The sequence below is a fragment of the Rhizobium sp. CFBP 8752 genome, from assembly GCF_014842035.1.
Taxonomy (GTDB): domain Bacteria; phylum Pseudomonadota; class Alphaproteobacteria; order Rhizobiales; family Rhizobiaceae; genus Neorhizobium; species Neorhizobium soli.
Genome location: NZ_JACYUZ010000002.1, coordinates 460,622 through 575,964 on the forward strand (window position 1 = coordinate 460,622; position 115,343 = coordinate 575,964).

At 60.0% G+C, this 115,343-nt stretch carries 97 protein-coding genes and 1 pseudogene (2 of these 98 running past the window's edge); 54 read left to right on the forward strand and 44 right to left on the reverse strand.

Features of this window, described 5'->3' with window-relative positions; translation table 11 throughout:
* The 6 genes from IFT59_RS15295 to IFT59_RS15320 form a co-directional block, all read right to left on the reverse strand.
* On the reverse strand, positions 1 to 792 hold the 5' portion of the coding sequence (locus tag IFT59_RS15295) for an MBL fold metallo-hydrolase (RefSeq protein ID WP_192087407.1). 90 nt of this gene lie to the left of the window's left edge; only the first 792 of its 882 coding nucleotides appear in the window; it begins with the start codon at positions 790 to 792; its stop codon lies off the left edge, out of view.
* A gap of 25 nt (positions 793 to 817) precedes the next feature.
* Positions 818 to 1,786 (reverse strand): flavin reductase, encoded by a 969-nt coding sequence (locus IFT59_RS15300; RefSeq protein ID WP_192087408.1) that lies wholly within the window; start codon positions 1,784 to 1,786, stop codon positions 818 to 820.
* 17 nt (positions 1,787 to 1,803) lie between these two features.
* On the reverse strand, positions 1,804 to 3,147 hold the full coding sequence (locus IFT59_RS15305; protein WP_192087409.1) for an MFS transporter: 1,344 nt from the start codon (positions 3,145 to 3,147) through the stop codon (positions 1,804 to 1,806).
* 81 nt (positions 3,148 to 3,228) lie between these two features.
* Complete coding sequence (locus tag IFT59_RS15310; protein ID WP_062459166.1) at positions 3,229 to 3,546, reverse strand: DUF4387 domain-containing protein; 318 nt, start codon at positions 3,544 to 3,546, stop codon at positions 3,229 to 3,231.
* 1 nt (position 3,547) lies between these two features.
* Positions 3,548 to 4,909, reverse strand: a complete 1,362-nt coding sequence (locus IFT59_RS15315; protein ID WP_197978123.1) for an acyclic terpene utilization AtuA family protein — start codon at positions 4,907 to 4,909, stop codon at positions 3,548 to 3,550.
* 21 nt (positions 4,910 to 4,930) lie between these two features.
* Positions 4,931 to 6,298: an LLM class flavin-dependent oxidoreductase gene (locus tag IFT59_RS15320; RefSeq protein ID WP_192078376.1), complete on the reverse strand. Its 1,368-nt coding sequence runs from the start codon at positions 6,296 to 6,298 to the stop codon at positions 4,931 to 4,933.
* A gap of 183 nt (positions 6,299 to 6,481) precedes the next feature.
* Here IFT59_RS15320 and IFT59_RS15325 point away from each other — a divergent pair, with 183 nt between their 5' ends.
* Positions 6,482 to 7,507, forward strand: a complete 1,026-nt coding sequence (locus IFT59_RS15325) for a LacI family DNA-binding transcriptional regulator (RefSeq protein ID WP_113111595.1) — start codon at positions 6,482 to 6,484, stop codon at positions 7,505 to 7,507.
* A 46-nt stretch (positions 7,508 to 7,553) separates the two neighbouring features.
* Here the strand turns inward: IFT59_RS15325 and IFT59_RS15330 are convergent, their stop codons facing one another.
* From IFT59_RS15330 to IFT59_RS15345, 4 genes are all read right to left on the reverse strand, one after another.
* Positions 7,554 to 8,834 carry a TRAP transporter large permease gene (locus IFT59_RS15330; protein ID WP_174197547.1) on the reverse strand — a complete coding sequence of 427 codons (1,281 nt, stop codon included), beginning with the start codon at positions 8,832 to 8,834 and terminating at the stop codon, positions 7,554 to 7,556.
* A 1-nt stretch (position 8,835) separates the two neighbouring features.
* Entirely contained in the window at positions 8,836 to 9,366 is a 531-nt protein-coding gene (locus IFT59_RS15335) for a TRAP transporter small permease (protein ID WP_062459152.1), read from the reverse strand.
* Positions 9,367 to 9,524: 158 nt separating this feature from the next.
* Positions 9,525 to 10,514 carry a TRAP transporter substrate-binding protein gene (locus tag IFT59_RS15340; RefSeq protein ID WP_162734864.1) on the reverse strand — a complete coding sequence of 330 codons (990 nt, stop codon included), beginning with the start codon at positions 10,512 to 10,514 and terminating at the stop codon, positions 9,525 to 9,527.
* Positions 10,515 to 10,683: 169 nt separating this feature from the next.
* Positions 10,684 to 11,664: a LacI family DNA-binding transcriptional regulator gene (locus IFT59_RS15345; protein ID WP_192087410.1), complete on the reverse strand. Its 981-nt coding sequence runs from the start codon at positions 11,662 to 11,664 to the stop codon at positions 10,684 to 10,686.
* A gap of 92 nt (positions 11,665 to 11,756) precedes the next feature.
* On the opposite strand from IFT59_RS15345, the gene hisD reads away from it, so the two are divergent.
* Together hisD and IFT59_RS15355 are read left to right on the forward strand one after the other, a co-directional pair.
* On the forward strand, positions 11,757 to 13,067 hold the full coding sequence (hisD, locus tag IFT59_RS15350; RefSeq protein ID WP_192087411.1) for a histidinol dehydrogenase: 1,311 nt from the start codon (positions 11,757 to 11,759) through the stop codon (positions 13,065 to 13,067).
* Entirely contained in the window at positions 13,064 to 13,816 is a 753-nt protein-coding gene (locus tag IFT59_RS15355) for an SDR family NAD(P)-dependent oxidoreductase (protein ID WP_092662853.1), read from the forward strand. Before hisD ends, IFT59_RS15355 begins: the two co-directional genes overlap by 4 nt.
* Here the strand turns inward: IFT59_RS15355 and IFT59_RS15360 are convergent.
* A complete protein-coding gene (locus IFT59_RS15360) occupies positions 13,813 to 14,751 on the reverse strand; it encodes a 3-hydroxyacyl-CoA dehydrogenase (protein ID WP_192087412.1) in 939 nt (312 codons plus the stop codon). The genes IFT59_RS15355 and IFT59_RS15360 overlap by 4 nt on opposite strands.
* 1,161 nt (positions 14,752 to 15,912) lie before the next feature.
* Here IFT59_RS15360 and IFT59_RS15365 point away from each other — a divergent pair.
* The 8 genes from IFT59_RS15365 (at position 15,913) to IFT59_RS15400 (ending at position 29,540) form a co-directional block, all read left to right on the forward strand.
* On the forward strand, positions 15,913 to 17,931 hold the full coding sequence (locus tag IFT59_RS15365) for a bifunctional diguanylate cyclase/phosphodiesterase (protein WP_249407605.1): 2,019 nt from the start codon (positions 15,913 to 15,915) through the stop codon (positions 17,929 to 17,931).
* Between the two features lie 287 nt (positions 17,932 to 18,218).
* Positions 18,219 to 18,647 carry a YeeE/YedE family protein gene (locus tag IFT59_RS15370; RefSeq protein ID WP_062459130.1) on the forward strand — a complete coding sequence of 143 codons (429 nt, stop codon included), beginning with the start codon at positions 18,219 to 18,221 and terminating at the stop codon, positions 18,645 to 18,647.
* Positions 18,647 to 19,084: a YeeE/YedE family protein gene (locus IFT59_RS15375; protein ID WP_192087414.1), complete on the forward strand. Its 438-nt coding sequence runs from the start codon at positions 18,647 to 18,649 to the stop codon at positions 19,082 to 19,084. The genes IFT59_RS15370 and IFT59_RS15375 overlap by 1 nt, the downstream gene beginning before the upstream one ends.
* A 347-nt stretch (positions 19,085 to 19,431) precedes the next feature.
* A complete protein-coding gene (locus IFT59_RS15380; RefSeq protein ID WP_192087415.1) occupies positions 19,432 to 21,045 on the forward strand; it encodes a TolC family protein in 1,614 nt (537 codons plus the stop codon).
* 313 nt (positions 21,046 to 21,358) lie between these two features.
* The gene (locus IFT59_RS15385) at positions 21,359 to 24,325 is read left to right on the forward strand and encodes a BapA/Bap/LapF family large adhesin (protein WP_192087416.1); all 2,967 of its coding nucleotides are present in this window, start codon (positions 21,359 to 21,361) and stop codon (positions 24,323 to 24,325) included.
* Between the two features lie 84 nt (positions 24,326 to 24,409).
* Positions 24,410 to 26,617, forward strand: a complete 2,208-nt coding sequence (locus IFT59_RS15390) for a type I secretion system permease/ATPase (protein ID WP_249407606.1) — start codon at positions 24,410 to 24,412, stop codon at positions 26,615 to 26,617.
* Positions 26,618 to 26,621: 4 nt separating this feature from the next.
* Positions 26,622 to 27,821, forward strand: a complete 1,200-nt coding sequence (locus IFT59_RS15395) for an HlyD family efflux transporter periplasmic adaptor subunit (RefSeq protein WP_062577794.1) — start codon at positions 26,622 to 26,624, stop codon at positions 27,819 to 27,821.
* A gap of 6 nt (positions 27,822 to 27,827) precedes the next feature.
* Positions 27,828 to 29,540 (forward strand): hypothetical protein, encoded by a 1,713-nt coding sequence (locus tag IFT59_RS15400; RefSeq protein ID WP_192087417.1) that lies wholly within the window; start codon positions 27,828 to 27,830, stop codon positions 29,538 to 29,540.
* 199 nt (positions 29,541 to 29,739) lie between these two features.
* On the opposite strand, the gene IFT59_RS23315 is transcribed toward IFT59_RS15400, so the two are convergent.
* Both IFT59_RS23315 and IFT59_RS15405 read right to left on the reverse strand, forming a co-directional pair.
* Positions 29,740 to 29,868: a hypothetical protein gene (locus tag IFT59_RS23315; protein WP_274598279.1), complete on the reverse strand. Its 129-nt coding sequence runs from the start codon at positions 29,866 to 29,868 to the stop codon at positions 29,740 to 29,742.
* Between the two features lie 132 nt (positions 29,869 to 30,000).
* Positions 30,001 to 32,076, reverse strand: a complete 2,076-nt coding sequence (locus IFT59_RS15405; protein WP_192087418.1) for a methyl-accepting chemotaxis protein — start codon at positions 32,074 to 32,076, stop codon at positions 30,001 to 30,003.
* Positions 32,077 to 32,806: 730 nt separating this feature from the next.
* Here IFT59_RS15405 and IFT59_RS15410 point away from each other — a divergent pair.
* From IFT59_RS15410 to IFT59_RS15430, 5 genes are all read left to right on the forward strand, one after another.
* The gene (locus IFT59_RS15410; protein ID WP_174197535.1) at positions 32,807 to 33,187 is read left to right on the forward strand and encodes a hypothetical protein; all 381 of its coding nucleotides are present in this window, start codon (positions 32,807 to 32,809) and stop codon (positions 33,185 to 33,187) included.
* Positions 33,188 to 33,410: 223 nt separating this feature from the next.
* On the forward strand, positions 33,411 to 34,535 hold the full coding sequence (locus tag IFT59_RS15415; protein WP_082476353.1) for an ABC transporter ATP-binding protein: 1,125 nt from the start codon (positions 33,411 to 33,413) through the stop codon (positions 34,533 to 34,535).
* 90 nt (positions 34,536 to 34,625) lie between these two features.
* Complete coding sequence (locus tag IFT59_RS15420; protein WP_062459092.1) at positions 34,626 to 35,603, forward strand: ABC transporter substrate-binding protein; 978 nt, start codon at positions 34,626 to 34,628, stop codon at positions 35,601 to 35,603.
* A 4-nt stretch (positions 35,604 to 35,607) separates the two neighbouring features.
* The gene (locus tag IFT59_RS15425) at positions 35,608 to 37,311 is read left to right on the forward strand and encodes an ABC transporter permease (protein ID WP_062459089.1); all 1,704 of its coding nucleotides are present in this window, start codon (positions 35,608 to 35,610) and stop codon (positions 37,309 to 37,311) included.
* Positions 37,312 to 37,463: 152 nt separating this feature from the next.
* Complete coding sequence (locus IFT59_RS15430; protein ID WP_092665391.1) at positions 37,464 to 38,414, forward strand: DUF808 domain-containing protein; 951 nt, start codon at positions 37,464 to 37,466, stop codon at positions 38,412 to 38,414.
* A 341-nt stretch (positions 38,415 to 38,755) separates the two neighbouring features.
* Here IFT59_RS15430 and IFT59_RS15435 read toward each other — a convergent pair whose 3' ends face one another.
* A complete protein-coding gene (locus IFT59_RS15435; RefSeq protein ID WP_192087419.1) occupies positions 38,756 to 39,343 on the reverse strand; it encodes a DUF1349 domain-containing protein in 588 nt (195 codons plus the stop codon).
* 39 nt (positions 39,344 to 39,382) lie between these two features.
* Entirely contained in the window at positions 39,383 to 40,330 is a 948-nt protein-coding gene (locus tag IFT59_RS15440) for a YiiG family protein (protein ID WP_192087420.1), read from the reverse strand.
* Positions 40,331 to 40,607: 277 nt separating this feature from the next.
* On the opposite strand from IFT59_RS15440, the gene IFT59_RS15445 reads away from it, so the two are divergent.
* The 8 genes from IFT59_RS15445 to IFT59_RS15480 are packed head-to-tail and all read left to right on the forward strand — an operon-like array spanning position 40,608 to position 49,064.
* A complete protein-coding gene (locus tag IFT59_RS15445; RefSeq protein WP_092665052.1) occupies positions 40,608 to 41,360 on the forward strand; it encodes an IclR family transcriptional regulator in 753 nt (250 codons plus the stop codon).
* 3 nt (positions 41,361 to 41,363) lie between these two features.
* On the forward strand, positions 41,364 to 42,461 hold the full coding sequence (locus IFT59_RS15450; protein WP_192087421.1) for an ABC transporter substrate-binding protein: 1,098 nt from the start codon (positions 41,364 to 41,366) through the stop codon (positions 42,459 to 42,461).
* 59 nt (positions 42,462 to 42,520) lie between these two features.
* Entirely contained in the window at positions 42,521 to 44,239 is a 1,719-nt protein-coding gene (locus IFT59_RS15455; protein ID WP_192087422.1) for an ABC transporter permease, read from the forward strand.
* Positions 44,232 to 45,308 (forward strand): ABC transporter ATP-binding protein, encoded by a 1,077-nt coding sequence (locus IFT59_RS15460; protein WP_062576983.1) that lies wholly within the window; start codon positions 44,232 to 44,234, stop codon positions 45,306 to 45,308. Before IFT59_RS15455 ends, IFT59_RS15460 begins: the two co-directional genes overlap by 8 nt.
* A 7-nt stretch (positions 45,309 to 45,315) precedes the next feature.
* The gene (locus IFT59_RS15465) at positions 45,316 to 46,521 is read left to right on the forward strand and encodes a CaiB/BaiF CoA transferase family protein (RefSeq protein ID WP_092665064.1); all 1,206 of its coding nucleotides are present in this window, start codon (positions 45,316 to 45,318) and stop codon (positions 46,519 to 46,521) included.
* On the forward strand, positions 46,518 to 47,363 hold the full coding sequence (locus IFT59_RS15470) for an HpcH/HpaI aldolase/citrate lyase family protein (protein WP_062576987.1): 846 nt from the start codon (positions 46,518 to 46,520) through the stop codon (positions 47,361 to 47,363). Before IFT59_RS15465 ends, IFT59_RS15470 begins: the two co-directional genes overlap by 4 nt.
* Positions 47,363 to 48,379, forward strand: coding sequence for a hydroxyacid dehydrogenase (locus IFT59_RS15475; protein ID WP_249407607.1), 1,017 nt, complete (start codon positions 47,363 to 47,365; stop codon positions 48,377 to 48,379). The genes IFT59_RS15470 and IFT59_RS15475 overlap by 1 nt, the downstream gene beginning before the upstream one ends.
* A 7-nt stretch (positions 48,380 to 48,386) precedes the next feature.
* Positions 48,387 to 49,064, forward strand: a complete 678-nt coding sequence (locus IFT59_RS15480) for an RraA family protein (protein ID WP_062576988.1) — start codon at positions 48,387 to 48,389, stop codon at positions 49,062 to 49,064.
* A 254-nt stretch (positions 49,065 to 49,318) separates the two neighbouring features.
* Here IFT59_RS15480 and IFT59_RS23320 read toward each other — a convergent pair whose 3' ends face one another.
* The 4 genes from IFT59_RS23320 to IFT59_RS15500 form a co-directional block, all read right to left on the reverse strand.
* A complete protein-coding gene (locus tag IFT59_RS23320; protein ID WP_274598280.1) occupies positions 49,319 to 51,487 on the reverse strand; it encodes a methyl-accepting chemotaxis protein in 2,169 nt (722 codons plus the stop codon).
* A 475-nt stretch (positions 51,488 to 51,962) separates the two neighbouring features.
* Positions 51,963 to 52,709, reverse strand: coding sequence for a histidine phosphatase family protein (locus IFT59_RS15490; RefSeq protein ID WP_192087423.1), 747 nt, complete (start codon positions 52,707 to 52,709; stop codon positions 51,963 to 51,965).
* A gap of 158 nt (positions 52,710 to 52,867) precedes the next feature.
* Entirely contained in the window at positions 52,868 to 53,257 is a 390-nt protein-coding gene (locus IFT59_RS15495; protein WP_192087424.1) for a YybH family protein, read from the reverse strand.
* The gene (locus IFT59_RS15500) at positions 53,241 to 53,966 is read right to left on the reverse strand and encodes a GntR family transcriptional regulator (RefSeq protein ID WP_062459260.1); all 726 of its coding nucleotides are present in this window, start codon (positions 53,964 to 53,966) and stop codon (positions 53,241 to 53,243) included. Before IFT59_RS15500 ends, IFT59_RS15495 begins: the two co-directional genes overlap by 17 nt.
* A 204-nt stretch (positions 53,967 to 54,170) precedes the next feature.
* Between IFT59_RS15500 and IFT59_RS15505 the strand changes: the two genes are divergently transcribed.
* From IFT59_RS15505 to IFT59_RS15530, 6 genes are read left to right on the forward strand one after another with little or no spacing between them, the layout of a single operon-like run.
* Complete coding sequence (locus IFT59_RS15505; protein ID WP_192087425.1) at positions 54,171 to 56,003, forward strand: gamma-glutamyltransferase family protein; 1,833 nt, start codon at positions 54,171 to 54,173, stop codon at positions 56,001 to 56,003.
* A 32-nt stretch (positions 56,004 to 56,035) separates the two neighbouring features.
* The gene (locus IFT59_RS15510; protein WP_192087426.1) at positions 56,036 to 57,556 is read left to right on the forward strand and encodes an ABC transporter substrate-binding protein; all 1,521 of its coding nucleotides are present in this window, start codon (positions 56,036 to 56,038) and stop codon (positions 57,554 to 57,556) included.
* A 15-nt stretch (positions 57,557 to 57,571) separates the two neighbouring features.
* Entirely contained in the window at positions 57,572 to 58,612 is a 1,041-nt protein-coding gene (locus IFT59_RS15515; RefSeq protein ID WP_082476361.1) for an ABC transporter ATP-binding protein, read from the forward strand.
* Complete coding sequence (locus tag IFT59_RS15520) at positions 58,609 to 59,739, forward strand: ABC transporter ATP-binding protein (RefSeq protein WP_192087427.1); 1,131 nt, start codon at positions 58,609 to 58,611, stop codon at positions 59,737 to 59,739. The genes IFT59_RS15515 and IFT59_RS15520 overlap by 4 nt, the downstream gene beginning before the upstream one ends.
* Positions 59,740 to 59,743: 4 nt before the next feature.
* Positions 59,744 to 60,685, forward strand: coding sequence for an ABC transporter permease (locus IFT59_RS15525; RefSeq protein ID WP_062459249.1), 942 nt, complete (start codon positions 59,744 to 59,746; stop codon positions 60,683 to 60,685).
* 44 nt (positions 60,686 to 60,729) lie between these two features.
* Positions 60,730 to 61,581, forward strand: a complete 852-nt coding sequence (locus tag IFT59_RS15530; RefSeq protein ID WP_342366114.1) for an ABC transporter permease — start codon at positions 60,730 to 60,732, stop codon at positions 61,579 to 61,581.
* 111 nt (positions 61,582 to 61,692) lie between these two features.
* Here the strand turns inward: IFT59_RS15530 and IFT59_RS15535 are convergent, their stop codons facing one another.
* Positions 61,693 to 62,310 (reverse strand): response regulator transcription factor, encoded by a 618-nt coding sequence (locus IFT59_RS15535; RefSeq protein WP_192087428.1) that lies wholly within the window; start codon positions 62,308 to 62,310, stop codon positions 61,693 to 61,695.
* Positions 62,300 to 64,204 (reverse strand): PAS domain-containing sensor histidine kinase, encoded by a 1,905-nt coding sequence (locus IFT59_RS15540; RefSeq protein ID WP_192087522.1) that lies wholly within the window; start codon positions 64,202 to 64,204, stop codon positions 62,300 to 62,302. Before IFT59_RS15540 ends, IFT59_RS15535 begins: the two co-directional genes overlap by 11 nt.
* A 309-nt stretch (positions 64,205 to 64,513) precedes the next feature.
* Here IFT59_RS15540 and IFT59_RS15545 point away from each other — a divergent pair, with 309 nt between their 5' ends.
* Complete coding sequence (locus IFT59_RS15545; RefSeq protein WP_192087429.1) at positions 64,514 to 65,500, forward strand: MBL fold metallo-hydrolase; 987 nt, start codon at positions 64,514 to 64,516, stop codon at positions 65,498 to 65,500.
* A 1,025-nt stretch (positions 65,501 to 66,525) separates the two neighbouring features.
* Here the strand turns inward: IFT59_RS15545 and IFT59_RS15550 are convergent.
* The 12 genes from IFT59_RS15550 to IFT59_RS15605 form a co-directional block, all read right to left on the reverse strand.
* Positions 66,526 to 67,407, reverse strand: coding sequence for a LysR family transcriptional regulator (locus tag IFT59_RS15550; RefSeq protein WP_113166346.1), 882 nt, complete (start codon positions 67,405 to 67,407; stop codon positions 66,526 to 66,528).
* Positions 67,408 to 67,437: 30 nt separating this feature from the next.
* Complete coding sequence (locus tag IFT59_RS15555) at positions 67,438 to 68,196, reverse strand: amino acid ABC transporter ATP-binding protein (protein WP_274598281.1); 759 nt, start codon at positions 68,194 to 68,196, stop codon at positions 67,438 to 67,440.
* The gene (locus IFT59_RS15560; RefSeq protein WP_192087430.1) at positions 68,193 to 68,882 is read right to left on the reverse strand and encodes an amino acid ABC transporter permease; all 690 of its coding nucleotides are present in this window, start codon (positions 68,880 to 68,882) and stop codon (positions 68,193 to 68,195) included. Before IFT59_RS15560 ends, IFT59_RS15555 begins: the two co-directional genes overlap by 4 nt.
* Positions 68,875 to 69,567: an amino acid ABC transporter permease gene (locus IFT59_RS15565; RefSeq protein WP_192087431.1), complete on the reverse strand. Its 693-nt coding sequence runs from the start codon at positions 69,565 to 69,567 to the stop codon at positions 68,875 to 68,877. The genes IFT59_RS15560 and IFT59_RS15565 overlap by 8 nt, the downstream gene beginning before the upstream one ends.
* A gap of 66 nt (positions 69,568 to 69,633) precedes the next feature.
* Positions 69,634 to 70,458, reverse strand: a complete 825-nt coding sequence (locus IFT59_RS15570) for an ABC transporter substrate-binding protein (RefSeq protein ID WP_249407609.1) — start codon at positions 70,456 to 70,458, stop codon at positions 69,634 to 69,636.
* 58 nt (positions 70,459 to 70,516) lie between these two features.
* Positions 70,517 to 71,722 carry an aminotransferase class I/II-fold pyridoxal phosphate-dependent enzyme gene (locus tag IFT59_RS15575; protein WP_192087432.1) on the reverse strand — a complete coding sequence of 402 codons (1,206 nt, stop codon included), beginning with the start codon at positions 71,720 to 71,722 and terminating at the stop codon, positions 70,517 to 70,519.
* Positions 71,719 to 72,399 carry an RraA family protein gene (locus IFT59_RS15580; protein ID WP_274598282.1) on the reverse strand — a complete coding sequence of 227 codons (681 nt, stop codon included), beginning with the start codon at positions 72,397 to 72,399 and terminating at the stop codon, positions 71,719 to 71,721. Before IFT59_RS15580 ends, IFT59_RS15575 begins: the two co-directional genes overlap by 4 nt.
* A 529-nt stretch (positions 72,400 to 72,928) precedes the next feature.
* Positions 72,929 to 73,639 carry a ribonuclease activity regulator RraA gene (locus tag IFT59_RS15585; protein ID WP_192087434.1) on the reverse strand — a complete coding sequence of 237 codons (711 nt, stop codon included), beginning with the start codon at positions 73,637 to 73,639 and terminating at the stop codon, positions 72,929 to 72,931.
* 20 nt (positions 73,640 to 73,659) lie between these two features.
* Positions 73,660 to 75,396, reverse strand: a complete 1,737-nt coding sequence (araD, locus tag IFT59_RS15590; protein ID WP_192087435.1) for an L-arabinonate dehydratase — start codon at positions 75,394 to 75,396, stop codon at positions 73,660 to 73,662.
* Positions 75,397 to 75,445: 49 nt separating this feature from the next.
* Positions 75,446 to 76,945: a tripartite tricarboxylate transporter permease gene (locus IFT59_RS15595; RefSeq protein WP_192087436.1), complete on the reverse strand. Its 1,500-nt coding sequence runs from the start codon at positions 76,943 to 76,945 to the stop codon at positions 75,446 to 75,448.
* A gap of 51 nt (positions 76,946 to 76,996) precedes the next feature.
* Positions 76,997 to 77,476 carry a tripartite tricarboxylate transporter TctB family protein gene (locus IFT59_RS15600; RefSeq protein ID WP_192087437.1) on the reverse strand — a complete coding sequence of 160 codons (480 nt, stop codon included), beginning with the start codon at positions 77,474 to 77,476 and terminating at the stop codon, positions 76,997 to 76,999.
* Positions 77,477 to 77,538: 62 nt separating this feature from the next.
* The gene (locus IFT59_RS15605; protein WP_192087438.1) at positions 77,539 to 78,519 is read right to left on the reverse strand and encodes a Bug family tripartite tricarboxylate transporter substrate binding protein; all 981 of its coding nucleotides are present in this window, start codon (positions 78,517 to 78,519) and stop codon (positions 77,539 to 77,541) included.
* 240 nt (positions 78,520 to 78,759) lie between these two features.
* Between IFT59_RS15605 and IFT59_RS15610 the strand changes: the two genes are divergently transcribed.
* Complete coding sequence (locus tag IFT59_RS15610; RefSeq protein ID WP_062577739.1) at positions 78,760 to 79,785, forward strand: LacI family DNA-binding transcriptional regulator; 1,026 nt, start codon at positions 78,760 to 78,762, stop codon at positions 79,783 to 79,785.
* 11 nt (positions 79,786 to 79,796) lie between these two features.
* On the opposite strand, the gene IFT59_RS15615 is transcribed toward IFT59_RS15610, so the two are convergent.
* Positions 79,797 to 80,957 carry an L-talarate/galactarate dehydratase gene (locus tag IFT59_RS15615; protein WP_249407610.1) on the reverse strand — a complete coding sequence of 387 codons (1,161 nt, stop codon included), beginning with the start codon at positions 80,955 to 80,957 and terminating at the stop codon, positions 79,797 to 79,799.
* A 127-nt stretch (positions 80,958 to 81,084) separates the two neighbouring features.
* On the opposite strand from IFT59_RS15615, the gene IFT59_RS15620 reads away from it, so the two are divergent.
* Complete coding sequence (locus IFT59_RS15620; RefSeq protein WP_192087440.1) at positions 81,085 to 81,984, forward strand: LysR family transcriptional regulator; 900 nt, start codon at positions 81,085 to 81,087, stop codon at positions 81,982 to 81,984.
* Between the two features lie 212 nt (positions 81,985 to 82,196).
* On the opposite strand, the gene IFT59_RS15625 is transcribed toward IFT59_RS15620, so the two are convergent.
* The 5 genes from IFT59_RS15625 to IFT59_RS15645 all read right to left on the reverse strand — a co-directional run bounded on the left by IFT59_RS15625 (position 82,197) and on the right by IFT59_RS15645 (position 88,185).
* Complete coding sequence (locus tag IFT59_RS15625) at positions 82,197 to 83,078, reverse strand: dihydrodipicolinate synthase family protein (RefSeq protein ID WP_192087441.1); 882 nt, start codon at positions 83,076 to 83,078, stop codon at positions 82,197 to 82,199.
* 15 nt (positions 83,079 to 83,093) lie between these two features.
* Entirely contained in the window at positions 83,094 to 84,719 is a 1,626-nt protein-coding gene (locus tag IFT59_RS15630) for an ABC transporter ATP-binding protein (RefSeq protein ID WP_192087442.1), read from the reverse strand.
* Positions 84,712 to 85,641: an ABC transporter permease gene (locus IFT59_RS15635; protein WP_446737836.1), complete on the reverse strand. Its 930-nt coding sequence runs from the start codon at positions 85,639 to 85,641 to the stop codon at positions 84,712 to 84,714. Before IFT59_RS15635 ends, IFT59_RS15630 begins: the two co-directional genes overlap by 8 nt.
* A 14-nt stretch (positions 85,642 to 85,655) precedes the next feature.
* On the reverse strand, positions 85,656 to 86,570 hold the full coding sequence (locus tag IFT59_RS15640) for an ABC transporter permease (protein ID WP_192087444.1): 915 nt from the start codon (positions 86,568 to 86,570) through the stop codon (positions 85,656 to 85,658).
* A gap of 97 nt (positions 86,571 to 86,667) precedes the next feature.
* Positions 86,668 to 88,185 (reverse strand): ABC transporter substrate-binding protein, encoded by a 1,518-nt coding sequence (locus IFT59_RS15645; protein WP_192087445.1) that lies wholly within the window; start codon positions 88,183 to 88,185, stop codon positions 86,668 to 86,670.
* 348 nt (positions 88,186 to 88,533) lie between these two features.
* On the opposite strand from IFT59_RS15645, the gene IFT59_RS15650 reads away from it, so the two are divergent.
* The 3 genes from IFT59_RS15650 to IFT59_RS15660 are packed head-to-tail and all read left to right on the forward strand — an operon-like array spanning position 88,534 to position 91,804.
* Entirely contained in the window at positions 88,534 to 89,730 is a 1,197-nt protein-coding gene (locus IFT59_RS15650; protein ID WP_113166330.1) for a sialidase family protein, read from the forward strand.
* On the forward strand, positions 89,727 to 90,686 hold the full coding sequence (pdxA, locus tag IFT59_RS15655) for a 4-hydroxythreonine-4-phosphate dehydrogenase PdxA (RefSeq protein WP_062459984.1): 960 nt from the start codon (positions 89,727 to 89,729) through the stop codon (positions 90,684 to 90,686). Before IFT59_RS15650 ends, pdxA begins: the two co-directional genes overlap by 4 nt.
* On the forward strand, positions 90,683 to 91,804 hold the full coding sequence (locus tag IFT59_RS15660) for an iron-containing alcohol dehydrogenase (RefSeq protein WP_113166328.1): 1,122 nt from the start codon (positions 90,683 to 90,685) through the stop codon (positions 91,802 to 91,804). Before pdxA ends, IFT59_RS15660 begins: the two co-directional genes overlap by 4 nt.
* Positions 91,805 to 91,897: 93 nt before the next feature.
* Here the strand turns inward: IFT59_RS15660 and IFT59_RS15665 are convergent, their stop codons facing one another.
* Together IFT59_RS15665 and IFT59_RS15670 are read right to left on the reverse strand one after the other, a co-directional pair.
* Positions 91,898 to 92,602 carry a FadR/GntR family transcriptional regulator gene (locus IFT59_RS15665; RefSeq protein WP_062459988.1) on the reverse strand — a complete coding sequence of 235 codons (705 nt, stop codon included), beginning with the start codon at positions 92,600 to 92,602 and terminating at the stop codon, positions 91,898 to 91,900.
* Between the two features lie 2 nt (positions 92,603 to 92,604).
* Positions 92,605 to 93,633: a four-carbon acid sugar kinase family protein gene (locus tag IFT59_RS15670; protein ID WP_192087446.1), complete on the reverse strand. Its 1,029-nt coding sequence runs from the start codon at positions 93,631 to 93,633 to the stop codon at positions 92,605 to 92,607.
* Between the two features lie 606 nt (positions 93,634 to 94,239).
* On the opposite strand from IFT59_RS15670, the gene IFT59_RS15675 reads away from it, so the two are divergent.
* A complete protein-coding gene (locus IFT59_RS15675; protein ID WP_192087447.1) occupies positions 94,240 to 95,706 on the forward strand; it encodes a ComEC/Rec2 family competence protein in 1,467 nt (488 codons plus the stop codon).
* Between the two features lie 171 nt (positions 95,707 to 95,877).
* Entirely contained in the window at positions 95,878 to 96,927 is a 1,050-nt protein-coding gene (locus IFT59_RS15680) for a DUF2278 family protein (protein ID WP_192087448.1), read from the forward strand.
* 111 nt (positions 96,928 to 97,038) lie between these two features.
* Here the strand turns inward: IFT59_RS15680 and IFT59_RS15685 are convergent.
* Positions 97,039 to 97,330: pseudogene (locus IFT59_RS15685) on the reverse strand (FCD domain-containing protein); the annotation flags it as partial.
* Positions 97,331 to 97,631: 301 nt separating this feature from the next.
* On the opposite strand from IFT59_RS15685, the gene IFT59_RS15690 reads away from it, so the two are divergent.
* The 10 genes from IFT59_RS15690 (at position 97,632) to ggt (ending at position 108,379) form a co-directional block, all read left to right on the forward strand.
* Complete coding sequence (locus IFT59_RS15690; protein WP_192087449.1) at positions 97,632 to 98,402, forward strand: GntR family transcriptional regulator; 771 nt, start codon at positions 97,632 to 97,634, stop codon at positions 98,400 to 98,402.
* A 203-nt stretch (positions 98,403 to 98,605) separates the two neighbouring features.
* Entirely contained in the window at positions 98,606 to 100,120 is a 1,515-nt protein-coding gene (locus IFT59_RS15695) for an ABC transporter substrate-binding protein (RefSeq protein ID WP_192087450.1), read from the forward strand.
* A 95-nt stretch (positions 100,121 to 100,215) separates the two neighbouring features.
* Positions 100,216 to 101,073: a BtpA/SgcQ family protein gene (locus IFT59_RS15700; protein WP_192087451.1), complete on the forward strand. Its 858-nt coding sequence runs from the start codon at positions 100,216 to 100,218 to the stop codon at positions 101,071 to 101,073.
* 6 nt (positions 101,074 to 101,079) lie between these two features.
* Positions 101,080 to 101,982 carry a PfkB family carbohydrate kinase gene (locus IFT59_RS15705; protein ID WP_192087452.1) on the forward strand — a complete coding sequence of 301 codons (903 nt, stop codon included), beginning with the start codon at positions 101,080 to 101,082 and terminating at the stop codon, positions 101,980 to 101,982.
* 4 nt (positions 101,983 to 101,986) lie between these two features.
* A complete protein-coding gene (locus IFT59_RS15710; RefSeq protein WP_192087453.1) occupies positions 101,987 to 102,979 on the forward strand; it encodes an ABC transporter ATP-binding protein in 993 nt (330 codons plus the stop codon).
* A complete protein-coding gene (locus IFT59_RS15715; RefSeq protein WP_192087454.1) occupies positions 102,976 to 104,046 on the forward strand; it encodes an ABC transporter ATP-binding protein in 1,071 nt (356 codons plus the stop codon). The genes IFT59_RS15710 and IFT59_RS15715 overlap by 4 nt, the downstream gene beginning before the upstream one ends.
* 1 nt (position 104,047) lies before the next feature.
* Positions 104,048 to 104,992, forward strand: coding sequence for an ABC transporter permease (locus tag IFT59_RS15720; protein ID WP_062460010.1), 945 nt, complete (start codon positions 104,048 to 104,050; stop codon positions 104,990 to 104,992).
* The gene (locus tag IFT59_RS15725; RefSeq protein WP_062460012.1) at positions 104,989 to 105,831 is read left to right on the forward strand and encodes an ABC transporter permease; all 843 of its coding nucleotides are present in this window, start codon (positions 104,989 to 104,991) and stop codon (positions 105,829 to 105,831) included. The genes IFT59_RS15720 and IFT59_RS15725 overlap by 4 nt, the downstream gene beginning before the upstream one ends.
* A gap of 96 nt (positions 105,832 to 105,927) precedes the next feature.
* Positions 105,928 to 106,698, forward strand: a complete 771-nt coding sequence (locus IFT59_RS15730) for a glutamine amidotransferase (protein WP_113111371.1) — start codon at positions 105,928 to 105,930, stop codon at positions 106,696 to 106,698.
* 91 nt (positions 106,699 to 106,789) lie between these two features.
* Positions 106,790 to 108,379: a gamma-glutamyltransferase gene (gene ggt, locus IFT59_RS15735; RefSeq protein ID WP_192087455.1), complete on the forward strand. Its 1,590-nt coding sequence runs from the start codon at positions 106,790 to 106,792 to the stop codon at positions 108,377 to 108,379.
* A gap of 13 nt (positions 108,380 to 108,392) precedes the next feature.
* Here ggt and IFT59_RS15740 read toward each other — a convergent pair whose 3' ends face one another.
* Together IFT59_RS15740 and IFT59_RS15745 are read right to left on the reverse strand one after the other, a co-directional pair.
* Positions 108,393 to 109,070 carry an HAD hydrolase-like protein gene (locus IFT59_RS15740; RefSeq protein ID WP_192087524.1) on the reverse strand — a complete coding sequence of 226 codons (678 nt, stop codon included), beginning with the start codon at positions 109,068 to 109,070 and terminating at the stop codon, positions 108,393 to 108,395.
* 202 nt (positions 109,071 to 109,272) lie between these two features.
* Positions 109,273 to 109,893 (reverse strand): GntR family transcriptional regulator, encoded by a 621-nt coding sequence (locus IFT59_RS15745; protein ID WP_197978124.1) that lies wholly within the window; start codon positions 109,891 to 109,893, stop codon positions 109,273 to 109,275.
* 377 nt (positions 109,894 to 110,270) lie between these two features.
* On the opposite strand from IFT59_RS15745, the gene IFT59_RS15750 reads away from it, so the two are divergent.
* The 6 genes in view from IFT59_RS15750 to atzD are tightly spaced (at most 20 nt apart) and all read left to right on the forward strand, a layout consistent with a single transcriptional unit that may run on beyond the window.
* Positions 110,271 to 111,398, forward strand: coding sequence for a BMP family ABC transporter substrate-binding protein (locus tag IFT59_RS15750; protein WP_192087457.1), 1,128 nt, complete (start codon positions 110,271 to 110,273; stop codon positions 111,396 to 111,398).
* Positions 111,399 to 111,418: 20 nt separating this feature from the next.
* Positions 111,419 to 112,549, forward strand: a complete 1,131-nt coding sequence (locus tag IFT59_RS15755) for an ABC transporter permease (RefSeq protein ID WP_192087458.1) — start codon at positions 111,419 to 111,421, stop codon at positions 112,547 to 112,549.
* Entirely contained in the window at positions 112,549 to 113,475 is a 927-nt protein-coding gene (locus IFT59_RS15760) for an ABC transporter permease (protein WP_192087459.1), read from the forward strand. Before IFT59_RS15755 ends, IFT59_RS15760 begins: the two co-directional genes overlap by 1 nt.
* Before the next feature lie 13 nt (positions 113,476 to 113,488).
* Positions 113,489 to 114,505, forward strand: coding sequence for a formamidase (locus tag IFT59_RS15765; protein ID WP_192087460.1), 1,017 nt, complete (start codon positions 113,489 to 113,491; stop codon positions 114,503 to 114,505).
* Positions 114,506 to 114,515: 10 nt separating this feature from the next.
* Entirely contained in the window at positions 114,516 to 115,217 is a 702-nt protein-coding gene (gene biuH, locus IFT59_RS15770; protein ID WP_192087461.1) for a biuret amidohydrolase, read from the forward strand.
* A gap of 17 nt (positions 115,218 to 115,234) precedes the next feature.
* On the forward strand, positions 115,235 to 115,343 hold the 5' end (the start) of the coding sequence (gene atzD, locus IFT59_RS15775; RefSeq protein ID WP_062460518.1) for a cyanuric acid amidohydrolase. Its footprint extends 956 nt past the window's final position; 109 of the gene's 1,065 nt are visible here — the first part of the coding sequence; the start codon lies at positions 115,235 to 115,237; its stop codon lies beyond the right edge, outside the window.

Below are 115,343 nucleotides of genomic sequence, written 5' to 3' on the forward strand. Positions count from 1 at the left end.
AGTCTCGGTGTCGGCGATATCGCCCAGCAATGCTGCCCGCGTAAGCGCGGACTGGGCCTGATTTTCGCAGCCCATGCAACTCAGTTGCGGATATTTGAGCTGGATCGGGTGATGGATGATATCGCCTGAAAACACGCATTCGCGGCCATTGGAATGCAGCCATATCGCGACATGGCCAGGCGTGTGGCCCGGCGCCGGTTTGAACGTGAGGCAGCCATCCAGTTCATACCCATCGTCGACCAGCACGACCTGACCGGTCTCCACGACGGGCAGAACGCTGTCGCTATAGGCTGCAAGATGATGGCCGCCGGGATCGGAGCCGTATTTCTCGGCCCAGTAATCGTACTCTGTGCGGCCAAAGATGTACTTGGCATTCGGGAAGGTCGGAACCCAGCGTCCGTCGATCAGCCTTGTGTTCCAGCCGACATGATCGGCGTGGAGATGGGTGCAACAGACATAATCGATGTCCTCGGGCTCAACGCCTGTTGCGCGAAGACGCTCGAGAAACGGGGTCGAAAGGTTGGACCACTGGGTGCGAGCGTGCCGTTCCTTGTCGTTGCCGACGCAGGTATCGATCAGGATCTTGTGCCGGCCGGTGTCGACCAGCCAGGCATGGATGCTGAGCCTGATCCGATCGCTATCGGCATCGTAGAACGCCGGTGCAAGCCAGGAACGCTCGCGCTCGAGGAACTCGTCCGTAACGAGAGGGAAGAACGTCTTCATCCGGAACGATGTATCTTCCAGCTCCCAGATGGCCGAAACCGTGATGTCTCCAATGGCAAAACGGGTCATGAAAATCTCCGAAGTTCGGGCCTGCTCACGCGCTCGCGACAGCTGCCTGTTGCCGGACCGGAGGCCAACCGGAATCAGTCGATGTCGCAAGCCGGTTCAGCAGCTGTTTCAGCACCCAGACCTCGTTTTCGTCGAGAAGCGCAAGGCAGTCGGCTTCGGCAGCCTTCAGCATGGCAACGATCTCCATCATCGCCTTGCGTCCCGCGCCCGTCAGATGCGCACGCCGTGGTCCTGTCCCGTCGATCTCGATCAACCCTTCGGCCTCGATCTTTGCCATCGTCTCGTCGGTAATCTCGTCTCCGCGGGAGCGACCGATCTCGCTGATGGTGTCGAGTGTCCTGCCATCCTCATGGCCGAGCAGCGTCAGCACGGCATAGTCCGCGCCGCTCCATCCGCGCCGCCGGCGTTCGAACACCGCGTCGTTGCGGATCTGATAGAAGACCCGTGAGATCTGGTAGATGAAATCATCGGGCGAAAGACTGCTTTCCGTTTTCTCAAACGAGGTGTTTTCGCCGGCGTGGCGAATGAGCCGGCCGTATTGCCCGCCATGGAAGACCAGCGGCGGTGTGCTCGAATGCTCGAACCCGGTGATCTCGCCCACGAAAATGATATGGTCCCCGCCTTCATACTGATGGGCGGTCCGGCATTCGAAACGGGCAGCGCAGTCTTTGAGCAGCGGAATGTCGCCGTCTCCCCTCTCCACGGTCAGCCCCTCGAACTTGTCTTCCTTCTTGCTGGCGAAAAGACCGGAGATGTCGCTCTGTTCGGCTGACAGGATGTGAACTGCGAAATGGCCCGCCTGCCGGAAATCGTCGAAGCTTGAGGATGTCTTGGCAAGGCTCCAGAGGATCATCGGCGGATCGAGCGACACCGAACTGAAGCTGTTTGCTGTGCGTCCGATATCCTGCCCGTCCGCGGATCGGGTGGTGACGACGGTCACGCCGGTCGCGAAGGATCCAAGCGCGTTACGCAGAATGCGGGGGTCGTTGGACATGGTGATTGCTCCCTGTCTTATTGATGGTGATGAATGGTCTTTGCGGGTGATGCCGGTTGGGGCAGCGAGCCGCTCTGTTCGTCTTCAAGATCGGCACCGGCCGCCTCGCGCAACGGAATGATCGTGACGACCGACAGGCAGGCGGCGGCGATGATGTAGCAGGCAAGCGGTATCCAGCTCCCTGACCAGGCCCAGAGCGCGGCTGCGATCATCGGCGTCGGTCCGCTCCAGAGCACGGTTGCGAACTGATAGGCGACGGACACGCCGCTATAGCGGACCGACGCCCCATACTGCTCGGCGAAAAGGCTGGGCTGGGTAGATTGCGTCGTGGCCTGCCCGAAGATGATGGACAGGGTCATCGCAGCGGTGATCCAGAATACGCTCGCCGTATCCATGAGAAGAAAGAACGGCACGATGAAGAGGCCGTTGAAGATCATGCCCCCCATGAACACCCGCTTGCGGCCGATCCGGTCGGAAAGTCCGGCAAACAGGGGCTGGGCGATAAAGCAGAAGACGGCTGCGATCATCAGCGAATTGAGCGCCGTCGCCCGGTCGATGCCGACGACCGTCGTCAGATAGACCAGCGAATACACCGCCACGATATAGAAACTGGTGTTTTCCGCGGCCTGACAGGCGACCAGAAGCGCTGTCTTCTTTCCATGCTTGCCCAGCACGTCCACGATCGGCAGGCGCTGGCGTTCGCCACCGGATTTCAGCTTCTGGAAGCTTGGCGATTCCGCAAGGCGTCTGCGGAGGAAGATACCGAAGACGAGAAGGATGCCACTGAACAGGAAGGGCAAGCGCCATCCCCAGGCCATGAACTGCTCGGGCGTCGTCAATCCGCCGACAAGCGCCATCACGCCGGACGAAAGAAGAAGGGCCGCCGGAATGCCCATCTGCGGCCAGCTGCCGAAAAAGCCGCGCGTCTTGTTCGGCGCGTGTTCGACGACCATCAGGGTCGCTCCACCCCATTCGCCGCCAACCGCAAAGCCCTGCAGGAAGCGAAGCACGGTAAGCAGGATCGGCGCCCCGACGCCGAGGACGGCATAGGTCGGGATAAGACCGATCAGAAATGTGATTCCGCCCATCATGGTGAGGCTGAGGATCAGCATCGCCTTGCGGCCGATCCGGTCACCGAAATGGCCGAACACGATGCCTCCGAGAGGCCGGGCAATGAACCCGATGGCGAAGGTCGCGAAGGCTGCGATCATACCTGTGACCGGGTCGAATTCCGGAAAGAACAGTTTGTTGAAGACGAGTGCCGTGGCGGTACCGAAGATGAAGAAATCGTACCATTCCAGGGTCGATCCGATAAAGCTCGCCAGTGCGACCTTGCGGATGTCGGATGTTTGCGTGGCCATGAAGCTCCTCCCCGAGCTGTTATTGGCAATCGCATGGGTCTCCCTTGAGCCTCCAGCGGAAGACCCATGCGCAGGTCGTGGTTAGTTTTCGAGCGGGATGTCGACATCCAGCAGGGGGGCGTGCTGTTGCGCACCGTAGACGTCGGTATCGCCGATATCGCCGGCGGGAATCGCTCGCGGGAACGTCGCCTTGAACGCGGCGGCGGTATCGTAGGGCGTAAACAGCACGTCTTCTTCCTTGACGCCGTAGAGCCGGGAGAAGAGGGCCGCATTGAGCGTTCCCGTCGCCTTCACGCGGCGGTAGAGGTCGTGATCCTCGAACAGGACGTCGATCGTGACGTTGAAAGGACCGGCATTCTTGCTCTTGCAGATCTGGGCGATGTCTCTGATGAGGGCCATGTCACACCTTCTCGTATTCGATGGGGAACAGGGCGCAGGGATCGCTGACTTCGACCGTATGGAAGATGCTGAAGCGATACATCGGCCCCATGTCGATATCCGACGGACTGAACGGGAACGCCATATTGCCTTCCTTGCACAGACGCCCCGGAAAATCCGCATGCAGCATCGAGGTGCGTGCCATGGCGATAACCGCATTGGCGATATCCGCGGTCTTGGCGACAACCTCGATCACGAAGCCGAGTTCGTGGCTGGTGATCTGCTTGACCGGCTCCCAGCCGCCCATCACACCGTCCTTGCCGTAGCAGTGGATGATCATCCGGTAATCGTCGCGTGGAACGCCGAACGATTCGGCCTTCACAGCAACCTTCTCGCGGTGGGTGGCGAGATAGTCGTCGATCTGAGAGATCAGGATCGGATCGCGCGTGCCGCAGATCGCGATGGACCGGTAACCGGCCATCTCGACGCCTTCGAGCTTGATCGTGTAGCGATCGGCCGGCGTCCAGGTCATGCCGTCGATCTTGACGGCACGATCGCTGATCGCCTCGAACCGGCAATCGGTCGTATCCAGCAGACCACCGGGCTCGACGTGGTGGATCGGGCTCGAATTTTCATGCAGCGCGAAATTCGCGACGGCCAACGGCGTCGAGCGCCGAATCGGGTTCGGCGGCTCGCAGACGACATGGTCGTCGCGAACGCGAAGGAAGATGCAGTCCGGCTCCTTGGGCACGGTCGGCTCGGCGCCGCATTCCAGCATCTTGCCCGCATACCACGACGGTGCAGGCGCCATGCCGGCCCGGATGGCGGGTGCCGCCCACTGCGCCGGATCGCTGCTTCGACCGGCAAGAATGACCTGCGCGCCTTCGTCGAGTGCCTTTGCAAACGGCTCCGGCCCCATCATGCCGACGACGCGGGTAGAGTTGTCGATCATCTGCCGATCGAGCGGCTTCATCTTTGCAAGCGGTTTCGTGAGGCCCTTCTCGGCCCAGCCGGCGAGGTCGCCCTTGCTTTGCTCGGAATGGATCAGCGCCATCTTGAACGACAGCCCCTCCTCCCGCGCAATTTCCCGCACCAGTGCTGCCGTATCCTGAAGATGCGGCTCGCCCCCTGCCCCACCGGACGTGCCGATGATGCAGGGAATACCGGCCGCAATGCTGGCCTGCAGCATCAGCCGCAGGTCACGCTTGACCGAAAGGCGCGAGCAGAAGGACGTTCCGGCACCGAGATAGTAGGGCCCCGGATCGGTACTGCCGCCATCACAACCGATGACATGGGGCTCCCAGGACATTCCGATCTTGAGCGATTCCTCGGCATAACCGTAGCCGAGGATGCCGCTCGTCGAGAGCATTCTGAATTCTTTCATCACTCTTCTCCGACTGCTCGCTTATTCCGCCGCCTGGCGCTGGGCGGGATGAACCGGCATGGGAATGCCCAGGTTTTCGCGCAGCGTCGTGCCGGCATAGTCCTTCTGATAGACGCCGCGACGCTGGAGCTCCGGCACCACGTAGCGGACGAAGTCCTCGTAGGCGCCCGGTGTATGGGTGGCCGCCAGCACGAAACCGTCACAGGCTCCTGATGTGAACCATTCTTCCATCTGGTCGGCGACCATGGTCGGCGTCCCGCAGAAGATCGGAAACTCGCCGATCGTGCCGCGGCCCGAATAGTGCACGAAGTCACGCACGGTCGGATTGGGTTTGCCGCTCAGGGAGATGACGCGCTCCTTGAAGCCCGACCATGACAGCTTCTTCAGCTCCTCGTCGGTGAATTCGCTGTCCATCGGCTTGCTGGCGAAATCGAAGTTGAGCGCTTCCGACAACAGCACGACGGCATCGATCGGCTTGGCGAGCGCACGGATGTACTCGCGCTTCTCCTCGGCAATTTCCTGGCTCTCGCCGACGCAGACGTAGCAGGCCGGGCAGATCGCCACATCGTCGGGATTGCGACCGGCGGCAGCGACCTCCTGTTTGACAGCGGCATATTGTTTCTGCCCTGCCTCAAGCGTCGGGTAGACAACGAAGATCAGATCGCCCCACTTGCCCGCGAACTCGCGACCGCGGCCGCTCTGGCCTGCCTGGATCAACACCGGGCGCCCCTGCGCTGACGGCGGCACCGGCAGCGGACCCTTCGAGCTGAAATACTTGCCCTTGTGATCGAGCCGATGGACCTTCTTCGGATCGGCGAACTGGCCGGTCCCCTTGTCGACGATCAGCGCATCGGGCTCCCAGCTGTTCCAAAGCCCTGTCACCACGTCCAGGAATTCGTCGGCCCGCTCGTAGCGCAGGTCATGCGCAAGATGCTCGACGCGGCCGAAGTTGGCCGCCTCGGAATTGTTGAGCGAGGTCACGACGTTCCACGCAGCACGACCCTTGGTCATCAGGTCGAGCGTTGCGAACAGACGTGCCACATGAAAGGGCTCGTAATAGGTGGTCGAATAGGTAATGCCGAGGCCGATATGGCTGGTTGCCATGCCGATCGCCGTGATGATCGAGACCGGATCCATCTTGACGACGCGAACACCGTTCTCGACCGCTTCCTGGTGATCGTCACCGTAGATGTCGGGCATAGCCAGACGGTCATCGAAAAAGGCGAGATGGAACTTGCCGTCCTCGAGGATGCGTCCGATGCGCTGGAAATATTCGGCGGACAGAAAATCGGTGGCGCCGGCAGGATGCCGCCATGAGCCGGGCGCAATCGAGCAGTTCTGCGCCTGCAGGAAGCCCACCATTTTCATCTGGCGTTTTGAAGTAGACATCGTTCCTCCCGTGTCATCGTCAATCGCAAATAAGTGCGCAAACGTTTGCGCACCCCGATCCAATCGCTTTCTGGAGGAGATGTCAAGTTGGGAGCGAATATTTTGTCATGCAGCCCCTCTTTTTCGCATCGGTGCGGATGCGGAGTGGCGCGACAGGGCGCAGCTGTTTTGTTATGAATCGGTATGAACTCAACACTGCCGCCTTCCACACCGCGCCGAGCGACGGTCGTTACCCTGTCAGCACTGGCAGGAGTCGCGCCATCGACGGTGACCCGCGCGCTCAAAGGCGACACGCGGATTTCCCAAAAAATGCGGGACCTGATCATCGGGCTTGCGAAAGAACACGGCTACATGCCGAACGTTCTGGCGCGCACGCTGTCTTCGGGGAAGAGCGGTCTGTACGGACTTGTCCTCGGACCGGCTGAAAACCCGTTCTATACGGAGCTGTTGCACGAAGCGACGCGACAAGCGGAGAAGCTCGGCTTTCGCCTCCTCATCATTCATGCCGGCGGCGGGCCTATCGAGGATACCACTGCGCAAGCGCTGATTCAGTACCAGGTCGATGGCTGCATCATCTCGTCGGCCATATTGTCCTCAAAGGCCGCCGACATCTGCGCCCAGAACAACGTCCCGCTCGTTATGGTCAACCGCGTCGCACTTTCGCACGGATGCTTCGTCACCTGCGACAACCGTGCCGGCGGTGCTGAGATGGCGAAACTTCTGATGTCGCGCGGCTGCCGTCGTTTCGGACTGATCTACACCTCCTCCACCAGTTCGACGTCTCGCGAACGCGAGGAAGGATTTGTCGCCGAACTGGAACAGGCCGGCCTGGCACTCTCGCTTCGAATCGACGGCCACTCCAATTACGACGGCGGTTTCGAGGCCGGTCGCGAGATCGCGGCGATCCCGTCGGCGGAGCGCCCGGATGCGATCTTCGCGTTGAGCGACATCATGGCCATGGGCGTCCTCGACGCACTGCGCCTGGCGTCGATCGATGTGCCCGGCGACATCCTGGTTGCCGGCTTCGATGGCGTTGCGGCGTCCGCCCGGCCGATCTACGACCTCACGACAATCCAGCAGCCCCTGCCCCTGATGATCCAGCGCGCCTTTGAACTGCTGCGAGCGCGCACGGTCGATCCGAGCCTGCCGGACGAACTGATCGCCATGCGCGGCAAGCTGATTGTTCGCGGCTCCACCGGCAGGGCATGAAAAAGGGCGCTAAAAGCGCCCTTCCTCGATCCAAAATCCGTGCAGCCTATCCCCCCGCTTTCGGAATATACATCACGATTGCGGGGAAGAAGTAGATGGCAAGCACGGCGAACAGCATGATGACGACGTATGGCAGAGCCCCGTACATCACCTCCTTCAAACTCGATTTCGCCACCGACTGGATCACGAAGAGGTTCATACCCACCGGCGGCGTGATGAGCGCGATCTCGATCATCAGCACGAAGTAGATGCCGAACCAGATCGGATCGATTCCGTGCACGCCGAGCGACGGGAGGAGAACCGGAAGGACGATCAGGATCATCGCGATCCCCTCCAGGAACAGGCCGAGCAAGAGCAACACCGCGGTGACCGCCAGCATGAACATGCCAGCCGTCTCGATATTAACGGCGATCCACTGGGAGATTTCGTAGGGAATGCGGTAAAGCATGATTGCCTTGCCGAATACGTTTGCCCCGGCAATGATCAGCAGCAGGTTCGCCGTGGTAAGACCCGCGCCGAACACCGCCCCCCGAAAATCTGCAAAAGACACGCCGCGGCGTATGCCGAACACGTAGATCAGGGTCATGACGAGGCCCACAGCTGCCGACTCCGTCGGCGTGAAGACGCCTGCATAGATCCCGACGATCATCGTCAGCGCAATGACCATGGTCGGCAGGGCGCGAAAGCTTGCAGCCATCCGACCACCCGGTCCGGATTCACCTTTTTCCGCCTTCGGTGCCGCCCCCATGAACGACTTGACGATGCAGTAGATCAGGAACAGCACGATCAGGAACAGCCCGGGCCCGACGCCGGCAAGGAACATCGAGGCGGTGGACTGCTCCGCGACCGCCGAATAGATGATCAGCGGAATGGACGGCGGGATGAGGATGCCAAGCGTTGCGCCAGCGGCGAGCGTTCCCATGACAAAGCGACGATCATAGCCGCGCTTGGTCATCTCGGGAATTGCCACGGTGCCGATCATGGCCGCAACGGCCACGGAAGAGCCCGAGATCGCGGCAAAGATGCCGCAGGAGATGATCGTTGCGATCGCGACACCGCCGCGCACGCCGCCGACCCATCGCTGAACCGCATCGAACAGGTCTTTCGCGACCCCGGCCTTCAGCAGGATATTCGACGTCAAAAGAAACACCGGCACCGCCAGCAGGATGAAATTGTTGACCGAGCCGAGGAATTCCATCGACACGCTGGCGAGCGGCACGTCCTTCATCAGGAGAAGAACGATACCCGTCGTCGAAAGCGCGATACCGACCGGTATGCCCGCAAACAGAAAGACGAAGAGCGCGACTAGTACGATAACGCTTTCCATATCAGATCTCCTCGTGCGCGAGTTCGAGCTTGCGTCGCTGCCCCGTCGCAACAAGCAGGATCAGTTCCAGCGCAGCCTGGACGAAGAAAAGAAAGAACCCGATCGCGACCGGCAGGTAGAAGAGCCAATAGGGGATGCGCAGGACACTCGCCGTAGCGCGGCCGACTGTCGCCGCGTCGATTGCGGCAACAAGCGCCTCGAAGGAGACGACGGCACAGGCGAGCGCGATGATCGCAAAGCTTATGCCTTCGAGAACGACCTTGGCGCGTTCGCCGACCGCATCGGAGAAAAGCGTGATCGAGATCAACTGCCGGCGCCCCATGCAGGCTGGAAACAGCAGGAATGTTGCCCAGACCATGCCGAGACGTGAGGTCTCCTCGACCCAGTCCGTCGGACTGTTGAAGAAGTATCGCGACGCCACTTCATAGGCGACGATGATGCCGATGAAGAGGTAGATCCATGAACTGTATTCACCGATCCTCATGATGGTCGACTCGATTGTGCCGACCCATTTCTTTTCTTGCGGGGGCATGGTGCCGTTCCTCCCAGACGTTTGCGTCTGACCCTCTCAGACGCTGCGCGAATGCGCGTTTCGCCGCGACGGTGGCACTGCGCCCCGCCCTTGTTTTTGGTGTCGTGCTTTTACATTGTGCCGACTCTGTGCGAGGCGGCGCGGCTAGCCAATTGCCGCTACTGAAGCTTTTGCGCTTCGTCGAAAACAGATTTCGCAAGGTCGTTTCCGTTGTCGTAGAACGACTTTGCGACAGGTGCCGTTTCCTCTTTCCACCGGACGATTTCATCCGGCGTGAGATCGATGATCTCCATCTTCTTCGCGAGAACCTCGCGCGTATGCTTGGTGGCATCGAAGATGCGATCCATGAGCACCGTCTCGAGTTTCGCGGCCTCCTCCTGGAAGATCGCACGAAGTTCGGTCGGCATCTTTTCGAGCGCTTTTTCGCTCATCAGGGCGAAATGCGTCTCATACATGTGGTCCGTGGCGATGACGTAGCGCGAAACCTCGAAAAGGCGGCGTTCCTCGACCGACGGCCATCCCGTCAGCCCGCCATCGACGATACCGCGCTGAAGCGCCAGGAACTGTTCGCTACCGCTGGTGACGACCGGAGCGGCTCCCACGGCCTCGACGAATTCGCTGACGGTAGAGCCGAACGTTCTGATCTTCAGGTTGCGCATATCCGCAGGGACATGAACTTCCTTGTCGCGGGTGATCATCGTGATGAAGCCATAAGGGATCCAGAACATCGCGCGCGACCCGGTCTGGTTGATCCTCTTGTCGAGTATGGTCCTGATCGGGGTTCCGGGCAGCACAGCGCGATCAAGCTTTTCGCGCGTATCGAAAAAGAATGGCACGGCGAACACGTTGAGAGCGGGCACGGTGCCGGCAAGGATGGATGCAGAGGCAATTCCGATATCGATCGTGCCGTTTGCAACCGCCTCGTCCATGTGCTGGTCGCTGACGAGTGAACCAGAGTCATAGAATTCGAAGGTAATTTCGCCGTTTGTCCGCTTCGACACGTTGTCTGCGAACTCCTTGATGACGTTGGTGAGGTAGTGATTGTGCGGAACGCTGGTGGCGACGCGAAGGGCCCGCTCGGCGGCGAAACCCTGTCCCGTTCCCATCACAAGAGCTGCCATAACGACAGCAAGTGTCTTGAGCTTCATCTTATCCCTCCCGGTAAATGCTTGCATCCGATGACTCAGTTGCGACCTCCTTATCGCCGCTGCAGATGCGCAAACGTGTGCACTAACTTTCGCAAATTTGCCCGTCCCGTCAAGTTTTTTTCTGCCGACGCGCGAAATATCCTGCATCCCCGGTTGCGCCGGATCGTCTTCAGGCACTGCCGCGCACAATCAATTTGCCAGGCAGGATGCTGGTCGTCGTCACGTCGAGTGGAACGGTCTTGCTGGCCTGTATCAGGCCCACGACCTCGGAGATCATGCGGGTAATCGGCTGCCGGATCGTCGTCAGACGATAGGATCTCCAACCGGCCATGGGAATGTCGTCAAATCCAACGATCGAAAGATCCTCAGGTGCGGACAGTCCAAGTTCGCGGGCAGCATCTATGGCGGCGAGCGCCATGATGTCGTTGCAGCAGAACAGCGCATCCGGACGGTTTTTTGCTGTCAGCAGTGATAGCACTGCGCCGTAGCTGCCTCGGTAGGTGAACTCCCCGTTTCCCTCGGCAAGCACGGAATGCCCGCTCTCGCGTAATGCTTCGGAAAAGCCTCCCGCCCGGTCACGGTGGGTAGACGTGTTGGAGATCCCGCCGATGAAGCCTATCCGTCGGCGCCCCCTGCCGAGCAGAAACAGTGCCGCATCACGACCGCCTGCGTGATTGTCGCACGCGACCGCATTAACGCGGACATTGCGCTGGATCCGGTTGAGCAGCACCACCCGGATGCCATGCTGCCGGCAGGCGTTGGCCATTCCAGACGTCAGGCTTGCGGAGGTCACGACAAGTGCGCTGGGGCGAGCGGCAAGGATCTGCGGCGTCAGCTGGTCCATGTCCGCCTGCGGCGGGATAGCATAGACGAGCAATTGTCTCCCGACCGCCTGCAGTGCTTTTGCGAGCGTGTCGAGAACGAGTGGATAGAACGGGTTGGCGAGATCGCCTGCCACCAACGTCACTGTACCGGCGGAGATCACCTCGGCAGTACGGCGCGCCGGACTGCTATAACCCAACTGCGCTGCGACCTGAAGGATACGCTGTCTTTTCAACGGATCGATGGACGACCCCGGCGAAAACGCGCGTGATACCGCGGCGATGGAAACGCCCGCCTCATGAGCGACCTGCTTGGCTGTCGGCTTCAAAACAGACTCCATGAAATTTTTTCACGCAATGATGAAAACTTGCATTCAGCGTCGCTAGCACATTACGCTCGATGTCAAAAGGGAGGTGAGACATGTCAATTCGCTATATGAAACAGGGGAAGGCGGCCGCCGAACGCGCCGAAGATGACGCCAAAGTCAGGACGCTTGTCGAAGCGACGCTCAAGGACATCGAAACCCGAGGCGACGCCGCAGTACGCGACCTGTCGGCGAAATTCGACAACTTCTCTCCGGCCTCGTTTAGACTGACCACGTCCGAGATCGAGGCGGCAATCAACAAGGTGTCGGCTCGCGACATGGACGACATCAGGTTTGCCCAGACTCAGATCCGCAAATTTGCCGAAGCCCAAAGAGCGTCGATGACCGATATCGAAATCGAGACAATGCCGGGGGTCTTCCTCGGCCACCGCAATATTCCGGTCCAGTCGGTCGGTTGCTATGTTCCAGGCGGCAAGTACCCGATGGTCGCGTCGGCGCATATGTCTGTCCTCACGGCCTCGGTGGCGGGAGTTCCCCGCATCGCAGCAGCGGCTCCGGCCCAAAAAGGCGAACCCCACCCCGCCATCGTCGCTGCAATGCATCTCGGCGGGGCTCATGAAATTTATGTCCTCGGCGGCATTCAGGCGATCGGCGCGATGGCGCTCGGGACCGAGACCATTCGCCCCGTCGACATGCTTGTCGGCCCCGGCAACGCGTTTGTTGCGGAAGCAAAGCGCCAGCTCTACGGGCGCGTCGGAATAGATCTCTTTGCCGGCCCGACCGAAACAATGGTCATTGCGGACGAGACTGTGGACGCGGAAATGTGCGCCACAGACCTTCTGGGGCAAGCCGAACATGGCTACAATTCCCCGGCGGTTCTCGTGACCAATTCGGAGACGCTGGCGAAAGCGACGATCGCTGAAATCGATCGAATTCTCGGAATCCTGCCAACTGCCGAAACCGCTTCCGTATCCTGGCGCGAGTACGGCGAGATCATCGTCTGCGACACCTACGAGGAGATTCTCAACGTCGCCAACGACATCGCCTCCGAGCACGTGCAGGTTATGACAGACCGGGACGACTGGTTTCTCGAAAACATGCATTCCTACGGTGCGCTCTTCCTCGGCCCACGCACCAACGTTGCCAATGGCGACAAGGTCATCGGCACCAACCATACTTTGCCGACGAAAAAGGCGGGGCGTTATACCGGCGGTCTCTGGGTCGGCAAGTTTCTCAAGACCCATTCCTACCAGCGCGTCACAACGGACAAAGCGGCGGCTGAGATCGGCGCCTATTGCTCGAGGCTGAGCATGCTCGAGGGTTTCGTCGGCCATGCCGAACAGGCGAACTTACGGGTGAGACGCTATGGCAACCGCGACGTCGCCTACGGCGAAGCAGCCGAATGAGCGGCCTTTTCAATCTTGCCGGAAAGCGGGCGCTCGTCACCGGCGCCAGCCGTGGCATTGGACGCGCGGTCGCCGAAGGCCTTGCCGAGGCGGGTGCCGAGGTAACGCTTTGCGCGCGCTCGCGGACGGAGATCGAGGAGGCCTGCTCTTTGATGTCTACGCGCGGCTGGAGGGCGCGGCCGCTTGTGTGCGATGTCACCGACATTGCCGGCTTCCGCCGACATGTCGAAGCGCAAGCGCCGTTCGATATCTTTGTCAACAATGCCGGCACCAATCGCCCCAAGCCGCTGACCGAGATCACTGAAGACGACTACGATGCCGTCTTCGGCCTGAACACGAAGGCTGCAATTTTTGCAGCCCAGGCCGTGACGGCCGTGATGCTGAAGCACGGTAGGCGGGGCACCGTCATCAACATGTCCTCGCAGATGGGCCATGTCGGCGCGGCCAACAGGACACTCTATTGCGGCTCAAAATTTGCGATTGAAGGTTTTACCAAGGCGTTGGCGGTCGAACTTGGACCTGCCGGCATCCGCATCAATACCCTTTGCCCCACCTTTATCGAGACACCCATGACCGCCTCGTATTTCGAGGATGAGGAGTTTCGCCGCGAGACGCTGTCCAAGATCAAGCTAGGTCGCCTGGGGCAGCCGGCAGACGTCGTCGGCGCCGCCATTTTCCTTGCCTCCGACGCGTCGTCCCTGATGACCGGCTCGGCGTTGATGATCGACGGCGGCTGGACGGCGGACTAGTCCGCCACCGCCTGCTTCGCCCGGACGATCCGCATCAGCATTTCATCGCGCCAGGAGCGTCTGGCATCGAGATCCTGCTCTGCGAGCAGTTCGCGACGCTCCGCATCCGCCCGTGTCACCGCATCCGGCGCCCAGCCTCGGTCTACCCTGCGCTGATCGGCAAATCCGGCATACATCGGCCCGAGCCGTTCGGCATAATCTGCAAGCCCCTTCGGCGCGTTGAGATCGATGGTCTCGAACGGTCCCATGAACGACCAGCGCAACCCAAGCCCGTCGCGCACAGTGCGATCGATGTCTTCGGCCGTAGCATAGCCTTCCGCAAACAGTGCAAACGCTTCGTCCAGCAGGGCGCCCTGCAACCTGTTCAGCACGAAGCCGGGAATTTCGCGCGACAGCGACACGGCTGACTGCCCCACATCCTCCATCAGGCGCCGGACACGGCTCGCTGCCTGTGGCGCAGTCCAGGGCGTCGGGACGATTTCGACCAGCGGCACGAGATGCGGAGGATTGACGGGATGCACCACCATCAACCGCTCCCGGTTGCCACACTCCTCATAGAACGCCGACCCGGGAAATCCTGAGGTGGAACTGCCGACGATGGCATGGGCGGGAAGCACCGCATCGATCGCAAGACTGACCTCGCGCTTCACATCGATCCGCTCGAACGCCGACTCCTGTACGTAGTCGCAGCCCGACACAGCCTCGCTGAGGCTCCGCGCAAAACGGATGCGCGACAGGACCAAAGGCACGTCGCCGCAAAGCCCCCCGGCGGCAAGATCGCCGACGGCCTTGTCGATCTGCGCGCCGATGACAGTCTCGGCGTTTTCGCGGGCATCATAAACGGTGACGTCCATGCCGGCCCGCGCGAAGACAATCGCCCAGCCCTGCCCCACCAGACCTGCGCCGACGATGGCAACGTTCCTGATCGCATTCATGTCCTGGATCTCCCCTTGTGAGCTGCAGTCAAATGCAGCGCCTCCACGCTGGCTGTGTGAGCAAGCAGCAAGGCAGCCAGAGGGTCAATCGTCGATCATGCCAGTGAAAATCTTTCACGAAAGAAGGTGTCCCACCGTCGTCGTATCGGCTTTTGGAAGTGGACGAGGCAGGCGGTTGCTCCTGGACTGATATCCCGAAGCAGCGTCACCGCCCGGGGGTTACTTCTGCAATCTCGGTGCTAGTGCGTCCTCGACGGCGAAGAGCCTGTCTCGCCGTAAACAGAGAATCTGGACAGCCCACCTCATGCAGAGATGCGATGCAGGAGGACCGCTCCGACGAATTCGCTAGCGTGACGCCGAACAGCATTGAAAGCCTTCCAACCACGCGAGGAATTCGGACGGTTGTGTCAGTGCGCTGAAAGGACAGTGGCCGACATCGCGGTTTGCCTTCGCGGCGATGGTTCCCTGATGGAAAGCCAACAGAAGTTGCTCCTTATCGACTCCAAGGTTTCCATCCTGTTCTTCGCGGACTGAGAAGTCATCGAAGACACTTTTGCATCGCGTAGCGAGCATGAGTCCATGCCTCCCATTGTTAAGTTGGAGGTCAAACTAGTCATCGGGCCTGAATGGTGACTGAATACCAGCTCCCGCAATTTCACACGACCAGAAGTTCCAAGAGCGCGCGACCACTGTGTTGGACGCAGTTTGTGTGGCGGTAATTTCCGATTGGAAGCCCGCCAAACGGCGTCGGGCCGCGCGTGAATGGTTGATCGGTGTTGTCCAGGCAAAGGGTGGTAGGCAGTTCGCGCATGCCAGTTAACCTAGCGGATTTGTCTGGAGAATGCCTGCGATAAGGCTTATCCCTCAGCCGCTCTTCGCACTCGTTAGTAGGAGGATGCCTGAGCAAGTCGTGCCGCTGTTTCGCCATTTAACGCAGACGTAACCACCTTACTTACCCGTGCTTTAATAGCCTCTGTTTTACCATCACGTAAAATAAGAGATGACGGTTGCGGGATGAAGATACAGTTTCAGAGTCAGTGGTTTCTACGATGGTGCCTGCCGGCTCTCGTTTCTTTGGTCGTCTGTGGTCTGCTTTTACTGAGTTTGAGTTGGGCGGCTGCTACAAGCGATGAGGTGGCCGCGGCAAGGCAGCGCGATCTCATGAAACTTACGGTCGCGAAACTGACGGCTGGCATTGCGCATGACCAGGAAAGCGCAACTGTCTGGGACGACGCCGTGAGGCATGCAACCAGTGGCGACCTGAAATGGATCGAGACGAACCTCGGTTCATGGATGCACAGCTATTTTGGGCATGATGGCGCCTTGGTCCTTCGACCGGACCTCTCTGTGCAATATCTGTTTTCATCCGAGACAGACTATTCCCCTACCCCAGATGATCTCCGCAACGCCTACTTGCCGCTCGCTAAAAAGCTTCAAGCGCGTCTACTTGCCGAAGATACCGAGGGTATCAGCGAACGGACGCTTTCGATTGGCGAAGCTGATCTGAGCTATGTCGGATTTCGACCTGCAATTGTCAGCATAAAGCCAATCGTTTCGGACACCGGTGATCTGGAACAGACGCCGGGCGAGGAAATGCTGCATGTGAGCATACGCTTTCTCGACGGCGATCTTCCTCTGGCCATCGGTACCGAATATGAGTTCGCCAAACTGGAGTTCACCTCCAAGCGACCTCTGGAACGGAATGTTGCGTACGTACCCTTGGTCGCACGAGACGGGCAAGTTTTTGGATACTTCCGTTGGAACCCATTCCAACCCGGACAATATGTATTCGAAGCCACTGCCCCGGCCCTTTTTATCGCGTTTATTGCACTTTTCGCTGGGACCAGTTTTTCTGGAGGTGCAATCTGGCGCCGCTCCGAGCGGCTGGCTGCGAGCCGCGCAGAACTGAAACATCAAGCCTCCCACGATGCCCTGACCGGGCTTGCAAACCGCGCTTACTTCAACGAGCAACTCAATCGTCAACTATCGAACGGACACGCCGACGCCCTCCACTGTGTGTTGTTCGTTGATCTTGATCGCTTCAAGGCTGTGAACGATACGTTCGGTCACCCGGTTGGCGACAAGTTGATCTGCTTGGCAGCGAACCGGATGCGCGATCTCCTGCCGCAATCTCTTCTGGCGCGGGTGGGAGGCGACGAATTCACCATTCTGCTGGGAGAAAATGATGCCAGGAATGCTGAAGATCTCGCATCGAAAATTGTGCAGGCACTGCGGGCACCGTTCGAAATCGGAACGACGCATGTCGTCATTGGCGCAAGCGTCGGAGCAGCTCTAGCAACCGGCCCATGTGACCCCATCGAACTGACGCGCCAGGCTGATATCGCGCTTTATCATGCCAAAGCAGCCGGCAGGAATACCCATGCGGTGTTTGGTGAACATATGGACGAACTGCTACGCAGGCGCAGGGCGTTGGAAAGCGATCTCCGTTTTGCAGTCGAGACCAGGACCCAGCTCGAGACTTTTTATCAACCAGTCTTCAATGCGACCGACGGAAGCATTTGTTCTCTCGAAGCGCTTGCTCGGTGGAAGCACCCGACGATGGGCTACATAAGTCCCGACCAGTTCATTCCTCTGGCGGAGGACATCGGGTTGATCAACGACATCGGCGCCCTTGTGCTGGACAATGCATGCAGAACTCTCGCTGATCTTCCCGGCATCTCTATTGCGATCAACGCTTCGCCGCTTGAGCTTAGTTCTCCCGGCTACAGTCTGCGGGTTTTGACGACCCTCGCAAACATGAACGTAAGCCCCGAGAGGCTTGAGATCGAGATGACGGAAACTGCAACTGCGGATAACACGATCGACCTGAAGCGAACCATAGCCATGCTGCGAAAAGCAGGCGTTCGGTTTGCCATAGACGACTTTGGAACCGGGTATTCTTCATTCTCGCGCGTGCAGAATATCGAGGTGGATCGCATCAAAATCGATAGGTCGTTTATCGGCGAAATGCACCAAAGCGGCAGCAGAGCCGTTGTTGTTGCGATGATTGGCATGGCCAGAGCGAAAGGGCTGAAGATAACGGCTGAAGGCGTTGAGACAATCGAGCAGCGTGCCGAACTTGAACGGCTTGGATGCGACGATCTTCAGGGCTTTCTGATGTCGCGACCTCTTCCTCGCCAGGACGTTGCAGCATACGTCTCCCGGATGGCTCGAACATGAAGGGGGCAGGTTACGCTGGGGCTTTGCATTGTGATGCCATGCCCCGGCAGGAAGACCCCACGCGCAGACTTAAACGCATGCGTCCACCGCTGCGTCATCGTAACGGAACTTGCTCGGCGTCGTTTCGGACGCGCTTACGGCCATCACGCGTTTAGCAGTACCGCGCTGCTGCTGCGTTGTCATTTGAGCGTGTAGGGACTGCGCGCCAGTTCCCCCTGGCCGAAGACAACGGCATTCATTATCTGAAGATATCGGTCAACGCGCTGTCGGCGCCAAGGAAACGACCCATGTCTGATCTCAGCTTTATCTGGCCGCTGTCCGGCGGCCTTCTGATTGGCCTTTCCGCCGCGATCTACCTGCTGCTGAACGGTCGGATAGCCGGAATTTCCGGTCTGGCCGCATCTGCTGTCGGATGGACAGGCAGTGGAATCAGTCCGCTCGGGGTCGGTTTTCTGGTTGGCATACTCGGTGGAGCTGCCGCCGCGTTTACCTTGTTACGGCACGCAGAGTTCGCGATCACCGCCTCGCCTCCCCTTCTTGTGGTAGGCGGGCTCCTGGTCGGCTTCGGGACGCGGCTTGGTTCCGGCTGCACCAGCGGCCACGGTGTTTGCGGACTGGCACGCCTATCGCCCCGGTCCATCGTCGCGACGGCAACGTTCATGATCGTGGCGGCAGCAACCGTCTTCATCACCCGACATTTGATGGGAGTGGCATGATGACCCAGCGCATTCTCGTCTCCATCGCCTGCGGAATTCTGTTCGGCATTGGCCTTGTCGTGTCCGACATGGTCAATCCTGCCCGTGTTCTGGCGTTCCTCGATGTGACCGGTAACTGGGATCCGTCGCTTGCTTTCGTGATGGGCGGGGCACTGATCCCGTCATCAATTGCCTATGCGATCCGGCGTCGTTGCCGCAAACCGGTCTTCGAAACCCAGTTCCATGTGCCGACGAGCCGCATGATCGACCGTCCGCTTGTCGCAGGCGCTGCACTGTTTGGTCTCGGCTGGGGCCTCGTCGGTCTATGCCCGGGTCCCGCAATCGCCTCTCTCGTTACAGGCCGCTGGGAAGCAGCACTGTTCGTCACGGCCATGCTTGCCGGTATGTTTGTCCATCGCATGGTGTCGTCCCGACAGACTGTGGCAGCGCGGTCCTGATGGGACGGAGAAGATAACTTCCGCAACCTCGATGGCATTCGAACCACCATCCCATGAACCATTGAAGGCAGTATAAGGGTTTCTTTACTCCCGCATTGTCGAGCATAGCATTTACCAGAAGCCAGTTTAGCTTCGCCCTCTCGTCCGGCCCGCGGCGCGGCCTTCTCCCGCCCACTCCGACAACACAATCATCATGCTCCAGAGACTGACGAGGTCTCAGTTAAGCAGTCATTAACCATCTTCAGACGTATATTAGAATTGCTTGAAATGCTTCGGCTTGGAAAGTAGTCGAGCGGCGGTGGTTTGTCTTTGCAGGTCCGTCTGGACCTGCGGGCTTGGGGGATACGATGAGCATGCTTTCCCGTGTTGTCCGGACGGCGATATTTGTGCCGCTCGCCTTCAGCGTTGCGTCTTGCGCGCAGACGCAGACGCGGGCGCGGACGACATCGGTCGACAGTATCGCGACCGCTTCGATTCCGAGCTCTCGGCCCGCAGTGAAGGACCGGAACACGATTTTGACCATGCAGGCGGCCGTCCGGCGGGCGGTCGACTATCAGCCTTCGATCATGCAGGCGGCGGGCGAACTCAACCAGCAAGGCGCGGCGATCCGAGATGCACGCTCTGGATATTTTCCGTCGATCGGGGGCGGGATCGATGTCGGCAGGCGCAGCGCTTTCGGGAACGGTTTTCAGCCGGCAGCGACTGTGACCGCGTCGCAGATGATCTACGACTTCGGGAAAGTCTCCAGTCAGGTCGCCAGTGCCACGGCGACAGAGGAAACCCGGCGCGCCGAGTTCATTGCCGTGGTCGACAACGTGATCAGGGACACCGCGCTTGCGTCCCTCGAAACCCTGAGAAACCGCAGTCTGGCGGTTGTCGCGTCCGATCAGGTGCGCGACACGAAGGAAATACTCGAGCTCGTCAACGCGCGAACGGAACAGGGAGCCAGCACGAGATCGGACAAGCTTCAGGCCGAAGCGCGGGTGCAGATGGCCCAGACCACGGCACTGGAGATCAGGTCTCAGTCGGAGCGCTGGCAGGGCAGCATGGCGTCGCTGTTGGGTATGTCCGGGAAGATCAATCTCGGAGCGAGTATTCCCTCAGACCTCCCCAATGCCTGCTCTGCCAAAGAGCCCGATTGGGGTACGGTGCCGAGCGTCCGGGCGGCGGCATCGAAGAAGACGGCCGCCGAGGCCAACCTGCGGTTCAGCAAGGCCGATGTCCTGCCCACCCTGGCGCTTGAAGGCGGTAGCAGCATGGATCTGCTCGGAAATTCACCAGGCAGCCCGGACTATACGATCGGTCTGAAACTGACCGGCAAGCTTTACAACGGCGGCTCTTATAAGGCCCGGAGCGAAGCTGGCCAGTTCGCGGTTCAGTCCGCTGAGGCCGGCATCGCCAATGCCAGGACAGGCGCGCAGCGGAGCTGGATGGAATCGCGCACGCAGCTGTCTGGAATGCGCGCTTTGCTCACGACACTCGCCTCGCGACAGACGCTGATGCGCGAAACCCGAGATCTTTATCAGAGGCAGTTCCTCGACCTGGGAACGCGGACTCTCCTCGATGTCTTGAATGCCGATCAGGAGCTACATGCCGCACGTTTCGACGCAATCAACATCCAGTTCGATGTCCATAAGCTGAATATCGAGTGTGCCTCCGCAGCGGGGCGCTTGCGGGACATCTTCAAGCTCGAAAAGAAGCCGGGCACGGCCGCGACCGTCGTGAACGGCGGCGCCTCCAGGTCGGAGACGCCAATCGAAATGGCGGTCGCGATGCCTGCGCGACAAGCACTGCCGATAGAGGCAGGACCAGCTGCCGCAGAGAATGCCGAACGCGGAGCAGACGTTGAGACCGAGCTAAGCGAGGCGCTTGCCGTTTCGCTTCAAGCCTCCAGTATCGGCGCGGACGTTAAGGACAAGCGAAACCGGTTCGAAGAGCTTGCTTTGCGCGGCGCTCTCTAGCCCGCAGGGGTCAAATTCGGTTCTGTCCGCCTTTCATAAACGCAAATACGCTGACCGGCATTAACACTGCATCAACCGTCCGATGCGAGAATTAGTTATCGCTAATTGATAACGTTCTAAAATTGAGCAAGTCTTATCCCAGAGTTTCTTGGTAGGATTGACAGCAATCGAGACACTGCCGGACCAGCCAGTTCGGTATTCAACATTTTGCCCGGCGCAGACCTTTGACGGTCCGTGTCATCGCATCTCGCTGCCCATCCGCCAAGTCCGTTCGGTTTCGCTGTGACGCTCACGGCCTTAAGAGGATGTATCCATGGTTGCCGTTGTAACGAATATCGCAAGTGGTGAAAGCATTACCGTCGCATCGGGAAACATCTCTGTCCGTGAACCAAGTGTTATTCAGCTTGAGGTCGGCCCGAAAGACATTGCTGCGACCATCCGTCAGGGCGACGATCTCGTCATCCGCCTGCAGAACGGTGAGGCGATCCGAGTTGCCGATTTCTACGCCAGCGGCCCTGGTGAAGCATCAAGCAAGCTGGTCCTGGTGGATGAGAACGGGGTCGTCTGGGATGGCAACCACACCGTCGGAGAAGCCGATTTCTCATTCACCGAGTCGGCCGGCGGCGACCAGTTGGTGGGTGGCGCTGAAGGTGGGGGCGATGCATCCATTCTCGGCCTTGCTGCACTCGGCGCGCTTGGAGCTGGAGGAATAGCTCTCGCTTCCGGAGGCGGCGGCGGTGGCGACGACAACGATGACTCGGACGCGGATGCCGACGCCGACGCCGACGCCGATGCAGATGCTGACGCCGATGCGGATGCGGATGCAGATGCAGACGCCGACGCGGATGCGGATGCGGATGCCGATGCGGATGCCGACGCGGATGCGGATGCGGACGCGGATGCTGACGCAGACGCCGATGCCGATGCTGACGCAGATGCCGATGCTGACGCAGATGCCGATGCGGATGCAGATGCCGACGCGGATGCCGACGCGGATGCAGATGCTGATGCTGACGCAGATGCCGACGCGGATGCGGATGCCGATGCAGACGCGGATGCCGACGCGGATGCGGATGCCGATGCAGACGCGGATGCAGACGCTGATGCTGACGCAGATGCCGACGCGGATGCGGATGCCGATGCAGACGCGGATGCCGACGCCGATGCGGATGCCGATGCAGACGCGGATGCGGATGCAGATGCAGATGCAGATGCAGATGCTGATGCTGACGCGGATGCAGACACAACCGCCTACGACAATACCGCCGTCGCGTCGATCAACCTTTCCCCCGTGGTGACCAACGTTGATATAGGTACCCAGACTTACGGCGTTGCCGTCAGCCTTGGTGGCTTGGATCTCCAGGTGCTTCCGAACGTCGAAACGATCGATTTCAACGTCGAGGAGGGCCATACGCTCGATGCACGTTTTGAACTCGACGAGGGCCTCAGTCTCGGCGTTCTGTCCGATTATCAGGTGGTCATCCAACGATTTGACGGTGTCCAGTGGACCAACGTCACAGGCACCGGCACCGGCAATGCCACACTGCTGGACCTGCAGTTGCTGGATGGTGCACCGACAGTGAGCCTGGAGGATCTTGGACCGGGCCAGTACCGCGCCTTTATCGCCTATGACGGCTTGCTGGGTGCGGGCCTCGGAAGCGAGCTGACGATCACCGGGACGGATACCGACACAACCAGTATCGGCGCCATCGCCGTAGTTGCTGCCAGCGGCAACGTGATCACCGACGCAGGTATCGGCGGAGAAATCGACGCGGTCAATCCCGGCACCATCATTCAGAGCATCAATGCCACACCGGTGACCGCTGCAGGCGCAACCATCCAGGGAGATCACGGTACACTGGTCATCGGCCAGGATGGCAGCTACACCTACACCCCGAACCCCGATGCAGCCGGCATCGGACGGGTAGACTCCTTCGAATACACGATCTTCGATCCGCAAACCCAGGCGACTTCGACTGCGGAACTGCATGTCCAGATCGACAGCGAGGGACAAAACCTCACCTTCTCGACGATTGATCCAACGGCGGATGCGAGCCTTGGAATTGTCGCCACGGACGACGCTGGGGCGGCGACCGTCGTGACCACTCACCCCGTGACGGAGGCCGTGAACGCCGACTTCCTCGATGTCTCGTTGGGACTGTTTGGGGGAAGTGAAACCGGAACGTTCACGGTGGCCGCCGGATCCTTGGCAACGGTTCAGATCGGCGCGGACACAGACCAGCTCCTGGGTCTCCTCGGGACAACGACGATCACCGTCGAAATGCAGCAGGCTGACCTCAGTTGGACGATCGTCGAAACCAGCACAGGTGCCAATCTGGCCGAGCTTGCCGGTTTGCTTGGCGGCTCCACAGGCCTGGAACTGCAGGACCTGGACGCGGGCAACTACCGCGTTACGGTATCGCAGGATGGCGTGAACATCGGTGGCAACATCGACGTGCAGCTCGCCACGTCGACGAGTGACCTCGGAACGGTCATTTCCGATGGCGTGGTCGCGGCAGTCGGCAACGTTCTAGCCGGTGATACACTCGACTCCAACTTCACCAACTTCCAGGTGTCCAATGGGACAGTGTTTGTCGATCCGGCCGCCGCAGGTACCGTCATCGTGGGTGATCACGGCACGCTCAAAGTCTCTGCCGATGGCAGCTATTCCTATGAGCCGAACGACACACTCGGCCTCGATGGAATGACCGACAGCTTCACCTACCGTCTCGTTCATCCCAATGGAGATGTCGTTGAAGCAGAGTTGACGATCCTCATCGACCAGGCCGAGCCCGTCGCCGGAACGTCGATGATGATGGCGGCCGATACAGGCTCTGAAGCTTTGCAGCCGAGCATGCTGACGTCCGCGTTCGCAGACGTCGACCTCCTGGATCTCGATACCGGAAACCATGGCCGTTTCGGCGATCTGACAGACGTCATCTCGCTGGATGGTGTGAGCACCGATCTCGGTGAGTTCATCGATCTCGGGAGCGTCAGCGCACTGCCGATCGACGTTGGCCTCCACGAACTTCTAAGCGGAGAGCAGGGCCTTGTCGTGAACGGTGACCTTGATATCGGCGGGCTCGCCGGAGCCGACGGTGTTGCCGACCTGCCCGAGTTTGCCGGCAACCTCGTGCCCACGGTCTTGGAGGACACGACCGTGGACCTGCTGGACGGTTCGGCCGCAGACAGTGTGCTGCATGGCGGCTTGCTGGGGGGAACTGTGGGCAGCCTGCTCGACGACGACGCTCTGCACCATGCCGGTACCTCAGTGATCTAGCCCTCAGTCGTGCTGCTGCCGGTTCTGCGGCAGCGGCACGACACCCGCTCGCCCGTCGTTTGCAGACGCTTGAAAGGCACGGCATTGACCCAAGCAACACCTCAGTTCGACGTCGTGCAGCAGAACCAGGCGGACGGCTGGATCGAAATGTTTGAGCAGGTTGCCCGGATTTACGGACTGGGCTTCTCGATCGAAGCGGCCCGCAAGGCTGCGGCGGCTTATTCGCTGGAAGACCAGGCGAAATACGTCCAGCGGCTCGCGCAAAAATTCGGGCTTCGTGTGAAGCTGGCTCAACCCAGTCTGGACATGATGACCAGCTGGAGGCTTCCCGTCATCGTGCAGCTCAAGGACGGGTCGGTTGCAACGGTTGTCGCCATCGATGCGCAACGCAATGGCGCGGTCGTCTTTGCCGGCGACAACGGTCTCAAAACGACGCTGGCGATCGATGTGCTGTGTGCCGAGGCAACGCTTGCGGCCATTCCCAGGCCGGCACGCTCCACACCTGACTCGAGGGTGGACACCTATATCGCCCCGCATGACGGAAGCTGGTTCAGACGGTTCGCGCTCGGTGACCTGCGCCCCTATGGCTACGTTCTGGTCGCATCCCTGATTGCCAACGCGCTGTCGCTCGCTGGCGTCATCTTTTCGATGCAGGTCTATGACCGCGTTGTCCCCGCCAACTCCATGAGCACGCTCTATGTGTTGTTTGCAGGCGTCATGCTCGCCGTGCTGTTCGACTATGTCGTTCGCAAGATCAGAGGTTCGATCATCGATATCCTCGGCAAGCGCTGTGATCTGCGACTGTCCGATCTGATCTTCGGCCACGCGCTGCGTGTGAAAAACAGCGTCCGCCCAAGATCGACCGGAACCTTCATTGCTCAGTTGCGAGATCTTGAGCAGGTCCGCGAGGTGTTCACCTCGACCACCGTTGCCGCGGTCGCGGACCTGCCGTTCTTCTTCCTGTTTCTGGTCATCTTCTGGTTCGTGGGCGGGATGCTGGTCGTCATCCCGGCGGTCGCACTCGTGCTGCTTGTCCTGCCTGGAATTCTGTCACAACGAAGACTGCACCAGAGCGCCAGCGCTGCAATGCGCGAGGCATCGCTCCGCAACGCGATCCTGGTGGAGAGCATTCAGGGCATCGAAGACATCAAGATGCTGCAGGCGGAGGAGCGCTTCCAGCAGAAATGGAATAACTACAACGCGGTCAATGCCGACGCCCAACTGAAGATGCGCGTTCTGACGTCGTCTCTGACCGGCTGGAGCCACAGCGTTCAGACGAGCGTTTACGCGTTCATCGTATTCTTCGGCGCACCGATCGTCATGGCTGGGGACATGACAACGGGTGCGCTTGTTGCCTGCTCCATTCTCGGTTCCAGGATGATGGCGCCGATGGCGCAGCTCACCCAGGTTCTCAGCCGTGTCCAGCAGGCAAAAATCGGGCTGAAGAGCCTTGACGCGATCATGCAGATGCCCGTCGACCATCCGGTCGCCGAGACACGCATCTCTATTTCCGCCATTGCCGGAACCTACGAGTTTCGATCGACCGCGTTCCACCACGCGGAGCCTGCCGGTAAACCGGCTCTGGTCTTGAGAAGCCTCAAGATCGCCGCCGGCGACAAGATTGCCGTACTGGGCAAGAACGGTGCAGGGAAATCAACTTTTCTGCAGGCGCTTTCGGGAATGATCGAGCCGAGTTCCGGCGAAGTCATGCTCGACAATATTGCGCTGAGACATATCGATCCGTCGGATCTGCGCCGTGACGTGGGGCTGCTGACCCAGAATTCCCGCCTGTTCCACGGGACCCTGAGGGAGAACGTTACGCTCGGTGCCTCCAACGCCTCCCAGTCCGCAATCCTCGACGCGCTCTCGATCGTCGGTGCCGACGAATTTATCCGCGCTCTGCCGAAGGGACTGGACTACCCGTTGCAGGAGGGCGGCAACGGGCTGTCCGGCGGGCAGCTGCAGGCGCTCCTCCTCGCCCGCCTGCTGGTGCGCGATCCCAATGTCGTCCTCCTCGATGAGCCGACAGCCGCCATGGACGAGGCGACGGAGCGGTTGTTCATATCGCGCTTCCAGACCTGGTCGCGCGACAAGACGGTTGTCATCGCAACCCATCGCATGCGGGTTCTGGAACTGGTCGACAGAGTGATGGTGTTCGACAAGGGTCAGCTGGTGCTCGACGAGGCAAAGGCAGACGCGATGACGACGCTGAAGGGCATCAAGCCGCTCGCCCCAGAAAAAACAGTGCCACCCAAACTGGTTCCTGTTCACAACACGTCTGGCGGGATTTGAAGACATGGCAGAGATCTCGAGCGACAAGGCTTCGGACTACGGGTGGGCTTTCGGTGACGAGGACGATGTCCAGCTGTCAAAGGCAAAGACCGTCATTCTTTTGGCCATGATCCTCCTGACAATCGCGACGGTTTGGGCTTATTTCGCCATGCTTGAAGAGGTCTCCACCGGCGCGGGTCGTGTCGTTCCGATCAGGCGCGAACAGGTCATCCAGTCGCTTGAGGGGGGCATCGTTTCGGAGCTCTTTGTTCGCGAAAACCAGATTGTAGAAACCGGTCAGCTTCTGGCGCAGCTGGATCCGACGATCACCGAATCGGATGTCGGTGAATCATCGGCCAAATACCGTGCCTCGCTTGCGGCCGCCGCACGCCTGACGGCCGAGATCAACCGGACAGCTTTGACCTTTCCGACCGAGCTGAATGCCTATCCGGATCTCATCCGTTCGGAAACCCAGCAATTCGAGGCGCGGACGACAAGCCTTGAACAGTCTCTGGAATGGATGGAACAAGCGATCGTGCTGGCCAAACGCGAGCTGGAAATGAGCGAGTCGCTTGCCAAGATCGGCGCCGCCAGCAATGTCGAGATCATCCGGCTGAAGCGGGAATTGGTCGATCTTGAAATGAAGAAGGTCGATATCGCCGCCAAGCAGAACCTCAGCGCCCGCGAGGAACTCGCCAAGGCAAATTCCGACATCACATCGCTGTCCTCGACCATCAAGGGACGGTCCGACAGCCTGCAGCGCCTGACGCATCGCTCACCGGTTCGGGGCATCGTCAAGAATATCGAGGTGTCGACGATCGGTGGCGTCGTGCCGCCAAACGGCAAGCTGATGGATATCATCCCGCTGGACGACGAGTTGCTGATAGAAGCGCGTATATCGCCACGCGATATCGCCTTCATTCACCCCGATCAGCGCGCCAGCGTCAAGATCAGCGCCTATGACTACGCCGTCTATGGCGGGCTGGAGGGACGGGTAACTGCGATTTCCCCCGATACCATGCGCGACGAGGTCGATCCCAACACGTTCTATTACCGTGTGTTCGTGCAGACCACCACAGATGCACTGGTGACCGCGCAAGGGACGCGCCTGCCGATCGTTCCGGGCATGGTGGCAACCGTCGATGTCAACACGGGCAGCAAGAGTGTGTTGGACTACTTGATCAAACCCTTCAACAAGGCGCGCGAGGCGCTGCGCGAGCGATAGGTGACCATGCCCGCAGAAACTTTCGGCCTTGCGCGGCTGGATCGCCTTCGAGACCCTGTTCGGCAGGTCATCCAACCACTTGACGCACCGCATCCGGCTTATGTGCTGTTTGTCTCGATCAGCGACGGAGACAGACGAGCGTCCGTTGCAACGGTCGGCGCCGACAGTTTTGACGCAGCCTGGCAAAAGGCTTTAAGCGCCGCCGGCGACCTCCTGGACAGCCAGAGGCTCGACGGCCGTCTGTTGCGGATCGACTGGCCGGTGCGGATGGAGAAGATCACGGTCAAGACCCTCCACAAACAGCTTGGTCGCACCAAGAGAAACTACTTCCGGCTCGGACTGTCGCTGGACGATCAATTCGAAACCGCGTTCCTGGACAACGAACTGAACGCCAACGCCATGCTTTATGGTGGCAACAAGGTCGAGCACTGCGTTCTAAACGAACGAAACTTCGCGCTCTATGCGAAGACACGATTTGGAAAAGCGTTCGAAACGGATTTTGCCGAGGCGAGAGCGCTCTGGGCGTTTACAACGAGCGGTTTTTTTCTCGATGAGGAAGGCCGACACTACCGTCTTTGCGGCGAAGGTGCGGGAAGCGGTCAGCGTGAAGGTCAGCCGCTTGATCGTGCCATGCTCGATCGGCTGATCGACTCCTCATCCAGCTATCTTGCGTCTCAGGTCAAGCCGGACGGCGCGTTCGTCTACGGCTATCACCCGTGCTTCGACCGCGAGATCCGCACCTACAATGTCCTGCGCCATGCAAGCACGACCTATGCAATGATCGAAGCTTACGAGGTAACGAGGGATAGCAAGACGAGAGCTGCAATAGAGCGCTCGCTCGGGCAGCTGACCGGTCATCTTACCCGGATCGCGAGACTGCCTGATGGGGCCGAGGCCGCCTTTCTGATCGACGTCGGTTCGGAGATAAAGCTCGGCGGCAATGCCGTCTTCCTCCTGGCGCTCGCGAAATATACAAGTGTCATGAGCGATGATCGATATCTGCCGCTGATGGATAAACTCGCCACCGGTATCGTTCATATGCAGGACGCAAAGACCGGTGAATTCCGCCACGTCCTGCTTTACCCGGACCTTTCCACCAAGGCCGAGTTCCGCACTGTCTATTACGACGGCGAGGCCGCCTTCGCGCTGATGCGCCTTTATGCGCTCACCCACGACATCCGCTGGCTCGGCGCGGTTGAAAAGGCTTTCGAGCATTTCCTGCGCCGGAACTACACGCAATATCACGACCACTGGCTGGGTTATTGCGCCAACGAACTGACGCTGTTTCGGCCGGAGGAACGCTATTTCCGCTTCTGCGTCGAAAATGTCAGCACCTATCTCGATTTTGTCGCCAATCGCATCACCACCTTTCCGACACTGCTGGAACTGATGATGGCAACCCGGCAGGCGCTGTCGCGGATTGCTGACAACCCGGATCTGGTTCCGCTCCTCGGCGAGATCGACCTTGCAGCGTTCGAGGTAGCGCTCGAAAAACGCGCTCATTACCTGCTGAACGGTCATTTCTACCCGGAGGTGGCGATGTTCATGCGCAACCCAAGGCGGATCATGGCTTCGTTCTACATCCGCCACCACGCGTTTCGCGTAAGGATCGACGATGTGGAACACTATCTGTCCGGGCTGATCGCCTATCGCGCGTATCTGAACGAGAAAGAGGCGTTCAAATCGCTGGTCTCTCGTCAAGGAGGAGCCGGTTCATAGTACGACTCAGCAAGGATTCGGGAGAATGCCGACGATGTTCTAGCGCGAGTTGCAAACGCATCTCCGGTTTGAACATATGCAGCGGAACGAAACCATGCTCCTCGTCAATTGGTGTCGGTGTTGGCCGAACGGCGGGTGTGGGTACCGTCTGCTGATACATGTCATGCACCCTGACCGGGGCGCGCAGCGAGAAGATCACTTAGAAGCGAATAACGCGGATGATGCCGGCGATAGTTTTCCGGCCGCGGACGATGGCGGCAATTCGCTGGCCCAATTTGCGCTCGGCTGCGATGTCGGCATCGATGACGATATCATCAGCCGCCGTCACGGGACGCATCGGGGGTGATGGTGCGTACCGAAGCTCATTGTGTCGGAGATACCGAGCGACGCAGCCGCCATGGGAGCAGCGATCCTGCCCTTTCGGCGGATGTTTTACTAGCTTCCGCGAACCTCGTTTCAATCACGCAGCGCGGTCTACCCCACGCGCGTGAGTGTCACGCGAAGACGTTTCCACCGCGAGCTGGAACATGCCGACGAGACCGCGTAGGCGTTGCGCCTCGTTCATGAGCAGTGCGCTTGCCGCATTGTTTTCCTCGACCATCGCGGCATTTTGCTGTGTTCCGTGATCGAGCATGTTGACGGCCGTGTTGATCTCGTTGAGGCCGACGGATTGTTCGCGAGCCGAAAGGGCAATCGCTTCGACTTGCGTGGTGATCGCTTCCACGCGGCCGGTGATTTCGGTCAGTCCTTCGCCGGTCTCACGGACGCAGCGAACGCCGTCTAGAACTTCTCGGTCAGACGTCTGGATCAGTTGCTTGATTTCTCGTGCGGCTTCCGCCGACCGTCCTGCCAGAGCGCGGACCTCCTGGGCAACCACCGCAAATCCTCGTCCTGCCTCCCCCGCCCTTGCCGCCTCGACGCCGGCGTTGAGCGCCAGGAGATTGGTCTGGAAGGCGATCTCGTCGATCACGCTGATGATTCCGCCGATTTTGGTCGACGAGATCTCGATGCGTGCCATGGCTTTCAACGCATTTGAAACGAGCACTGCTGTGCTTTCACTTGCGGCATTGGTTTCGCTGGCAATACGATGGGCGTCTTGCGATCGGCGCGACGCGTTGCCGACATTGGCAGTGATCTGTTCGAGCGCTGCCGCGGTCTCTTCGAGCGATGCGGCCTGCTGCTCGGTGCGGCGGGACAGATCGTCGGCGCTCGAGGCGATCTCGCGGCTTCCCCCCTCGATGGAAATGCTTGCATGGGCGATCGAGCTCATGACATCGGCCAACTGGGCGACTGTTGCATTGAGATCGCGGCGCAGATTTTCGAAGTCCGGCGCAAATGGCTCGGTCAGTTCGAAAGCGAGATCGCCGCTTGCCAAACGCCGCAGCCCTTCGGCGAGACCTCCGGTTGCATGGCTCAAGCGTGCCCTTGCCTCGGTCTCTGCCTCTCGTTGCAGGCGGACGCGTTCACCTTCCGCGTTGGCCCGTGCGGTCGCTGCTTCTTCTTCCAAACGACGGTTGGTGATCGCAGCCTCCCGAAACGTGTGCAGCGCGCCGGCCATGGCACCGAATTCGCTGCGAGATCCAAACGACGGGATCGCAAGATCCGTCTGTCCCTCGGCGAGTTCACCCATGGCACCGGTCATCGCCGCGACTGGCCGCGTAATGGACCGGCCGATAATCCAGACGCCGCCACCAAGCCCAACGATCGCCAGCAGAACCAGGCCGGCGACGACGGTAAGGTTGCGAGACGCGACTCTTTCATTTTCCACGAGGATAGTCTCGCGCTCCGTTTCGTAAGCTGCGCTGACAGCCTGCACCTGCGGCTCTAACGCAAGGTAGGCAGCTGCAACATCCTTGCGGGTCTGTGCTTCCCCAATGCTGGCTTCGGCGTAAAAGCGAAATGCCGATCGGTAAATTTCCAGGCCATCGAGCACCCGGCTGCGCTGCGCGCCTGGGCGGAAGGCGTTTTTCACAAGCGTCGCGAATGTCTCAGCCTCCTCTGTGTGTTTTTGCAGATATGAGGCATCGCCACGCAGCATGAAGTCTTTCTCATGACGCCGCAGCATCAACATGCTGGCGCGAATAGCGGTATCGTCGACGGAGTCCAGACGTCCCTCGATCGAATGCACCGCCGAGCGCATGGCGCCCTGCAAGCCATCGTCCTGATCGAGACCAAGGTCCTGATTGTTCTTCACAAGCGTATCAAACGCTGCTTCGTAGGCAGTCAGGCCAATGCTCAGTTGGTCGAGTTGGGCTGCGAGTTCAGGAGTGGCGGAACGACGAAGGCTCGCCAGCACGCTACGACCTTCGGAAACGGCTGCCTTGAACTTTTCCGTGCTGGCCATCTCTTTTTCGAGCAGGAATGCCTGCTGGAACATGTAGCTGGCGCTCACGCTGGCCGACAGGCTTGCAACGTCGGCTTTGCTCTCGGCAAGCGCATCTGCAGCGGCACGATATCCGTGCTCGACGTGGCGCTGACCGATAAAGATGGCGCAGATCGTGATGATACCGACGAGCGCCATCGCCGCCAGGAGCATGACGCGCTGCGAGATTCGAAGATGGGCGAAGAGCAAAGGCTTAGACCTCAAAGGCAAGAAAACAGCGGCATTCAATGCCCTTCGGCTCTTAAGCAAATGTCTACGGAGTGTGAATTTACTGTGACATAACCGCGTGCGTGCCGGTGCGGCGCAGCTCACTTGCCCCCTCGGCTAGATTGCGGAAGAGGGCTTCAGCACACTGAAGCTGTAATCATTGTGGAGTGCGATAACACCCTCGTATTCAAGGGCATAGAGAGCGTTGAGTAGCTCGTGCCTGGAAAACTTCACTGTCGTCGGCGTGTTTGCGATCGTGCGAAACCGAATCTGCGACGGCGGCCTCAGCCGCAATCGTCGCAATAGATCCGATAGAGCATGCACAACTTCGAGATGGGTTCTCAACGACCGGGTCTCCAGGTAACACTCTCGATCAACGCAACACGCGCCGAAGCGACAATGCTGTCTCCAGCTATCCCTGGTCTATTTCAGTTTTGTGACGCGGCTTAAGGAATAAGATGGCCTTGGCCAAGCAGTCGTCTGCGTAATCCTGCGTGGGAGTTACCTGATGGGCTTAAGAGTCCTGATGGCTGCATTGAGTGCGATCCTGACACGAGGTCAGCCCGATCCAGTTTGACACCAGGCCGGGCAGTCGTCAGGATCAATTTGCCCTGAACGACATTCGCACACCGTCGTCATCGGAACCGAACTTTCATCCGAAAAAGGAATCATCCTCATGGGCAAGAAACTGAACAAGGTCTACGAGGCGCTCGTCAGTGGCGCAGCCGACGGTCTAACCGGCAAAGAACTCTATGCTCATGTCGTAGACGAATGCCCGAAGACATCGAGCAAACGCATTGTCAAAGCCTCCCTGTTTGCGTTGTCCGACCCGGACATCAAGGAGAGGGGTCTGCTGGAAGCAATCTACGCGCTTGCTATCGACTATCGCCTGTCCTCGCTGGGGGTCGATGAAGAAACTCAGGAGACAGATGACGAAAACAGTCCGGCTCCACTTGTTTCACAGGAACTGAGAAACAGGCTCGAAAGCACGGTCTCGATTATTCCGGCCATTCGAGAGGACGCGACATTACCGGAACCGTCTAAAGGCATCCATTGAGTGCAGATAGGCACCGCTCAATCCGACGCACTCAGCGTCCATCGGGCACGTCCGTCACAGCAATTTCCAAGGGCTTGATGGCCTTCAGTACGAATTCGATAGCGAGAATATCGACCTCGTTCTACTGCCCTACCCAGTCGGAACTGGCTATGCCTCGCACCTGACCGTCATCCACACGTCACATATTCGTGGAATCTGATCTTGACGATCGGAGGGCGATTACGTGCCGTATCTATGCCTCAACGCGATATCGAAGCACTTCGACCAGTTCACAGCGCTGGATAGCGTCTCGCTCGCGATACCCGACGGAGCGTTTCTCGCCTTGCTTGGACCTTCAGGCTGCGGCAAGACCACTCTTCTGCGCCTGATCGCCGGGCTTGAGCATCCCGATCAAGGAGAGATCCGTTTCGACGATCAGTTAGTCGCCGGTGATGCCGTCTTTGTCCCACCGGAAAAGCGTCGCGTTGGCATGGTCTTTCAGTCGTATGCGCTCTGGCCGACGATGACCGTACGAAAAAATATCGAGTTCGGCTTGAAAGTCGCCGGGCTCACGGTTCAGGAGCGAAACCAACGCATCGATGAGGTTCTGGACGTCGTCGGGCTTCGGGGGCTGGATGGCCGCCGACCGCACGAACTGTCGGGTGGACAGCGGCAAAGGGTAGCGCTTGCTCGCTCGCTCGCAACCAGACCGCAACTCATCCTGCTCGATGAACCGCTTGCCAATCTCGATTCTCACTTGCGTGAGGCCATGCTCGCGGAATTCCGCCGTATCCATAGTCTGACCGGCGCCACATTCGTATTCGTCACCCATGATCAGGACGAGGCGATGGCGGTTGCGACGCATGTCGCCGTCTTGGACCGGGGCCGGCTACAGCAGCTCGGTACGCCGGAAGAGCTTTACCGCCAGCCGTCTTCGAGCATGGTTGCCCGTTTCATCGGTCGGGGACGGACGCTGCCGGTCCAAGTGGTTGAGTCCGGAGCGGGTCGAACGAAGGTCATGCTCGGCCAGCAGCTCCTCGACATGCCGGGCGAGGCCCCGACAGGCTATGGCTGGCTGTGCTGTCATGCCTCCGATTTCAAGCGCGTGCCTGAGGGCGGCCACCTGAAGGTCGAGCTCCTGGGTCAGGTCTTTCAGAACGGCGTCTTCCTCAGCCACTGTCTGCCGACTGAGATTGACGGCGACGTCGTCAGCCTGCCGCTCGAGGAGCGGTTAGCGCCCGGCACATCGATCGAACTCGTCCTTACGGGCGGCTGGGTGATCGGCGACGGCGGAACAGGCCAAACCTGGGCCGGCCGTGTCACTGGTCGATCGTCAACCTGTCGTTCTGCCGTCATCTCTGTGAGCTAGGCGAAACAGCACCTGCCGAACCGGTGGCCGTCTCCCCATCGCCCGGGCGGGGCCGCGTTCAAAACAATCTGCCCTATCAACGAGGTTCTCATGTTCTTCCGCACGCTCGTCGCCACAACCATTCTTGCCGGCCTCGCCTTCCAGGCCGCGGCCGCAGACACGATCACCGTTTACACCTCGCAGCCGCAGGATCAGATGACCAAGGTCATCGAGGCGTTCAACGCCGACCATCCAGAGATCAAGGTTGAACTCTTCCGTTCCGGCACGACCGAGGTCATGGCCAAGCTGCAGGCTGAATATGCCGCTGGCAACAGCCCGGCCGACGTCATCCTGATCGCTGATACCGTCGCGATGACGCAGTTGAAGAACGACGACCGCCTTCTGGCCTTTACCGACGCTCCGGTTGCGGGCATAAACCCGGCCTTCATCGATGCCGACAAGACCTTTTTCGGCACCAAGGTGATCACCACAGGGATCATCTACAACACGAACCTCGTGAAGACCGCCCCGAAGAGCTGGAACGACCTGCTTGCCGCCGATGCGGCCAAGAGCCTTATCATGCCAAGCCCGCTCTATTCCGGTGCGGCCGTCATCCATGTCGGCACGGTAACGCAGCAGCCTGAATTCGGCTGGGCGTATTACGAAAAGCTGGCCGAGGCCGGCGCCGTTGCCGGCCAGGGCAATGGCACGGTTGTCGAAGCCGTTGCGCGCGGCGAAAAGGCCTACGGCATCATCATCGAATACATGGCCCTCAACGCCAAGAAGAAGGGTTCACCCGTCGACTTCGTCTTTCCCGCAGAAGGTGTAAGCTCGATCACCCAGCCAGTCGCCGTGCTCAAGGGGTCCGATCAGGTCGAGGCAGCCAAGACCTTCGTCGCCTGGCAGCTCTCCAAGGCAGCCCAGGTACAGGCCGCCGCCCAGGGCTATTTCCCGATCCTGCCCGGTGTCGCGCAGCCGGAAGGGTACCCGGCGCTTACCACACTGAAGATCCTGCCCGCCGATAGCGATGCCATGCTCAAGGCCGACAAGGAAACCAAGGAAAAGTTCGCGGAACTGTTTGGCGGTTGACCCTATGATCCGCAGACCCGTTATGGGCCGGCCGCATCGTTTGGGAGGCGAGCATCTGCTCGTCTCCCTTCTCGTTTTATACGTGTCCTTCACGACGCTATGGCCGCTCGCGCGGCTCTTTTCCGCCGCCTTCCAACCCGGCGAGGACGGCACGCCGCTCGGGCTGATGCTGACCACGCTCGCCAGTCGCTCGGCACTCAGGGCGCTCTCGGGAACGCTGCAGACCGCGCTTCTGTCCGTTGCCGTGTCGACTGTCATCGGCGTGGCGCTCGCCTTTGCAGTCAGCCTTTTGAAACTCCGCACCCGCGCCGCACTGACCTTTCTCATCCTGATCCCGCTGATCGTGCCGTCGCAAACCATGGCGCTTGCCTGGATTGAACTCTTTGGCGCGCAGTCGCCGATCCTGAAACCGCTCGGCCTTGCGCCACCGCCGGGCTCCACCAACCCGCTTTATTCAACTGGCGGGATCGCGCTTGTGATGGGCATCGAACACATGCCGCTGGTTTTCATTGCTGTCCGGGCGGCGCTGCGGGCACTGCCGGCCGACCTTGTCGAGGCCGCGCGCATCCTCGGTATTTCGCCAGGCAGGATCGGCCTCGGAATCGTCTTACCCATCGTCATGCCTTCGGTGCTGGCTGGAAGCTTGATCGCGTTCACCGCGGCGATTGGCAATTTCGGCGTGCCGGCACTTCTTGGCATTCCGGGCCGCATCTCGGTCCTGACAACGTTGATCTACCAACGGCTGAACGGCTTCGGCCCGGCCGCCGCCGGCCAAGTGGCGACACTGGCGCTGATGCTCGCTGCCATGGCGGCGCTTGCCATCGTCCTGCGCAACATCGTCACGACCCGCATCGCCGTGCCGCTTCCGGCCGGGACACCCTTCGTGCCTACCCGCCGCGCGCCTGTAATCGAGTTCCTGCTGTGGATCGTGGTGCTCATCCTGTCGCTCGTGCCGCTCGCGGCGCTGACCATGACTGCGCTCTTGCCGGCCATCGGGGTGGCCTTCGGACCCGACACGATAAGCCTCGACCAGTTCCGCGCCGTGCTCGACAATCCGACCGTGCGAAGGGCTTTTGCCAATTCGCTGCTGCTCGCCGTGATCACGGCCGCAATTTCGATGCTGGTGGCCGTACCGCTGGCCTTTCTTTCTCAACGCCGTACAAATCCTGTGCTCCGGCTGCTTGATTTCGTCATCGAGGGGCCCTGGGTCGTTCCCGGCACTGTTGTCGCGCTCGGCATGATCCTCGCGTTCCTCAAGCCGCTGCCGCTGATCGGGCTGTCGCTCTACGGGACCATGGCGATCCTCGTCATCGCCTATCTCTCGCGCTTCCTGCCGCTGGTGCTCCGGCCCGTGGCCGCCGCCGCGCAATCAGCCGACCCCGCACTGGACGAGGCGGCTCGCATTACCGGCGCCGGTCTTAATCGCCGCATCCTGTCCATCTTCTTGCCCGGCGTGCTACCGGCCGCGGCTGCCGGGGCGATTCTGGTCGTGATGACGGCGCTCAACGAGCTGACGCTTTCGACACTGCTCTGGTCGTCGGGAAATGAAACCATAGGTGTGATGATTTTTGCCCTTCAGTATGAAGGAAACTCGACTGGCGCAGCGGCAGTCGCAGTTCTCTCGACCCTCCTCGTGTTGAGCCTTGCCGGGGGAGCGACATTGATTGGCTCAAGCATGCCGAAGGGCACCCTGCCCTGGTTGGAGTGATTGAAGTACGGGGGTTTAAGCTTAGTTCCTAGCTTCGAAAATGCGGGGTAAAGGCGTGCCCTACCTTCAAAAAGCTAGGGAAAGAGATGACGGAACTTGACGTGCTATTGATCTGTTGTGAGTGTCCAATCGGAAATTAACGGAGCATTTCGTTGGCGACAGGCCTGATAGCACTACTCGACGATATCGCTGCAATAGCGAAGCTGGCTGCTACGTCGCTGGACGATGTTGCGGCCCAGACTGCAAAAGCAAGCGTCAAGGCTGCAGGCGTTGTTATCGACGACACGGCTGTAACCCCGACCTATGTCGTTGGGCTATCACCGGCCCGGGAGCTGCCGATAATTTTGCGCATCGCTCTGGGCTCGCTGCGCAACAAGCTGGTCTTCCTCCTGCCCATCTGCCTCCTGCTCGGCTACTTCGCCAACTGGCTGATCACCCCGCTGTTGATGATCGGCGGCCTGTACCTGTGCTTCGAAGGCGCTGAGAAAATATACGGTCTGCTGGCCCCCCACGCGCACGATGTGGGTGACTCGTCGACACCGGTTGACCCGGTCGCGCTCGAAGAACAGAAGGTCGCCGGGGCTATCCGCACGGACTTCATCCTATCCGCAGAGATCATGGCCCTGACGCTTGCCGATGTTGCGGATTCCAGCATCTATACCCAGGCTATGGTGCTCGCTGCCGTAGGAGTGCTGATAACGGTTGCCGTCTATGGCGTCGTGGCTTTCATCGTAAAGGCCGATGACATCGGATTGCACATGGCAAAGGCGGGATCTGGCACGGCACGGGTGATCGGCCGCAGCCTGGTCAAGGGTGTGCCGGTGTTTCTACAGATCCTGGCGGCCGTGGGCACTGCGGCCATGCTCTGGGTCGGCGGCAGTATCGTCGTCCACGGGCTGGATGGGCTCGGGCTGTCAACACCCGAGCATGTCATAGAAGGGGCATCCCATTTCATGACGACTACCATCGGGGTTGCTCCGGCTGTGGTCGGGTGGCTTACGACATCCTCGCTTCAGGCTTTGCTGGGCATCATCCTTGGCGCCATCGTCGTCATTGGCGTAACGGCCGTGCATGCGGTGCTCCCCTCGCGTCGCTCGGCGTAACGTCCGGTAACCCCTTCGGAAAGATCGAACGGGTGGCTCGCCCGCGGACTCACCGGACTGGGTGCAGGACGTTGAGGATCAGCTCTATCGGTGTCCAGCCTGATAGCAGGAGCCGTCGCGATGCCGCTGGCCGTTTCGAGGTACGAAAAAGCCCGGGTTTTCTGGTCTGTAAGGTTTCGAACGTCGGCTTACGGACAGCCTCTCTCGCATCCCTATTGTATTCTTAAGGGCGCTGATTGCCGCCTTTCTGGCGTTGAGTTGAAGAACTGGTTCTGAGGGCAGAGAGCCGTGGCGGTTGAACCACGCAGCGCTCATCAGTCTTTCACCACTCCAAGCTGGCCTCATACCGACAGATCGTGGAGATCGCTCCTTATGGCCTCACCCACATCAAAGTCTGAAAAGCGCACGTTCAGCCCGCCGCGCTCCGGCGTACAGGCGGTCGGTCCAATGAGATAGCGATCCGCGGAAGGGAACGGCGCCAGGCGGAGAAGCGGCCATACCTTGCCGTCCGACGAGGCCTGTATCCTTGCCGCTCCGTTTTTGAGCGTGATCCGTATGATGAAGTCTTCCAATCCTTGAAACGGCTGCGAGACGGACCAGTCCGAGCTTCCGTTGGTGACAACCGTTGACAGAAAGCGCTCGCCGTCCGTGAACTCGACACCGGTCTTGATCCAGCGTGTCTCGTCAATCCGCAACATCAAACCCGCCTGGTCATACAGGGATCGGAACTCTCCCTGGACCCGGACCCGCGCTGTGAATTCTTCGCTGACCGAAACTCCAAGAAAATGTCCACTATCCCGCGCGAACCCGTAATGCGTCTTCTGCCAGAAGTCGGTCTTCTGGTCGGTCGTCATGGTAAGACGATCGGCCGAGACCTCCCAGTTCGCAGGCTCGTTGACCCAGGTTCCGTTCTCGAGATGGGTTCTCATCTATGCAGCCACTCCTTCGCCATCATCGCCATACGCACATCAGTCCTTGGCAAACACCGTAGCGGACTCTGAGGTGGAGACCATCGTGTTGTAGTCAGAGACAAGCCATTCGAGATCGTCGCCCGCGCCTTTGCGGGCGTCGCCTTTGGCCATTTCGAGTTTTTCGTCGAAATTGCGAAGCTTGGACAGGAGCGACGCCGGGCTGGACTCAAACACGTGGAATGAGTTGGGATGCTGGAGAGCGTAGTCGTCGAACTCCCGGACAGCCTGAGCGTAGTCGGCAAGCACTGATCTGAATGCAGGCATGGCGACCACGGGCTTTTCGTTTGTCGGCATCACGTCCATCACGGCCTCTGCCCGGAACATGACGTTTCGCACATGCCAGCGCGATTTCTTGCCCTCGGCCTTTTCGAGCGCGAGTAGCGATGCGCGGTCGAGCTTGACCTTTTCGGTCCTCAATGCGGCGTCCACTGTCTTCCGGCGTTCTTCATAGACGGGCGATAGGGCAGCGATGTCCTTATGGAACGCCTTACCGTCTGCCATCTTGTCCGACTTATAGTCCTGGCGCTCGTAATACTTGTTCGCCCGCTCGATGACGGGAGCCAGTTGCTGGTAGGTCTCGACATAGGCTGTCATGGCAGCGTCAAGCTCCGGCAGCTTTGGCTCTTCCTGAGCGGAAGCCAAGGCTTTGCCCGCCAACTCTCTCACGTCGTATAGAGAGTACATGCCATAGATGATGCGCTCCTTGCCGGTCGGGCCCTTCTTCATGTCGACCCAACTGTCGTAACGCTGTAGCGACTCGGACGCGCGCAGGGTTTGGTTGAGAAACTCGACGTACGTGTTCATCTTGCCCATCGCCGCGTCAGATACGGTGGCATCGGGTGGCGACTGGGCCTGTACGGGGGATGTCCCCAAAAGATATGGGACCGAACCCTGAAGGATCAGGACCAGAACCGAGGCGGTAACCGCCTTTGCGAGCGTCTTCATCGGATGCATTTCCCCATCGATCAGACAGCTATTTGTCGCGCTGGATCGCCAGATCAAGGCCAGGCTTGGATCGCGTCCATTCGAAGGACTGCGGCTTTGGTCAATGAGCCGCCAGCCTTCACGCCGCTGCTGTATCCGGCTCTGATACTCAAGCCTCTCAGCATGCCGCAGCACGAGACGGAGAGACGCAACAAAATGGTCGCGTGTTGACTACCTCGCCAATTTTCACTATTCTGTATCTGTTCATTATACTGAACTTTTGAAGACAGAGGTTATCGTGAGCGGTCGTGGTGTCGAGCGTGTTTTGGATATGATCGAGTGGTTTGCGGCTTCACCGGAGGGCGCGAGCCTTTCAGAGATCGCGGCTGCACTTGCCATGCCCAAGTCGAGCGCGCTTCTCATGCTGCAATCGCTGGCCGAGCGCGGCTACATACACCGACTGGGCAGCGGTGAGTACCAACTCATCAGGCTCCCGGGTGAGATCTCTGCAGACGGTCCAAACTACGGGGCGCTGATTGCGCTTGTGTCACCTTATCTCTTGAATGCCGTCCAAGAGACGGGGGAGAGCGGGTTCATCGCCGTGCTGGAAGGTCCATCGATCCGCTATCTCAACAAAGTGCTACCCAAGCGAGAGATCCTTTACGATCGCGACATCGTGCCGACGCGTCCAGCACACAAGGTTGCGAGCGGCGTCGTTCTCTTGGCATCGGGCAGCGATGCGGATGTGGAAGCCTATGCGGAAGCGTCGTCCCTGTCCGAGGATGAGCAGTCGAAACTTCAAGAAGCCATCGCCAGTGCGCGCGCATCAGGTTTTTACGTCAATGAGATGGGTGTCGTTGAAGGTGCTGCCGGTGCTGCAGCGCCGATCATTGCTGCAAATGGCAAAGCCATCGCTGCTTTCAATATATCTGGCCCGCAAGGGCGCTTCATTCAAAATTCCGACCGCATCAGTCACGTGGTCAGGGAAACTGCAGTCGCGATTACCGAGGAGTTGGCGCGCCGCAGTCGTCGTTTATCCAAAGGGAGGTAAGGAATGAAATTTGTAACATTTTCGGCCGTGGCCGGGCTTTTGGCCGGCATTGCCGGTTTCGCGCAGGCTCAGGATGCCCCAGCCGGTTATCCCGCTGATTACTCGAAGATCATCGAAGGCTCGCGCTCCGAAAAGGGCCTGATGATCTATTCCAACATGGCCGACAACAACTGGCAGCCGCTCATCAAGGGCTTTAACGCAAAGTATCCTTGGGTGAAGATCGAGACTGTCGATCTGGGGTCAGGCACTGTCCATTCGCGCTGGGAAGCCGAAAAAGGCTCGAGCGCCCGCACCGCCGACGTGCTGGTCTCTGGCGCCAACGACCGCTGGGCATCCTACGGCAAAGACGGCCTGATGGAGGATTACAAGAGCCCCGAGATCGCCAAGCTCCCGGAATTCGCCTACCCCTATCCCGGCGTGAATGTGCTTTCCACCGATCCGCTGGTCATCACGTACAATGCCGCTCTTCTGCCGGAAGATCAGCGCCCGAAAGGTTTCGCCTCACTGGTTGAAGACGCCGTTGCCGATCCGGATACGTTCAAGGAAAAGATTACCACCTACGATGCGGCCCGCAACAGCTTCGGCCTTACCGCATGGTGGGCCTATATGGACAAGAAAGGTGAAGCCGGCTGGGCCGGACTTCGCAAGATCGGTCCGATGATCCGCGGCGAAACCTCGGGCGGTCCGATGAACGAGAAGATCGCCACCGGCGAATATCTCATGGGCATTGCCGTTTCCGGCATCACCATCTTCCCGCGCCTCGAACAGCCGGGTGGCGAAATCCTCGGCTTTGCCTTTCCAGACGACGGCACGATCATGATGCTGCGCGGCATGGGTATTCCGAAGGGCGCGGCTAATCCGAACTCAGCAAAACTCTTCGTCGATTATGCGCTGAGCCAGGATGGCCAGACTCAGGTCGGCAAGGGCGGTCTTGTGCCTTATCGCGAGGACGTTCCAGAGGACCAGGTTCGCTACACGTTTCAGAAGATAAGCGAAATCGTCGGCAAGGATAATGTGATCACGGCCGGTTTCGACCAGCGCTTGATTACGGAAGCCGGTCCCTTCGTCGCAAAGTGGAACGCTGCGATCGCCGGCAAGTAAGCCGAGCCAAAGGGCCGACTGGTCGTCGGCCCTTCCATCAACCCTGACAGGAAATATCGATGACGGATATCAGCCACCCCGGCACGGCCGGACGGGGGATAGACCGATCGCGTGCGATCTACTGGGGCGTTGCGGCGCTGACGACGATCCTCGTATTCGGTCCGATCACCCCGATTGTCTTCCAGGCCTTCCTCGACAAGCCGCTCTACGACGATACGGCTGTCATGACGGTCGGCAATTTCAGCCGCCTGTTTAGCGAACCGGGCATAGCCGCCGTCTTCTTCAACACCCTTTATTTCGGTGCGTTGACGATGGTCGTCGCGCAGGTCTTCGGTGCTGTCATGGCGGTGCTCGTCGGTCGTACCAACCTGCCGGGTCGCAAGTGGCTGGGCGAGATCTTTATCTGGCCGCTGTTCGTCTCGAACCTCGTCATCGCCTTCGGCTGGTTCACCATGTACGGACCGTCAGGCTTCATGACGCTGGCGGCGAAAACCTATCTCGGCGGTGCGCCTTGGAATCTCTACAGTGTCACTGGCATGGGTATCGTCGCAGGTCTCAGCCAGGCGCCGCTCACCTATCTCATGTGTCTTGCCGCCGTCACAAAGGCCGACCCGCTGCTCGAAGATGCGGCGCGCTCGACCGGAGCTGGTCCCTTCCGAGCCCTGTTTTCGGTCACCATCCCAATGATCCGTCCCGCGATCATCTATTCGGCCGTGCTGAACTTCGTCGTTGGCATCGAGATGTTGGCCATCCCGCTGCTGTTCGGCGGTCCGTCTGGAATTCAGACGGTCACGACCTTTCTCTATAACGCCGGCATCAACGCTGCGGTACGGCCAGAATACGGAATTGTGGGCGCGGCTGCCGTCATCCTACTGGTCGTCGTTGCCTTGCTTGTCTGGTTACAGGGCTTTCTGATGAAAGGCGCTGGCCGCTTCGTCACCGTGCGCGGCAAGGCAAGCCGTCCCTCGACGCTCGATCTCGGTGCCTGGCGCTGGCCGGCGTTCCTGTTCGTCTTCGCATTCGCATTCCTGACGATCATTTCAATCTTCGGAGGCATTTTTCTGCGCTCGGCGGTGAGCTTCCTCACACCGCTCATACCAGTCTGGAAGGTGATGACGACCGCCAATTTCGAGCAGGTTCTTGGCTCGGCCACCTACGTGCGCTCGATCGTCAATTCCGTTCTGGTCGCGACGATCGGTGCTGCGATCGGCACATTCTTCATTCTGGTCATCGCGTTGGTCGCCCGCCGGTCGGATTTCAAGCATAGCCGGGCGCTAGAATATATCGCGCTCTTCCCGCGCGCGCTTCCCGGCATCATCGCTGGCCTCGGGTTCTTCTACGCAGTTATCTGGCTGCCCGGAGCAGACGTCATCCGCGGCACGATCGCGGTGCTGATCCTTGCTTTCATGATCCGCTATATTCCGGTCGGCTTTGGTGCCATCGCGCCGGCGCTTGCTCAGGTCGGTGAGGAACTCGACCGCGGCGCGCGCATTTCCGGCGCCGACTGGTGGACGACCGTGACACGCATCATTGTGCCGATCCTCAAGCCCGCGCTGTTCAGCTGCTATGCGTTGCTGTTCATCCACTTCTTCAAGGAATACGTGACGGCGGCCTTCCTCTATCAACCGGGGTCCGAAATCATCGGCACCACCATGCTGCAGCTTGTCGCTCAAGGTGACAACGGCCCGGTCTCCGCCCTCGCAACCATACAAGTCGTCATTACCGCCGCGTTCGTGATCATCGCTCGCCGCGTCATGGGAGCCAAAATCTATGGCTGATCTCGTCCTTCAGAACCTGACCATCAAGTACGGCGCCGTCACGGCTGTCGACAACCTCAACATCCATGTTCAATCCGGAGAGTTTCTGACGTTGCTCGGGCCGTCCGGCTGCGGCAAGTCGACCTCGCTGTTCGCGGTCGCCGGTCTCAACCATGCTACGTCAGGAACGATCCGCATCGGCGACCGAATCCTGTTCGATGGCAACGCCAAAAACACGGTGCCGCCGGAGAAGCGCAATATTGGTCTGGTATTCCAGTCCTACGCACTGTGGCCACACAAGACCGTGGCCGAGAACCTCGCTTTTCCTCTGACGCTCCGAAAGATTGGAAGAGCCGAGCGTGACGAGCGCATCCGGGAATCGCTCGGCCTCGTGGAAATGCTTCCCTATGCGGACCGCTTTCCGTTCGAACTTTCCGGTGGCCAGCAGCAGCGCGTCGCACTTGCTCGAGCCCTCGTCTACCGCCCGCCGCTTCTGCTCCTCGACGAGCCGCTTTCCAACCTCGATGCCAAACTGCGCGAGCGTGCCCGCGTCTGGCTCCGAGAGCTGCAGGAACGATTGAAGGTCACCACCATCTACGTCACCCACGACCAGGCAGAGGCACTGGCCGTTTCCGACCGGATTGCGGTGATGAGCATGGGACGGATGCGCCAGCTCGGCACGCCGCGCGAAATCTACGAGCGACCAGCCGACAGCTTTGTCGCGGACTTTATTGGCTCGTCTAACTTTTTCGACGGAACGATGGTCGAGAACGGTGCCGACAAAGCCCGCATCCGCTTGGCCGATGGCAGCGAGCTCGTCACGCCCCCCGGTGCCGCAGGCAAGGACGGTTCCGTCGTCGTTGCCATCCGCCCTGAAAAGATCGAGCTCACGAACGAGACTGGCCCGAACACGATGCGGGTGTCGATCGATCAGCGGACCTATCTCGGCTCGGTCTGGCAATATGCAGTCCGGTCGGGCCCGATCGAGTTCCGGGTTCAGACGCCTTCAGAGCTGAAGCAGGATTCGATCCTCGTGCGCATTCCTCAGGAACATTGCGCCGTCTTCCCCGACAAGCCCGGCGCGAATTGAGGTTTTCATGGCAGAGACGAAAACAACCGTCCGGTTTCAGCCGGAACAAAAGGGCCCGCTGCACGGTATCCGGGTCATTGACCTCAGCCGCGTGGTTGCCGGAAACATGCTGTCGCTGCAGCTCGGCGATTTCGGCGCCGACGTCGTCAAGGTGGAGCCGCCACAGGGTGATGCGCTGCGCGAATGGCGCGACCATGGCCATTCGCTTCACTGGAAAACCTATGGCCGAAACAAGCGCTCGATCGCGCTCAACCTGCGGCAGCCGCAGGCGCTGAGAACCCTGAAGAAGCTGCTGGAAACGGCGGATGTTTTCATCGAAAACTTTCGGCCGGGCACGCTGGAGGAAATGGGGCTTTCGCCGCAAAGCCTCCTGGAAATCAACCCGGGGCTTATCATCGTGCGGATCTCGGGCTTTGGCCAGACCGGCCCCTATGCCAAGCTGCCCGGCTTCGGCACGTTGGTCGAGGCGATGAGCGGCTTTGCCTCGCGCACCGGTTTTCCGGATCGCGAACCGGTACTGCCACCTCTGGCGCTGGCGGACATGATCTCAGGACTGACGGGTGCCAATGCCGTAATGATGGCGCTGTTTGCCCGCGAACGCGGTGACGCCGAGGGTCAGGTGATCGATCTTTCCCTGCTGGAGCCGATCTTCGCCTCGCTTGGGCCGGAAGCATCGATCTATAGCGTCACTGGCAAGGTCAAGCAGCGCTCCGGCTCAGGCTCCAATACGGTCTCACCGCGCAACGTCTATCTGTGCAGCGACGGCAAATATGTGGCGCTTTCGGGATCGACCCAGGTCATCGCGATGCGGATTTTCGACATTGTCGGCCGCCCGGAGATGAAGGACGATCCGCGGTTTTCGACCAATGTCGAACGTGTCCGCCATCGTGAGCTGGTGGATGAAGCACTCGGCGCGTGGTTCGTCACCCGCACCCGCGACGATGCGTTGAAAGCCATGCGTGCCGCTGGCGCAACCGTTGGTCCGGTCTATGACATTGCCGATATCAGCACAGACCCGCATTTTGCCGAGCGAGAAATCGTCGTGGATGTGGAAGATGCCGATCTCGGCAGCATTCCGCAACACAACATTTTTCCGCGCTTCTCGACGACTCCAGGGGGCTTTCGTCATCCGGCACCGGGCATCGGAGAACAGACCGAAGAAATCCTTGCCGAGATCGGCATGACCTTGGCTGACCTGGAGGACAAGGCATGATCTCGTCACTCCTCTACGTACCGGGCAACGCGCCCCGTTTTCTGGAAAAGGCCGGTCAGCGCGGGGCCGATGCCGTTATCGTCGATCTTGAAGATGCCTTACCCGAGGCAGCCAAGACCGAAGCCCGAGATGGATTGGCGAGATGGGTACCGGCGATCAAGAAGGCCGGCGGCCGGGTGTTCGTGCGCGTCAACCACTCCGAGCGGCTGATCGAGGACGCGATCGCCGCGACGCAAGCCGGTGCCGACGGACTTTACGTCCCGAAGGTCTGCAGCCCCGATGTTCTCGTCCGTTTGGCGAAGAGCCTCGAAAACCACGAAAAGGATCGCTCGCCGATCGCCTTCGTGCCGCTGATAGAGGACATGCAGGGCCTGTTCGAGGTTCGGTCCATTGCCAAGGGGCCGCGCGTCATGGCCCTTGCCTGCGGCGGCGAGGATCTTGCGACCGCCATGGATGCGAAGCCGACGCCGGAGGTGCTGCGTTATCCCAAGCTCATGATCCATTACGCGGCCAAGGAGGCCGGCGTGCTGTCTCTCGGGCTTCTCAGAACCATCGCGGATTTCGCCGACAAGGAGGCCCTTCGCGCCGCCGTACTGGAGGCGCGTGACTTCGGTTTTGACGGGGCAAGCTGCATTCACCCTTCCGTCGTTCCTATCCTCAACGAAGGTTTCGCGCCAAGTCCGCAGGAGGTCGCCTGGGCGCTGAAAGTCGTTGCCGCTAACGAGAGAGAGGCGACCGCTGGACGAGGCGCCTTCATGCTGGACGGCAAGTTTATCGACGCGCCGATCGTCACGCGCGCCGAAAATCTAATTCGCAAATCGCAGAAAGGAAGCGCTAGCTGATGATCCATGACATCATCCAAGGGGTCGAGCACGGCATGCGTGGCCGACGCATCCTTGTGAGCCACAACCAGATCGCTGAAAAGGCGATCAGACTGTTGAATGCGCATGATATCGACGTGTTCTTCTCGCCACCCTACGATCCGTCCGATGTGGTGGCCAAGCGCGCCGCCGATCTCAAGATTGACGGACTGATGGTGCGCCAAGGCCGCATCGACGAAGCGGTGATTTCCGCTTCTCCCAATCTCAAGGTCATCGCCAAGCATGGCGTCGGTGTCGACAATGTCGATATCGCCGCAGCCGCCAAGCTCGGCATCCCCGTGCTTCGGGCGATGGGCTCGAATTCGCGTGCCGTCGCCGAGCACACGATCGCGCTGGTGCTCAGTCTGATCAAGGAAATACTGCCGCTCGATCGCGCCGTGAAAAGCGGTGAATGGCCGAAGCCGACATTTATCGGCAAGGATTTCCTAGGCGCCACAATAGGTCTTGTCGGTTACGGCGGGATCGGTCGCGAGACGGCACGCATGGCCGAATCTCTTGGCATGGAAGTCGTGGTCTATGACCCCTTCGCGCCGGACGCAGCAGAAGCCGATGGTTTCGCAACTTCAGACGATATCGACGCCATGCTGCCGGCGCTCGACATTCTCAGCATTCACTGCCCGCTGACCGCGGCAACACGCGATCTGATCGACGCGAGGAGGCTCGCGATGATGAAGAATTCCGCGGTTGTGGTGAACACCGCACGCGGCGGTATTGTCAACGAAGCGGCACTTGCAGAGGCTCTCGGCGCTGGGACTGTCGCAGGGGCAGCTCTCGACAGTTTCGCCACCGAGCCGCCGGCGGCCGACAACCCGCTTTGGGCCTTCAACACGCTGATTGCAACGCCACACATTGGCGGTGTCACATACGGCTCCGCCGATGCGATGGCAATCATCGCCGCGCATCACATTATCAGCGTTCTCGACGGCAATGCGCCGGACGAACGCTCGATTGCACGTCCAACCGAACTCTCTGCCTGAGGTATTCATGACGTACGGATTTCGCATCAAACTGAACTGGAATCGCATCGAGCCGGCTCTTGTCCAGTCCTTCCGAAGCCTTCCCGTTGCCAATGTAAGCGATTCTATGTCGCGCATCTGTGCGCTCGGCACAGGAATGCGGCCGATGCATAAGTCGGGCAACCTTGTAGGTCCGGCGCTGACCGTCCGGACCCGGCCGGGTGACAACCTGATGCTGCACAAGGCAATCGACATGGCTCAGCCAGGCGACGTAATCGTCGTTGATGCTGCCGCGGATTTGGCCAATTCGTTGATGGGCGAGCTGATGCTTGCCCATGCCATCCGGCGCGGCGTGGCCGGCTTCGTGCTGAACGGCGCCATCCGCGACGCCGAAGCCTTTTTGGAACGGAACATTCCAACTTTCGCCGTCGGCGTGACCCATCGAGGCCCCTATCGCACCGGCCCTGGAGAAATCGGTCTTCCGATTGCGATCAACGGCACCGTCATCGAACCGGGCGACCTAATCCTTGGCGATCTCGACGGCGTCGTCAGCGTGCCGAAGGTCGATGCGCATGATATTTTGACGGCCACGATCAAGAAGCACGACGCCGAAACCAAGCAGATGGCCGAGACCGAAGCTGGTACAGTCAACCGCGACTGGGTTGACAAGGTACTGAAGGAAGCCGGCTGCGAGTATATCGAGTGATGTGACGGAGCCATGGAGACAAGCGTCTCTCACTGTCACTTCGTCCATCGCAGCCAAGATGACCCGAGCACGCGGCTGGGGTGTCTTGGCGGTTGCAGATCAACCTAAAGATGTCATGACAGCTGGAAGCTTCTTTTCACCAACCAGCATGGATCAGCCTAATACAAAAAGCCGCCGAAAGGATTTCTTCGGCGGCTTTTCCGGTTCACTCTCTGCCTCTGTTTTCGGCCGTCAGCCGGGGGATGCCGTGAAGCTTATGCCACGCGTCTGGAGAAGGACGAGGTCACTCGGGTCATCAACCGGTTCGAAGGAGCTGGAGAGTCGCCGGATTGATGCGAGTGGTGAATGCCACCTGCCACTGATCCTGTCTCGAACATACCAACGAGCTGGAAGAGCGTTTCGGCTTCTCTCGCGAGAGAATGGCTCGCTGCGGTGGATTCTTCCACCATAGCGGCATTCTGCTGCGTCCCCTGATCCATCAACGAGACGGCATGGTTGATTTCCTTGATACCCGTAGACTGTTCGCGTGAAGCTTCCACGATCGAGAGGACGTTCACGCTGATTGCCTTGACCTGATTGACGATCTGCCCAAGCGCCTCGCCCGTTTCGCCGACAAGGGAAACGCCGCTTTTGACATGTTCACCGGAATTGGCGATCAGGCTCTTGATGTCCTTGGCGGCGCTTGCGGACCGTTGCGCAAGTTCGCGAACTTCCTGCGCGACGACTGCAAAGCCCTTGCCGGCGTCACCTGCCCGGGCCGCTTCCACGCCCGCATTCAGTGCCAGAAGATTGGTCTGGAACGCGATTTCGTCGATGACGCCGATGATGGTGGAGATCTCGTTGGATGACGCTTCGATCGCATTCATTGCGTTGATTGCGTTCGTCACCACGAGGCCCGAGTGCTCGGCGTTCTTGCGCGTTTCACTGACTAGGCGACCTGCTTCTTCTGCGCGACGCGTCGTGTCGGCAACCGTGGTGGTGATCTGCTCAAGGGCTGCTGCGGTCTCCTCGACAGATGCTGCCTGCTGTTCGGTGCGCCTTGCCAGGTCGTCAGCCGCGGAGCGGATCTGGTTCGAACCGGCCGAGATCGCCTGCGCGTTGCCGCTGACGTCCACGATCGTATCTTCGAGACGCTCGATCGCACCGTTAAAGTCGACGCGGATCTTGTCGAGGCGTTCTGCAAACGCCTGGTCGAGCCGATGGTTCAGCTTGCCATTCGCCATGGCACCGAGGCCAACGGCGAGCGTATCGACTGCGAACTGCACTTCGGCTGCTTCTTCCGCCTGACGCTCGTGCTGCTCGAGGCGCTGACGTTCGGACATCGAACGGTTAGCCTGCGCTTCCGCTTCCATGCGCAAGGTGTCCTGCGCGTTCTGCTTGAAGACGGCAACAGACTTGACCATGTCGCCGATTTCGCTTCGATCGGCAATGGCATCGATTTCAGCCTCTGCGTTGCCGGCCGCGAGCTCACGCATCGTCTGCACGATCCGCGTGACGGGACGGGTGATGGAGCGGGTGACGATGGTCGCGAGAACAGCAACGACCGCCAGAACGCCCAGCGAGGTGAAGACCGAAATCAGGAAATTCCTGTGCTGAACCGCAGCCGAAGCGGACGCATAATCCATTAGCTCCAGACCGGTCTGGTCTTCCACTGTCTTCAGCGCGTTGATGCGGTTGGTCGAAGCCTTATACCAGTCTTCACCGGAAATTCCGCCCATCTGTCCGCCGAACGGAGCCTTCAGAGCGACGCTGCGCTGCTTCTCCACCAGCTGACCGGCATCACTCGCAAGGGCCGTCTGAAGCACCGCACGCTGCGGTGCGCCTGCATAGCTGTTGAAATCCGCAAAGTAGACGTTCTGCATGACGCCAAACTTCACGAACTGCTGATATCCTTCCGGCGAGAAACTACCGGCCGCGAATGCTGCAGTGCCGATCATGCGTTCCTGACCAGCGCGTTCCTTACCCTGCAGAAGAGCCGAGTAGGCAACAATCCGGTTTGAGATCGTGCTGTCGGTGGTGAGCGAACTCATGGATCCGATCAGTTTGATGAGGCTACCGATCGTATCCTCGAAATAGGACGCAATATCAGGCACGCCTGCCTTTAACGCCGTAACCTCGTCACGCATTGTCTTGAGCTGGTCGAGCTTGGCTTGGGCCGCGAGCGCAAGCTGCTGCAGTTCAGAGCCACCCGGAGCTTCGCTCGTCGTCAGGTTCAAGGCCTTGAAACTGGCAAGTGCTGTATCCGCTGCGAGACGCTGCTTCTCCAGGAGCGACCCGAACTCACCGAGGCCCTTGGCACCGACGAAACCAGCGGAAGCACCGCGCTCCTTCTGGATTTCATGGATGGCTGAGCCGATAACGGGCGCCATCGAAGAAATTTCGGCGACAGATTGCGCTTCCGAAGCCTGCTCAAGGCGCTTCATATTGTCCTGTACGACAGCAGCGATCAACGCAATGGTCGGGATCGCCGCTACAAGAACGACACGCGTCCTTATTTTCAAATTTCAAAAAAACCTCACGTAGGCCTCGATATCTTGCTGAATGAGCTGCAGGAAAACTGCCAAGGCTCAAAGGTAGGACGATACCGAACCTGATAGAGAAAACGTATTGAGGCTTGGTTACCGTGCCTAGAATCTCATCGATGACAATTGATATCAAAGGCAAATGCCCAAAATAGCGATTAGTCGATTGTAAGCTGGTATTTGCCGCCACCGGCATTCAGTACGTCACCATCGCTGATGTGCGGGACGTTGAACGGAACCAGCCACCGCTCGCGGTACCCGACAAGCGAGCCCGGTTATCGATCAGCAGTGTCATTCGATGGGTGTTATCGGGATACCCATACCCAGCTTGGTATCTATCGCCGGCGAAAACGAGGTCCAGTTTGGAAAAGGCATTTCAGGCCTCCGGCTCCGGCCTGATCGTTTGCTCTGCGCCATACGCCTGTCGCAGATCGTTCTGACCAGGCTGACGGTCGGTCGCCTGGTGCAGCAGCGTCGAGGTGTATCCCATTTCGCGCGTTCCCTCGATCAGAGTGATGTCAGCATTCCCCGGATTGTCCGAACGTTCGAACCAGTCGACAGGATGCTGCAGAAAACTCATCTCGAAGGCCCGGTTGGTGACACCATGGCCGACGATCACCACGTTGTCGTGGCCGTGTCGGGCCTCGTGCATGATCGTCTGCAGGAACAACCGCATGCGCTGTGCAACATCGGCGCGGCTTTCGCCATCCGGCGGCCGGGCGTAGAATTTACCGCTGTTGCTACGCAGTCTCGCCCACTTCTCGAATTCGTCGGGAAACTTTTGCTTCCGCTCGGCGTGGTCATAGATTTCAGTAAAGAGGCCGAAATCCTGCTCCCGCAACAGATAGTCCTCGCGCACCTTGCCAATGCGTTCGACAGGCAAGGCTTCAAGGAGCGCGTCCTTGCTTTGCCGTGTCCGCAGGAACGGTGAGTACCATACGCGCAGCTTTTGCACCCCCCGCCCGGTCAGGCCGGACATATAGGCCGCGATCACAGCCCCGGCTTCGGCGGCCTGGCGATGTCCCCATTGCGTCAGCGGTACGTTGTGATCGCCAAACTGGCTGTAAGCCCGTTCGTCGAGGTTACCGAGGGATTCGCCGTGGCGAACAAGAAAAACGCGCATCAGCCATCCCGCTGCGTAGGTTTAGATCCGACGGCTACCATGGGCGCGCGCCTGACGATCAGCAACCCAGTCGGCAATAGCAAAGCTTGCCTGTTATCCCTTGATGTCAGATCGGTAGCGACAACAAGTCGACTGAGCGAACAAGCATACGCCATATATTACATCTCGACCTGCGAAACGTGGTTGAGGGCGATCAGCCACCTTCCTTCGCGCTTGCGCATCAGCCGCGTGTTCACTCCCGTCTGATTTCCCGCTGGGCGGATCAGCTGGTAGTTGCTGATGAGCTGGGCTGCGTCGTCGCACAGAATTTCGATGCGGATATTGGAAAAGGTCAGCTGACCTTGCGAGCCCTCGGACCCTCCATAATCGCTGATGTAATGGTCGAGCGTCGCCTGCCAGTCCTTCTGGATTCGACCGCGGGAAACAAAAATTATATCCGGGTTGGCAAAGCCAGCCATGTAGCCCTGAAAGTTGCCGGTATTCCACGCTTGTTGCATGACGCCAATGACGTCGCGGATGGCCTGTTTTTCATCATCCTGCGTCATCATGAGCCTCCTTATTATCCAGCGGATCATTGTCCTGGATGGTCTTTACCTTCTGCTGCTGCCGTCTGACCAAAACCTCTTGCGCGGCCGAGACCAGGTGCCGCCTCAGCGCGTTTTCGGCGGCTTTCGCATCCTGCTCGAGAACCGCGTCAACGATTTGCTGATGCTCGTCACAAGATCGTTTCAGACGCCCCACGTCCTTCAGCTGGTATTTCCGGAAGGGTGCAAGCTTCAACCGCAGCGTTTGCGCCGCGCTGATCAGATCCCGGTTGTGGCAACCCTGAAACAGCAGGCTGTGAAACTCCGTGTTGACGGCGTTGTAGCCAACGTGGTCTCCATCCTGTGCGAGGCCGTTCATCTCACGATGCATGGCTTCCAGCTCAGCCCGTTCGCGCATTGTCATACGCTGGGACGACAGCCTGCCGCATGTCGCTTCAAGTTCCGCCATGGCCTCGAACATTTCGTCGATGCGCTCCGTGGAAATCTGGGTGACAATGACGCCCTTGAATGCTTCCCGCTCGGCCAGTCCCCGGCCGCACAGGATGCGAAGAGCCTCTCTAACCGGTGTTCGGGATACTTGGAACTGGACCGCGAGAGAGTTCTCGTCGAGCCTCGATCCAGCAGCAATTTCCCCGGTAATCACAGCTTCTTCCAGCTGGTCGGCGATAACATCGCTACGAGCTTTTTTTAGTGGCGTCCGTCCATCCAGCATAGGTTTCCTTCCCCACAAGGTCACACACCATCCTATCGCGACGAAAGTAAATTACACAACTGACTTGCCATGCGCCCGAATAATATACAAAGTGTCCACAGAGGACGGGATTGTATCCCAAAGGGACGTTGGAGGCAATTTGTGTAGAGATAGACAATGGTCCTGTCTCCGCTGCCGCCTTCACACGAGGAGTGAGTGAAGCAAATGACATTTACCACCCGACCGGAACTGCGCGGCACCTTTGGGGCAGTTTCGTCGACGCACTGGCTGGCTTCGACCGTTGGTATGTCTATTCTCGAAAAAGGGCACACGGCGTTCGATGCGGCCGTGGCAGCTGGTTTCGTTTTGCAGGTGGTGGAGCCGCACCTGAACGGCCCCGGCGGCGAAGTTCCCATTATCGTCACCCCAGCGGGCGCCGATGCTCCGGTTGTCATTTCCGGTCAGGGCCCATCTCCTGCGAAGGCGACCATTCAGTATTTCAAGGAACTTGGTCTGGACATCATTCCCGGGACAGGGCTTCTCGCAGCCTGTATCCCGGGCGCTTTTGGCGCGTGGCTGACGCTTTTGCGGGACTACGGACAGGCTGAACTCGAGGAGGTTCTTGCCCCGGCGATCTACTATGCAAGGACTGGTCACCCGCTGGTGCCGCGCATCGCAAACACGATCGCATCGATGCAGGAGCTGTTTCAGACGCACTGGCCAACATCGGCCGCCGTCTATCTGCCAGGCGGTGCCCTGCCCCAGTCGGGCAAGCTCTTTCGCAACCCGCACATTGCCGACATGTACCAACTGATCCTCGATCAGACGAAATCGGCCGGCAGCCGCGAGGCGCGGATCAATGCCGCACTAGATTTCTGGTATCGCGGACCGATTGCCGAGCAGATCGAGCAGTTCTGCGAAACGCAGGAAGTATGGGATGTCTCAGGCCGACGACACAAGGGCCTGATCACAGCGCAGGATATGGCAGACTATACGCCATCGATCGAGAAGCCGGTGTCGGTAACTTACGGCGATTGTGAAGTGTTCAAATGCGGACCTTGGTCTCAAGGGCCGGTCCTCTTGCAGATGTTGCAGATCCTCAAGGGAACCGACATCGCGGACCTTGACCCGATGGGCGCAGAGTTCGTGCATCTCGTTATTGAAACCGCAAAGCTTGCCATGTCCGATCGCGAGGCCTGGTACGGCGATAGCGTCGACGTGCCGATGGCGACACTCCTGTCTGCAGATTACGCCGACATCCGTCGCGCTCTGATTGGTCGCTCTGCATCTCTTGAGGTGCGTCCAGGCTCGCCTGACGGTCGCAACCCCAACCTGCCGCCCCTGCGCGCTGTGGGTACAATTATGCAGCCGGGGCTCGGCGGCGGCGAGCCGACGGTCGCGCGCGAGCAGCCGTTGCCCAATGACCGGCAGGGCGAACCGGCGCTGACCCGCGAGGGTGCTCAGCGCGGCGATACCGTGCAAGTCAGCACGATCGACCGATGGGGCAACATGGTTTCTGCCACGCCGTCCGGCGGGTGGTTCCAATCGAGCCCCGTCATTCCAGGTCTCGGCTTCAGCCTCACGACCCGCGGCCAGATGTTCTGGCTGGAGGAGGGTCTCAACTCGTCGCTGATGCCATCGACAAGACCCCGCACGACCTTAACGCCCACCACCGTCTTCCGCGATGGCAAGCCCTACATGGCGTTGGGAACTCCGGGCGGAGATCAGCAGGACCAGTGGCAGTTGATCATGCTGCTGCGCCACTTGCACAAGGGAATGAACCTGCAGGAGGCGATCGATGCTCCGTCATTCCATACCGATCACCTGCCGAGCTCCTTCTGGCCGCGAGAAATCAGCCTCGGTGCGGTGACGCTTGAATCGCGCTTCTCCAACACGGTCTGCGAGGATCTGGCAGCACGCGGACACAAGATCACAGTGGGCGACGCATGGTCGGAAGGGCGTCTGTCGGCAGTTGCCCGCGAAATGGACGGTGACGTGCAACTCGTAAAGGCCGGCGCCAATCCGCGGGGCGTACAGGGCTACGCCGTTGCACGATGAATGAGACTTTTCGAATAAGAGAGGGAATAGCGATGAAACCACACTATCTCGCACTGGCCGCCACACTGGCGCTTGCAGGCATTCAGGCAACGGCCGCCCCGGCGGCTGCTCAATCGACGCTCAATATCGGCCTGCAGGACGATCCGGATACGCTTGATCCCGCAACCAACTGGAGCTTCGTTGGCCGCCACGTTCTTCAGTCGCTGTGTGACAAGATCGTCGATATCGATGAGAAGGGTGAGATCATCCCGATGCTGGCTGCCAGCTGGAAATGGGGTGACGACAGCAAGACACTGACGCTGAAACTGCGCGACGATGCCGTCTTTCACGACGGAACCAAGGTCGACGCCGCCGCAATCAAGTACAATCTCGAGCGGGCTCTCAATGCCAAGTTCTCGCGCCGCAAACCCGAAATCAGCTCCATCAGCACCGTCGACGTAGTCGATCCGACAACCGTCCAGATCAACCTGAAACAGCCATCGGTACCACTGCTGGCAGCTCTCAGCGACCGGGCCGGCATGATCGTTAGCCCGACTGCAGCTGAAAAGCTCGGTGAGAAGTTCACCGATGCTCCCGTCTGTTCAGGCCCCTACACCTTCGCCGAACGCGTGATCCAGGACCGCATTGTCCTTGCGAAATTCCCAAAATACTACAACGCCGACAAATACCACTTCGATCGGCTCGTTTATCGCGGCATGCCCGACTCGAACGTGCGGCTGCTCAACCTTCGTTCCGGCCAGCTCGATCTGATCGAACGGCTCGCTGCGACCGAAGTCGAAGCCGTGAAGGCGGATGCATCGTTGGCCGTGGAGCCGGTCGTCGGACTTGGATATTACGGCGTGACATTCAGCATTGGTGGCGAGGGGGCTAACCTCGATGCCGGCAAGAAGGCAGCAATCCGCGAGGCGTTCAGCCTTGCAATCGACCGCCAGGCCATCAGCGATGTCGTATTCGACGGTCAGGCGAGCATCGGCAACCAGCCGTTCCCGCCGTCAAACCAATACTACGATAAGAATTTCCCGCTTCCGGAGCGGGATCTGAGCGCTGCCAAGAAGAAGATGCAGGAAGCCGGCGTCGAATCCGTCGATCTTGAACTTCTGGTGCCCACCGATGCCGAACGTCAGCAGGTTGCCCAGCTCATCCAAGCGATGGTTGCCGAAGTCGGAATCAATGTCTCCATCAAGCCGACTGAGCTGATGACCCTGCTCGACGTTGCTCGCCAGGGCAAGTTCCAATCGCATCTCGTCGGCTGGAGCGGACGCGTCGATCCAGACCTCAACATCACGCCGATGCTGTCTTGCGGTGCTCCGACCAATGACGCGCATTACTGCAACGAGGAACTCGACGCGATCTTGGCGAAAGCCCGCGCATCGGGAGACGTCGAGACCCGCAAGGCAGAATACAGCAAGGCAATCGCGATCCTCCAGAAGGACCTTCCGATTGTCTACATGTATCATTCGCAGTGGATCTTCGCGCACAATTCCAACATCACCGGCCTTGCGCCCGCTCCGGATGGCATCATCCGCCTGAGTGGTGTGAGCCGGAAGAATTGATGGCTTAAGGCTGTAATGAGCACCTCATCTGATCTCATCCAAGACAAGTCAGCCCGATCGGATCGGGCTGACGACCACGCGGCCTTGGTGCTGCGGGTCGATGATCTGCGTGTCGTCTTTGAAGACGACACGCGTACCGTCACTGCCGTCGACGGCGTGAGTTTTGACGTTCGAAAAGGGCGCACGCTCGCGATCGTGGGCGAGTCCGGCAGCGGCAAGAGCGTGACCTCCCTGGCCGTCATGCGCCTCCTCCCCGAACACACAGCACGCGTGTCCGGCAGCATCAATTTCGCCGGTCGCGAGTTGCTCGAGGAAACGACGAGCGGTATGCGCAGCCTGCGCGGCAACCGGATGGGAATGATCTTCCAGGAGCCTATGACCTCTCTCAATCCGTCCTATACGGTCGGCGAGCAAATCAACGAAGTCATCCTGCGTCACCGACAGATTTCGAAGAAAGAGGCGACAGAGCGCGGCATCGCCATGCTGAAGCTGGTGCGTATCCCATCACCGGAAACGCGTTACCGCCAGTATCCGCACAATCTCTCCGGTGGCATGCGCCAGCGCGTGATGATTGCCATGGCGCTTGCCTGCGAGCCGGAACTGTTGATCGCCGACGAACCCACGACGGCGCTGGACGTGACAATCCAGGCCCAGGTCCTCGAACTGATGGGGGAACTGCGGCAGAAGACCGGAACTGCCATCGTTCTCATAACTCATGATCTTGGCGTTGTCGCGGAATCCTGCGATGACGTGATCGTCATGTACGCGGGTCAGGTTGTCGAGCAATGCTCGGTCGAAGACCTCTTCACCTTTCCCCAGCATCCTTACACCGTTGGTCTTCTCGGATCGTTGCCGCGTCTGGACGAGAAGCGAGAACAGCTTGTCGCCATCACCGGCACGGTCCCGGACATGGCCAACCCACCGTCCGGCTGCCGGTTTCGGGCGCGATGTCCGTTTAGCATCGACAAATGCGCCGAGATGCCCACCCTGATGGAAATATCCCCAGGTCACCTCAGCCGCTGCTGGCGTGCGCCATTGCAGGACCTCGTCCCATGAGTGAAGCCCTCTTGAAAGCCAAGACGCCGATCATCGAGGCGCGTCACCTTGGCAAGAACTTCGTCGTCAAACGCAGCGTCTTCGGCCGGCCCTTGGCGTCCGTCGGCGCTGTCGACGACGTGTCGTTGTCCCTGATGCCCGGCGAGACGCTGGCAATCGTCGGCGAATCCGGTTGCGGGAAGTCGACGCTCGGCCGGTTGTTGATGCGCCTCATCCAGCCGACCGACGGTCAGGTCCTGATCGATGGTCAGGATATCACCAACATCAGCCATGCGGCGATGCGCCGGCAGCGCCGGCATGTGCAGTTGATCTTCCAGGACCCTTACGCTTCGCTCAATCCGCGCATGACGATTGCCCAGACAATCGGCGAACCGCTGATGCTGCACGATATCGTGCCGCCAATCGAGCGGGCTCGACGCGTTGCGGAACTGCTCGAAATGGTCGGCCTTCGTCCAGAGCAGGCCAGCCGATATCCGCATGAATTCTCTGGCGGCCAGCGTCAGCGCGTGGTGATTGCGCGTGCGCTTGCCTCCGAACCGAAGGCAATCATCTGCGACGAGGCCGTGTCTGCCCTCGACGTGTCGATCCAGGCACAGGTCCTGAACCTTCTGAAGAGCCTGCAGAACCGATTGGGTCTGGCGTTCATCTTTATTTCGCACGATCTGAGCGTCGTGAAACACATCGCCGACCGCGTTGCGGTCATGTATCTCGGCAAGATCGTCGAGATCGGGACGTCGGACGAAATCTTCGCGACCCCGCGCCATCCCTATACCCGGGCGTTGCTGTCTGCCATTCCGGTCGCCGCCCCGCCCAGCCAGCAGCGTTCGAAGGAAGCGCGCCTGCATGGCGATCTGCCAAGCCCGATGTCGCCTCCGCAAGGTTGCAGGCTGCATACGCGATGTCCCCACGCGCGACCCGAATGCACGGCGGTCAGCATGGCGCTCGATGTTGAGGCAAGCGGCCATGCGAATGCCTGTGCGTTCTGGCGAGAGCTACCCGAACTCGATACGGCCGAGATCACCCGCGAACCTCGCGATCCGAAGCTGGAAAAGCTGTTTGCGGCCTTCGAAGCGATGGCGGCAGCCCGGATGACGCCCACGCCCTCCTCAACCGTGACCGGAGGCTAATTCCTTGACCTCGCTTCTTGCACGTCGTCTGCTGCAGCTCATTCCGACCATCGTCTTGCTGTCGCTGATCATCTTCTCGCTCCAGCATCTGCTTCCTGGTGACCCGGCGCTTGTGCTTGCGGGTGAAAGTCCGGACGAAGCGACGCTAGCCGCAATCCGCGCCCAGTATCATCTCGATCAGCCCTTGCTCGTGCAATATCTCTACTGGGTGAAGGGCGTCCTGACCGGCGACCTTGGGCAATCCATGCGCCATAATCGCCCGGTTCTCGAACTTATCCTTCTGAAGCTGCCCGTGACACTGCAGCTCGCCGTGATGGGAATTGTCCTTGCTTTGGTGTTTGGCATTACCGGAGGTGTAATTTCGGCGCTGCGCCAGAACACTCCGGTCGATTACGCCACCAATGTCGTCTCGCTGGCCGGCATCTCGCTGCCGAATTTCTGGCTTGGCATCATGCTGATCATGTTCTTCTCGGTGTACCTTGGCTGGCTTCCCGCCTCCGGCTTCGTCAGCCCGTGGGAAGACCTGAAGATGAACCTTATGACGACGATCATGCCCGCCTTCGTTCTGGGCACCGGGATCGCCGGCGTCATCATGCGCCATACCCGCGGCGCCATGCTGCAGGCGCTGGAAAGCGACTATGTCCGCACCGCCCGGGCCAAAGGTCTAAGCGAGTGGGTCGTCGTATTTAAGCACGCAATGCGTAACGCGCTGACACCTATCATCACGCTCGGTGCGCTGGAGTTCGGCGCCCTGCTATCCGGCGCCGTGCTGACGGAACAGATCTTTACGATCCCCGGCTTCGGGAAGCTGATCGTCGATGCGGTGTTCACGCGCGATTATCCTGTGGTCCAAGGCGTGGTGCTTGTCACCTCGCTGTTCTACATCACCCTCAACCTGCTGGCCGACATCGGGTATATCCTTGTTAACCCGAGACTGAGAGGCTGACCGTGCCAACGATCGCAACGACCAAACCGGCTGTCTCCCCCAAGATCAGCCCTGTCACGAACTTTTTCCACGGTCGCCTGTGGCGACGCCTGTCGAAGCGCAAGAGTGCGCTCGTCGGCCTTTTCGTGGTGCTGTTCGTGGTGGCCGTCGCCATTCTTGCCCCCCTGCTTGCACCCTACGATCCGGCATCCCAGAGCTGGACGGCGGTTCGCAAGGCACCGTCAATGGCGCATCTGTTCGGCACGGACGAGGCTGGCCGCGACATACTTTCCCGCATCATCTGGGGCACCCGCGCTTCGTTGCTGGCAGGGCTCACCTCGGTCGGGATCGCGATGGCAATCGGCGTGCCCCTCGGGCTTGCGGCAGGTTTTCTCGGCGGCGTGGTCGATGGCTTTATCAGCCGCTTTACCGATGCCATGCTCGCCTGTCCGTTCCTGATCCTTGCAATCGCACTGGCCGCCTTTCTCGGTCCAAGCCTGACGAATGCGATGCTCGCAATCGGCATCACCGCCATGCCGCTCTTTATCCGACTGACCCGGGGTCAGGTTCTTTCGATCCGGGCCGAAGAGTATATCGAAGCGGCAAGTGCCGTGGGCAATCCACGTTGGCGGATCGCGGTTCGCCATATCCTGCCGAATATTCTTCCCCAGTTGATGGTACAGGCGACCCTGACGATCGCATCCGCTATTATCGCCGAAGCCAGCATGTCCTTCCTCGGCCTCGGCTTGCAGCCGCCGGCACCATCCTGGGGCTCCATGCTCAATTCCGCCCAGCGATTTATGAGCAACGCTCCCTGGATGGCGCTATGGCCGGGCATGGCAATCTTCATGACCGTACTGTCGTTCAACCTGCTCGGCGACGGTCTGCGCGACGCGCTTGATCCACGCGCCCGGTAGGACGGCATGGGCAGCGTCGTTATCTTGCCCTGCAAGCGGCCAGCGCTCACGTAAACTATAGGTGCGCATCGGAAGCCAGCCGCGGTAAAATTGCTTTCGTGGTCGTCGCCATCAAAGTCTATCGGCAATCCTGACGAGATGAGCGACGGATGTCGCCTTCATCTTCTGCATCATATGGCCTCTGTGAAGCTTCACCGTCGGCTCCGCTAGTTGCAGTTCGGCTGCGATCTGCTTGTTCAGCTTGCCGGCGATCACCAACGTCATGATCTGTCGCTCGCGTGGCGTCAGTGTCTGGTATCTCGACGTAGTGGCAGCTCTCGCTGTGCTTTCCTCTCGACGAGCTGCGTCTTCCGCGATCGCGCGATTGACTGCTTCCAGGAGGTCCTGCTCCCGAACCGGCTTGCTGAGAACATCGATGGCACCCGCTTTCATCGCTCGGACCGCCATGGGCACGTCCACATGGGCGCTGATCAGGACGATGGACCGGCGAATACTGCTCCTTGCCAGTTCCTCTTGAAACTCAAGCCCGCTCTGGCCAGGAAGACGGATGTCTAGGACAATACAGCCAGCCTTTTCGGGGTCGTCAGCCGCGATGAACTCTCTCACTGAGCCGTGAGTTTCAGCACTGAGGCCCACAGACTCAAACAGTCCCTTGAGAGCGTCGCGGACGCTCCGATCGTCGTCTATGACGATGACGGTGGGTCGCTTGTTCTTTCTGTCATCGATCAACGGTCGTGTCCTCATACCTGGAAAGCGTGAAGCTCAACGAGGCTCCTCCAAGAAGGTTGGCCGTGGCCCGGATGCGCCCTCCGTGGGCCTCCACGATGGAGCGGCAGATGGAAAGCCCCATGCCTATTCCGTCCGACTTCGTGGTATAGAACGCCTCGAATACCCGATCGAGTTGCTCCGCCGGTATTCCCACCCCGGTATCCGAAACGCTCACCTCGACCTCGCCTTCGCGCAGCGTGCACGCAATGCGGATCAGTGCCTCCGCAGCATCGGGCGTCGCCTCGGCGCTGTTCATGATCAGGTTCAGAAGAACCTGCTGTAGCTGGGTCCGATCTCCGAAGACTTCGACAGGTTCCGGAGGAAGATCCGCGACCACCTGCAGGCCCCGCGACTGCAGCTCTTCCCGAAGAAGGAAAAGCACATCGCGCAGGGTCCTCTTGAAGTCCGTTCTCTCCATTCGCACGGGTGACCTCTGTGCCATGGCACGTATGCTGGCAACGATCTCGCCGGCACGGTGACCGTCATGCACGACCCGCTCGGCGGCCAATCTAGCCTGCTTGAGATCCACGAGCCCGTCCTGAAGCCATCTCAGGCAGGTCCCGGCGTTGGTAACGATTGCAAAGAGCGGCTGATTGATCTCGTGCGCTATTGATACCGCTAGTTCGCCAATGGTGGTCATTCGGGTAACCTGTGCAAGGTTACTTTGGCTCTGACGCAGGGACTCTTCAGCCCGCTTGCGATCCTCGATATCCACCACGACGCCATACCACCGCACGACATCTCCATCCGCGTCGAGCAGTGGATTCTGTTGCAGGTTGAACCACCTGTACTCGCCATCGGCGCGTCTGATGCGGGCATCCACTGGACGCCCCTGCCTTGTTGCGATGATGTCCTCCCAGGTCATGCGCATACGGTCGACATCGTCGGGATGGAACATACGGTAGAAGCCGTACCCGACAATCTCCTCGAAAGGCAGACCGACGAAATCGATCAGGTTCTGGTTCCAGTACTCAAGCTGTCCGTCTGGCGTGCAGGACCAAGCCATGGCAGGGATCGTGTTGATGATGAGGTTGAGCTTGCGTTCGCTCTCCCTCAGCGCGGCCTCGCTCTCTCGAAGAGCATTCTCCGCGTACTGCAGGTTCTCGATATCGATGTTGACCCCAAACCAGCGTACAAGGCCATTCGCATCCGTAAGCTTGCGCCCGGAAAAATAGAACCAGCGGTACCGTCCATCCGCACCGCGGATACGGCCCTTTAACTGCGTAAAGTCGGAATGCTCAAGGTCCCGTTTCCAGATCTCCACCATTTCCGGGATGTCATCGGGATGATAGAGGTTCAAAAACCCCCATTCGAGGATTTGATCGGCCGGCAGACCGGCATAGTCCAGCCAACTCTGATTGACGAAGTCAGCACTTCCGTCGGGCCGCGCCGACCAGACGAGGACAGGAAGCGAGTCGATAATAAGCCTAAGGTTCTCTTCGCTGGCCGCGAGTGCCGACTTTGTCTGCTCGAGTTCATCCTCGGCCTTTTTGCGATCCTCTATATCGAGAACGACGCCGTACCATTTCACGACGTTGCCCTCGATATCGAGATTTGGCTTTTGCCGGAGGCTGCATCTGCGAAAACGCCCGTCGGCCCGCCGGATCCGTCCATCGACTTCACGGACGTTCTTTGTCGCCATGATGTCGTGCCATTCCGACGCGAGGCGCGCCACGTCGTCGGGGTGGAATAAACGGTAGAAGTTCTCCCCTGCAATCGCTGCCAGTGGCAGCCCGATAAACTCAAGGAAATGCTGATTTGCGAAATCGAGCATTCCTTCGGACGTTGCTGACCATGCCATTGCCGGGATCAGGTCGATGATCGCATCGGCATTCCCCTGTTTTTGCAAGTCCATCTCTCGGCTCGTGCGCTTCGTCGGAGACTGGAAAGCTAAGCTTTTTTCTAGCGGAGCGTTAGGCCAGATTGATAGACGAAGGTCTAGGTTCGCAGTGCTTTCGTCTAGTTTTGCTTGACCAAGATCCAAATTGAGGCAGGGCCGGATCTAACCTACTCATAGCGTTAACCGGGGACAACGAAGCCAAAGCTCGGACAGCCAGATGATGCGCACCATCATCGAAGGCCTCGGGAACTGCATGCGAAGAAATTCACCCTGCCGGACGTAGCCGAAGGCTGCGAACGTCTTTGGCCAATCTGGAGGAATGTCATGCCTCAACTCTCGCGTCGTGCCTTTGCCAGCGCCCTGCCTATCGGCCTCATCGGGGGAAGCCTGCTGGGTGGGACCCTGCTGCCAAACTCCCCCGCCAGCGCGGCAACACAAACGGCTGGCAGGACGCCTCTATCCGTCACCCCGTCCGCTCAGATCCGCATAGGGCGGTTTACCGTGACTGCCCTGACAGACGGGTATGCAGATATGCCGTATGATTACTTCCCAGGACGCGCGGCGCCCGAGGTGGAGAAGATGGCCAGCGCACAATCCACTGCGCGACCGAGCGGGGTCCGCTTCCTCTTTAACCAGTATCTCGTGGAGGATGGCGAACGCCGCATTCTGATAGACGCCGGTGCGGCAGGTTCGATCGGGCAGACCGGTCGTTTGCCACAGGCCCTTGTCACGCTCGGCCTGCAACCCAGTCAGATCGACGCCGTGATTGTGACGCATATGCATCAGGATCACATGGGCGGCTTGGTTTTAGGAGGCAAGAACAACTACCCCGAGGCAGAGGTCTACATCGACCGTCGCGACGTCTCACACTGGACCAACCCTGCCAAGCGTGCCGGGGCGCCCGACTACCTTCAGACCAGCTTCAAGATGGCAGAAGAGGTCGTACGGCTTTATCCGAGGCTCCAGGCAATCGACGGGGAGCGGGAGATCATGCCGGGAATTACGATTATCGATCTGACGGGTCATACCCCCGGCCACGTAGGCGTGCGGGTCGAAGACGGCGGTGAAAGCCTGATCATGGTTTCGGACATGGTTTTTCCGGTCGTGCACCCGGTCGCAACTGACGTCTTCTTCCTGTTCGAACAGGATCAGGCCGCAGCCAAAGCAATGCGTGATCGCTTCTTTCCGCGTGCCGCGTCTGAGGGCGCGCTGATTGCGGCGACGCACATGCCTTTCCCTGGACTCGGCCGTATCGTCGCCGATAACGGGGCGTTGCGTTGGCAGGTGGCAGACTGGGCGTTCCAGGATTAGATCACTCACTCGGAAAGACCGGCACCGACGATCATGCATTCCGGTTGGAGGAGCTGTGAGATGCCCCAATCTGAATGACTATCCCTTCCGACTTTCACGCCGAAGAGCGGCGTCGAGAAGGTCAAGCTTAACGCAGACGGATGCAGCCGCCGCGACCCCGCGAGGGTCGCGCTGAAGCGCCGACGACCTCCTCTTCCAACGGCTGCTTAGTCGTCGGCCAGACGCTCATCCCGGTACCGAACTCGGGCTTTATTTTAGGCCACACCTGCTCTTTGGTCTTGAACGGGCCGCAAGGAGCTGCCGTGGAATGTCCATCACCAAATCCCTCGCTCCCAGCGGAGGAAGACGCCATAGAAGCCATGGCGTTCCTCGATCTGCATAGGGTGGCACCAAGTCGCCTTCGCAAAGAGGAGCATTTCGACTGCATTTCCTTACGGGGGCTGTGCGATCTCGCTGCTGGATGCACCTGTGATCGGCCGTAATCGTATTCTGGGGTTAGGTTTGGTCGAGGATCTGGAAAAGGGGTATGATTGGCTGCGCCGAAAGTCAGGAACCGCTACCTGCAGCTGAATGTGGACACGGCGTCTGACGAGGTAAGAGACTGGGTCCGATCGAAACATCTTCTTGAATATGGGCTCGGCTGGACGAAGCTTACACGCGGCGCGAACGCACGCACCATCCCGGGGGGCCAGCCGGGTCCAGACGCGAATGGTAGAGTTCGAACAGGCCCCGCTGTTAGGATCGATAATGTACAAAGGTTTCGGTTTCCCGCCAACCCTTAAAAGAAACCTGGTCTGCCATTGTCGGCAAGGATGGTTGGTCGTGCTTCTTTGCGTTGGATACTCGAACGCCGGTAGGAACTGGCGTCATGTACGCGTCCGACAGCCATGCCTGGCTCGATGGAGGCACCACTCTTCCGAATTTCCCAGCACCAAGACTTGGAAAATGGCCGGTTGGATTTGAGACGGACCTTGGCCTGAGCAATCGTAAGAGAAGCATGTTAGTCCTCGTCCGCACGAGCGTTTTCAGAAGTCGGCCACCTCGCGAATGATGGTCATTACTTCGTCTATCAGGCGTGGCGCATGGTCGCGCTTGTAAAACGCGAAATACTGGACCGGCGGCAGCTTTGGCCAGACATCGACGATCTTCAGTTCTCCGGCGCTGAGCATTGGGGTAAAGTAGTTTTTCGGCAGGTGGCTGAGACCCAGGCCATAGGTCGTCAGCTTGGCGACCATCCCGAGGCTGTTGCAGGACAGGACCTTCTGGATGTTGAAGCCGTTTTCGGCAAACCAGTCGCGGTAGAGCAACGTCAGAGCGGAATTGTCCGGCTGACCGATGAATGGTAGTTCCGAAACATCCTGGGCTGAAAGCGTGCCCTCCTTCACGACGAAGCCCGGTGCCGCCATCCAGACATTCTCGACTTGGCCGATCTGGCGCGATTCGATTGTCGGGCTGGAAAACGGACCGGGCATCAAGGCGATATCAATCTCGTTGCGGTCAAGCCGTTCATACAGCCGAACGCCGCCGTCGATTTCTGGCTCGATCTTCACCTTCGGGAAATGCGTCCTGACCGACTGGATCAATGCGGGAAGCCAGGTGAGGCCAATAATGTCCGTCGCACCGATCCGCAGGCGTCCGTCGAACTGAGAGACGTCCGTCAGCGTCTTGGTGATGCGCTCGTGCAGCGCCATCATCTCCTGCGCCTGCGTCAAAAGCCGCTCGCCGATTTGCGTCAGATGCAGCGATTTTCCGTCCCGGTGAAAAAGACGGGTACCGACGCTGCTTTCCAGTTCGCCCACGCGCTTGGCAATCGTCGACTGGGTGAGGATCAGGCGCTTGGACGCCTCGGTGAAGCTTCCGCAGGCAGCCGTTGCGCAGAAGGCTTCAAGCTGCTTCAGAGTATACACGCCGCGGCCTCCCCGGTTCAGACGGGCTGCCTAGTGTTGCCCCTTTATGTCGGAGAGGAAGCGCTGTACCCGTGGATGTTCGCGATTATTAAAGAACATCTCGGGTGTCGTATCAACGACGGTCCGACCCTGGTCCATGAAAATCACGCGATCGCCGACATCTCTTGCGAAACCCATTTCGTGCGTGACACAGACCATAGTCATGCCTTCGCTTGCAAGCGACTTCATCACCGCCAGCACCTCGCCGACCATTTCCGGATCGAGCGCACTTGTTGGTTCGTCAAACAGGATTACCGGAGGGCGAAGCGCCAAAGCACGAGCAATGGCGACGCGCTGCTGTTGTCCGCCTGACAGAAAGCCGGGGAAGCTTCCCGCCTTTTCGGAGAGCCCGACGCGGTCGAGAAGCTTACGAGCGAACTCCTCCGCCTCGGCGCGCGGCCGCTTCTGGATCTTGATCGGCGCGAAGGTAATGTTGTCCAGAACGCTCATGTGCGGGAAGAGGTTAAACTGCTGGAAAACGAAGCCCACGCGCTGGCGCAACTGGTTGAGATCCGTCTTTGGGCCATGGACGTCCACCCCGTCGAGGAGAATGCGTCCATCCTGGATCGGCTCCAGACTGTTGATCGTGCGTATCAGCGTCGACTTGCCTGAACCCGAGGGACCACAGACCACGACAACCTGGCCTTTCGGTATCTGGAAAGAAACGTCGGTCAGCACTTGATGAGTGCCGTACCATTTGTTGACCTTGTCGAACGAGACCATGGCAGTGCTGATATCGATGTCGCTCATGCGAGGCCTCTCCTGCGGCGGATGGATGTTTCAAGCGCCGTCAGCCCGCGGGTGAGCAGGAAGCAGACGATGAAGTAAGTAATAGCGAGAATGGTGAAGACTTGCAGCGGCTTCGTCAGAAGCAGACCGTTCACCTGGTTGGCCGCAAAGGTCAGTTCGTTGACAGCGATGACATAGCCGAGCGACGTTTCCTTGATGGTGGAGATGAACTGGCTGGTCATGCTTGGCAATACGTTGAACAGCGCCTGAGGCAGCACAATGCTGCGGATAGTCAGGCCATAGCCCGCTCCCAGCGATCGGGATGCCTCGAACTGCCCCTTGGGAAGAGCAGCGATCCCCGAACGCACGACCTCGGACAGATAGGCGGCTTCGTAGATGGTTAGCGCGCAGACCATGGTCCAAAATCCGCTGGCCGCATAACCGGTCGCGATCGGAATGACGAAGTAGCACCAGAAAATGAGCATCAACAGTGGGATGCCGCGCACGATGTTGACGACGAATGCGCTCATCAGGCGCAGCCAGCGGAAGGCTGACAGGCGTGACAGTGCCAGGCCGATGGCGAGCGGGAAGGACAGGAGAATGCTGATGACCGCCACAATCAGCGTCATCGCTAGACCGCCGAGCGGCCCGTTCGGATACTGCCCGACCAGGAAGCTCAGCCAGTACTCGCGGATGATATCAAGCATGGGAAGCGTCCTTCTCACCGATGCGGGTCCGCTTTTCCAGCCACGAGCCGAAAGCCATGATCAACAGGGTTCCGATAAGGTAGAGGAGGGTGGCAATACCGAAGACGGTGAATGTCTTGAAGGTCAGGTTTTCGATCTCGCGCGTCTTGTACGTGAGTTCGGCCACGCCAATAGCCATGGCGACGCTGGTGTTTTTGAACAGCAGCAGGGCGCGTCCGACGAGCGGCGGCAGCGAAATGCGCAATGCCTGTGGTACGACGATGTAGCGCATGGTCTGCATGTAGCTGCAGCCGAGCGACCGTGCCGCCTCGAATTGGGTGTGCGGAATGGCGCGGAGGCCGCTTCGAATGTCCTCGGCGAGATAGGCGGAATTGCCGAGTGCCAGCGCAATGGCTGCGAAACAAAATTCGGCATTGTGGTCGTAGAGCCAGTAGCGCAGGCCCTCCGGCAACAATTCCGGCATGCCGAAATACCAGAACATGACCTGCACGAGCAGCGGCACATTGCGATGATAGGCGACAAATGCATCGACGATCCATCGGCAGGTCGCGATCTCGGTTGCTCTGACCACCACGAGTGCGAGCGCAATGGTGAAAGCCATCAACCAGCACACCGCAAACAGCAGGATGGTGGTCTTCAGCCCCCAAAGCAGTTGCTGGATCTGATCAGCCGTAAGTAGGTCCATTCTCGCCTCACGCAAAGCCAGGTCGCGTTCCTTGCCAAAGGAGCGCAACCTGCCGGTTGACCTCGATTATTCGGCGGCGATCGGGCCGATGGTGAAGGAGCGCTTCAGCTTGTAGTCCGTCGCGTCGCCGAACCACTTGTCGTAGATCTTTTGTCCCTCGCCAGAGGATTCGGCCTCGTCGAGGGCGCTGTTCACTGCCTTCAGGAGGCCGAGTTCACCTTTCTTGATCCCGAGACCCCATGGCTCATCGACAACGACCTTGTCGAGGATGCGGGTCGGCGAACCGTCCGGGCTCTGGTTGACGAGGCGTACCAGCACCAGTTCCGAAGCGAACTGCGCATCGACCTTGCGTTGCTGCAGCGACAGGAAGGCGGCCGGGCTATCGGCATAGCCGATGACGCGGGCATTCGGCAGGCGCTCCTGGATCACCCTTTCGGAGCTGGACCCCTTGGTTGCGCCGATCCTCTTTTCGGCGAGATCCTCGATTGTTTTGATGTCGCTGTCTGCTCGTACCAGAAGCTTCTGCGGCGTCGTGTAGTAGCGATGGCTGAACTCGATTTGTTCGGCGCGATCCTTCGACCAGCCGAGGTTGGCGGCAACGATATCCACGCGTCCGCTCTGTAGTTCCGGGATGCGGGCTGCGACGGCGAGCAGCTTGTACTCGACCTTTACACCCAGCTTGTCGGCGACATACTTGCAAACGTCGACGTCGTAGCCGACCAGCGTGCGTGTCGCGTTGTCCTGAAAGCTGAACGGCTGCGAGGTGCCAAGCGTCCCGCACACCATCGTTCCGCGTGCCTTGATGTCTTCAAGTTGGTCCGCCTTCGCGGCAACTGCCGAAAAAGCAATGGGCAGAGCGATCGCAAGGCTGGCAAGAATTTTCATTGTCATTATTCCCTCTCTTTTTATTTTTGGAGCCGACTTTTTGGGCCGGGTGGTTGGTCTTTCGTCATTCAGACAGTGCAGAGCACACCGCCCTGATAGCTGCACACCCCTCGCGCACATCGTCGATGGCAGAGGCGAAGGAGAGGCGAAATGTGCCGGGCACGCCGTAGGAGCCCCCGTCGAGCAGAGCAACCCCGGTTTCCTTTAGAATATACTGAACAAGTTCGGCATCGCTGTTGATCACGGTGCCGTCGGGCGCGGTCTTGCCGATCAACGCCGTACAATCCGGAAAGATATAGAAGCCGCCATCTGGCGAGACGGCTTGAAGGCCAGGCGCGGTCGATAGAATTGCCAGAGCGGCATCGCGACGCTTTTGGAACGAAGTCGCGAAAGCGGCGACGCAGTCCTGCGGGCCGGTCAATGCTGCGAGAGCGGCGGCCTGGCTGATCGAGCAGGCCCCCGATGTGCTCTGCGACTGGACCACGGCCATCGCCTTGATCAGATCCTTCGGACCTGCGCCGTAGCCGATGCGCCATCCAGTCATGGCATAAGCTTTGGAAACCCCGTTCACCACCAGGATGCGTTCGGCGAGATCCGGGGCCACCTGGAGAATGTGCGGCGCAGGGCGGCCGTTGAAGGTGAGCCGCGCATAGATATCATCGGTCATCACCCAGACATTCGGGTTGGCGCGCAGGACCTCTGCCAAGGCCAGCAGTTCCGCCTCGTCGTAGACGGCACCCGACGGATTGCTCGGGGCATTCATCATCAGCCACTTCGTCTTGGGCTTGATTGCTATCGCCAGGGCTTGCGGATCGATCTTGTACCGTCGGGTTGCATCGGTCGACAGGACAACGGGCGTGCCGCCGGCAAGTTCGACCATGTCCGGATAGGAGACCCAGTAAGGGGCCGGGATGATGACCTCGTCACCGGTCTCCAGCGATGACATCAGCGCATTGTAGAGAACCTGCTTGGCACCGGTGCTGACGATAATCTGGTCGACGGGGTAGCTGACGCCAGTGTCGAGGATCAGGCGATCGGCGACTGCCTGGCGGAGCGGCATCGTTCCCTGCGACAGCGGATACCTGGTCTCACCACGTTCCATGGCCTCGACCGCAGCCCTACGGATATGGGCCGGGGTATCAAAATCGGGCTCGCCGATCGTCAGGTCGATAATGCGACGTCCCTCTTCGCGCAGGCGATTGAGGACAATGCGGGCGGCGACGCTGGGCGACAGCTTCACCTGCCGCATCCGCTGAGCAACAATGGTCATGCGTAGTCCTCGGCAAGCTTTGCAAGTGCCGGGACAAGCCACGGCTTTTGATAGGTCCCGGCGGCAATCATTGTCATCCGTTTCTGTTCGCTGGCCTCCGTCGCTTGGGCCATCGCCAGCACCTCGGCTGCATGGCTTGCCGGTATGGACAGCAGACCATCCAGATCGCCGATGATCACGTCACCTGCCTGCACCACGAGACCACCGACTGCGACTGGAACATTCAACTCGCCGGGGCCGTCCTTGAACGGGCCGCGATGAGAAAGTCCGCGCGCAAAGCACGGGAATTTCTCGCGCTCGAATGCTTCCGCGTCGCGAACCATGCCATCGATGACGAAGCCGGCAATTCCGCGCGCCTGCGCCTGCTTCAGCATCAGTTCTCCGACTAGAGCATTGGCTGTGCAGCCGCCACCGTCCACGACGATGATATCGCCCGGCTGCGCGGAGGCGATTGCCTGGTGAATGAGGAGATTGTCACCAGGGCGTGTTTTTACCGTCAGCGCTGTGCCCGCCATGCGCTGATTTGTACCGTGGATGGCAGTGAGTTCTTGGGAGCCGTAGAGACGACCCATGCAATCACTCGCCTGAGCCACGCCGATACTAAGAAAGGCGTCGATGACGTTGCGGGGTACGGGCGCGCCTGTGCGCTCCAACATTCTGAATCCGATTTTGGTCAAAGCATCCTCGTCTTGTTGAGAATGCCAAGGAACTAATTTCCTGAAAGATCGTCAAACGATATGATTTCGCGAATAAGCACGAAGGAAATTCGCGCAGACGAGCATGAGACGTAATGAAGATGAAATTTTAAGAGTTATGCCATGCAGACGACTGATGTCGCGACGTCAGAGCAGTTGCGGGGTAAAGGTTCATGTAATTCCTTTAAACGCGGTTGCGCTGCAGGCTTCACCAAAGACGTTACCCTGTTTTGGTGTGTGGCCGGCCATCCCAACCCTTGGCGGGACCCGAACCTACTCGCATCTGGTCTACAACTTGTCCTGTAGAACTACCTGCTGACCGAACAAGAGTAGCCCTTCGGCTGCTTTTTACCACCGGACGAGCGCTTCTGGTTGGCTGCAATTTGAAAACCCCACACCTACGGGTCAGGTATCCTCACAACGAAATATCCTGGAAATCCTGGATAGCTTCGCAAGCGCCAACTACAGAGGTCTTGGCCTACCGTCACCCTGGACCCCGACCTCCATCCCCTCACCGACCATTCGTCTTTCGCCATTCGGCAAAGAGCGACAAATTGTTCTCATCCGTCGCGGGGTACAGGCCGATGATCGTGTGGCCTGCCTTGACGCGTTCGGCGACAAAATCCTCGTAGGCGGTCATCTCGACTGCCTCGTCGGCGATGTCGTCGGCAATTTCCAGTGGGATGATGATGACGCTGTCATCGTCGCCGACCACGATATCGCCCGGGAATACGGCGACGTCGCCGCAGCCGATCGGGACGTTGATGTCGATCGCTTCGTGCAGGGTGAGGTTCGTCGGGCTGGAGGGTCGGTGATGATAGGCGGGAATGTCCAGTTCGCCGATCACCATTGCGTCACGAAAGCCGCCATCGGTCACGACGCCTGCCCCGCCGCGCACCATCAACCGGGTGATGAGGATATCGCCGGCGGATGCCGCGCGCGCATCCTTGCGGCTGTCCATCACGAGCACATGGCCCTGCGGGCAGGTCTCGATCGCGTGTCGCTGCGGATGTTGCGGGTTGCGGAACACCGTCATGGGATTGCGGTCCTCGCGCGCCGGCATGTAGCGTAACGTGAACGCAGGCCCAACCATGTTGCGGCCCTTCGGCTTGACCGGCCGCACATCCTGGATCGTCTGGTTCCTGAGGCCACGCTTGTAGAGCGCCGAGCAGAGCGTCGCGACGGAGACGCCCATCAGTTTGTCACGGGTTGCGGGGTTCATAGTTTCTCCTTGATGCTTGCTCAGTTGATCGCCGGCTCGGTCACCTTGGCGCCGAAGTCCGTCTTCAGGAAATCGAAGTCGCAGCCCTTGTCGGCCTGCTCGATATGTTTGGTGAACATGAAGCCGTAGCCCCGTTCATAGCGCGGTTCCGGCGCCACCCAGGCGGCGCGACGAGCGTCGAGCTCTTCGCCGGAGACCAGCATGTTGAGGCTGCGCGCCGGAATATCGAGTTCCACCATGTCACCGGTCTTCAGCAGCGCCAGCGGGCCGCCGACAAAGGCTTCAGGCGAGGCATGCAACACGCAGGCGCCGAAACTCGTGCCCGACATGCGCGCATCGGAAATCCGCACCATATCGCGCAGTCCGAGTTTCAGAAGCGCCTTGGGCATCGGGATCATGCCCCATTCGGGCATGCCCGGCCCGCCTTGCGGCCCGGCATTGCGCAGGACCAGCACGGTTTCCGGCGTCAGCGGATAATCCGGGTCGTCGATGATCGTCTTCAGTTCGGCATAGCTGTCGGCCACCAGTGCCGGGCCGCGGTGCTTGTGGAATTTTGGATCGCAGGCGGCGGGCTTGATCACCGCTCCATCGGGGCAAAGGTTACCCTTCAGCACGGCGAGAGACCCTTCATGATAGACAGGATTGTCGAGCGGCCGAATGACGTCCTCGTTGTAGATCTTGACCTGATCCAGACCGTCGGTCAGCGGCAGGCCGGTAACGGTGATCGCCGTCGGGTCGAGCTTGTCGCCCAGTTGCTTCATCAGTGCCCTGAGGCCGCCGGCGTAGAAGAAGTCTTCCATCAGATAGGTGCTGCCGGACGGGCGGATATTGGCAATGACGGGCGTGGTACGACCGATCCGGTCGAGGTCATCGAGTTCCAAGGGAACCCCGGCCCGGCGGGCCATGGCGATCAGGTGAATGATCGCATTGGTCGAACACCCCGTCGCCATCGCGATCGTCACCGCGTTGTTCACGGCAGCCGGCGTGATTACCTTGTCCGGCGTCAGATCCTCCCACACCATCTCGACGATCCGCCGCCCGCAGGTGGCCGACATGCGCTGGTGGTTGGCATCTGCAGCCGGAATGGAAGAGGCGTTCGGCAGCGTCAGCCCCATGCCTTCGGCAATCGCCGTCATCGTGGAAGCCGTACCCATCGTCATGCAGTGACCATAGCTTCGAGCGATACCGCCCTCGATCCCCTGCCATTCCTCCTTGGAGATGGTGCCAGCCCGTCGCTCGTCCCAGTATTTGAACCCGTCTGTGCCCGACCCCAGCGCCTTGCCGGCATAATTGCCCCGCAGCATGGGTCCGGCCGGCAGGTAGATGAAGGGAACGCCCATCGATACCGCTCCCATGACAAGACCCGGCGTGGTCTTGTCGCAACCACCCATCAGGACAGCGCCATCGACCGGGTGCGAGCGCAGAAGCTCTTCCGTCTCCATGGCCAGCATGTTGCGGTAAAGCATCGTGGTCGGCTTGACGAAATTTTCAGAAAGCGACAGCGCCGGCAGCTCCATCGGGAACCCGCCCGCCTGCAGCACGCCGCGCTTTACCCATTCCACACGCTCACGAAAATGCATGTGGCAGGGCTGCGCATCCGACCAGGTGTTGATGATCGCGATGATCGGCCGGCCTTCCCAGTCTTCCGGTGCATAGCCCATCTGCATCGTTCGCGACCGATGTCCGAACGACCGCTGATCATCCGGCATCATCCAGCGCGCCGAGCGCAGTTCTTCGTAAGTCTTCCTGCCTGCCATTCCAAACTCCCGTGCCGCGAGGGCAATCTTCCAAGATCAATTCGATCGCTTATTCGGTAAACGCCTCTTCGCGTTTGCGGCTGATGCTCGGCGCCAGAACGAGCGCGAGAACGGCGACGGCGAAGATCAGCAGCGACAGGCTGAGCGGGCTGCGCACGAAGATCGACGGATCACCCTGGCTGATCAGCATCGCGCGACGCAGGTTCTCTTCCAGCATCGGTCCGAGAATGAAACCGAGAAGCAGCGGCGCCGGTTCGAAGCGCATCTTGCTGAGCGCGAAACCGACGACGGTGAAGCCTGCCATGACGAAGACGTCGAACACGCTGTTGTTGATGCTGTAGGCGCCGATGCAGCAGAAGCCGATGATGGCCGGAAACAGCAAATGATAGGGGACCGTCAGCATCCGCACCCAGAGCCCGATCAGCGGCAGGTTGAGGATAACGAGCATCAGATTGCCCGACCACATCGAGACGATCATGCCCCAGAACAGCTCCGGCTCGTCTGAGATGACGTTCGGGCCGGGCGTGATGCCCTGGATGATCATTGCGCCCACCATCAGCGCCATCACCGGGTTGCCGGGAATGCCAAGCGTCAACATGGGGATGAACGAGGTTTGCGCGCCGGCATTGTTGGCCGCTTCGGGCGCAGCCACACCCTCGATCGCCCCTTTGCCGAATTCGGCCCGGTTGGGAGAGATCCGTTTTTCCACGGCGTAAGAGGCAAACGATGCCAGCATCGCCCCGCCACCCGGCAGCACGCCGAGGAAGGAACCGAGTGCTGTGCCGCGCAGGACCGGCGCGATAATCCGCTTGAAATCCTCCTTGGTCAGCATCAGGCCGGTCACCTTCTTGACGCCGACGGAGCGTTCCTGCTCGCTTTCCAGATTGCGCAGGATTTCGCAGATGCCGAATATGCCCATGCTGACGGCGACGAAATTCAGTCCGTCATAGAGTTCCGGAATGTCGAAGACATAGCGCGGCGTTCCGCTTTCGACGTCTGTCCCGACCGTGCCGAGGATCAGTCCGAACACGATCATCGCGAATGCCTTGAGCAGCGATCCGCTGGCAAGCGCCACGGACGCGACGAGGCCGAGAACCATCAGCGAGAAATATTCCGCCGGCCCGAAATTGAGGGCGACCGCGGCAAGCGGCGGTGCTGCGACCGCAAGCAGGATCGTCGCAACTGTGCCGGCGAAGAAGGATCCGAGAGCTGCGGTCGCAAGCGCTGCTCCGGCGCGGCCGTTTCGGGCCATCTGGTAACCGTCAATCGCGGTGACGACGGACGAGCTTTCGCCGGGAAGGTTGATGAGCACCGCCGTCGTCGAGCCGCCATACTGGGCGCCGTAGAAAATACCGGCGAGCATAATGAGGGCCGATTCCGGCGGCAGTCCGAAGGTGATCGGCAAAAGCATGGCGATCGTGGCCGTCGGGCCGAGGCCCGGCAGCACGCCGATCGCGGTGCCCAGGAGACAGCCGACAAAGCCGTAGAACAGGTTCATCGGCATGAAGGCGGTCGAGGCGCCGAGCCAGAGGTTAGATAAGAGATCCATATGCAATCCAATCCGGTTTCGTCGGCTGCCCTAAGGCATCAGATGCGAGCGTCAGATGAGTTCGCCGATAAAGGGCACCCATGGGCCGAAGGCGCTGACAGGAAGCGAAAGGAGTTTTGTGAAAAGCAGAGAGGAACAGACCGCGAGAAACAGTCCGAGCAGGATCGAGTGCCGCCAGTTTGCGTATCTGCTTGCGGTCGCGACCCCGACGATCATGAGGAACATCGTAGGCGCAAGACCAAGGCCCGCGAGCAGCAGGCCGAAGGCGACCGGCGCCGCAATCACCAAGGCATAGGCCTTCCAGTTCCAGACCTCCGGCTCGCTCGCCTCGACGCCAACCATCATCGCCTGCACGATGATCAGCCCACCGATCCCGATCAGGAGCAGGCTCAGCATGATCGGGAAATAGCCGGGGCCCATCTGGAACGAGGTGCCGACTTCGAGTTCGCGGCCGAACCAGATGAAGAGCAGTCCGGCGCAGATCATCGTCACGCCGCCGACGAAGTCGCGGCCGTTTCTAATTTTCAGCATGGCTTGATACTCGGGTGTGAAAGATGTGCCGGCCGGAGACTAGATCCGGCCGGCAGATGGTCTCACTGCAGCGGCACGTTGGCGGCCTTGATGACTTCGGCCCACTTCGCCGTTTCCTTGTCGATGAAAGCCTGGAACTCGGCAGACGTGTTGCCGACAGGTGTCACGCCCATCGCTTCGAGCTTTGCCTTCATCGCGGGATCGGCAATGATCGCCTGCACTTCCTTGCTGAGCTTTTCGACGATTTCCGGCGGTGTGCCGGGAGGCGCAAAGAGCCCGTGCCAGGAGGTTGCCTCGAAGCCGGGGATGACGCTTGCCATGGTCGGCACGTCAGCGAGCAGATTGGCCTTTTCCAGACTGGTGACGGCCAGCGCCTTTACCTTGCCGGCTTTTACCTGCTGTGCGGCCGTGGGAATATTGTCGAACATCATATCCACATGTCCGGCGACAACGTCCAAGATTGCCTGGCTGCTGCCCTTGTAAGGGACATGCGTGATCTTGATGCCGGTCTTTGTCGCGAGCAGCTCACCTGCAAGGTGAATCGATGTGCCGACACCTGACGAAGCGTAGGTATGTTTGCCCGGCTCCGTTTTCAGGAACGCGACCAGTTCCTCGACAGTGTTCGCCTTGATCTTGTCCGTGTTGACGACAAGCACGTTTGGCAGGCTGGCGATCAGCGAAATCGGCGCAAAGCCCTTTTCCCGGTCGTAAGGCAGGTTCTTGTAAAGTGTCTGGTTGATCGCGTTCGAGCTCACTGTCCCCATGCCGATCGTGTAGCCATCGGGCTTGGAGCGGGCGAGATCGCCAAGGCCGATATTGCCGCCGGCGCCTGGCTTGTTCTCAACGATGAAACGCTGGCCCAACCGCTTGTCGAGTTCTTCCGCGACGAGGCGGCCGAATGTGTCGGTATTGCCACCGGCCGCAAACGGAACGACGACGGTCACGGTCTTTGTCGGATAGTCCTGTGCGCGGCTACCCGTCAAGCCGGCCACAGATATCGCGGCCGTAGCGGCCGCCAGCGTCATCAAACGCTTGAGGTTCATAATACTTCCTCCACTTGTCCGGTATCTGGCCGGTCCCATTAAACCACTCTTCGAAATCCTCCTCCCGAAGAAATGGAAGCGCTTTCATTCTATCGTCAAAATCTCCACCCGCAACCTCGAAGAGAAAATTTAAAATTGTTTGGAATCAGATTGATACGCACCTGACAGTACAATTTATCCTGTTCGCACTTGATTAGTTCTAAAATGAAAGCGTAACTCATTTTGAGAGGGACGTTCACGATGACAGACGATTTCAATAGCAAGCGCATGACGAGCAACAGCCCGGTGACACTTGCCGATATCGCGAAGCTCGCAGGGGTCTCGCCTGTCACTGTGTCCCGTGCCATCAACACGCCCGCTCTGGTCAAACCACGAACGCTGGAGGCGATCGAGAAAGTCATTGCGAGGACGGGCTATGTGCCCAATCTTCTCGCGGGCGGCCTTGCTTCCCGAAGGACCAGGCTCATCGCCGCGATCGTTCCCTCTGTGGCCAGCACCATCTTTGCCGAAACGATCGAGGGCCTCAATGCCGAACTGGTCTCTGCCGGTTATCAGCTTCTGCTCGGCCTCTCCGGCTATGAGCCAGCGCGCGAACTGGAACTGACCCGAGCCATTCTCGCTCGCCGGCCCGATGGCGTGATCCTTACCGGCATCACACATCTCAAGGAAACCCGGGCGATGCTGACGGGCGCCGGCCTACCAATCGTCGAGATCTGGGATTCGACACCCTCGCCGCTTGATACTGCCGTCGGGTTTTCGCATGCCGCTGTCGGCGCACTGGTTGCCGAGCATCTTCTCATCCGGGGATATGACCGTTACGCACAGGTCGGCGCCAACGATCCCCGCGCCGTCCAGCGCCGCGATGGTTTCGTCAGCCGCCTGAGAGGCGTCGCCGATGTCGAACTGCCGGACCTGGAAATGAATTCGCCCTCCACCTTCCGCGACGGAAGGCTGGCGATGGCGCAGCTTCTCGATCGCGGAAAGGGAACTCTCGGGGTCTTCTGCTCGTCGGACGTGGTTGCCCACGGGGCACTGGCGGAAGCTTACGCCCGCGGATGCCGCATGCCGGACGAACTTGCCATTGTCGGGTTCGGTGATTTCGACTTTGCGCCTCACACCCACCCGCCGCTGACCACCGTGCGCATCGATCGCCGCGATATCGGAACCAAAGCGGCCCAGTCGATCCTCAGAAAGATTGCTGGCGGCAAGGATGTGGAAGCGATGATCAATATCGATTTTCACATCGTTGTCCGTGGAACCGCCTGAGTCTCAGTGCCTCAGGCCCGCTTGCCGAACTCCGCCGTGCCGCGTGTCCAGTGGGCAGCCTGTTCCGAAAGCGTGATCCCGAGGCCCGGACTGTTTGGTACCAGCATGCGCCCATCTCTGATCTCGAGCCGTTCGTTGAACAGCGGATCGAGCCAGTCGAAATGCTCCACCCACGGCTCCAGCTCATAGGCTGCGGCAAGATGCAGATGGATCTCCATGGCGAAATGCGGGGCGAGCTGGAGTTTCTTTGTCTCGGCCAGCGCACAGATCTTCAGAAACGGTGTGATGCCGCCCACTCGCGGGGCGTCCGGCTGGATGAAATCGACCGAATTGTTCTGGATCAGTGCCACATGCTCCAGCACACTTGTGAGCATCTCACCGGTGGCGATGGGCGTATCGAACTGGGCGGCAAGCGCGGCATGCCCCTCGACGTCATAGGCATCCAGCGGCTCCTCGATCCAGGTCAGGTGATAGGGCTCCATCAGGCGGCCGAAGCGCATGGCGGTCGGGCGGTCCCATTGCTGGTTGGCATCGACCATCATCGCCGCCCGCTCGCCGATACGCTCGTGCACGGCAGCAACTCGCTTGAGGTCGAGTGCTAGGTCGGGCTGGCCCACCTTGATCTTGATACCGCCGATACCGTCGGCAATCGACTGTTCGACATTCTCGAGAACCTCCTCGATCGGAGAAGAGAGAAACCCACCAGAAGTATTGTAACACTGCACGCTATCGCGATGCGCTCCCAGCAGTTTTGCGAGGGGCAGTCCTGCGCGCTTGGCCTTGAGGTCCCACAGCGCCACATCAAAAGCCGCGATCGCCTGCACCGCAAGCCCGCTGCGCCCAACCGATGCCCCCGCCCAGCACAGCTTGTTCCACAGCTTGCCGATATCGTTCGGATCCTCGCCAATCAGCACATCGGCAATTTCCTTGGCATGCTCGTACTGGCCAGGTCCTCCGGCGCGCTTGGAATAGCTGAACCCTATACCGGAATGGCCATGCTTCGTCTCGATCTCGGCAAACAGGAACGCCACTTCGGTGAGCGGGCGTTGCCGCCCGGTCAGCACCTTCGCATCACTGATCGGTGTCTTCAGCGGCAGGAAGACCGAAGACAGCTTGATCCAGGCAATGCTATCCGCCTCAACAACGGTTTGCGATGCAGTCTTCGTTTCCAAGTGCGCGTCCATCTCTCCACCCCGTCTGGTCCTTTGCCCGCAAGGAGCGTCCTGCTTGACGAATACGCGTTCAATCAAGTTAAGTCCAAATCGAAAATTGTCGCTCAGCGATACAGGAATTGAATAGATGCTCGATATGGTTCAGGTGAAATCCTTCGTCGCGGTCGCGTCGGAACTCAATTTCAGCCGTGCCGCGCGACAGTTGAACATGACCCAGCCGCCACTCAGCCGGCAGATCAGGCTGCTGGAACAGCAACTCGACGTGACGCTCTTCGAGCGCAACAGCCGGCGCGTCACGCTGACCCCGGCGGGCCTCGCGTTTCTCGCAGAAGCGCAAAAGCTTCTGGCACAAGGTGATGCAGCGATAACGGCGACACGTCGCGCCGCCCGTGGCAGCGCCGGCTCCATCCGGATCGCTTTCGTCGGCGCCGCAACCTACGGCTTTCTGCCGCGCTTCATATCAGCCGCCCGGACGCTGACGCCGCAGATCGAACTCGACCTGGTGCAGATGGAAACGGCCGAACAGTTGCAGGCCATCAATCGCGGCGATGTCGACCTCGGCTTCTCCCGCCCGCTTTCCGGCGCGCATCAATTGCAAAGCCTGTGCGTTGTGCAGGAACCGATGATGCTGGCCATCCCGCGGGCACACCCGCTGGCATCGCGTCGAAGGCCCACGCTGGAGGCGCTGAACGGCGAACCGGTCATCATGTTCTCACCCCAGGCCCGCTATCTGCACGACAAGCTCACGGCACTGATGACCGACAACAACATCACGCCCCATATCGTCCAGAGCATGACGCATTCACAGGCAATCCTGTCGCTGGTGAGCGCCGGCATCGGCCTCGCCCTCGTCCCCGCAGCAACCCGCCACGCATGCTTCGACAACGTCGTCTTCCGCCCGCTCGACCTCAGGCAGGAATGCATTGCGGAACTGCACGCCATATGGAGCAGCGAAAACCGCAATCCGCTATTGCCGGAGATTCGCGCTCTTGTTGGAAGCTCCGCAGTGCGTGATCTCTCCAGCTAGATCTGCAGAGGCAGTCGACGCTCGATTTCAAGACCATCTCTCGCCAATCCAGTTCTCGGACGAGTCTTGGATCGTTAATCGGGCCTCGTGCTGCCTGACCCCACTCTTTGTGGCTGAGTGCCCCAGAATAGGTGATCGCAGCATCAGGATCCGTCAGCGCTGCATGACTGCAGCAGCGTTCCTGTCCGGGCCTTCGAACTCTCAGTCGTAGCTTACAGCAGTCCGAACGTCTTCAGCGTTTCGCCGATGCGGGCATCCTGCTCGGCATTTGGCAGCAGCGCCGGCTGGCGGCTGGCGCCGACGGAGGGGTCCTGCAGGTAGAGCGCGCGCTTGACCATGGCCGGCGGGAAGCCGTGGGCGTAGAGATCGGTTCGGAAAGCGGTGTAGATGTCCTGCTGACGTTCGGCTTCTGCGATATCGCCTGAATTGAATCCGCCGACGATGCCGGCCAAGGCGTCAGGCATAGCGTTTCCGAGACCGGAAATGCAGCCCGCAGCGCCGTTCTGCAGCGCCCAGAGCACCAGATGGTCGGGACCGGAATAGACTTCGAAACCGTCGACGTCCTTGGAGACCTGAAGATAGGCGGCGAGCGTTTCCTGCGCGCCACCGGAATCCTTGATGCCCGCGATATTACCGTGGGTCGCCAGTTTGCGGGCGGTTTCCGGCTCGATATGGTTCTGGGTACGGGCGGGAATGTCATAGAGATAGACCGGGGTGTCGACCGCATCAGCGACCGTCGAGAAGTGGCGGACCAAGCCATCCTGCGTGCAGGCGATGAAGAACGGCGTGATGACGGCGATGCCGGTCACGCCGATCCGGTCGAATTCCCTAGCAAGCTGCAGCGTCTCGAATGTCGCGGGCATGCCGGCATTGACGATGACATCGACCTTACCGCCGACTTCGTCGACCACTTCCTCGAGCAGCCTGATCTTTTCGCCGTGGGTCAGCGCCGAGAAATCGCCATTGGTGCCGGCGCACATGATGTTGTTGCCGGCCGCCACTTGGCGGCGCACCTGGGCGCGCGTGGCCTCGTAATTGATGGTCTCGTCGTCGTTGAAGCATGTCACGATCGCGACGAAGGCTTTCTTGGTCATTATTCTACTCCGGGATCAAATCTGGGAAACGCGTGCGAGGCGCGCATTGCGGTTTGCGGCCTGCACATCCGGATCCGGATCGAGGCTCGCGGCAAGAAGCGCCTGCGTATAGGGCATTTGCGGATTGTCGAAGACCTGCGCGACAGTGCCGAACTCGACGACCTCGCCCTTCTGCATGACCATCACGTAATCGGCGAAATCGCGCACCAGCGGCAGGTCGTGGGCGATGAAGATAAAGGCGATGCCCATCTTCTTGCGCAAGCCGTCGAGCAGCCGGATCACCTGCGCCTGGACAGACACGTCGAGTGCCGACACGGCCTCGTCGCAAACGATCAGTTGCGGCTCGAGCGCAAGGGCGCGGGCAATGGCGATGCGCTGGCGTTGACCGCCGGAAAACTGGTGCGGGTAACGCCCCATATGCTCGGGCGACAGGCCGACCTGATCGAGCAGTTCGGCGGCGCGCGCCCGCCACTTGGCTTTGGGCAGGATTTCCGGGTGGATGACCCAGGCCTCGGAGATCAGCTGGTAGACCGTCATGCGCGGGTTGAGCGACTGGGTCGGGTCCTGAAACACCATCTGCAGATCACGGCGCAGCTTGAACAGGTCGCCCGGCGACATCGTGAACAGGTCTTTGCCCTTCCAGCGCGCGGTGCCACCATCCGGCTCTTCGAGGCGCAACAGCACGCGGGCAAGCGTCGATTTTCCCGACCCGCTTTCGCCAACGACGGCGACGGTTTCACCCGGCTTCAGCTCGAAGGACACGCCCTTCAGCGCTTCGAAGCCCCCATAGAACTTGCGGACATCCTTGACGCTGAGGATCGATGCGCCGTGTGCGTCCGGCTCATGCATGTCGCCCTTGCCGGGTGCAGCCGCAATCAGCTTTTTCGTGTAGGCATGCTGCGGGTTACGATAGACGTCGCGCACCGTACCGCTCTCGACAAGCTGGCCCTTTTCCATCACGACGACGCGGTCGGCGACCTCAGAGACGACGCCGAGATCGTGGGTGATGATCAGAACACCCATTCCCGTTTCGCGCTGCAATTCCTTCAAAAGTGCCAGCACTTCCGCCTGCACGGTGACATCGAGCGCGGTGGTCGGCTCATCGGCAATCAGCAGGTCGGGTTTGAGCGCCAGCGCCATGGCGATCATGACGCGCTGACGCTGGCCGCCGGAAAACTCGTGCGGATATTTGTCGAGCGCAGCTTCAGGATCCGGCAGCGCCACGCGCTTGAAGAGACGCAAGGCTTCGGCCTGCGCCTGTGTGGTGCTGATGCCGTGGGTTTTTAGCGCCTCGCGCATCTGCCAGCCGACGCTATAGACCGGGTTGAGGTGGCTGAGCGGATCCTGAAAAATCATCGCGATGCGCCGGCCGTTGACCGCGCGGCGAGCCTCCCCCGACATTTTCAAGAGATCCTTGCCGTCGAGAAGGATCTCGCCGGACGTGATCTTGCCCGGCGGCATGTCGATCAGGTTCATGATCGCCGCTGACGATACCGATTTGCCAGAACCGCTTTCGCCGAGGATGGCGAGCGTTTCGCCACGGTCCAGATAGTAGGAGATGTTGCGTACGGCGTGGACGGTGCCGGTCACGGTGTGAAAGTCGACGGAGAGATCGCGGACCTCGAGAAGATGATCAGCCATTTTTCGATCCTTTCATTTCCAGGCGCCAGCGCTGGACCGGGTCGAGCGCGATACGCAGCCAGTTGGACAGAAGGTTGAGCGACAGCGTGGTCAGAATGATTGCAAGCCCGGGCCAGAAGGACAGCCACCAGGCATTGGTCAGGTACTGGCGCCCCTGAGAAATCATCAGGCCCCAGGTGATTTCCGGCGGCTGGATGCCGATGCCAAGGAACGAAAGTGCGCTTTCGGCCAGCATCACATAGGCGAAGTCGAGCGTGGCAAGCGTCATCAGCGTCGGGAAGACGACGGGCAGGATGTGGCGAAAGAGGATACGCTTCGACGATGCGCCCATGACACGGGCGGCTTGCACGAACATGCGGCTCTTGATTTCGAGAACCTCCGCGCGGGTGGTGCGCAGATAGACCGGAATACGGGTGATCGACAGGACCAGCATCAGGTTGAGGATGGAGGAGCCGAGAATATAGAGCACGATCACCGCGACCAGCAGCGACGGGAAGGACATGATGACGTCGGCGATACGCATGATGATCTGGCTCGTTCGCTCCGACGCGAAGCCGGCGATCAAGCCAAGCAGCGTGCCGATGACAGCGGAGATCAGCACGGCACCGGCAGCGACCATGATCGTGTTTTGCGTGGCGACAATGATGCGCGGCCAGAGCGGGCGACCCAGCGCATCGGCTCCGAGCCACATAAACCAGTCGCGGCTGAAATCGAACGGTGCCAGATTGCGGCCGCGAAGGTTCTGCTTGGTCGCGAGATCATCGAGAAGGGTCGGGCCGATGATCGCCATCACAATGACGAACACCAGAAATATCGCGGCGCAGAGCGCGAACTTGTCGGCCCACAGCATACGCGCCATGCGGACGAAGAAGCCCGGCTCGGCGGCGATGGTATTGTCGGGCGTGGGGGATGGGACGGCCATTGTCATGTCGATCCTCAGTAGCGGATGCGTGGATCAAGCAGAGCGTAGGCAAGATCGATCACGAGGTTCATGAGGAAGATGGCGAAAGCGGTGACAAGGATCGCCGCCAACACGACGTTGAAGTCTCGCTGCAGGATGCTGTCGATCATGAGCTTGCCGACGCCCGGGAAACCGAAGATGGTTTCGACGATGACCGCGCCGTTGAGAAGGCTGGCAGCCTGATCGCCGATGACGGTTATGACCGGCAGCATGGCGTTGCGCAGGGCGTGGATAAAGATGATCGGCCCCGACTTGACGCCCTTGGCGCGGGCCGTCTTCACATAAGGCGAAGACAGCGCCGAAATCATCGAGCCGCGGACCACCTGAACGATGATACCGAAGGGGCGCACGAACAGAACGCAGATCGGCAGGATCCAGTGCGAGAGCGTGCCGGTGCCCGAGGTCGGCAGCCAGGACAGCTGGATGGCAAACACCACGATTGCGACGATCGCGAGCCAGAAATCCGGGACGGAAGCACCGATCAGCGACACCATCGACGAAAACCGGTCGAAAAAGCCGCCGGTTCGAAACGCAGCCAGCGAGCCGACGACGATGGCCGCGATGGTGACCAGCGTCATGGTGATGACGGCAAGCCACAACGTCCAGGTGAAGGCTTCGAGAACGACATCGAGCGCCGGGCGCGCCTTGCGCAGGCTCTCGCCAAGATCGCCGGTGACGACATTGCCGACATACTGTCCGAACTGCACGAGAAGTGGCTGATCGAGACCGTGCAGCGCACGAAACTCGGCCTTCATCTCGGCGGACGCTTCGACGGGGAGAAACAGGGAAGCCGGATCGCCTGTCAGGCGCGACAGGAAAAACACCATGACCAGCAACCCGACGAGCGAGATGAGGCTGGCAAAGGCGCGCTTGCGAACGAAAGTGAGCATGGTGACCTCGATCTTGCTGGAATGGACGGCGGCAGGAGCGCCGCCCATTTCACTTCGATTGGGACGATCAGAATACGTCCTCGGAGTATGGTCCGCGTTAGTTCTTGATGCCGATCTCGGAGAGCTGCAGCATCGAGTTGGTGGCGATGCTCGGCTTGAAGTCGAGACGTTCGGACACGCGGGAATAACCAACCATGTGGAAGAGCAGAACGTCAGCGACGAGATCGTCGTGGACGTAGGCGATCAGCTCCGACCACAGCTTTGCACGTTCATCACCAGTGGCAGCGGAGGCGCGGGACACGAGGTCATCGACCTTCGGATCGGAATAACCCGACTGGGTGCCCTTCGAGTCGTATTTGAAGAACATGGTGAAGGACGGATCACCCTTGGAATTGTCGTGCATGGCGGCAACGATCTGCGGACCGCGACCTTCCTTGAACGGCTTCGAGTAGTAAACCTCGTGCTCGGCTACTTCGACAAACCGGAGGTCGATCTTGAAGCCGACATCCTGCAACTGAGCCTGGATGGCTTCCATGATTTCCGTCACGTTCGGGAAATTGGCCGTCCGCGCGACGACGGTGATCGGCGTGTCGACTGCAACACCGTCAGCTTTTGCCTCATCGAGCAGCTTCTTCGCCTCGTCCGGATCGTACGGGAAAACTTTCACATCCGGATTCCAGCCGAGTGTCGTCGGCGGCACAAGCGCCGTTGCGAGAACCGCGTCCTGCGGCACGAGCGTGCCGATAAAGGCCTCCCGGTCGATGGCGAGGTTCAGCGCCTTGCGGACGCGGACATCATTGAGCGGCGCGATATTGCCATCGATGCGAAGATAAACGGTTTCGCTGTCGAGATAGGAGAAGTCCGTCTTCTCGTTGGTCGCTTCCACCTGCGAGATCGACGGAGCAAGATCCGCTTCGCCGGTCTGAACCATGGCGGCGCGCACGGCCGGATCGGAACGGAAAAGGTAGGTGGCCTTGGTAACGGCGGGCTTCTTGCCCCAGTAGTCGTCACGCGCGTCGAGCACGATCTGCTGGCCCGGTGTCCAGTTGGACAGCTTGTACGGGCCGGTGCCGACCGGCTCGCGGATGAATTCGAGCGGCGTGCCCTCGGGAACGATGGTCACGAGCGACAGCAGCAGCGGCAGGATCGGCTGAACCGGATCGACCTTGAAGTCGATGGTGGTGTCGTCGACGATCTTTACGTCGAACTTCATGCCGCCAAAGTAACGGCGGGATTCGCAGATGTTCTTGTCGCTGAAAATGCGATCGAAGCTGTATTTGACGTCCTTGGCGCCAAAGGCTTTTCCGTCGGAGAATGTCACGCCTTGGCGCAAATGAAAGCGCCAGGTGCCGTCGCCGGTCTGCTCCCACTTTTCGGCGAGCCGCGGCATAACGCCCTGCTTGCCGCGCACATCGAGCTCGGTCAGCGTTTCGCTGACATTCTCCATGATGACGCGGCCGATATTGGAGCGCGTCGCCATGCAGGGCTCAAGCAGGTCGGCTTCCTCAGGCAAGACGATTTTGATGTCGCTCGACGCAGCCTGCGCCGGAGAAAAACCGGTACCAAGTGCAAGGACGGAGCACAGAAAGGCTCCAAATAGATGCGAAGTTTTCATGTCATTCTCCTCCCTCTAGCTGCGGATCGCACTGGTCAGTGCTCATCTTGCGATGGTCTCCCGACTGTGCGCTTCAGGCATTCCTCCGTGTGGCCCTGTGCGTCGGTCGGGATGCCTCCGTCCGTTTCGTCGCCGTAAGCGGGCTGACGCAGACCATCTGATGTCTGACCAAGTTTGTCAAATTAATTATTCCGCTATAGGATTTGGACAAACTTTCGTGAGGATAAATCCATTTATTATCATGATGATGAGGCTGAAGAACTGGCCTCAATCTTCAAATTTCAACGTCTTTCAAACTTGACAACTTTGTTATTTTGGTGATTTTCACGGGGGCAAGAGGAGACGCCGATGACGCCTGAACAGATTGCAACCGTCATGACCGGCACGGTGAAAGCCGTCGGAAATGGACGACACGAGGCCACGCTGGCTTCCCCGATGATCCAGAACCATGCCTCATTCCTGCACCTTGCCAAAGACGGCGCGCTGATCTGCGCCTGGTTCGGCGGCACGCTGGAAGGCAAGTCGGATATCTCGATCTTTGCTTCCGTTCTGGCGCCGGGGTCTGACACATGGGGCGAGCCGCAGCGGTTGAGTTTCGACCCCGCCCATTCCGAACAGAACCCGGTTCTGTTTGCGGCACCTGAAGGCGGCCTGCTCCTGTTCCACACGTCTCAGCCTTCAGGCAATCAGGACGAATGCCGTATCCGCATGGCGGAGGTAAATCGCGATGCCGGTGACGCGACCAAACTGACGGTCAGCGATGGACGCTATCTCGATTTGCCGCGCGGCTGCTTCGTTCGAGCACCGCTGACCGTTCGCGACGATGGAGCCTGGCTATTGCCGATCTTCCGCTGCATCCAGCGTCCTGGCCAGAAATGGAACGGCAGCCATGATCGCGCAGCCCTCGGCATTTCCGAAGATCACGGCAAAACTTGGCGTCTGGACGACCTCGATCAGTCGACCGGCTGCGTCCATATGAGCCCGGTGTCCATAGGAGACAACAAGTACGCCGCCGTGTTCCGCCGCAGGCAGGCCGATTTCGTCTATCGCACCGAGAGTGTCGACGGCGGCCGTACATGGTCCGCGCCCGAAGCGACCGACGTTCCCAACAACAATTCATCGATCGCCGCAACCCGCCTGCAGGATGGCCGTATCGCGATGATCTGCAACCCGACCAATGCGGACATGTCCACAGACCGCCGCGCCTCGCTTTACGACGAGTTGGGCGAAGGCGACGACCGGCCGGATGCCAATCCGGATGGCGGCTGCGTGCCGATCTGGGGTGTGCCCCGTGCGCCGGTTGCCGTCTGCATTTCCGACGACGGAGCAAAAAGCTTCTCGCAGCGGATCATCATCGAGGATGGTCCCGGCACCTGCCTGTCGAACAATTCGATCGACGGTCACAACAAGGAAATGTCCTATCCGTCGCTGCTTGAGGGTAACGACGGCAGTCTTCATATCGCCTACACCTATTACAGGCGCGCCATCAAATACGTTCGTCTGGCGCCAGGCTGGGCCAGTTCAGCAGCGGGAGAACAAGCATGAGCAACATCATCGGCATCACCATGGGTGACCCCTGCGGCGTCGGACCCGAGATCACGGTACGGGCGCTTGCCGAAATGAGCGACGCGGATCGTGCCGTCACCCGCATCTACGGAAACCTGCCGACGCTGGAAGCCGCCCGCAAGGCGCTGAACGTCGAGATCGATCTTGCGGCCTATGTCGTTGACCTGCCGATCGAAGGGGCACCGCTACCCTGGGGGCAGCTTTCACCGGTCGCCGGCGATGCAGCTTTCCGCTTTATCGAAAAGGCCGTGCGCGATTCCGAAGCCGGCGTGATCGGCTGCATTGTGACAGCCCCGATCAACAAGGAAGCGCTCAACCTTGCCGGCCATCACTACGACGGCCATACGGGTATGCTGCGCAGCCTGACGAAATCGGCAGCCGCCTATATGCTGCTCGCTTCGGAAAAGCTGAAGGTCATCCACGTTTCCACCCATGTCTCGCTGCAGGAAGCGATCCGCCGCGCCACCACCGAACGGGTGCTGGCCACCATCAAGGCCGGCAACAATCACCTGAAGCGCACCGGTTACGAGCGTCCGCGCATCGCCGTCGCCGGTATCAATCCGCATTGCGGTGAAAACGGCCTGTTCGGCACCGAGGATGACGACCAGATCGCGCCGGCTGTGGCTGCCGCCCGCGCCGAAGGCATCGACGCCTACGGCCCGATCTCGGCAGACACCGTGTTCCACCGTGCCTATTCCGGCGGCTTCGACCTGGTCGTCGCGCAATACCACGATCAGGGCCATATCCCGATCAAGCTCGTCGCTTTCGATACGGCCGTAAACGTCTCTGTCGATCTCACGATCGACCGCACATCCGTCGACCACGGCACAGCCTTCGACATTGCCGGCAAGGGCATTGCCAACCACGGCAACATGCTGTCGGCCATCGCCTATGCCCGCAAGCTGGTAGCCGGCGGCAAGGGAGAGCAGACATGAGCAGCGCTCCATTAATCGTCTTGCATCAACCAAAACGACTTGTCATCGGCGCCGGTAGCGTCGGCGAGGTCGGCAACTGGGCTGGAGCGGTTTCCTCCGCGCTGGTAATCGCAACACCGATTACCGCTGGTTTCGTCGACCGGTTGAAACTGCCGGGCAAGGTTACCCTGTTCGACGCCATTCCAGGCGAGCCGGAGATCGAAACGCTTGATGCCGCACTGGCGGCAGCGCGCGCCGCAAAGCCGGATCTCGTCGTCGGCCTCGGCGGCGGTTCCGTCATGGACGTGGCCAAGCTTGTCGCGGCCCTTTGGGATAGCGAGCAGACCCTGTCCGATGTCGCAGGACCCAACAAAGTGGCGGGGCGCAGCACGCGCCTGGCGCAGGTTGCCACCACGGCTGGAACAGGCTCCGAAGCCGGCATACGCTCGCTGATCACCGATCCCGTAAAGGGCGCGAAGATTGCCGTCGAATCCCCTCACCTGATCGCCGATCTTGCAGTGCTAGACCCGGAACTCACCTACTCGGTTCCGCCGGCGGTCACCGCTGCAACCGGAGTCGATGCGATGGCGCATTGCGTCGAGGCCTTCACCAGCAAGCGTTCGCATCCGATGATCGACGGTTTTGCGCGCATGGGCATTCACCTCGTCGGCAAGTTCTTGGGCCGCGCGGTCAAGGACGGCGCAGATCGTGAGGCCCGCGAAGGGCTGATGCTGGCGTCCTATTACGGCGGCATCTGCCTCGGGCCTGTCAATACCGCGGCAGGCCATGCCATCGCCTATCCGCTCGGCACGCTGCTGCATCTGCCGCATGGACTGGCCAATGCCATCGTGTTTCCCCACGTCTTGGCGTTCAACGCGCCAGTGGCAAAGGACAAGACTGCGGAAGTAGCACAGGCGCTGGGGCTAGGCCAAAATCTCTCGCAGGCCGACCTGTCCGCGCAGGCCTATGGCTTCTGTGCTGATCTCGGCATCGAGATGTCATTGGCAAAACATGGCGCGACCGAAGCCGATCTTCCGCGCTTTGCCGCAGATGCGCATGCCATCCGTCGCCTCATGGACAACAACCCGGCCGATATGAGCGTGGATGACGTTCTGGCGATCTATCGCGCGAGCTTCTGAGAACCTCGCTCCAGTGAAAAAGGCGGTGCCGCCAAGCGCCGCCTTTTGCGTCTCATACCGAAGTCAAATCGCTCGCGATCCTCAAGATCGAGCCTACAGATGCGACGACTGAAAGAGCCTCTCCCGCGATCCCTTCAGATGCTCGAACATCAGACGGCGCGCATCATCCTCGTTGCTGTTGGCGATCGCCGTCGCAATCGCTTCATGCTCGCCAAATACGCGCGACAGGCCGGACGCTTCCCGCTTGATCGAGGCGCCGTGAAATTTCATGCCGACGGCAATATGATCCTTCAGGGCTTCCATGGCGGTGGTAAAATAATTGTTCTGCGCGGCGCGGGCGATGGCGAGGTGGAACTGAAAGTCGGCATCCTCGCGGTGTGACTGACGGTTCGTGGCATCGCGCAGCAGTTCGAGCGCCTGGCGGATCGCCTTCAGACTGTCGGCATCGTGACGGGCGGCAGCGGCAGCGGCGGCAGCCGGCTCCATCGTCAGGCGGAATTCGTAACAGTTGAGAAGGTCTGCGACGTTTTCCAATTGGCCGAAACCGAGGGGATTGCGCAAGCCCACCGAGCGGACGAAACTGCCGGCACCGCGCCTTGAATAGATCAGGCTCTGGTCGCGCAGCCGTTTCAGTGCTTCGCGGATGACGGGTCGGGACACCTCGAATTCGGCGGCCAGATCGTGTTCCGTCGGCAGGCGCTCGTCGGGCTTGTACGCACCGGACTTGATTGCGCGCAACATCCGCTCGAACACGATATCCGCAAGGCCCTTGCGGGCGGTTCCCGTTTCCAGTCCCATCGTCAACCTGCCTTTCGCAGGACCATGTCTGCAATTTGCTTCAACGTATGGGGATGACCGAAGCCACCCGATTTTGCAATAATGCAGCGCCCTTGTGCCGACGCAAGACCAAGACCCGGCAGGCATTCGCCATGCAGACGCAGCCTCGACAGGCCCAGCCGACGCAGCACCGCCTCGGCCGTCGCTCCACCGGAGAGAAGCAGCGTTCCGTCGTAACCGGCAAGGTTCTCGTGCACGCCGTCAGCCAGAGCTTCCGCCACAAGCTGCGCATCGACCTCTTCCTCACCCGGTGTCGCCTGCACGAGCATCAGATCAGGTCTTGTCCCACTTTCCGCGTCCAGCCGGCCGTTCGGCGCAGGCAGATACGTCAGGCTGTGGCCGTTGCGCAGGGCGTCGATCTGCGCAAGCGTGATCGGATCGCGCGAACCGATGACAAATGTGATCGGACCGGAAGGGATGGTCGCTGCCTTCGCGTCGACCTTGTTCGTCATGCGACGGGCGAGCGCTTCTGCAAGACCGCGAGCGCCGATCAGCAGATCGGTCCCGTTGTTCTCAGCGACGTCGAGCGCAACGTCCATGTCGGCGGCTGAGCTAGCGTCAGGGATATGGGAACGAGCTGTGTGCGCACCGAGCCTGTCGGCGATCACGATCGGAGCGTCGATACCAAAGCCGGTGACACATCCGTTCGCAACGACCCGACCGAACTCTGGTATCCCAGGCGCAACGAGGGCATGGGTGAAAGGGATGGCGTCCAGTTCGGCAACGATATTTCCCTTGAGGCGGGAATCGACCTTCTTGAACAGCCGCGTTCCCGGCGGCAGCAAGGCGATTGCCGCAGCCGTGGCGGCACGTGCGTCGCCGGCACTTGTTTCGCGGGTGTTGAGGTTGATGGACAGCACAGCGGGGCGATCGGCGACGATCCCAGTAATTGCATCAAGGTTGAGCGCCACGTCGGTGCGAATACCTCGCCCGGCAAAAGGCGCCGCCGAGTCGAGCGCACCGGTCAGGTCGTCCGCAAGAATGACTAACATACGCCTCCACCTACTTATGTTGTAAGCTTTATACCACGGAAAAGCGCTTATGAGTCAACATGGGTATGGAGTGAAATGACAAATGTAAGGCCACCGTCGACCACGACGTGACTGGGCCAGCTGACGCGCTGCTCGACTTTTTCGTCGACATTGCGAATCTTGGCGAGCGTCTTCGTCTGGAGCATTCCTACAGCCTCAGCTTGCTATCTGTCGCACAAATTGCCAGATCGAGGCAGGCTTGGATCGCGTCCATTTGAGACACGGTCGATCGGTTTAGGAGCCGTCAGCCGTCACGCGGCTGCTTTACATAACACTGATGCTCCTGCCTGACTGCCCGCCTCAGCAGGACACCGAGAGAGCATGGTGCGCGATCCGCCACCCGACAAGGCAAGCGCAAACCGCTGCGATCCGCACCAAAGGCCTATGCTTCGCATCTTTGACGGAGTTCAGTCACTCTTTTTATATGGCATTGATAAATACAATATTCTTGAACCTTATGAATAACTGATGACTGCTTTTGAACGATTTTAATATTAGACTCTAGTTGACTCGATAGAATACTAATCTAAACTTTTGTTGCTGATCGTTCTCTGTGGAGGAGTTTCGATGCAATATCTTGATGACGACATCGTAAATCTTCGGCGACCCGACGGTTCGGAAGCCCAGTACTACTGGGGTGATGGCTGCAATGTCCTGTCTGAGCCAGAGGGCAAAAAAGAGGTTGAGATCGTCGGTCTCCGGGGAGTTGTAGACCGAGGATTTATCGATGGGCGGGCTCGACTTCGGTCGGATGCATTGCTCCGTCTGTCGATGGTCGACGTCCAGCAAGGCGATGGCCTGATCATCGAAACGCCGAGCGGTAAAGTGATCTTCATCGACGGCGGCGACAACCAGCTCTTTGCTCGGCATGCCAATGCGCGATTTCCGAAAACAAGCGATGACGATCCACTGATTGTCGATCTCATTCTCATCACGCACGGTGACGCCGACCATTTTGATGGCCTTACCGAACTGCGAAAGTCGGAAACCCATACGAGACCTCAAAAGCGGATATTTGTCGCCCCGAAGCGGATTTTTCACAATGGCATCGTGAAACGCCCGCTGAAGAAGCTTACCGGCGAACGCCGAAAAGAAACCGAGATGTTCGGCAGGACCGTAGAGGCAGATGGAAGGATATTCATTGTCGACCTCGTGGACGATCAAGCTACCGTCCCGGAAGTTGACAGAAACGGGAAGTTCAACACTTGGGTCGAGACCCTCGAAGCGTGGGGACCACGCGTCGAACGCGCAACCGGGAAGCCGATTGAGAAGCGGCGTCTTGATCACACAAGTGTAGGTGCCTTCGACTTTCTCGCCGCCGACAATATCTCGGTGGAGCTTCTTGGCCCCATTACCGATATTATCGACAAGGATGTCGGCTTGCGGTTTTTGGGTGAACCACCGGACGATGCAAATCTCATGTTAGGGACTGTCGCCGCCAAGGTTGGCTCTCCCTCCGCGTCTCATACGATCAACGGACATTCGATCAACTTCCGTCTCCGCTACGGCAACGTTCGGTTTCTTTTTACCGGCGACATGAACCAGGAGGCCGGGCAACGGTTTCGAGAGGCGCTACCCGGTGCAGCCGTCCGCGCGGAAATCCTGAAGGCGCCTCACCATGGGTCCGCCGACTTCGACATGGAGTTTCTCAAGGAGGTCTCTCCGGTCGTGTCATTGATTTCGTCAGGAGACGAGAGCGAAGCTAAGGAATACATTCACCCACGCGCCACTCTTATAGCAGCTCTTGGAAAAGCCGGGCGAACAACACCTTCCATCATATTCTGCACTGAGCTCGCGGCTTTTTTCAAGGTCCTTGGCTCTGTGAATGACCCCAAGGATGCCGCGAGGAAGGTGTTCGCTTTTGAGCGAACCAATTTCGGTATCTCTCACGTTAGGACAGATGGTGAGCGGGTGCTCGCTTTCACTCACTCAGGCAAGAAATTTATGAACGAGGCGTATCGATTTAAGGTCTCGGCCACAGGCGAGATTTCGTTCGCAGCAAAAGCCGTGAGGCGGGCGGCGCCAAAGCTTTAGGCTAAACTGCCGCAGGCACGCGGCGCGTTGGCTTGCCCTGTCATTTTGACTGATCCACTCGCAAACGGAGGACGTCAGACTTTACAGAAACTGTCGTTCTCAAGCCGATCAACCAACCTGCAATTGTCACGACACTGCTATTCGATGAATTCTAACTGTGGGAGCCCTGACATGCCGCTGAAAAACTACGCCGTCCTGAAGGGACGTCCGACGAACAACCGCCTCGCAACAGGCGCAAATCCCCACTATCAGGTTTTGGTATCCGAAAACGGAACCATGCATCGCATTGCGATCAATGTCAGATCACAGGACGGGAGCGAAGTACAGTTCTTGGTCCGCTCGGCCTTTGAGCATCCGATCACGGAAGAGATTGCGGCGTTGTCCGAGGGGCTTCACCGCGCAGGAAGCGTTCCAGATGGCATCGCTCTCGACTTCATTCGGAGCAATCTCATGCAGCCTTGGGAGCTAAAGCCCTTGCCGCTTTCAGCCACAGGGCCAGACAACGACCTGAACGAAAAGATCGACGCTTATGTACAGCGCGCCATGTCCGATGAAGATTCGTGGATCTATGCATTTGGCGAAACCTGGGGTCCAGAACCCGACAAAGCGGACAAGTATTTCGGTTTTAAGCCAGGTCGCGGCATTCATGATATCCATATGAACCAGGGTAACCCGCCCGGTAAATTCGCGGGCGACAACGGCAAATTCCAAGATGGTGCGCTGATTTTCGAATTCCCGAACGAAAACCAGTGGGTGGCGATCTTCCTCAAGTTTCAGACGCAAGCTTGGCATTCCGACGACGATAGCGCCGATCCGATCGTCCCGGCCAATCCAGATCACGATGGTGAGCCACATACGCCGGTCGATCGCGACCGAATTCCGCCGTTTGACGTTCCTGATGGACTGGTGCGGATCATCGCAGCACTTGTCAACGACGTGCGCACCCCCGAACGCGAGACCGTCACCCTACTGAATACGGCCGACGTTGCCGTTCAGCTCGATGGATGGATGATCAAGGATAAGCAGAAGAATACGATGACGCTGTCCGGCACGATCGCTGCTGGCGCGACCATGAGCATCGAGATCAAGTCACCAGCCGCTTTGTCTAACAAGGGAGGGATCATAACTCTGTTGAACGTCGATGGCGTCAAGGTGCATGGCGTTTCATACACCAAGGGTCAGGCGCGCCAACCTGGGCGAACCATTCCATTTCAGCCGTGACCAAACTTTACCACAGAGAAGCGCTATCGCGACATCCGCTTCCGAGCCTTCAAGTTTAACGGACGAGAACCATCGACCTGCCGTCAGAACATCCGTCCCTTTATGGTCTTGCTATCGCGTGTACGATGCCCTCGACCGTCCAAGGTGCGTAAGGACCGCACCGCCAACATCCTTAGCCGCCAGTCGATGGAGGCTCTTCATGCTCAACCAGCGTGAATTTCTCCTTGCCGGTCCAGATGAGCACGTCCGTGTAATAGGTCATCAGCCATGCCAGCATCGCTTCACTGACTGCAATTAAGATCGGGTTTCCGGTGATCTGCGCGATGCGCGTGTGAAACTGCATATCTGCTGCGATAAACTCCTCGGCTTTTCCCATGGATCGGCGTTGGTGTTCGATGATGTCAGAGTTCAGCGCTTTTGAATGTGAGGAAGCTGGCGATGGTGGAAGAGCAACGCTCGCTCCGTTTGCGACGGGACGGCTTATGTTGACGAGCCGTCCTGCCGCCCCGACTTGACCTTACCCCAAGATGGAGGGCTCCAAGGCGGTGGAGCACTCGACCACGAACATACTTCCCGCGTTGGAGGGACCGCACTTCGACGGCCACCTCGGCACCGTCCATCGGCGAGCGCTGTTCAATAATACTCAACTCGCCCAAAAACTAAGCGCACAGCAAATTGCTCAAAAATAGCCTTGACGAAATGTCATGACGTTATACTCTATCGCCATGAGCTGGAATGATACCGATCTTGAAGAAAGCCCGATACCACGCTGGTCGCAGATTGCGGACCGGTTGCGGACGGACATCGAGAGCGGCAGTTTCAAGCCTGGCGATGTTCTGCCGGGGGAAGCGGAGATCAACAAGCGCTTCGGTGTAAGCCGGAGTACATCACGGGCAGCTCTGGACTATCTGGAAACCGAAGGTCTCATCAAGCGACGCTCCGGTGTCGGGTCGATCGTCATCGAACCGCGTGTCGAGCGTCCGTTGAACCAGATCTCCTCGTTTTCGGAAGACATGCGTCGGCGCGGTCTCACACCCGGCTATCGAACACGATCCGTCAAGGTCGTGTCCGCCAGTGCGGCAATCGCTTTGGAGCTACAACTTCAGCCCGGCGACGACGTGGTGGAGATCGACAGGACAATGCTGGCGGACGGCATGCCGCTTGCAACCTCGATCACATATCTGCGCCCGCAACTGTTCAAGAAGTCGGGTATCCCGACGATCGAGGAACTGGATAGCGGCTCGCTTTACGAAAGACTCCGGCGCGACGACATCGTTTTCGCCGGTGGCGACGAACGCATCGAAGCCGCAATGGCCGACACCATGACGGCCCGCATCCTCAACGTCCGGCAGCCGGCGGTCGTGCTGATCTGCCACCGAACCTCCTGGATGCCCGACAGGCAGCCAGTGGAATACGTCGTTCTGCACTATCTCGCAGAACGCTACAGCTTCCACGTGAAGCTCATCAAAGCCTGACAGCTCGAAAGGCTGATCGCAACACAGGAGCCCGCGGCTTGGTCGGGGGCTCTGCCGGATATCCGTGCCGTTTTGGCAGCCGTCGATGAAGACAAACATCCGTGACCATCTGTCCCGACGGGCTTCCCGGCGCAGGAGAGGTGCGTCCCGAGAAAAACTGAAGACACAACAAAAATAAGAATCGCCAGAGAAGGAACATGTCGTTGACGACTATACGCACCTCGTTTCTGGGCCTCGCAGCCCTCTCCCTGTCTCTTTTGCCTGTCGCAGCTTCGGCTCAGACACAAGAAAAAGGCGGCACGCTGAACATCGGCGTCGTCTCGGATCCGGTGACACTGGATCCCGCCTTCTTCGCCTCCTACTTCGAGCTCTACGAGCAATACCTGATCTATGAACCCCTGCTGACCATGACGCCGGATCTCAAGGTCGTCCCGGGCATTGCCAGTTACAAACAGGTCGATAACCTCACCTACACATTCGAGATCAAACCGGGCGTGACGTTCCAGGACGGAACCGCTTACGACGCCGCGGCCGCGAAGTTCAATCTCGACCGTATGCTAGACCAAAAGACCGGTTCGCCGCGTCGTTCGGACCTCGGCCCGATCGCATCGGTTGAGGTTACGGGGCCGCTCGCGTTCACCGTCAAGTTCTCGCAGCCCTACGCACAATTTCCCTTGGTGATGACGAACCGCGCGGGCCTTTTCGTCTCGCCGACCGCGCTGCAGAAACTCGGCCCGGATTTCGCGACCAAAGGGGTTGGTGCCGGACCTTTCAAGCTCGATAGCTGGACCAAGAACGGCCAGATGGTGCTTTCTGCCTTCGACGGCTACCACAAGGGACGTGCCCCTCTCGACAAGGTCATCATTCGACCGATCCCTGACGAGACGCTGCGCACGGCCGGCCTGAAAAGTGGCGATCTACAACTGGTCGACATCGTCCCGCCGCAGAGCCTGGCGCAGATCAAGACCGATCCGTCTGTCAATGTGGCCGACATTCCGGGCCTCGGCTTCAATGCCTTCTCGATCAACAATACCAAGCCCCCCTTCAACGATATGAAGGTCCGTCAGGCATTGCTGTATTCCGTCGACAAGGACGTCGTGAACAAGGTGGCCTACTTCAATACGGGTTCGCCTGCCTTTGGCCCCGTTCCACCACCGATCACCTGGGCGTTCGATCCTAACTTCAAGCCCTACAAGCGTGACGTTGCAAAGGCCAAACAACTCCTCACCGAGGCTGGTCATGCGGACGGCGTGCCGTTCGCGATCACCGTCGTCGCCTCGCCCCTGCAGCTCCGCGTCGCACAGATCATCCAGGCGCAGGCGCAGGAAGCCGGTTTCAAGGTCTCGGTCCGTCAGGTTGACGCGACAAGCCTGATCTCGGTCCTTCAGAAGAAGGACTTCGATATCTCCTGGTCGCCCTGGACCGGTCGTCCGGACCCGGATGGCAACATGTACAACTGGTTCACCAAAGGCGGTCCGAACAACTTCTCGGGCTACAGCAATGATGACGTCGACAGCCTGATGAAAAAGGCGCGTGTCAGCGCCGACCAGACCGAACGCGCTGCGATGTACAGGCAGGCTCAGCAGATGATTTCCGACGACGCCGGAATGCTGTTTCTGCATTTCGACTCGACGCTGCAGGGCTCGACCGAGAAGCTTCACTGGACCCCTTACCCAGACACCGCCTTCCGCCTCGGAGACGCGTGGCTCCAGAAGTGATCCCTTCCGCTCTCCTCTAACTTCACGACACACCGTCGCGCGCCCTGCTGCGTCGCGACGGTGCCAAAAGACTGCAAAACCAAAAAGGCAACCAGATGAGTGAAACACCAAAGGCAAAACCGGTCTTCCGCGTGAAGCCAAATGCCATCGAGCAGATTTTCGGACGCCGCAAGGCCGTCATCGGAGTGATCCATTCCCTCGCTCTTCCCGGCTCGCCCGATTATGACGGTCAGCCGATCTCCGAGATTATCGATTTTGCCGTTGCCGAGGCAGAGCGTTACAAGGCCGGCGGCGTCGATGGCCTGATCGTCGAAAACCACGGCGACATCCCGTTCGCCAAGCCGAACAATCTTGGTCCGGAAACCGCCGCTTCCATGGCCGTGATGACAGACGCAGTGCGTCGCGCAACCGGCATTCCGGTCGGCGTCAATGTTCTGGCCAACGGCGCGATCCAGGCGATTGCGGTTGCCAAGGCCGCCGGCGCCGCCTTCGTGCGCGTCAACCAGTGGTCCAATGCCTATGTCGCAAACGAAGGCCTGATGGACGGACCCGCCGGCGAAGCTGCGCGCTACCGTGCGTACCTCCGCGCCCGTGACATCAAGATCTTTGCCGACGTGCACGTCAAGCACGGCGCCCATGCGATCACCGGCGACCGCACCATCCAGGAACTTGCCCGCGACAACGAATTCTTCGACGCCGACGTAGCGATCGCCACAGGCCAGCGCACCGGCGATTCCGCCACCATGGAAGAGCTGCAGACCATCGATAGCGGCACGTCGCTTCCCGTCGCCGTCGGCTCCGGCGTCACGCCAGACAATGTCGGCGATATATTCTCGGTCGCAGACGCCGTCATCGTCGCAAGCTACCTGAAACGCGACGGCGTCTGGTGGAACCCCGTCGATCCCGAGCGCCTGAACGTCTTTATGCAGGCCGTCAATAAGGCAAGGAGCTGACCGCGCGTGGCTAAGGTCCTTGTACTCGGCAATGCCGGGCTCGATATCAGCCTGCAGATGCCACGCCTGCCCGAGCGGGGCGAAACTCTGCTCGGCGACGGTGCCATGCGTGCGCCTGGCGGCAAGGGCCTTAATCAGGCGGTCGTTGCCGCCCGCGCCGGGGCCGATACGCGCTTTGCCGGCCCGATCGGCAAGGACGGCATGGGCGAGGAGATCATCCGAATCCTCGGGGCCGAACAAAACCTGGTCTTCGAACCGCAGCGGCTGGAAGGCTCAAGCGATTTCTCGCTCCTGATGGTCTTGCCCGATGGCGAAAACAGCATCGTCACCGCCGGCGCCTGTGCCGCCGCCTTTTTTCAAGAAGCCGCGTCCCGCTTCGCCGCCAACACTGAGGCAGGCGATCTCTTCCTTGCCCAGGGAAATCTGACGCAGGAGACGACACTTGCCGGGTTCAAGGCCGCACGCGACCGCGGCGCCTATACGGTCTTCAACCCGGCCCCGATCTGGTGGGATGCCACGCCGCTGCTTGCCCACTGCGATATTCTTGTCGTCAATCGCGGTGAGGCCGAAGCCATCAGTGGTCTGGATGATCCCCGTGCTGCGGCTGCAAGGCTTCACGAACGAGGCGCAAAAACCACCATCATCACGCTCGGTGGCGACGGCTGTCTGGTGCACTCGAGCGGCACCACTCGGCACCACGAAGCGATTGCCGTCAAGGTCAGGGACACGACCGGCTGCGGCGACACGTTTTGCGGCGCGCTGTGCGCGACCCTCTCGCTCGGCCATTCGTTGGAGAAAGCGATCGCCTATGCCCAATCTGCTGCATCCATCACGGCCACGCGTCCCGGCGCCTTCCGCGCACTGCCCAGCCCTGCCGAACTCTCCGCCCTTTGCAAAACGGAGGCCTGACGTGATGGCGCAAACAGAACAGAACCTTCTTCTGGACATCGATCGCATGTCCGTGGCCCTCGGTCCGCCGGGCAAGCGAGTTCGGATCGTGAGGGATGTTTCGCTGGAAATTGCCCCTGGCCGCATCACTTGCGTTGTCGGAGAGTCAGGATCCGGCAAGAGCGTTTTCGCCATGTCGCTGATGCGGCTCATGTCGGACGATATTTCGGAAATGACGGCAGAGAAGGCGCTGTTCGAAGGCAACGATCTCAAGACACTCACCGAACGCGACATGCTCAAGCTGCGCGGCAGCCGCATGGCGATGATCTTTCAGGAGCCGATGACCAGTCTCAATCCGGTCTTTACAATCGGGGACCAGATTGCCGAGGCGGTCCAACTTCATCAGAACGTATCTGCTGCCGAAGCCCGGGAAAAAGCGCTCGCGGCTTTGCAGAGCGTTCATATTCCTGCCGCCGAGCGCAGGCTCGATGCCTATCCACACGAGCTGTCAGGCGGCATGCGCCAGCGCGTGATGATCGCCATGGCGCTGGCCTGCGAACCGTCGCTGCTGATCGCCGACGAGCCGACGACGGCGCTCGACGTGACCATTCAGGCGCAGATCCTTGCCTTGCTGATGGAGCTTCGGGAGCGCTCCGGCATGGGCATCCTGTTCATCACCCACAATCTTGGCGTGGTTTCGGAAATCGCCGACGACGTGGCGGTCATGTATGCCGGCCGCATCGTCGAAAGGGCGCCGGCCGCCTCTCTGTTTACCGATGCCCAGCACCCTTATACGCTCGCCCTCCTGGCAGCGATGCCGCATCTGGGCGCGACGGTGGAACGCCTCGAGCCTATCCTCGGCCGCATGCCGCCGCCATGGGAGGAGGAGCTCGGCTGCCGTTTCGCGCCGCGCTGTCCGTTTGCGGCACCCGAATGCGCCAAGCTCCCGCCACTGCGCGAGATTGGCGTCGACCACCATGTCGCCTGCTGGCGCGCGCCCGTGGAGGACTTGGCATGACGCCACTGCTCGCCGCCGAAAATTTGGTGAAATCGTTTTCCGTCTCCACCGGCTGGGGAAAGCCCAAGCGCTTTTATGCGGTCGACACTGTCAGCATTTCGGTCGAGCGTGGCCGCACGCTTGCGGTCGTCGGTGAATCCGGCTGCGGCAAGAGCACGGTCGGCTCCCTGCTGCTGCGCCTTCAGGATCCCGACAGCGGCAGCATCCGTCTCGACGGCGAGGATGCCATGGCTCTCGACAGCAATGGCCTTCGCCGCTTTCGTCGGCGGGTTCAGGTCGTCTTTCAGGATCCCTTTGCATCGCTCGATCCTCGCGAACGCATTCGCGAGGTCCTGGTCCGCCCCATGCTGCTGCATCGGCTTTGCGACAGGCCGGAAGCATTGAAGCGCGCCGCCGCCCTGATGGAAGCGGTCGGTCTGTCCGCTGAACAGCTGGACCGCTTCCCTCACCAGTTTTCCGGCGGCCAGAGGCAGCGCATCGCGATCGCCCGGGCGCTGTCGGTGCAGCCGGATCTGATTATCTGCGATGAGCCGGTGTCAGCGCTGGATGTTTCCGTGCAAGCGCAGGTCGTCAACCTTCTGCAGGACCTGCAGCGCGATACCGGCGTCGCCTTCATCTTCATCTCGCACGATCTCGCCGTCGTTCGCCATCTGGCCCACGATGTCGCGGTCATGTATTCGGGCCGGATCGTCGAGCAGGCGCCGACCCGCGAACTCTTCGACAATCCCAAGCATCCCTATACCCGGGCGCTTCTGGCCGCCGCACCCCGCGTCGAGATCCAGAGAAAATCGCATGTGCTTCTGACAGGCGAGCCACCCGATCCGACCAACCGCATCGCCGGTTGCCGGTTCGCCGCGCGCTGTCCCTATGTGCAGGACCGATGCACGCAGGAGGAGCCGCCACTCGTGCCGGTGGATGCGGCCCACCTGTCGGCCTGTTTCTTCGCTACGACGCTTCCGCAGGTCGAGACGCTCCCAGACACCCTGCCGGGCACATCCGCCTCTGCCCGCATGGCCGCCTATCGCCGCGCCCGTGACCGCCAAACGCAACAGGTTGAGGACATCTGACATGAAGCTGATCGTCACCCGCGTTCTCTCGGTCATTCCGGTCCTCTTCGGCCTCTGCGTGCTCTCCTACACGCTGCTCGCGATGATCCCCGGAGATCCGATCACCGCCATGCTCGGCATGGACGCCACGCCGGAAGCGATCGCCGCGCTGCGCGCAAAATTTGCGCTCGACGAGCCGTTGCCGCTCCGGTTCATCTCTTGGTTCGGGCATCTTCTGATCGGCGATCTCGGTCGTTCCATCCAGTCGGGCCGACCGGTCCTCAGCATGGTCATGACCGCCATGGTGCCGACCATGCAGCTCGGCCTAGCGGCGCTTTTGATCTCGCTGGTCATCGCCATTCCGGCCGGAGTGATTTCCGCAGCACGCCGCAACAGCGTCGCTGATTATAGTGTCTCGCTGATTTCGCTGGCAGGCCTTTCGCTGCCGAGCTTCTGGCTGGCGATCCTGCTTGTCCTCTTCCTGTCGATCCGTCTGCAGATTTTCCCCTCCTCCGGCTACGTGCCTATCGGGGAAGATCCCGTTGGCGCTTTACGCCACATCACCCTGCCGGCGATCACGCTCGGTGTCGCCATGGCCGCGTCGACCATGCGCATGACCCGCGCCGCCATGCTGGACGTGCTGAATGCGGACTATATCCGGACGGCGCGCGCCAAGGGCCTGCCCTTTCGACGTGTGGTCTGGAAACATGCGCTGCGCAACGCGCTGATCCCGGTAACGACGCTGGTCGGCCTGCAGCTCGGCCAGTTGATGGGCGGCGTGGTGGTAACGGAGACTGTGTTCGCTTGGCCGGGCATCGGCAAGCTGACGGTCGATGCGATCTTCGCGCGTGACTATCCCGTGGTGCAAGGCGCCATCCTGGCATCCGCCGTACTCTTCGTCTTCATCAATCTTGCCACCGACCTTCTTTACGCGACGCTCGATCCCAGACTGAGGAAACGTGCATGACCACAGCTCCCGCATCTCACTCGTTGATACGCCGTCTTGTGGAAGACAGCCGCAGTGCCTTCGGCATGGCGCTGGTCAGCATTCTTGTCCTGGCTGCGGTGTTCGGACCGGTCTTGTCCTCCTATGCGCCTGACGCTGCCGATTTCATGGCAACGCTTGCCCCACCGTCAGCCGATCATTTTCTCGGTACCGACGATCTCGGTCGCGACGTGCTGTCGCGTATCCTGTCCGGTGCACGGGTATCGCTGCTTGTCGGCGTGATCAGCGTCGGTGGCGCGGTTCTTTTCGGCCTGCCGATCGGCCTTGTTGCCGGCTACCTGGGCGGCAGAACAGATGCGGTTCTGATGCGCTGCATGGACGTTCTACTGGCCTTTCCGGGCATCCTGCTGGCACTCGGCATCACAGCGGCGCTTGGCGCGTCGCTTACCAACACGATCATCGCGATCGCCGTCATCAACACGCCGACCATCGCCCGGGTGACCCGCGCCCAGACCATGTTGGTCTCCAGCCTCGATTACGTGAAGGCGAACCGGGCGCTCGGCTTTAGCAATCTGACGATCATGACCCGCAGCGTTTTGCCCAATGCCCTGTCGCCCGTCCTGGTCCAGGCATCGCTGCTGCTTGCCTCGTCGATCATCACGGAGTCCTATCTTTCCTTCCTCGGTCTTGGCGTCCAGCCGCCGACCCCGACCTGGGGCAGCATGCTGCGTGATGCAATCAGCTTTATCGACCAGGCAACCTGGCTCGCCTGGTTTCCGGGTGCTGCAATCTTCCTGACTGTGCTCGGCTTCAACATCTTCGGCGATGGTTTACGCGACCGTCTCGATCCGCGCGACTGAGCCGATGCCACTGGACCCGCCATCTTCCACCTCGCTCAAGGTGCAACCGACGCCACCAAGAGCGATATTCCAACTCCTCACGAGGACCGGTAAGACATGACCAAGAAAGTGCTTCTCGTCGGCGAAAGCTGGATCAGCTCCGCCACCCATTACAAGGGCTTCGACCAGTTCGGCAGCGTCACCTTCCACCTCGGCGCCGAGCCGCTGGTCAAGGCGCTCGATGGCAGCGAGTACGAATTGACCTATATGCCGGCCCATGACGCGGTCGAGAAATTCCCCTTCGAGATGGCCGGGCTCGACGCCTACGATGCGATCATCCTCTCGGATATCGGCGCCAACTCGCTGCTGCTGCCGCCGGCCGTATGGCTGCATTCCAAGACCGTGCCCAACCGGCTGAAGCTCATCAAGGCCTGGGTGGAAAAGGGCGGAGGACTGCTGATGGTCGGCGGATATTTCTCGTTCCAGGGCATCGACGGCAAGGCACGCTGGCGCCGCACGGCCGTAGAGGACACGCTGCCCGTCACCTGCCTGCCCTACGACGATCGGGTTGAAATACCCGAGGGTTCGACCGCCGTCGTCCTCAAGCCCGACCATCCGGTGATGGCCGGCCTTAGCGGCGAATGGCCTCTGCTTCTGGGCGTCAACGAGGTGGAGGTGCGCGACCGCGCCGATGTGGACGTGCTCGCCCGCCTGCCCGAAGACCAAGGCGGCCATCCGCTGCTGGTGACCGGCACCCATGGCGAAGGCCGCACCGTGGCGTGGACTTCGGACATCGGCCCTCATTGGCTTTCGCCGGCTTTCTGCGAATGGGAAGGTTACGCCAGGCTCTGGAAAAACATCCTCGGCTGGATGACCGAAACACGCTGACGGCAGCGCGCGACGAAACACGCGGCTGGCCGGATGCGAGACCACCGGCCGGCCGCCGATACCCAATCTTCGCAGATCAGGAGCAGATGCCATGACATCGCGCGATTTCTTCAAGCCGGGACGCTCGGTCGCCATTTCGGACCGCGGCATGGCTGCGACCTCCCATCCCCAGGCGACCCTGGCGGCGGTCGATATCCTGCGCGCCGGCGGCAATGCGGTCGATGCGGCGGTGGCGGCGGTGGCGCTGCAATCGGTGATCGACCCGCTGATGACCGGCATCGGCGGCGATTGCTTTGCTCTCTATTCACCGGCCGGCGGAACGCCAGTCGCGCTCAACGGATCCGGCCGTGCACCCCAGAAGGCCGAGCTAGCCTATTTCATCGACAAAGGCTTCTCCTCCATCCCCGACGATAGCGCACATGCCGTAACCGTACCCGGCGCAGTGGATGCCTGGTGCCGGCTGATCGAAAGCCATGGTAGCCTCGGGATGAACCGTGTTCTGGCCGCAGCGATTACCGCTGCCGAGGATGGCTATTGCATCACCCCACGCGTCGCGCTCGATTGGGCGCGCTACAGCCCCCGCGTCGGTAAGTTCGCAGGCTCCGCAAGCTACTTCCTGCCGAACGGCATGGCGCCGGTGACCGGCCAGCGGATGACCAACCCGGCGCTGGCCGCCACCCTGCGCGCCATAGCGACGGGCGGCCGCGACGCCTTCTACAAGGGCCTGGTGGCCGAGGAGATCGTCGGCCTGTTGCAGTCGCTAGGTGGCCTGCACGAGGAAAGTGACTTCTCCAGTTTCGCCGCCTTTGAAACCGCACCCATCTCGGCCAAATATCGGGGCCGGGATGTGCTGGAATGCCCGCCAAACGGCCAGGGGCTTGCCGCTTTGATGATTGCGCGCATCCTCGACGGCTTCGACCTGCGCGATCAGACGCTGTCGGAGGCAGACCGCATCCATCTTCTCGCCGAAGCATCGAAGGCAGCCTATGCCTGGCGTGACCAGGTGATCGCCGATCCCGCCCATATGACGGCCGACGGCGATGCCATCCTGTCGGATCGCTCGATAGACGCGATCCGCTCGAAGATCAGCCTTGAAAAGGCCGCTCCGGCTGGCACTTGGGAAGGTCCGACGCATAAGGACACCGTCTACGTGACCGTGGTCGACCGCGACGGCAACGCCGTCTCGCTGATCAACTCCATCTTCTTCGCATTTGGCAGCGGCATCTACGCGCCACGCTCCGGCGTGCTGCTGCAGAACCGCGGCGCGGGCTTCGTGGTCAGACAAGGCCACCCCAACGCCATCGGCCCCGGCAAGCTGCCCTTCCACACGATCATCCCCGGCATGCTGGCCGAGGGCGGCAAGACGCGCATGACCTTCGGGGTCATGGGCGGGCAATACCAGGCGGTCGGCCATTGCCATCTGCTGAGCCAAATCCTCGATCGAGACATGGATCCGCAGCAGGCGAGCGACCAGCCGCGCAGTTTCTTTTTCGATGGCAAGCTCAGTCTCGAGCCAACCATTTCCGACGATGTGCGGATGGATCTTGAACGTCGCGGCCACACGACCGTCTGGGCGGACGAACCGATCGGCGGTGCGCAGGCAATCTACATCGACCACGAGCGGGGCGTTCTGCTGGGAGCCACCGACCACCGCAAGGACGGCATCGCGCTCGGTTATTAAGCGACAGCCTGGATTATCGTTCGGTGCTGGACACCATGCCAAGCGCGACATCGGCCAGTTCCGCGGTCTGTACGACCAGGCGATCCGCTCCCGCGCTCTCCAGTTCGGCTTGCTCACCGTAGCCCCAGAGCACACCAACAGCCCGCATGCCGTTGGCATGGGCGCCGGTGACATCGTATTTTCGATCGCCGATCATGACACAACGATCCGCGTCAAGCTCATGCTGCTGGATAATGTGCGCAATCAGTTCAGGCTTATGGTCGATGTCGCCGGCCGGGGTCGATCCATAAATACCGGTGAACAGAGCATCTAGGCCTTTGTCTTCCAGTATGCGGCGCGCAAACGTTTCGCGCTTGGATGTCGCGAGGAAAAGCCTGGCTTCTTTCTTCATCCTGGAAAGAGCTTCCGGGATACCGTCATAGACCTCACTCAGAAGAAGGCCTCGCGACCCGTAGTCCTGCCGGTAGGCATCGACCCCTTCGGTGACCCGGTCGTCGCCGAACTGTCCGAGCAGGTACCGCATGACGTCCTCTATCGGCGGGCCAATGATCGACCTGATGTCCATGGCAGGATCAGTATCATGTCCAAGGGAACGAAGGGCTGCCCTGCAACTCGACACAATTCCGGGTTCCGACGCGATTAGAGTTCCATCCAGATCTAGCAGGATTGCAGGTGCGGCGGCATACGGCATGAAAACGCTTTCATTGGACAGGTCATACAGCAGCACCAATCGGTATGCCGTTGAATAAGACAAATATAGTCTTTCCCAACGGTCTCAATGCAATTTTGCGGGATCTCGTCACAGCACAACATTCGCACTCCGTGATGGGAAGCAAACCGTCGTCCTCGCCTCTCGAAGAGCTAGCCTTTCGAAAATCCGCGACGTCAAAACCTCAACCATGCGCTGCAACAAAAACCGCGCTGGCGTCGCTGACGATCGACACATGGTCGAAGGCCGCCTGCCCGGCGGCTTTGCAATCGGCGCGCAGAATGGCGGTAACGATCCGGTCATGCTCATCGTATGACTTCGAGAGCCTCCCGGTCAGACGAAACTGCGCGCGGCGAAATGGCGCCAGCCTTGCCCTGGTCTGTGTTGCCAATTCGAGAAGGTGATCGTTGTGAGCTCCTCGGTAAAGCCTGTTGTGGAATTCGGTGTTGTAAGCGGAATAGTCCTCCGGCGAGCCCGAATGCACGAGATGTATCGAACTGCGATGTTCGATATCCAAGCCACGTCGCTCGTCGACCGTCATGCGCTCGGCAGAGAGCCTCGCGCAGATGCCTTCCAGTTCCGCCATGGCCTCGAACATGGAGTGTAGGCGGGCCTGCGACACGTTCATCACGACGGCGCTGCGATTGGGCTCCCGGCCAACCAGGCTCATTGCGCCAAGTTCCCGCAACGCTTCCCGGACAGGCGTCCGGGAGACTTCGAACCGGGCGGCGAGAGAAAGCTCGTCGAGCCTTTCGCCAGGCAGCATCTCGCCGGTCACGATCATATCGGCAATGGCTCTCACCATCTGCTCCACAGTCGTCCCGGCCCGGACTAATCTTCTTCGCTTCACCTCAGTCACGACACTCTCGGCGCTTTAGACGTAGTGCATACAGATGCAGTTCGTGTTCCGCCATGTCAACGCTTTCCTCAATGCATTGAACTTAAATGCTTTTCGTCCAGGAATCCTAGATAGCGCTGGGAGCGCATCTCGGTTTCTCCGAATATTTTTCATACAGTGCCGCTAAAATCAGCACGCTCGTCCAAAACTGCATGCAGTTTTGTCAGTTCTTGTTGTCTGTTCAGTCGGCATCAGCGTTTTCAATGACTTACAAAGTGGCACGCCTGTTGCTTGCTGTCCCTTGTCCAATAGCGAACGGCCGAGCGCCGCGAGGGAGAATGACGATGACGAAACTCCTTTCCATGAACCGCCGAAATTTTCTGCAGGTGTCTGCGGCTGGACTTGCGGCTAGCGCAGTCCCGGGTCTCACGCCTGCAACCGCATGGGCGCAGACCGCGCTGACAGTCGGCTTCATCTATGTCGGACCGAAGGATGACTACGGTTACAATCAGGCGCACGCCGAAGGTGCTGCGGTGATCAAGGCCATGCCGGGTGTCACGCTCGTCGAAGAAGAAAACGTGCCCGAGACCGTCGATGTCCAGAAGACGATGGAATCGATGATCAACCTCGATGGCGCGTCGTTGGTTTTCCCGACGTCGTTCGGCTATTTCGATCCCCACATGCTGGCTATGGCAGCGAAGTATCCCGACACCCAGTTCCGCCATTGCGGTGGCCTGTGGCAGGCGGGCAAGCACCCGGCCAATACGGGATCCTATTTCGGCTACATCCATCAGGGTCAATATTTGAACGGCGTTGCCGCCGGGAACGCGACCAAGAGCAAGAAGATCGGGTTCGTCGCGGCGAAGCCCATCCCGCAGGTGGTTCAGAACGTCAATGCATTCCTGCTCGGGGCTCGTTCCGTCGACCCGACCATCACCTGCCAGGTGATCTTCACGGGTGAGTGGTCGCTCGCCATCAAGGAAGCCGAAGCCACCAACGCGCTGGTCGATCAGGGGGTGGATGTCATCACCTGCCACGTCGACAGCCCGAAGGTCGTTGTCGAGACCGCCGCCGGCCGCGGCGCGTTCGTTTGCGGTTATCACGCCGACCAGAGCCCGCTTGCGCCAGAGAAATACCTGACCGGTGCCGAATGGGCCTGGGGCAACGTCTATACCGATTTCATCAAGAAGGCCCAGGCCGGAGAAAAGCTCGGGAACTTCGTTCGTGGTGGACTGAAGGACGGCTTCGTCAAGATGAGCCCGCTCGGTCCCGGTGTATCGGAGAAAGGCCGCAAGATGTTCGATGCGGCGCTTGCCGAGGCCATGACCGGCAAGCTTTCCGTGTTCAAGGGTCCCCTCAAGGACAACAAAGGCAATGCCGTGATCGCGGCCGACAAGGCCTATGCGGAGGACGCGATCGATCTCGAAAGCATGGCCTACCTCGTCGAGGGCGTCGTCGGCTCCACCTCCTGAAAAAAGAAGGGAGAAGCGTCATGACAGTTCAAGCAAACGATCCAGCCCTGTCGTTGAATGCCGGCGGAAGAACCACTCTCCGCCCGCTTCTGGAATGGCTGGCGCGGCGGGCGGAGCCTGTCGTGATCGGGTCTGCTGCCATTCTGGCGGGCCTCATGCTCTTCTCCCTCTTCATCCTCGCGATTGGCAAATCGCCGGTCGCGCTCTTCCAGCTCATGTATACCGGCGGTTTCGGCAGCTGGTTTTCGCTGCAAAACAGCCTGTCGCGCGCAGCCCCCCTCCTCCTCACAGCACTCTGCGTGGCGCTGCCGGCGCGGCTGGGCCTCGTCATCATCGGCGGAGAAGGCGCGCTGGTGCTCGGCGGCGTTGCGGCAGCGGCGGTTGCCGCACCGCTGACCGGCATCCTTCCTCCCTATCCGGCGCTCATCGCCATGGCGCTCGCGTCCATGATCGTCGGCGGCATCTGGATCGGTGCGGTCGGGTTTCTGCGGCACTATCGCGGCGTCAACGAAACGATCTCGTCGCTGCTTCTGGCCTATATCGCGATCGCGCTGATGAACCAGCTCGTGGAAGGACCGTTGCGGGATCCGGCTAGCCTGAACAAGCCCTCCACCATGCCGCTGCCACCAGGATATATGATCGGTGATATCCCCGGAATGGACGTCCACTGGGGCCTCGTCATCAGCATCATCGCCTGTGTCGGCTCCTGGATCCTGATCGAGATGACGAGCTACGGCTTTGCCGCACGCATGGCGGGCGGCAATGTTCGCGCCGCACAAATTCAGGGCTTGCCGGTCGGTCGCCTGATCGTCGGCTTCACGGCGATCGCCGGCACATTTGCCGGGCTCGCCGGCATGCTGGAGGTGGCGGCCGTGCAGGGCAGTGCGAACGGCTCGATCGCGGCAGGCTACGGCTATACCGGCATTCTTGTGGCATTTCTGGCGCGCCACAATCCGCTGGCAATCATACCGATCGCGTTTCTGCTCGGAGGTCTCGAGGCATCCGGCGGCCTGATCCAGCGGCGCATGGGCTTGCCCGATGCCACCGTCGTTGCGCTGCAGGGCACGCTCTTCATCGTCATCCTCTTCTGCGAGACTTTTTACGGCCGGTTCAAAGTCTTCAATCCCGACCTCTGGAAAAGGAGCCCGTGATGGACGAGACAAACATTGGTCTCTGGGGCGTTCCGCTTGCCATTCTAGCCGGCGCGATCCGCGTCTCTACGCCCTTCATTTTCGTCTCGCTCGGCGAAGCCATCACCGAGCGTTCCGGACGCATCAATCTCGGTTTGGAAGGCACGCTCGTCTTTGGCGCCATGACGGCCTACGCCGTCGCGGTCCTCACCGGTTCGCCCTGGCTTGGCGTCCTCGCCGCCATGGCGGCGGGATCCATCTTCGGGCTCATTCACGGCTTTATCTGCCGCTTCCCGCGGGTCAACGACATCGCAATCGGCATTGCCATGATGCAGTTCGGGCTCGGGTTTGCCTTCTTCCTCGGCAAGCCGTTCATCCAGCCCTCTGCGCCAAAGCTGCCGTCCATCCCGCTCGGCAACTGGTCGTCCTATCCGCAGGTCCAGGCGGCGTTGAATATCAACGTCCTCTTTTTCATCGGCTTTGCCTTGGCTCTCTTCCTGTTCTGGGCCTTCCGCAATACGCGTCCCGGCCTCATCCTGCGCGTCGTCGGGGACTCCACCGATGCGGCCCGCGCGATGGGCATCAATCCGGACCGCGTCCGCCTGCTCGCCACCGCGCTCGGCGGATCGCTGGCGGCCGTCGGCGGGGCCTATCTCTCGCTCTACTATCCCGGCTCCTGGAACGAGGGCATTTCCTCCGGCCAAGGCCTCATGGCTGTGGCGCTGGTGATCTTTGCCCGCTGGAACCCGATCCACTGCTTCCTCGCCGCCCTTCTCTTCGGCGGTACAGGCGCGCTCGGGCCGGCGTTGCAATCGGTCGGCGTGACGCAGGGCTACTATCTCTTCTACGCGGCGCCTTACGTGCTGACGCTTGCCATACTGATTGCCACATCCTCGCCCCACCGAGCGCTTGCAGGCGCGCCGGGCGAGCTTTCCCTGACGAAATGATAGGAGTTGTCACATGAATGGCTTAGGCGGCCTCAACAAATCCGAACACGGCGTCGGTATCGGTCTCGTGCAGCTGCAGTTGCCGGTGACCGTGACGAAAGCGGACCTTGCCCGCCAGACTCAGGTGATCGTCGATCTCGTCGCCAAGGCGCGGCGCAACCAGCCCGGCATGGATCTCGTCGTCTTCCCCGAATATGCCCTGCACGGTCTGTCGATGGACATCAATCCTGACATCATGTGCTCGCTGGACGGGCCTGAGGTCGCTGCGTTCAAGGAAGCCTGCCGCAATAACGCGATCTGGGGCTGCTTCTCGATCATGGAACTGAACCCGGGCGGCATGCCCTACAATTCCGGTATCGTCATCGACGACCAGGGCGAGTTGAAGCTCTATTATCGCAAAATGCATCCCTGGGTGCCGGTCGAGCCATGGGAACCTGGCGATCTCGGCATACCTGTCATCGACGGGCCCAAGGGCGCAAAGCTCGCACTGATCATCTGCCATGACGGCATGTTCCCGGAGATGGCGCATGAATGCGCCTACAAGGGTGCCGAAATCATGATCAGGACGGCAGGCTATACGGCGCCGATCCGCGAGGCCTGGCGCTTTACCAACCAGTCGAATGCCTTCTGCAACCTCATGGTCACCGCCAATGTCTGCATGTGCGGCTCGGACGGTACTTTCGACAGCATGGGTGAAGGCATGATCTGCAATTTCGACGGCTCGGTCATTGCACACGGGACGTCCGGGCGGCCGAACGAGATCATCACAGCGGAAGTCCGTCCGGATCTTGTGCGCGAGGCGCGGCGCGGCTGGGGCGTGGAAAACAATATCTACCAGTTCGGCCATCGCGGCTACGTCGCAGTCGAAGGCGGCGCCGGCGATGCGCCCTACAGCTACATGCACGACCTGCTCGCCGGCAAATACCAGCTGCCCTGGGAGAACGAGGTCAAAGTCACCGACGGCACGTCCTGCGGTTTCGACAAGCCGTCGCGCCGTTATGGCGAAACCCTCAAGCCGGCAGCGGAATAGGAGAGACTCCATGGATGCGATGGTCGAAACAACCGAGACCTATGTCGGCGCCGATCCCTATCCGTGGCCGTATAACGGCAAGCTGCGGCCCGACAATACCGCCCTCATCATCATCGACATGCAGACGGACTTCTGCGGCAAGGGCGGTTATGTCGACCACATGGGCTATGATCTGTCGCTGGTACAGGCGCCGATCGAGCCGATCAGATCGGTGCTCGCGGCCATGCGTGCCAAACGCTACCACATCATCCACACGCGTGAAGGCCACCGTCCCGATCTGGCCGACCTTCCCGCCAACAAGCGCTGGCGCTCGCAGCGCATCGGTGCTGGCATCGGCGATCCCGGTCCCTGCGGCCGCATCCTGACCCGGGGCGAGCCGGGATGGGACATCATTCCGGAACTCTATCCGATCGAGGGTGAAACGATCATAGACAAGCCCGGCAAGGGTTCTTTCTGCGCGACGGATCTGGAGCTGATCCTCCACCAGAAGCGCATCGAGAACCTCATTCTGACAGGCATCACAACAGATGTCTGCGTCTCGACGACCATGCGTGAGGCCAATGACCGCGGCTTCGAATGCCTGCTTCTGGAGGATTGCTGCGGCGCGACCGATTACGGCAACCACCTCGCTGCGATCAAGATGGTCAAGATGCAGGGCGGCGTCTTCGGCGCGGTGGCCAGCTCGAAAATGCTGATCGAGGCACTCCCGTGATGATGCAAGCCGCCACCATGACCAGGCGTGCTCAAGTCTTTCGCGTCGCGGCGAGCGGTCCGTCCGATGTATCGGGCGTAGAAGCCCTGTTCGCGGCAGGGCTGAAGCCGGAAAACGTCGTTGCGA

Excerpts from the sequence above, each read along its gene's own strand:
- IFT59_RS15675 (WP_192087447.1), top strand. The coding sequence starts at position 94,240 with ATGCAATATCTTGATGACGACATCGTAAATCTTCGGCGACCCGACGGT.
- IFT59_RS15660 (WP_113166328.1), top strand. The coding sequence starts at position 90,683 with ATGAGCAGCGCTCCATTAATCGTCTTGCATCAACCAAAACGACTTGTC.
- IFT59_RS15595 (WP_192087436.1), bottom strand. The coding sequence starts at position 76,945 with ATGGATCTCTTATCTAACCTCTGGCTCGGCGCCTCGACCGCCTTCATG.
- IFT59_RS23320 (WP_274598280.1), bottom strand. The coding sequence starts at position 51,487 with ATGAAGCGCCTTGAGCAGGCTTCGGAAGCGCAATCTGTCGCCGAAATT.
- IFT59_RS15520 (WP_192087427.1), top strand. The coding sequence starts at position 58,609 with ATGAGTGAAGCCCTCTTGAAAGCCAAGACGCCGATCATCGAGGCGCGT.
- IFT59_RS15745 (WP_197978124.1), bottom strand. The coding sequence starts at position 109,893 with ATGGTGAGAGCCATTGCCGATATGATCGTGACCGGCGAGATGCTGCCT.
- IFT59_RS15325 (WP_113111595.1), top strand. The coding sequence starts at position 6,482 with ATGAACTCAACACTGCCGCCTTCCACACCGCGCCGAGCGACGGTCGTT.
- IFT59_RS15310 (WP_062459166.1), bottom strand. The coding sequence starts at position 3,546 with ATGGCCCTCATCAGAGACATCGCCCAGATCTGCAAGAGCAAGAATGCC.
- hisD (WP_192087411.1), top strand. The coding sequence starts at position 11,757 with ATGTCAATTCGCTATATGAAACAGGGGAAGGCGGCCGCCGAACGCGCC.
- IFT59_RS15300 (WP_192087408.1), bottom strand. The coding sequence starts at position 1,786 with ATGTCCAACGACCCCCGCATTCTGCGTAACGCGCTTGGATCCTTCGCG.
- IFT59_RS15340 (WP_162734864.1), bottom strand. The coding sequence starts at position 10,514 with ATGAAGCTCAAGACACTTGCTGTCGTTATGGCAGCTCTTGTGATGGGA.
- IFT59_RS15330 (WP_174197547.1), bottom strand. The coding sequence starts at position 8,834 with ATGGAAAGCGTTATCGTACTAGTCGCGCTCTTCGTCTTTCTGTTTGCG.
- IFT59_RS15635 (WP_446737836.1), bottom strand. The coding sequence starts at position 85,641 with ATGGCCGTCCCATCCCCCACGCCCGACAATACCATCGCCGCCGAGCCG.
- IFT59_RS15690 (WP_192087449.1), top strand. The coding sequence starts at position 97,632 with ATGACGTTATACTCTATCGCCATGAGCTGGAATGATACCGATCTTGAA.
- pdxA (WP_062459984.1), top strand. The coding sequence starts at position 89,727 with ATGAGCAACATCATCGGCATCACCATGGGTGACCCCTGCGGCGTCGGA.
- IFT59_RS15305 (WP_192087409.1), bottom strand. The coding sequence starts at position 3,147 with ATGGCCACGCAAACATCCGACATCCGCAAGGTCGCACTGGCGAGCTTT.
- ggt (WP_192087455.1), top strand. The coding sequence starts at position 106,790 with ATGACATCGCGCGATTTCTTCAAGCCGGGACGCTCGGTCGCCATTTCG.
- IFT59_RS15420 (WP_062459092.1), top strand. The coding sequence starts at position 34,626 with ATGTTCTTCCGCACGCTCGTCGCCACAACCATTCTTGCCGGCCTCGCC.
- IFT59_RS15560 (WP_192087430.1), bottom strand. The coding sequence starts at position 68,882 with ATGCTTGATATCATCCGCGAGTACTGGCTGAGCTTCCTGGTCGGGCAG.
- IFT59_RS15495 (WP_192087424.1), bottom strand. The coding sequence starts at position 53,257 with ATGATGACGCAGGATGATGAAAAACAGGCCATCCGCGACGTCATTGGC.
- IFT59_RS15585 (WP_192087434.1), bottom strand. The coding sequence starts at position 73,639 with ATGAACCCCGCAACCCGTGACAAACTGATGGGCGTCTCCGTCGCGACG.
- araD (WP_192087435.1), bottom strand. The coding sequence starts at position 75,396 with ATGGCAGGCAGGAAGACTTACGAAGAACTGCGCTCGGCGCGCTGGATG.
- IFT59_RS15370 (WP_062459130.1), top strand. The coding sequence starts at position 18,219 with ATGTCTGATCTCAGCTTTATCTGGCCGCTGTCCGGCGGCCTTCTGATT.
- IFT59_RS15505 (WP_192087425.1), top strand. The coding sequence starts at position 54,171 with ATGACATTTACCACCCGACCGGAACTGCGCGGCACCTTTGGGGCAGTT.
- IFT59_RS15620 (WP_192087440.1), top strand. The coding sequence starts at position 81,085 with ATGCTCGATATGGTTCAGGTGAAATCCTTCGTCGCGGTCGCGTCGGAA.
- IFT59_RS15740 (WP_192087524.1), bottom strand. The coding sequence starts at position 109,070 with ATGCCGTATGCCGCCGCACCTGCAATCCTGCTAGATCTGGATGGAACT.
- IFT59_RS15630 (WP_192087442.1), bottom strand. The coding sequence starts at position 84,719 with ATGGCTGATCATCTTCTCGAGGTCCGCGATCTCTCCGTCGACTTTCAC.
- IFT59_RS15720 (WP_062460010.1), top strand. The coding sequence starts at position 104,048 with ATGAAGCTGATCGTCACCCGCGTTCTCTCGGTCATTCCGGTCCTCTTC.
- IFT59_RS15490 (WP_192087423.1), bottom strand. The coding sequence starts at position 52,709 with ATGCGCGTTTTTCTTGTTCGCCACGGCGAATCCCTCGGTAACCTCGAC.
- IFT59_RS15710 (WP_192087453.1), top strand. The coding sequence starts at position 101,987 with ATGGCGCAAACAGAACAGAACCTTCTTCTGGACATCGATCGCATGTCC.
- IFT59_RS15750 (WP_192087457.1), top strand. The coding sequence starts at position 110,271 with ATGACGAAACTCCTTTCCATGAACCGCCGAAATTTTCTGCAGGTGTCT.
- IFT59_RS15405 (WP_192087418.1), bottom strand. The coding sequence starts at position 32,076 with ATGCTCCTGGCGGCGATGGCGCTCGTCGGTATCATCACGATCTGCGCC.
- IFT59_RS15500 (WP_062459260.1), bottom strand. The coding sequence starts at position 53,966 with ATGCTGGATGGACGGACGCCACTAAAAAAAGCTCGTAGCGATGTTATC.
- IFT59_RS15645 (WP_192087445.1), bottom strand. The coding sequence starts at position 88,185 with ATGAAAACTTCGCATCTATTTGGAGCCTTTCTGTGCTCCGTCCTTGCA.
- IFT59_RS15335 (WP_062459152.1), bottom strand. The coding sequence starts at position 9,366 with ATGCCCCCGCAAGAAAAGAAATGGGTCGGCACAATCGAGTCGACCATC.
- IFT59_RS15725 (WP_062460012.1), top strand. The coding sequence starts at position 104,989 with ATGACCACAGCTCCCGCATCTCACTCGTTGATACGCCGTCTTGTGGAA.
- IFT59_RS15515 (WP_082476361.1), top strand. The coding sequence starts at position 57,572 with ATGAGCACCTCATCTGATCTCATCCAAGACAAGTCAGCCCGATCGGAT.
- IFT59_RS15355 (WP_092662853.1), top strand. The coding sequence starts at position 13,064 with ATGAGCGGCCTTTTCAATCTTGCCGGAAAGCGGGCGCTCGTCACCGGC.
- IFT59_RS15640 (WP_192087444.1), bottom strand. The coding sequence starts at position 86,570 with ATGCTCACTTTCGTTCGCAAGCGCGCCTTTGCCAGCCTCATCTCGCTC.
- IFT59_RS15450 (WP_192087421.1), top strand. The coding sequence starts at position 41,364 with ATGAAATTTGTAACATTTTCGGCCGTGGCCGGGCTTTTGGCCGGCATT.
- IFT59_RS15715 (WP_192087454.1), top strand. The coding sequence starts at position 102,976 with ATGACGCCACTGCTCGCCGCCGAAAATTTGGTGAAATCGTTTTCCGTC.
- IFT59_RS15440 (WP_192087420.1), bottom strand. The coding sequence starts at position 40,330 with ATGAAGACGCTCGCAAAGGCGGTTACCGCCTCGGTTCTGGTCCTGATC.
- IFT59_RS15360 (WP_192087412.1), bottom strand. The coding sequence starts at position 14,751 with ATGAATGCGATCAGGAACGTTGCCATCGTCGGCGCAGGTCTGGTGGGG.
- IFT59_RS15385 (WP_192087416.1), top strand. The coding sequence starts at position 21,359 with ATGGTTGCCGTTGTAACGAATATCGCAAGTGGTGAAAGCATTACCGTC.
- IFT59_RS15410 (WP_174197535.1), top strand. The coding sequence starts at position 32,807 with ATGGGCAAGAAACTGAACAAGGTCTACGAGGCGCTCGTCAGTGGCGCA.
- IFT59_RS15625 (WP_192087441.1), bottom strand. The coding sequence starts at position 83,078 with ATGACCAAGAAAGCCTTCGTCGCGATCGTGACATGCTTCAACGACGAC.
- IFT59_RS15380 (WP_192087415.1), top strand. The coding sequence starts at position 19,432 with ATGAGCATGCTTTCCCGTGTTGTCCGGACGGCGATATTTGTGCCGCTC.
- IFT59_RS15730 (WP_113111371.1), top strand. The coding sequence starts at position 105,928 with ATGACCAAGAAAGTGCTTCTCGTCGGCGAAAGCTGGATCAGCTCCGCC.
- IFT59_RS15375 (WP_192087414.1), top strand. The coding sequence starts at position 18,647 with ATGACCCAGCGCATTCTCGTCTCCATCGCCTGCGGAATTCTGTTCGGC.
- IFT59_RS15455 (WP_192087422.1), top strand. The coding sequence starts at position 42,521 with ATGACGGATATCAGCCACCCCGGCACGGCCGGACGGGGGATAGACCGA.
- IFT59_RS15475 (WP_249407607.1), top strand. The coding sequence starts at position 47,363 with ATGATCCATGACATCATCCAAGGGGTCGAGCACGGCATGCGTGGCCGA.
- IFT59_RS15610 (WP_062577739.1), top strand. The coding sequence starts at position 78,760 with ATGACAGACGATTTCAATAGCAAGCGCATGACGAGCAACAGCCCGGTG.
- IFT59_RS15545 (WP_192087429.1), top strand. The coding sequence starts at position 64,514 with ATGCCTCAACTCTCGCGTCGTGCCTTTGCCAGCGCCCTGCCTATCGGC.
- IFT59_RS15680 (WP_192087448.1), top strand. The coding sequence starts at position 95,878 with ATGCCGCTGAAAAACTACGCCGTCCTGAAGGGACGTCCGACGAACAAC.
- IFT59_RS15570 (WP_249407609.1), bottom strand. The coding sequence starts at position 70,458 with ATGACAATGAAAATTCTTGCCAGCCTTGCGATCGCTCTGCCCATTGCT.
- IFT59_RS15555 (WP_274598281.1), bottom strand. The coding sequence starts at position 68,196 with ATGAGCGACATCGATATCAGCACTGCCATGGTCTCGTTCGACAAGGTC.
- IFT59_RS15425 (WP_062459089.1), top strand. The coding sequence starts at position 35,608 with ATGATCCGCAGACCCGTTATGGGCCGGCCGCATCGTTTGGGAGGCGAG.
- IFT59_RS15395 (WP_062577794.1), top strand. The coding sequence starts at position 26,622 with ATGGCAGAGATCTCGAGCGACAAGGCTTCGGACTACGGGTGGGCTTTC.
- IFT59_RS15470 (WP_062576987.1), top strand. The coding sequence starts at position 46,518 with ATGATCTCGTCACTCCTCTACGTACCGGGCAACGCGCCCCGTTTTCTG.
- IFT59_RS15650 (WP_113166330.1), top strand. The coding sequence starts at position 88,534 with ATGACGCCTGAACAGATTGCAACCGTCATGACCGGCACGGTGAAAGCC.
- IFT59_RS15465 (WP_092665064.1), top strand. The coding sequence starts at position 45,316 with ATGGCAGAGACGAAAACAACCGTCCGGTTTCAGCCGGAACAAAAGGGC.
- IFT59_RS15670 (WP_192087446.1), bottom strand. The coding sequence starts at position 93,633 with ATGTTAGTCATTCTTGCGGACGACCTGACCGGTGCGCTCGACTCGGCG.
- IFT59_RS15665 (WP_062459988.1), bottom strand. The coding sequence starts at position 92,602 with ATGGGACTGGAAACGGGAACCGCCCGCAAGGGCCTTGCGGATATCGTG.
- IFT59_RS15510 (WP_192087426.1), top strand. The coding sequence starts at position 56,036 with ATGAAACCACACTATCTCGCACTGGCCGCCACACTGGCGCTTGCAGGC.
- IFT59_RS15460 (WP_062576983.1), top strand. The coding sequence starts at position 44,232 with ATGGCTGATCTCGTCCTTCAGAACCTGACCATCAAGTACGGCGCCGTC.
- IFT59_RS15320 (WP_192078376.1), bottom strand. The coding sequence starts at position 6,298 with ATGTCTACTTCAAAACGCCAGATGAAAATGGTGGGCTTCCTGCAGGCG.
- IFT59_RS15755 (WP_192087458.1), top strand. The coding sequence starts at position 111,419 with ATGACAGTTCAAGCAAACGATCCAGCCCTGTCGTTGAATGCCGGCGGA.
- IFT59_RS15315 (WP_197978123.1), bottom strand. The coding sequence starts at position 4,909 with ATGAAAGAATTCAGAATGCTCTCGACGAGCGGCATCCTCGGCTACGGT.
- IFT59_RS15760 (WP_192087459.1), top strand. The coding sequence starts at position 112,549 with ATGGACGAGACAAACATTGGTCTCTGGGGCGTTCCGCTTGCCATTCTA.
- IFT59_RS15605 (WP_192087438.1), bottom strand. The coding sequence starts at position 78,519 with ATGAACCTCAAGCGTTTGATGACGCTGGCGGCCGCTACGGCCGCGATA.
- IFT59_RS15435 (WP_192087419.1), bottom strand. The coding sequence starts at position 39,343 with ATGAGAACCCATCTCGAGAACGGAACCTGGGTCAACGAGCCTGCGAAC.
- IFT59_RS15400 (WP_192087417.1), top strand. The coding sequence starts at position 27,828 with ATGCCCGCAGAAACTTTCGGCCTTGCGCGGCTGGATCGCCTTCGAGAC.
- IFT59_RS15600 (WP_192087437.1), bottom strand. The coding sequence starts at position 77,476 with ATGCTGAAAATTAGAAACGGCCGCGACTTCGTCGGCGGCGTGACGATG.
- IFT59_RS15565 (WP_192087431.1), bottom strand. The coding sequence starts at position 69,567 with ATGGACCTACTTACGGCTGATCAGATCCAGCAACTGCTTTGGGGGCTG.
- IFT59_RS15700 (WP_192087451.1), top strand. The coding sequence starts at position 100,216 with ATGAGTGAAACACCAAAGGCAAAACCGGTCTTCCGCGTGAAGCCAAAT.
- IFT59_RS15575 (WP_192087432.1), bottom strand. The coding sequence starts at position 71,722 with ATGACCATTGTTGCTCAGCGGATGCGGCAGGTGAAGCTGTCGCCCAGC.
- IFT59_RS15365 (WP_249407605.1), top strand. The coding sequence starts at position 15,913 with ATGAAACTTACGGTCGCGAAACTGACGGCTGGCATTGCGCATGACCAG.
- IFT59_RS15540 (WP_192087522.1), bottom strand. The coding sequence starts at position 64,204 with ATGGACTTGCAAAAACAGGGGAATGCCGATGCGATCATCGACCTGATC.
- IFT59_RS15765 (WP_192087460.1), top strand. The coding sequence starts at position 113,489 with ATGAATGGCTTAGGCGGCCTCAACAAATCCGAACACGGCGTCGGTATC.
- IFT59_RS15480 (WP_062576988.1), top strand. The coding sequence starts at position 48,387 with ATGACGTACGGATTTCGCATCAAACTGAACTGGAATCGCATCGAGCCG.
- biuH (WP_192087461.1), top strand. The coding sequence starts at position 114,516 with ATGGATGCGATGGTCGAAACAACCGAGACCTATGTCGGCGCCGATCCC.